The 115,343-nt window shown below is 72.3% G+C and carries 76 protein-coding genes, 1 tRNA gene, 2 rRNA genes, 1 other RNA gene and 2 pseudogenes (1 of these 82 cut by a window edge); 56 read left to right on the top strand and 26 right to left on the bottom strand.

The window, feature by feature from the left end; all coding sequences use genetic code 11:
- Nucleotides 1–170: 170 nt before the first annotated feature.
- A 23S ribosomal RNA gene (locus OG711_RS24520) occupies nt 171–3,292 on the top strand.
- A gap of 118 nt (nt 3,293–3,410) precedes the next feature.
- A 5S ribosomal RNA gene (gene rrf, locus OG711_RS24525) occupies nt 3,411–3,527 on the top strand.
- Nucleotides 3,528–3,694: 167 nt separating this feature from the next.
- Here rrf and OG711_RS24530 read toward each other — a convergent pair.
- The 5 genes and pseudogenes from OG711_RS24530 to OG711_RS24550 all read right to left on the bottom strand — a co-directional run bounded on the left by OG711_RS24530 (nt 3,695) and on the right by OG711_RS24550 (nt 9,428).
- Nucleotides 3,695–5,005 (bottom strand): DUF58 domain-containing protein, encoded by a 1,311-nt coding sequence (locus OG711_RS24530; RefSeq protein WP_329560459.1) that lies wholly within the window; start codon nt 5,003–5,005, stop codon nt 3,695–3,697.
- An 11-nt stretch (nt 5,006–5,016) separates the two neighbouring features.
- A complete protein-coding gene (locus OG711_RS24535) occupies nt 5,017–6,009 on the bottom strand; it encodes an AAA family ATPase (protein ID WP_329560461.1) in 993 nt (330 codons plus the stop codon).
- Complete coding sequence (locus OG711_RS24540) at nt 6,006–7,217, bottom strand: DUF4350 domain-containing protein (protein ID WP_329560463.1); 1,212 nt, start codon at nt 7,215–7,217, stop codon at nt 6,006–6,008. The genes OG711_RS24535 and OG711_RS24540 overlap by 4 nt, the downstream gene beginning before the upstream one ends.
- 200 nt (nt 7,218–7,417) lie before the next feature.
- A pseudogene (locus tag OG711_RS24545) lies at nt 7,418–8,080 on the bottom strand (DUF4129 domain-containing protein); the annotation flags it as partial.
- 46 nt (nt 8,081–8,126) lie between these two features.
- Nucleotides 8,127–9,428: a glycerophosphoryl diester phosphodiesterase membrane domain-containing protein gene (locus OG711_RS24550; protein WP_329560465.1), complete on the bottom strand. Its 1,302-nt coding sequence runs from the start codon at nt 9,426–9,428 to the stop codon at nt 8,127–8,129.
- A gap of 149 nt (nt 9,429–9,577) precedes the next feature.
- Between OG711_RS24550 and mtnA the strand changes: the two genes are divergently transcribed.
- The 7 genes from mtnA to OG711_RS24585 all read left to right on the top strand — a co-directional run bounded on the left by mtnA (nt 9,578) and on the right by OG711_RS24585 (nt 19,187).
- Nucleotides 9,578–10,777: an S-methyl-5-thioribose-1-phosphate isomerase gene (gene mtnA, locus OG711_RS24555; protein ID WP_329560467.1), complete on the top strand. Its 1,200-nt coding sequence runs from the start codon at nt 9,578–9,580 to the stop codon at nt 10,775–10,777.
- Nucleotides 10,778–10,781: 4 nt separating this feature from the next.
- Nucleotides 10,782–11,471: a two-component system response regulator MtrA gene (mtrA, locus tag OG711_RS24560; RefSeq protein WP_187284748.1), complete on the top strand. Its 690-nt coding sequence runs from the start codon at nt 10,782–10,784 to the stop codon at nt 11,469–11,471.
- A gap of 1 nt (nt 11,472) precedes the next feature.
- A complete protein-coding gene (gene mtrB / locus OG711_RS24565; RefSeq protein WP_329560469.1) occupies nt 11,473–14,034 on the top strand; it encodes an MtrAB system histidine kinase MtrB in 2,562 nt (853 codons plus the stop codon).
- A gap of 340 nt (nt 14,035–14,374) precedes the next feature.
- A complete protein-coding gene (locus OG711_RS24570; protein ID WP_073794111.1) occupies nt 14,375–16,162 on the top strand; it encodes an LpqB family beta-propeller domain-containing protein in 1,788 nt (595 codons plus the stop codon).
- Between the two features lie 316 nt (nt 16,163–16,478).
- Nucleotides 16,479–17,216, top strand: coding sequence for a ComF family protein (locus tag OG711_RS24575; RefSeq protein WP_329560472.1), 738 nt, complete (start codon nt 16,479–16,481; stop codon nt 17,214–17,216).
- A 315-nt stretch (nt 17,217–17,531) separates the two neighbouring features.
- A complete protein-coding gene (gene hpf, locus OG711_RS24580) occupies nt 17,532–18,230 on the top strand; it encodes a ribosome hibernation-promoting factor, HPF/YfiA family (protein ID WP_399502650.1) in 699 nt (232 codons plus the stop codon).
- Nucleotides 18,231–18,443: 213 nt separating this feature from the next.
- Complete coding sequence (locus OG711_RS24585; RefSeq protein WP_073794105.1) at nt 18,444–19,187, top strand: response regulator; 744 nt, start codon at nt 18,444–18,446, stop codon at nt 19,185–19,187.
- 169 nt (nt 19,188–19,356) lie between these two features.
- On the opposite strand, the gene OG711_RS24590 is transcribed toward OG711_RS24585, so the two are convergent.
- Both OG711_RS24590 and OG711_RS24595 read right to left on the bottom strand, forming a co-directional pair.
- Nucleotides 19,357–20,535: a winged helix-turn-helix domain-containing protein gene (locus tag OG711_RS24590; protein WP_329560474.1), complete on the bottom strand. Its 1,179-nt coding sequence runs from the start codon at nt 20,533–20,535 to the stop codon at nt 19,357–19,359.
- Nucleotides 20,536–20,766: 231 nt separating this feature from the next.
- The gene (locus OG711_RS24595) at nt 20,767–21,378 is read right to left on the bottom strand and encodes a GNAT family N-acetyltransferase (RefSeq protein WP_329560476.1); all 612 of its coding nucleotides are present in this window, start codon (nt 21,376–21,378) and stop codon (nt 20,767–20,769) included.
- Between the two features lie 231 nt (nt 21,379–21,609).
- Between OG711_RS24595 and secA the strand changes: the two genes are divergently transcribed.
- The gene (gene secA / locus OG711_RS24600; RefSeq protein WP_073794096.1) at nt 21,610–24,420 is read left to right on the top strand and encodes a preprotein translocase subunit SecA; all 2,811 of its coding nucleotides are present in this window, start codon (nt 21,610–21,612) and stop codon (nt 24,418–24,420) included.
- 224 nt (nt 24,421–24,644) lie between these two features.
- On the opposite strand, the gene OG711_RS24605 is transcribed toward secA, so the two are convergent.
- Nucleotides 24,645–24,893, bottom strand: a complete 249-nt coding sequence (locus OG711_RS24605) for an Rv3235 family protein (RefSeq protein ID WP_405674035.1) — start codon at nt 24,891–24,893, stop codon at nt 24,645–24,647.
- 939 nt (nt 24,894–25,832) lie between these two features.
- Between OG711_RS24605 and OG711_RS24610 the strand changes: the two genes are divergently transcribed.
- Entirely contained in the window at nt 25,833–26,348 is a 516-nt protein-coding gene (locus OG711_RS24610) for a DUF6912 family protein (RefSeq protein ID WP_073794093.1), read from the top strand.
- Between the two features lie 42 nt (nt 26,349–26,390).
- Nucleotides 26,391–27,071 carry an HAD family hydrolase gene (locus OG711_RS24615; RefSeq protein WP_266516159.1) on the top strand — a complete coding sequence of 227 codons (681 nt, stop codon included), beginning with the start codon at nt 26,391–26,393 and terminating at the stop codon, nt 27,069–27,071.
- A gap of 120 nt (nt 27,072–27,191) precedes the next feature.
- On the opposite strand, the gene OG711_RS24620 is transcribed toward OG711_RS24615, so the two are convergent.
- Complete coding sequence (locus tag OG711_RS24620; protein WP_073794090.1) at nt 27,192–27,770, bottom strand: DJ-1/PfpI family protein; 579 nt, start codon at nt 27,768–27,770, stop codon at nt 27,192–27,194.
- A 664-nt stretch (nt 27,771–28,434) separates the two neighbouring features.
- Between OG711_RS24620 and OG711_RS24625 the strand changes: the two genes are divergently transcribed.
- The 5 genes from OG711_RS24625 (at nt 28,435) to OG711_RS24645 (ending at nt 40,192) form a co-directional block, all read left to right on the top strand.
- Nucleotides 28,435–33,384, top strand: a complete 4,950-nt coding sequence (locus tag OG711_RS24625) for an NAD-glutamate dehydrogenase (protein WP_329560484.1) — start codon at nt 28,435–28,437, stop codon at nt 33,382–33,384.
- A gap of 535 nt (nt 33,385–33,919) precedes the next feature.
- On the top strand, nt 33,920–34,582 hold the full coding sequence (locus OG711_RS24630) for a GtrA family protein (RefSeq protein WP_329560486.1): 663 nt from the start codon (nt 33,920–33,922) through the stop codon (nt 34,580–34,582).
- Nucleotides 34,579–36,135, top strand: a complete 1,557-nt coding sequence (locus OG711_RS24635) for a hypothetical protein (protein ID WP_266516147.1) — start codon at nt 34,579–34,581, stop codon at nt 36,133–36,135. Before OG711_RS24630 ends, OG711_RS24635 begins: the two co-directional genes overlap by 4 nt.
- A 77-nt stretch (nt 36,136–36,212) precedes the next feature.
- Nucleotides 36,213–38,462: a CDP-glycerol glycerophosphotransferase family protein gene (locus tag OG711_RS24640; RefSeq protein WP_329560488.1), complete on the top strand. Its 2,250-nt coding sequence runs from the start codon at nt 36,213–36,215 to the stop codon at nt 38,460–38,462.
- On the top strand, nt 38,459–40,192 hold the full coding sequence (locus OG711_RS24645; protein ID WP_329560490.1) for a glycosyltransferase family 2 protein: 1,734 nt from the start codon (nt 38,459–38,461) through the stop codon (nt 40,190–40,192). Before OG711_RS24640 ends, OG711_RS24645 begins: the two co-directional genes overlap by 4 nt.
- 1,673 nt (nt 40,193–41,865) lie before the next feature.
- On the opposite strand, the gene galE is transcribed toward OG711_RS24645, so the two are convergent.
- The 4 genes from galE to OG711_RS24665 all read right to left on the bottom strand — a co-directional run bounded on the left by galE (nt 41,866) and on the right by OG711_RS24665 (nt 46,745).
- Complete coding sequence (gene galE / locus OG711_RS24650; RefSeq protein WP_329560492.1) at nt 41,866–42,852, bottom strand: UDP-glucose 4-epimerase GalE; 987 nt, start codon at nt 42,850–42,852, stop codon at nt 41,866–41,868.
- Nucleotides 42,853–43,097: 245 nt separating this feature from the next.
- A complete protein-coding gene (locus OG711_RS24655) occupies nt 43,098–44,960 on the bottom strand; it encodes a glycosyltransferase family 2 protein (RefSeq protein ID WP_329560494.1) in 1,863 nt (620 codons plus the stop codon).
- Complete coding sequence (locus OG711_RS24660) at nt 44,933–46,249, bottom strand: glycosyltransferase 87 family protein (RefSeq protein WP_405674036.1); 1,317 nt, start codon at nt 46,247–46,249, stop codon at nt 44,933–44,935. Before OG711_RS24660 ends, OG711_RS24655 begins: the two co-directional genes overlap by 28 nt.
- 163 nt (nt 46,250–46,412) lie before the next feature.
- The gene (locus OG711_RS24665; protein ID WP_329560496.1) at nt 46,413–46,745 is read right to left on the bottom strand and encodes an ArsR/SmtB family transcription factor; all 333 of its coding nucleotides are present in this window, start codon (nt 46,743–46,745) and stop codon (nt 46,413–46,415) included.
- A gap of 194 nt (nt 46,746–46,939) precedes the next feature.
- Between OG711_RS24665 and OG711_RS24670 the strand changes: the two genes are divergently transcribed.
- A complete protein-coding gene (locus tag OG711_RS24670) occupies nt 46,940–48,307 on the top strand; it encodes a DHA2 family efflux MFS transporter permease subunit (RefSeq protein WP_405674038.1) in 1,368 nt (455 codons plus the stop codon).
- Here OG711_RS24670 and OG711_RS24675 read toward each other — a convergent pair.
- Nucleotides 48,228–48,764, bottom strand: a complete 537-nt coding sequence (locus tag OG711_RS24675) for a GNAT family N-acetyltransferase (protein WP_329560498.1) — start codon at nt 48,762–48,764, stop codon at nt 48,228–48,230. The two genes, OG711_RS24670 and OG711_RS24675, sit on opposite strands and share 80 nt — an antisense overlap.
- A 612-nt stretch (nt 48,765–49,376) precedes the next feature.
- The gene (locus OG711_RS24680) at nt 49,377–50,939 is read right to left on the bottom strand and encodes a hypothetical protein (RefSeq protein WP_099284651.1); all 1,563 of its coding nucleotides are present in this window, start codon (nt 50,937–50,939) and stop codon (nt 49,377–49,379) included.
- A 364-nt stretch (nt 50,940–51,303) separates the two neighbouring features.
- Here OG711_RS24680 and OG711_RS24685 point away from each other — a divergent pair, with 364 nt between their 5' ends.
- Entirely contained in the window at nt 51,304–53,592 is a 2,289-nt protein-coding gene (locus OG711_RS24685; protein ID WP_329560501.1) for a bifunctional glycosyltransferase/CDP-glycerol:glycerophosphate glycerophosphotransferase, read from the top strand.
- 145 nt (nt 53,593–53,737) lie between these two features.
- Here the strand turns inward: OG711_RS24685 and OG711_RS24690 are convergent, their stop codons facing one another.
- From OG711_RS24690 to OG711_RS39245, 4 genes and pseudogenes are all read right to left on the bottom strand, one after another.
- The gene (locus tag OG711_RS24690; protein WP_266516129.1) at nt 53,738–54,655 is read right to left on the bottom strand and encodes a carbohydrate ABC transporter permease; all 918 of its coding nucleotides are present in this window, start codon (nt 54,653–54,655) and stop codon (nt 53,738–53,740) included.
- Nucleotides 54,652–56,004, bottom strand: a complete 1,353-nt coding sequence (locus OG711_RS24695; protein WP_073794060.1) for a carbohydrate ABC transporter permease — start codon at nt 56,002–56,004, stop codon at nt 54,652–54,654. The genes OG711_RS24690 and OG711_RS24695 overlap by 4 nt, the downstream gene beginning before the upstream one ends.
- Nucleotides 56,005–56,011: 7 nt before the next feature.
- Complete coding sequence (locus OG711_RS24700) at nt 56,012–57,433, bottom strand: ABC transporter substrate-binding protein (protein WP_073794057.1); 1,422 nt, start codon at nt 57,431–57,433, stop codon at nt 56,012–56,014.
- A 1,062-nt stretch (nt 57,434–58,495) separates the two neighbouring features.
- A pseudogene (locus OG711_RS39245) lies at nt 58,496–61,983 on the bottom strand (FHA domain-containing protein).
- A gap of 689 nt (nt 61,984–62,672) precedes the next feature.
- Here OG711_RS39245 and OG711_RS24715 point away from each other — a divergent pair.
- The 4 genes from OG711_RS24715 (at nt 62,673) to OG711_RS24730 (ending at nt 68,794) form a co-directional block, all read left to right on the top strand.
- Entirely contained in the window at nt 62,673–64,457 is a 1,785-nt protein-coding gene (locus OG711_RS24715) for a serine/threonine-protein kinase (protein WP_329560508.1), read from the top strand.
- 134 nt (nt 64,458–64,591) lie between these two features.
- Nucleotides 64,592–65,827: a serine/threonine-protein kinase gene (locus OG711_RS24720; protein WP_329560510.1), complete on the top strand. Its 1,236-nt coding sequence runs from the start codon at nt 64,592–64,594 to the stop codon at nt 65,825–65,827.
- Between the two features lie 711 nt (nt 65,828–66,538).
- Nucleotides 66,539–67,645, top strand: coding sequence for a peptide chain release factor 2 (gene prfB, locus OG711_RS24725; RefSeq protein WP_073794048.1), 1,107 nt, complete (start codon nt 66,539–66,541; stop codon nt 67,643–67,645).
- Between the two features lie 393 nt (nt 67,646–68,038).
- Nucleotides 68,039–68,794 (top strand): hypothetical protein, encoded by a 756-nt coding sequence (locus OG711_RS24730; protein ID WP_266516115.1) that lies wholly within the window; start codon nt 68,039–68,041, stop codon nt 68,792–68,794.
- Between the two features lie 180 nt (nt 68,795–68,974).
- Here OG711_RS24730 and OG711_RS24735 read toward each other — a convergent pair whose 3' ends face one another.
- On the bottom strand, nt 68,975–69,166 hold the full coding sequence (locus OG711_RS24735) for a hypothetical protein (RefSeq protein ID WP_073794043.1): 192 nt from the start codon (nt 69,164–69,166) through the stop codon (nt 68,975–68,977).
- Nucleotides 69,167–69,483: 317 nt separating this feature from the next.
- Here OG711_RS24735 and ftsE point away from each other — a divergent pair, with 317 nt between their 5' ends.
- The 14 genes from ftsE to OG711_RS24805 all read left to right on the top strand — a co-directional run bounded on the left by ftsE (nt 69,484) and on the right by OG711_RS24805 (nt 87,295).
- Nucleotides 69,484–70,173, top strand: a complete 690-nt coding sequence (ftsE, locus tag OG711_RS24740; RefSeq protein ID WP_073794040.1) for a cell division ATP-binding protein FtsE — start codon at nt 69,484–69,486, stop codon at nt 70,171–70,173.
- Between the two features lie 30 nt (nt 70,174–70,203).
- On the top strand, nt 70,204–71,121 hold the full coding sequence (gene ftsX / locus OG711_RS24745) for a permease-like cell division protein FtsX (RefSeq protein WP_073794037.1): 918 nt from the start codon (nt 70,204–70,206) through the stop codon (nt 71,119–71,121).
- Between the two features lie 183 nt (nt 71,122–71,304).
- Nucleotides 71,305–72,594, top strand: a complete 1,290-nt coding sequence (locus OG711_RS24750) for a S41 family peptidase (RefSeq protein WP_329560514.1) — start codon at nt 71,305–71,307, stop codon at nt 72,592–72,594.
- 86 nt (nt 72,595–72,680) lie between these two features.
- Nucleotides 72,681–73,160, top strand: a complete 480-nt coding sequence (smpB, locus tag OG711_RS24755) for an SsrA-binding protein SmpB (RefSeq protein WP_073794032.1) — start codon at nt 72,681–72,683, stop codon at nt 73,158–73,160.
- A gap of 127 nt (nt 73,161–73,287) precedes the next feature.
- Nucleotides 73,288–73,657: a transfer-messenger RNA gene (ssrA, locus tag OG711_RS24760) on the top strand.
- A gap of 1,147 nt (nt 73,658–74,804) precedes the next feature.
- Nucleotides 74,805–75,560, top strand: a complete 756-nt coding sequence (locus OG711_RS24765; protein WP_329560516.1) for a hypothetical protein — start codon at nt 74,805–74,807, stop codon at nt 75,558–75,560.
- Nucleotides 75,560–77,734: a glycosyltransferase gene (locus tag OG711_RS24770; protein WP_329560518.1), complete on the top strand. Its 2,175-nt coding sequence runs from the start codon at nt 75,560–75,562 to the stop codon at nt 77,732–77,734. Before OG711_RS24765 ends, OG711_RS24770 begins: the two co-directional genes overlap by 1 nt.
- Nucleotides 77,731–79,011: an acyltransferase family protein gene (locus tag OG711_RS24775; protein WP_329560519.1), complete on the top strand. Its 1,281-nt coding sequence runs from the start codon at nt 77,731–77,733 to the stop codon at nt 79,009–79,011. Before OG711_RS24770 ends, OG711_RS24775 begins: the two co-directional genes overlap by 4 nt.
- Before the next feature lie 92 nt (nt 79,012–79,103).
- On the top strand, nt 79,104–79,667 hold the full coding sequence (locus tag OG711_RS24780) for a CGNR zinc finger domain-containing protein (RefSeq protein ID WP_073794022.1): 564 nt from the start codon (nt 79,104–79,106) through the stop codon (nt 79,665–79,667).
- Nucleotides 79,668–80,427: 760 nt separating this feature from the next.
- Entirely contained in the window at nt 80,428–80,952 is a 525-nt protein-coding gene (locus OG711_RS24785) for a sigma-70 family RNA polymerase sigma factor (RefSeq protein WP_073794019.1), read from the top strand.
- Nucleotides 80,949–81,734 carry a zf-HC2 domain-containing protein gene (locus tag OG711_RS24790; protein ID WP_073794016.1) on the top strand — a complete coding sequence of 262 codons (786 nt, stop codon included), beginning with the start codon at nt 80,949–80,951 and terminating at the stop codon, nt 81,732–81,734. Before OG711_RS24785 ends, OG711_RS24790 begins: the two co-directional genes overlap by 4 nt.
- A gap of 363 nt (nt 81,735–82,097) precedes the next feature.
- Nucleotides 82,098–84,422, top strand: a complete 2,325-nt coding sequence (locus tag OG711_RS24795; protein ID WP_073794013.1) for a HelD family protein — start codon at nt 82,098–82,100, stop codon at nt 84,420–84,422.
- A gap of 505 nt (nt 84,423–84,927) precedes the next feature.
- The gene (locus OG711_RS24800) at nt 84,928–86,358 is read left to right on the top strand and encodes an NAD-dependent malic enzyme (RefSeq protein ID WP_073794010.1); all 1,431 of its coding nucleotides are present in this window, start codon (nt 84,928–84,930) and stop codon (nt 86,356–86,358) included.
- A 655-nt stretch (nt 86,359–87,013) separates the two neighbouring features.
- Nucleotides 87,014–87,295 carry an HU family DNA-binding protein gene (locus tag OG711_RS24805; RefSeq protein WP_016645140.1) on the top strand — a complete coding sequence of 94 codons (282 nt, stop codon included), beginning with the start codon at nt 87,014–87,016 and terminating at the stop codon, nt 87,293–87,295.
- Between the two features lie 219 nt (nt 87,296–87,514).
- On the opposite strand, the gene murA is transcribed toward OG711_RS24805, so the two are convergent.
- Nucleotides 87,515–88,858 carry a UDP-N-acetylglucosamine 1-carboxyvinyltransferase gene (murA, locus tag OG711_RS24810; protein ID WP_073794006.1) on the bottom strand — a complete coding sequence of 448 codons (1,344 nt, stop codon included), beginning with the start codon at nt 88,856–88,858 and terminating at the stop codon, nt 87,515–87,517.
- A 323-nt stretch (nt 88,859–89,181) separates the two neighbouring features.
- Between murA and OG711_RS24815 the strand changes: the two genes are divergently transcribed.
- The 10 genes from OG711_RS24815 (at nt 89,182) to OG711_RS24860 (ending at nt 103,200) form a co-directional block, all read left to right on the top strand.
- Nucleotides 89,182–89,754 (top strand): YqgE/AlgH family protein, encoded by a 573-nt coding sequence (locus tag OG711_RS24815; RefSeq protein ID WP_073794003.1) that lies wholly within the window; start codon nt 89,182–89,184, stop codon nt 89,752–89,754.
- A gap of 85 nt (nt 89,755–89,839) precedes the next feature.
- A complete protein-coding gene (locus OG711_RS24820) occupies nt 89,840–90,136 on the top strand; it encodes a DUF3039 domain-containing protein (RefSeq protein WP_073794000.1) in 297 nt (98 codons plus the stop codon).
- A 662-nt stretch (nt 90,137–90,798) separates the two neighbouring features.
- Nucleotides 90,799–92,154 (top strand): extracellular solute-binding protein, encoded by a 1,356-nt coding sequence (locus OG711_RS24825; protein WP_079185101.1) that lies wholly within the window; start codon nt 90,799–90,801, stop codon nt 92,152–92,154.
- A 16-nt stretch (nt 92,155–92,170) separates the two neighbouring features.
- A complete protein-coding gene (locus tag OG711_RS24830; protein ID WP_073793997.1) occupies nt 92,171–93,157 on the top strand; it encodes a carbohydrate ABC transporter permease in 987 nt (328 codons plus the stop codon).
- Nucleotides 93,158–93,243: 86 nt separating this feature from the next.
- The gene (locus tag OG711_RS24835) at nt 93,244–94,071 is read left to right on the top strand and encodes a carbohydrate ABC transporter permease (protein ID WP_073794461.1); all 828 of its coding nucleotides are present in this window, start codon (nt 93,244–93,246) and stop codon (nt 94,069–94,071) included.
- 161 nt (nt 94,072–94,232) lie between these two features.
- On the top strand, nt 94,233–96,023 hold the full coding sequence (locus tag OG711_RS24840) for a beta-N-acetylhexosaminidase (protein WP_266516082.1): 1,791 nt from the start codon (nt 94,233–94,235) through the stop codon (nt 96,021–96,023).
- A gap of 397 nt (nt 96,024–96,420) precedes the next feature.
- Entirely contained in the window at nt 96,421–97,314 is an 894-nt protein-coding gene (locus tag OG711_RS24845) for an FAD binding domain-containing protein (protein ID WP_073793994.1), read from the top strand.
- Entirely contained in the window at nt 97,311–99,563 is a 2,253-nt protein-coding gene (locus tag OG711_RS24850) for a (2Fe-2S)-binding protein (protein ID WP_329560529.1), read from the top strand. Before OG711_RS24845 ends, OG711_RS24850 begins: the two co-directional genes overlap by 4 nt.
- Nucleotides 99,560–101,866 carry a xanthine dehydrogenase family protein molybdopterin-binding subunit gene (locus OG711_RS24855; RefSeq protein ID WP_266516076.1) on the top strand — a complete coding sequence of 769 codons (2,307 nt, stop codon included), beginning with the start codon at nt 99,560–99,562 and terminating at the stop codon, nt 101,864–101,866. Before OG711_RS24850 ends, OG711_RS24855 begins: the two co-directional genes overlap by 4 nt.
- A gap of 200 nt (nt 101,867–102,066) precedes the next feature.
- Nucleotides 102,067–103,200, top strand: coding sequence for an SUKH-4 family immunity protein (locus OG711_RS24860; RefSeq protein WP_329560532.1), 1,134 nt, complete (start codon nt 102,067–102,069; stop codon nt 103,198–103,200).
- Between the two features lie 67 nt (nt 103,201–103,267).
- On the opposite strand, the gene OG711_RS24865 is transcribed toward OG711_RS24860, so the two are convergent.
- Entirely contained in the window at nt 103,268–104,098 is an 831-nt protein-coding gene (locus OG711_RS24865) for a helix-turn-helix domain-containing protein (protein ID WP_329560534.1), read from the bottom strand.
- 108 nt (nt 104,099–104,206) lie between these two features.
- Between OG711_RS24865 and OG711_RS24870 the strand changes: the two genes are divergently transcribed.
- Nucleotides 104,207–104,578, top strand: a complete 372-nt coding sequence (locus tag OG711_RS24870) for a cupin domain-containing protein (protein WP_329560536.1) — start codon at nt 104,207–104,209, stop codon at nt 104,576–104,578.
- 297 nt (nt 104,579–104,875) lie between these two features.
- Here OG711_RS24870 and OG711_RS24875 read toward each other — a convergent pair.
- Nucleotides 104,876–104,950, bottom strand: a tRNA-Cys gene (locus OG711_RS24875).
- A 244-nt stretch (nt 104,951–105,194) separates the two neighbouring features.
- Between OG711_RS24875 and OG711_RS24880 the strand changes: the two genes are divergently transcribed.
- The gene (locus tag OG711_RS24880) at nt 105,195–106,388 is read left to right on the top strand and encodes an alpha/beta hydrolase family protein (protein ID WP_073793977.1); all 1,194 of its coding nucleotides are present in this window, start codon (nt 105,195–105,197) and stop codon (nt 106,386–106,388) included.
- Between the two features lie 58 nt (nt 106,389–106,446).
- Complete coding sequence (locus OG711_RS24885; protein WP_329560538.1) at nt 106,447–106,734, top strand: hypothetical protein; 288 nt, start codon at nt 106,447–106,449, stop codon at nt 106,732–106,734.
- Nucleotides 106,735–106,821: 87 nt separating this feature from the next.
- Here OG711_RS24885 and OG711_RS24890 read toward each other — a convergent pair whose 3' ends face one another.
- Nucleotides 106,822–107,850, bottom strand: coding sequence for a GNAT family N-acetyltransferase (locus OG711_RS24890; protein ID WP_329560540.1), 1,029 nt, complete (start codon nt 107,848–107,850; stop codon nt 106,822–106,824).
- Nucleotides 107,851–108,136: 286 nt separating this feature from the next.
- Here OG711_RS24890 and OG711_RS24895 point away from each other — a divergent pair, with 286 nt between their 5' ends.
- From OG711_RS24895 to OG711_RS24920, 6 genes are all read left to right on the top strand, one after another.
- Nucleotides 108,137–110,002, top strand: coding sequence for an MFS transporter (locus tag OG711_RS24895; protein WP_329560542.1), 1,866 nt, complete (start codon nt 108,137–108,139; stop codon nt 110,000–110,002).
- Between the two features lie 33 nt (nt 110,003–110,035).
- On the top strand, nt 110,036–110,233 hold the full coding sequence (locus OG711_RS24900) for an Arc family DNA-binding protein (protein WP_073793968.1): 198 nt from the start codon (nt 110,036–110,038) through the stop codon (nt 110,231–110,233).
- Between the two features lies 1 nt (nt 110,234).
- Nucleotides 110,235–110,603, top strand: a complete 369-nt coding sequence (locus tag OG711_RS24905; protein ID WP_073793965.1) for a type II toxin-antitoxin system death-on-curing family toxin — start codon at nt 110,235–110,237, stop codon at nt 110,601–110,603.
- 206 nt (nt 110,604–110,809) lie between these two features.
- A complete protein-coding gene (locus OG711_RS24910) occupies nt 110,810–112,594 on the top strand; it encodes a DEAD/DEAH box helicase (RefSeq protein ID WP_073793963.1) in 1,785 nt (594 codons plus the stop codon).
- A 521-nt stretch (nt 112,595–113,115) separates the two neighbouring features.
- Nucleotides 113,116–113,757, top strand: a complete 642-nt coding sequence (locus OG711_RS24915; protein WP_073793960.1) for an IclR family transcriptional regulator — start codon at nt 113,116–113,118, stop codon at nt 113,755–113,757.
- Between the two features lie 378 nt (nt 113,758–114,135).
- A complete protein-coding gene (locus tag OG711_RS24920; protein WP_073793957.1) occupies nt 114,136–114,924 on the top strand; it encodes a S16 family serine protease in 789 nt (262 codons plus the stop codon).
- A gap of 45 nt (nt 114,925–114,969) precedes the next feature.
- On the opposite strand, the gene OG711_RS24925 is transcribed toward OG711_RS24920, so the two are convergent.
- Both OG711_RS24925 and OG711_RS24930 read right to left on the bottom strand, forming a co-directional pair.
- The gene (locus tag OG711_RS24925; protein WP_073793954.1) at nt 114,970–115,173 is read right to left on the bottom strand and encodes a hypothetical protein; all 204 of its coding nucleotides are present in this window, start codon (nt 115,171–115,173) and stop codon (nt 114,970–114,972) included.
- A 53-nt stretch (nt 115,174–115,226) separates the two neighbouring features.
- A protein-coding gene (locus OG711_RS24930; RefSeq protein ID WP_329560546.1) for an ArsR/SmtB family transcription factor crosses the window boundary here: on the bottom strand, nt 115,227–115,343 show its 3' end. It continues 507 nt past the right edge of the window; only the last 117 of its 624 coding nucleotides appear in the window; the start codon falls outside the window, past its right edge — the gene reads right to left on this strand; the stop codon is at nt 115,227–115,229.

The raw sequence follows: 115,343 nt of genomic DNA on the forward strand, positions 1-115,343 counted from the left end.
AAAGCATGATCTCCGGGCGGGGTCGGGTCGGGCGCGCTGTTGGGTGTCTGAGGGCACGGCCGTACTGGCTTGTGTCTTCGGTTGCCGGCCCCGGTGAAAGTCTGCTTCGGCGGGCTGTGACGGGTGGTTGGTCGTTGTTTGAGAACTGCACAGTGGACGCGAGCATCTGTGGCCAAGTTTTTAAGGGCGCACGGTGGATGCCTTGGTACCAGGAACCGATGAAGGACGTGGGAGGCCACGATAGTCCCCGGGGAGCCGTCAACCAGGCTTTGATCCGGGGGTTTCCGAATGGGGAAACCCGGCAGTCGTCATGGGCTGTCACCCATGCCTGAACACATAGGGCATGTGGAGGGAACGCGGGGAAGTGAAACATCTCAGTACCCGCAGGAAGAGAAAACAACCGTGATTCCGGGAGTAGTGGCGAGCGAAACCGGATGAGGCTAAACCCTGTATGTGTGAGACCCGGCAGGGGTTGCATGCAGGGGGTTGTGGGATCTCTTTGGATCGGTCTGCCGGCCGGTCGGCGAGTTATAAACCGTTGGTGTAGGCGAAGGGCATGCGAAAGGCCCGGCGTAGAGGGTAAGACCCCCGTAGCTGAAACGTCAACGGCTCGTTGGAAGAGACACCCAAGTAGCACGGGGCCCGAGAAATCCCGTGTGAATCTGGCGGGACCACCCGCTAAGCCTAAATATTCCCTGGTGACCGATAGCGGATAGTACCGTGAGGGAATGGTGAAAAGTACCCCGGGAGGGGAGTGAAATAGTACCTGAAACCGTGTGCCTACAAGCCGTGGGAGCGTCGCATGCAAGCTTGCTTGCATGTCGTGACTGCGTGCCTTTTGAAGAATGAGCCTGCGAGTTTGCGGTGTGTTGCGAGGTTAACCCGTGTGGGGAAGCCGTAGCGAAAGCGAGTCCGAACAGGGCGATATAGTAGCGCGCTCAAGACCCGAAGCGGAGTGATCTAGCCATGGGCAGGTTGAAGCGGCTGTAAGAGGTCGTGGAGGACCGAACCCACCAGGGTTGAAAACCTGGGGGATGACCTGTGGTTAGGGGTGAAAGGCCAATCAAACTCCGTGATAGCTGGTTCTCCCCGAAATGCATTTAGGTGCAGCGTCGTGTGTTTCTTGCCGGAGGTAGAGCACTGGATAGGCGATGGGCCCTACCGGGTTACTGACCTTAGCCAAACTCCGAATGCCGGTAAGTGAGAGCGCGGCAGTGAGACTGTGGGGGATAAGCTCCATGGTCGAGAGGGAAACAGCCCAGAGCATCGACTAAGGCCCCTAAGCGTACGCTAAGTGGGAAAGGATGTGGAGTCGCACAGACAACCAGGAGGTTGGCTTAGAAGCAGCCACCCTTGAAAGAGTGCGTAATAGCTCACTGGTCTAGTGATTCCGCGCCGACAATGTAGCGGGGCTCAAGCGTACCGCCGAAGTCGTGTCATTGCAGCATGAGGGCCAACGCCCGCTGTGATGGGTAGGGGAGCGTCGTGTGCCGGGTGAAGCCGCGCCGTAAGGCAGTGGTGGACGGTTCACGAGTGAGAATGCAGGCATGAGTAGCGATACACACGTGGGAAACGTGTGCGCCGATTGACTAAGGGTTCCTGGGTCAAGCTGATCTGCCCAGGGTAAGTCGGGACCTAAGGCGAGGCCGACAGGCGTAGTCGATGGATAACCGGTTGATATTCCGGTACCCGCTGTGAAGCGTCAAACATCGAATCAGGCGATGCTAAGCCCGTGAAGCCGTTCCGGACCCTTCGGGGAAAGGAAAGTGGTGGAGCCGGTGACCCGGACTTGTAGTAGGTGAGTGATGGGGTGACGCAGGAAGGTAGTCCATCCCGGGCGGTGGTTGTCCCGGGGTAAGGGTGTAGGCCGAGTGGCAGGTAAATCCGCCGCTCATCAAGGCTGAGACCTGATGCCGAGCCGATTGTGGTGAAGTGGATGATCCTATGCTGTCGAGAAAAGCCTCTAGCGAGTTTCATGGCGGCCCGTACCCTAAACCGACTCAGGTGGTCAGGTAGAGAATACCGAGGCGTTCGGGTGAACTATGGTTAAGGAACTCGGCAAAATGCCCCCGTAACTTCGGGAGAAGGGGGGCCATTTCTGGTGATAGCACTTGCTGCTTGAGCTGGGGGTGGCCGCAGAGACCAGCGAGAAGCGACTGTTTACTAAAAACACAGGTCCGTGCGAAGCCGTAAGGCGATGTATACGGACTGACGCCTGCCCGGTGCTGGAACGTTAAGGGGACCGGTTAGCTCACTTTCGGGTGGGCGAGGCTGAGAACTTAAGCGCCAGTAAACGGCGGTGGTAACTATAACCATCCTAAGGTAGCGAAATTCCTTGTCGGGTAAGTTCCGACCTGCACGAATGGCGTAACGACTTCTCGACTGTCTCAACCATAGGCCCGGTGAAATTGCACTACGAGTAAAGATGCTCGTTTCGCGCAGCAGGACGGAAAGACCCCGGGACCTTTACTATAGTTTGATATTGGTGTTCGGTTCGGCTTGTGTAGGATAGGTGGGAGACTTTGAAGCGGCCACGCCAGTGGTTGTGGAGTCGCTGTTGAAATACCACTCTGGTCGTGCTGGATGTCTAACCTGGGTCCGTGATCCGGATCAGGGACAGTGTCTGATGGGTAGTTTAACTGGGGCGGTTGCCTCCTAAAGAGTAACGGAGGCGCCCAAAGGTTCCCTCAGCCTGGTTGGTAATCAGGTGTTGAGTGTAAGTGCACAAGGGAGCTTGACTGTGAGACCGACGGGTCGAGCAGGGACGAAAGTCGGGACTAGTGATCCGGCGGTGGCTTGTGGAAGCGCCGTCGCTCAACGGATAAAAGGTACCCCGGGGATAACAGGCTGATCTTCCCCAAGAGTCCATATCGACGGGATGGTTTGGCACCTCGATGTCGGCTCGTCGCATCCTGGGGCTGGAGTCGGTCCCAAGGGTTGGGCTGTTCGCCCATTAAAGCGGTACGCGAGCTGGGTTTAGAACGTCGTGAGACAGTTCGGTCCCTATCCGCTGCGCGCGCAGGAGTCTTGAGAAGGGCTGTCCCTAGTACGAGAGGACCGGGACGGACGAACCTCTGGTGTGCCAGTTGTCCTGCCAAGGGCATGGCTGGTTGGCTACGTTCGGGAGGGATAACCGCTGAAAGCATCTAAGCGGGAAGCCTGCTTCGAGATGAGGACTCCCACCCACTTGATGGGGTAAGGCTCCCAGTAGACGACTGGGTTGATAGGCCAGATATGGAAGCCGGGTGACCGGTGGAGTTGACTGGTACTAATAGGCCGAGGGCTTGTCCTCAGTTGCTCGCGTCCACTGTGTTGGTTCTGAAACCACGAACAACCAACACCCCCCTGCCCCGACCCAAATATTGGGTTGTGTGGGCCGGCGGGGGTGTGCGGGGTGTGTTTCGTAGTGTTTCGGTGGTCATAGCGTGAGGGAAACGCCCGGTTACATTCCGAACCCGGAAGCTAAGCCTTACAGCGCCGATGGTACTGCAGGGGGGACCCTGTGGGAGAGTAGGACACCGCCGAACTAACTTTATATGAAGGCTGTGGTCTTCAAGAGAACTTGTTTCTCTTGAAGACCACGGCCTTCTTTGCGTTCCCGGGTAATTCTTCGCTTTCGGACCCGTTGCGTTCTGCTTTCCGAATGTTCTGGTCTTCTCTTGTCGGCCCGGTGCTACCGGGCCGACAAGACTTGTCAGAGGCGTCCTGCTGCTTTGAGGGCGAGGTAGGCGTCCGCCAGGGCCGGGGGAAGGGCTGCCGGGGTCGCGTCCACGACGGTGACCCCGTGGCGGCGGAGTTGTTCCGCCGTGCGGTGGCGTTCGGCCTGGGCCCGGGCCGCCGCGGCGGCTTCGTAGACCGCGTCCGGGGTGCCACGGGACTTCGACATGGTCTCGATATGAGGGTCCGCCACCGCGGCGACGAGGACCGTGTGGCGCCGGGTGAGCTGGGGGAGGAGCGGGAGCAGGCCTTCTTCGACGGGGGCCGCGTCCAGGCCGGTCAGCAGCACGATCAGGGAACGGCGGGGCGCTGAACGGAGCGCTGTCGCCGTCAGTCCCCGGGCGTCCGTTTCGAGGAGTTCCGGTTCCAGGGGGGCCATCGCGTTGACGAAGGCGGGCAGCAGCTGGCCGGCGGTGCGGCCCTGGACCAGGGCGCGTACCCGGCGGTCGTAGGCGAGCAGGTCGACGCGGTCCCCGGCGCGGGACGCGAGGGCGGCCAGGAGCAGGGCCGCGTCCATCGCGGCGTCCAGCCGGGGGGCGTCACCGACCCGGCCGGCGGAGGTCCGTCCGGTGTCGAGGACGAGCAGGATGTGGCGGTCGCGTTCCGGGCGCCAGGTGCGGACGGCGACGGCGGACCGGCGGGCGGTGGCGCGCCAGTCGATGGAACGGGTGTCGTCGCCGGGGACGTACTCGCGGAGGCTGTCGAACTCGGTGCCCTCACCGCGGGTCAGGACGCTGGTGCGGCCGTCGAGTTCACGCAGCCGGGCCAGTTTCGACGGCAGGTGCTTGCGGCTGTGGAACGGGGGCAGGACGCGTACCGTCCACGGCACCTGGTGGGTGCCCTGGCGGGCGAACAGACCGAGGGGGCCGTAGGAGCGGATGGTGACGCGGTCGGCCTGCCGGTCGCCGCGGCGGGTGGGAAGCAGCCGGGTGGTGACGCGGCGGCGTTCGCCGGGCGGGATCGTGAGCCGGTGGCGGGACGCCTCGATCTCGGTGCCGGGTGTCCACGCGCTGGGCGGCCAGGCGTCGCGCAGCCGGGCGCGCAGCGGGCGGCCCGTGGGGTTGGTGACGGTGAGGGTGACGTCCGCGGGGTCGCCGAGGCGGACCGAGGTGTCTCCGGAGCGCGTCAGACGCAGTCGGCGTACGGGGGCGGCGAGGGCGAAGTCGCAGGCGCAGGCCAGGGCCAGCGGGGCGTTGACGGCGAGGATGCCCGTCAGCCCGGGTTCCCACAGGCCGACGGGCAGGGTGCCGAGGGCCGCGAGGAGCGCGGCGCGTCCGGTGAGTGCCATGGGTCCTCGGCTCAGCGGGGTACGGGGACGTGGGCGAGGATCGCGGTGATGACGGAGTCGGCGGTGACGCCTTCCATCTCGGCCTCGGGGCGGAGCTGGACGCGGTGCCGCAGGGTGGGCAGGGCCAGGGCCTTCACATCGTCCGGGGTGACGTAGTCGCGGCCGGTGAGCCAGGCCCACGCGCGGGCGGTCGACAGCAGTGCGGTGGCGCCGCGCGGGGAGACCCCGAGGGAGAAGGACGGCGAGTCGCGGGTGGCGCGGCAGATGTCGACGACGTAGCCGGTGATCTCCGGGGAGACGGAGGTCTTGGCGACGGCGGCGCGCGCGGCCTCCAGGTCGGCGGGTCCGGCGACGGGGCGTACTCCGGCGGCGCGCAGATCTCGGGGGTCGAAGCCGTCGGCGTGGCGGCGCAGGACGTCGATCTCGTCCTCGCGGTCCGGCAGAGGGACCGTCAGCTTCAGCAGGAACCGGTCCAGTTGGGCCTCGGGCAGCGGGTAGGTGCCTTCGTACTCGACGGGGTTCTGGGTGGCGGCGACGAGGAACGGTTCCGGGAGCTTGCGGGGGGTGCCGTCGACGGTGACCTGGCGTTCCTCCATCGCTTCGAGGAGGGACGACTGGGTCTTGGGCGGGGTGCGGTTGATCTCGTCGGCGAGGAGGAGATTGGTGAAGACGGGGCCCGGCTGGAAGGAGAACTCGGCGGTGCGGGCGTCGTACACGAGGGAGCCGGTGATGTCGCCGGGCATCAGGTCGGGGGTGAACTGGACGCGTTTGGTGTCGAGTTCGAGGGAGGCGGCGAGGGCGCGCACCAGCAGGGTCTTGGCGACACCGGGGACGCCTTCGAGCAGGACGTGACCGCGGCAGAGCAGGGCCACCACGAGGCCGGTGACGGCGGGGTCCTGACCGACCACGGCCTTCGCGATCTCGGCGCGCAGGGCCTCCAGGGAGGCGCGTGAGGCGTGCGCGTCCCCGGGGGCACCGGCAGTGTCAGTGGTCGGGTCCGTCATGAAGTGCGTACCTCTCTTTCGAGGGTGTCGAGTTGGTCGGCGAGGGCGGTCAGGGCCGCGTCGTCGCCCGGTGGCGGTCCGAAGAGGAGGGTCGGCAGACCGCCGCCGTGCTCCGGGGTGCGGAGCCGGGCGGCGAGCGCGGGCAGCAGCGCCTCGGGTGCGTGCGCTTGCGTGGGGGAGACACCGACGAGGGGGGCGAGCCGGGTGCGGGTGGCGGTGCGGAGAGCGTCGGCGGCGCGGTCGCGCGCGTTCGCCTTGCGGTAGAGGCGGGCGCGGCCTTCGGCGGTCTCGGAGGCGCGGATGGCGACGGGGAGACGTTCGGGGACCAGGGGGCCCAGTCGGCGTGCCCGCCACAGGGCGGTGAGGACGAAGGCGATGCCGAGTTGCAGGGTGGCCCAGAGCCAGCCGGAGGGGATCAGGTCGGTGAACTCGCGGTCGGCGCCGTCGAGGGCGTCGTCGGACAGCGAGGGGAGGTACCAGACCAGCTGCGGTCGGGAGCCGAGGAGTTGCAGGGCGAGGGAGGCGTTGCCGTGCTCGTCGAGGCGGTCGTTGTACAGGGGGCCGGGGGAGCCGATCACGACGGTGTCGCCGTTCGCGGCGGTCGCTGTCGCGTCGGGGCCGGCCGGGACGCGGACGAGGGTGGGCAGTCCGCCGCTCGGGTAGCAGCTCTCCGCGCGCGGCGCGCTCACGTGGTAGCGGTAGCCGCCGGTGTCGGCGTCGCCCGCGCGGTTCGCGGCGGGCAGGGCGCAGTCGGGGCCGAGGGTGCGTTCCGCGCTGGGTGCCTGGTCGGCGGTGACTCCGGGGACGAGCCGGTCGGACGCGGGCCCGGGGGCGACGAGGACGGTCCGGCCGCCGGACTCGGCGGTGGCCGTGCGCAGCCGTGTCCACTGGCCGTCGGTGAGCAGGTCGGGGGCGGCGACGAGGAGGGTGGTGCCGGGGCCGGCCGCGGCCGCCGCCTCCTCGGTGGTGGTGACGACGCGGGTGTCGACGCCGCGGTCGGCGAGGAGTTCGCTGACGGCGCGGCTGCCGAGGGGTTCGGCGGAGCGCGGGTCGAGACGGCCGCGTTCGGCGCCGGAGCGTACGGCGGCGATGGCGACGGCGCCGACGAGGACGATCACCAGGGCGATCAGCGGTCCGCGCGCGCGGGTCCACACCTGACGGGCGGTCGGCGAGGCCGAGGTGGACGGGAGGAGGGGCGCGTGGGTCATTCGGCGTCCCCTCGGGTGCGGTCGGGTGCCTGTGCGGGACCGGGGGTGTCGGCGGTTCCCGTGCCGGTGCCGGTGCCGGTGCCGGTGCCGGAGCCGGAGCCGGAGCCGGAGCGCTGGCTGGTGCCTGTGCCTGTGCCTGTGCTGGTGCTGGTCGCGGTCGTGGTGCGGGTGGTCGTGTCGCCGGTCGGGTGGGGGTCGCTGTGGGGGGCGGGTGCGGTGAGGACCGGTTTGGCGCGCTGGAGGTCGTGGTCGAGGGCGGTGACCCGCTGGTATGTGTCGCGGTCTGCGGTGCGCCCGCCGTATGTGACGTCGTCGAAGGCGTACGCGGCGGCCCGCAGCCGGTCGGCGTGGCCGGGCAGGGGGCGGCCCGCCTCGGCGGCGGCCTCGTCGGCGGTGCGGCCGGGGCGGGCGTCGAGCAGGGCGCGTTCCTCCAGGGCGCGGACGAGGGCCCGTACGCGTTCCTGGAGGGCCGGGGTCCAGTGGCCCTGGGCGGCGTGGGTGTCGGCGGTGGCCCGGTGTTCGGCGGCGCTGCGCGGCAGGTCGCCGAAGAGGGGCGCGGAGCCGCGCGGTGTACGGGTCGGGCTGCCCAGGCGCCACCACAGCGCGCCGATCAGGGCGGCCGCCGCGAGGACGATCACCGTCAGTCCGACGACGCCGCCGGGTGACGCGCCGGAGGCGGCGGAGAAGACGTCGTCCACCCATCCCAGGAACGCGTCGAGCGCGCGCTGGAACAGGCCCGGGTCGTTCTCGTGGTACATCGGCCGGGACAGCTCGCGTTCGGCGGCCTCCCGCGCGGGGTCACGGGGGATCGTGAGCGGTGGCGCGTCGTCACCGGCGGCTGCGCCGGCCGGCGCACCCGCGATCGCGCCCGCCGCCGTGGCGGGCGCGCCCCCCGCGGCACCCACCCGGTCAGCTCCCCGGTACGGGACCGGGGGTGCCGGTGCCCTGGCCGGGGACCCCGGCGGCGCGTGCCAGGTCGAGGTCGAGGGCCTCGCGGCGGATGCGCTGGTCGATGTACAGGAGCACGGTGACGCCCGCGGTGACCGGGAGCGTCAGCATCGACGCGATGACGGAGCCGACACCGCTGATGACGAGGAACGTCCAGCCGACGCCGCTCGTGCCGGTGAGGAAGCCGGACGGGCCGTCCCCGGCGGCGACGCTCGCGATCATGCTGAAGGGGATCACGATGATCGACGCGAGGATGTTGGCGATCACCGCGGCGAGCAGGCCGATGCCGAAGATCCGCCACCAGGCGCCCCGGACCAGCTTCAGGGACCGGCTCATGGCCTTGCCTATGCCCTGCTTCTCCAGCATCAGCGCGGGCGAGGCCAGCGACAGCCGGACGACGAGCCACACCGCGACGCAGAGTCCCGCGATCGCGCCGATCGCGAGCAGTCCGGGGGCGCCGTCGCTGTCCCCGGCCAGCAGGCCGGGGACGAGGCTGATGCCGACGATCCCGCCGGAGATCAGCGCTATCAGCGCCGTCAGACCGAACAGCTTCGGGAGCTGGGCGCGGGCGTCGGCCCATGCCTGGGCGGTCGACACGGGCTTGCCGAGGACCGCGCGGCTGGTGACCGTCGTCAGCAGGGCTGTCGCGACGATCGTGCCGAGCAGGGTGATCGCGAGGATCACGCCCGTGACGAGCAGGGAGTTGCCGAGGGCGTCACCGAGTTCGTCGAGCGAGGCGCCCGGGTCGTTCAGGGCGGTGGTGTCGATGTCGGTGAGGACGAGGCCCTGGAGCAGCACGGTCATGATCTGGGTGACGACGGCGACGGCCAGGGAGATCCCGAGGACCGTGCGCCAGTGGGCGCGCATCGTGGACACGGCGCCGTCGAGGATCTCGCCGACGCCGAGCGGGCGCAGCGGGATCACCCCGGGCTTGGCGGCCTGCGGCCTGCCCTGCCAGGCACCCCAGCCCGGTCCGCCGGGGCCCTGGGGACCCCAGCCCGGACCGCCCGGCGCCTGACCCCAGCCGGGGCCCGGGGCCTGACCGCCCCAGCCGGGGGGCGGGGCCTGCGGGGTACGGGCCGGTGGCGGGCCCGCGGGGGCGGACCAGTCGTCGGCGGGGGGCTGCTCCTTCGACCACTTCGAGGTGGGGCCGGGGGCGTCCGTCGGGCCGTCCGCGGGCTCGGCGGGGCGGGGTACGCCCTGACCGTCGCCGTCGGAGGGGGCGGACCGTCCGGGCGAGGCCCAGCCCGGAGTGTCGTTCATCGTGGCTCCTTCTCGGTGCCGGTCCGCGGTCGCGGCGGCGCTACGGCAGCCATCGTGCCACGACGGGTCGCCGGACGGACCGGGTGGACCGGACGCTCCGTCACCGGCGGGCCTTCATTTGTCGCACCGGTCCGGGGCAGACTGGACGAATGGCTGATCAGTACGGGCGTCCAGGTGACGGAGCGCGGCGCGGGCGGACTCCCGCGATCCGTTGGGACGAACCTCCCGAAGGCCCTGTACTGGTGCTTCTCGACCAGACGCGGCTCCCGGCGGAGGAGGCGGAGCTGGTGTGCGCGGACGCCGCGTCGCTGGTGGAGGCGATCTTGACGCTCGCCGTCCGGGGAGCGCCGCTGCTCGGCCTGGCGGGCGCGTACGGGGTGGCGCTGGCCGCGGCCCGTGGCGCCGACGTGGACGAGGCGGCCGACGCGCTCGCCGCGGCCCGCCCCACCGCCGTCAACCTCGCGCGCGGGGTCCGGCTGGCCCAGGCGGCCTACCGCGCGGCGCTCAGCGGCGGCACGACGGCCACCGGCGGTACCGGTGGCCCAGGTGCGCCCGGGGCCTCCCCCGTGGGCGCAGGGGACCGCGCAGGGGCCGCGCGGGCCGCGCTGGCGGCGGCGCGTGCCCTGCACGCGCGGGACGCCGACGCCAGCGCGGCGATGGCCCGGCACGGCCTCGCCCTCCTCGACGAGCTGCTGCCCGGCGGCCGGCACCGGGTCCTCACCCACTGCAACACCGGGGCGCTCGTGTCCGGCGGGGAGGGCACCGCCTTCGCGGTGGCGCTCGCCGCCCACCGGGAAGGACGGCTGCGGCGGCTGTGGGTGGACGAGACCCGTCCCCTGTGGCAGGGTGCGCGGCTCACGGCCTACGAGGCGGCCCGGCACGGCATGCCGTACACACTGCTCACGGACAGCGCCGCGGGATCCCTGTTCGCGGCGGGAGAGGTGGACGCGGTACTGATAGGGGCCGACCGGATCGCCGCCGACGGTTCGGTGGCCAACAAGGTGGGGAGCTATCCGCTCGCCGTGCTCGCGCGGTACCACCATGTGCCGTTCGTCGTGGTCGCCCCGGTGACCACCATCGACCTCGACACGCCCAGCGGGGCGTCCATCGAGGTGGAGCAGCGGTCCGGACGCGAGGTGACGGAGGTCCGGATGCCGCACACCGCGGCGGGAGCGGGAGGCGGGGTTCCGGTGGCACCCCTGGGAACCCAGGCGTACAACCCCGCGTTCGACGTGACGCCACCGGAACTGGTGACCGCCGTCGTCACCGAAATGGGCGCCGTTTCGCCCGTGACAGCCCCGGCGATCGCCGGGCTGTGTGCCAGGTCACGCCAGGTAACGATTAGCTAATGGGATGATGTCGTTTATGAAGGGACGAGTCCTTGTCGTCGACGACGACACGGCACTGGCCGAGATGCTCGGCATCGTGCTGCGTGGTGAAGGTTTTGAACCGTCGTTCGTCGCGGACGGCGACAAGGCGCTGGCCGCCTTCCGGGAGAGCAAGCCCGATCTGGTGCTTCTCGACCTGATGCTGCCGGGCCGCGACGGTATCGAGGTGTGCCGTCTGATCAGGGCGGAGTCCGGGGTACCGATCGTCATGCTTACGGCGAAGAGCGACACGGTCGACGTGGTCGTGGGCCTGGAGTCCGGCGCCGACGACTACATCGTCAAGCCGTTCAAGCCGAAGGAACTGGTCGCACGGATCAGGGCCCGGCTCCGGCGCTCCGAGGAGCCCGCGCCCGAGCAGCTCGCGATCGGTGACCTCGTCATCGACGTCGCCGGCCACTCGGTGAAACGGGACGGTCAGTCCATCGCGCTGACCCCCCTGGAGTTCGACCTGCTGGTCGCGCTCGCCCGCAAACCGTGGCAGGTGTTCACCCGCGAGGTCCTGCTGGAGCAGGTCTGGGGCTACCGGCACGCCGCCGACACCCGGCTCGTCAACGTCCACGTCCAGCGGCTGCGCTCCAAGGTCGAGAAGGACCCCGAGCGCCCGGAGATCGTGGTGACCGTGCGGGGCGTCGGATACAAGGCCGGACCGAGCTGACATGCCCGGGGACGACAGTGCCGTCTCGGCCACGGCACCCGGGACTCCGGGCGCGGGGGCGGGGCGGCCTGTCGGCCGGAGCGCGGTACGGCGGCGCGTGCGGCGCCTCATCGACGGCGGACTGCTGCTCCAGGGCGGTGTGCAGGGCAGCCCCGTGCTGCGGCTGTTCGCCCGCTGGGTGCGCCGCCCGCTGCTGCCCGCCGTACGCCTGTGGCGACGCAACATCCAGCTCAAGGTCGTCGCGACGACCCTGCTGATGTCGCTCGGTGTCGTCCTGCTGCTCGGATTCGTCGTCATCGGACAGGTCCGCAACGGCCTCCTCGACGCCAAGGTCACGGGCGCCGAGAGCCAGGCCACCGGCGGCTTCCAGGTCGCCGACACCCTCGCCAGGTCCGCCGGCGAGAGTACCTCCGACGGCAACGCCCGCGACGGACTGCCCCGGCAGAACTCCGCGATCTGGCTCAACGACCTCGTCCAGCAGATGTCCGCCAGTGGCCAGGGCGCCTTCCACGTCGTCACCCTGAACCCACCCGGCGAGGGCGGCAACGTCAGCGCCCGCGCCCCCCGCGGCTCCGGCAACGTCGACGCGCCCGCCAGCATCCCCCTGACCCTGCGCGAAGGCGTCGACGACAACACGGGCCCCTCCCGCAGCTACACCCGCATCATCTACAGCGACGGCCGCCCCTCCCAGCCCGGCCTCGCCATCGGCACACAGCTCAGCACCCCCCAGAGCGACCGGTACGAGCTGTACTACCTCTTCCCGCTGGCCCAGGAGGAGAAGTCCCTCAGCATCGTCAAGACCACCCTCGCCACCGCCGGACTGTTCGTCGTCGTCCTCCTCGGCGCCATCGCCTGGCTCGTCGTACGCCAGGTCGTCACCCCCGTACGGATGGCCGCGGGCATCGCCGAACGCCTCTCCGCCGGCCGCCTCCAGGAACGGATGAAGGTCACCGGCGAGGACGACATCGCGCGCCTCGGCGAAGCCTTCAACAAGATGGCGCAGAACCTCCAGCTGAAGATCCAGCAGCTGGAGGCGCTGTCCCGGATGCAGCGCCGGTTCGTCTCCGACGTCTCCCACGAACTGCGCACCCCCCTCACCACCGTGCGTATGGCGGCCGACGTCATCCACGAGGCACGCGTGGACTTCGACCCCGTCACCGCGCGCTCCGCCGAACTCCTCGCCGACCAGCTCGACCGCTTCGAGTCGCTGCTCGCCGACCTGCTGGAGATCAGCAGGTTCGACGCGGGCGCCGCCGCGCTGGAGGCCGAACCGATAGACCTGCGCGAGGTCGTCCGCCGGGTCGTCGGCGGCGCGGAACCCCTCGCGGAACGCAAGGGCACCCGGATACGCGTCGTCGGGGACGAGCAGCCCGTCATCGCGGAGGCCGACACCCGCCGCGTCGAACGGGTCCTGCGCAACCTCGTCGTCAACGCCGTCGAACACGGCGAGGGCCGGGACGTCGTCGTCCGGCTCGCCACGGCCGGTGGCGCCGTCGCCGTCGCCGTCCGCGACTACGGCGTCGGACTCAAGCCCGGCGAGGCCACCCGCGTCTTCAGCCGCTTCTGGCGCGCCGACCCCGCCCGCGCGCGCACCACCGGCGGCACCGGCCTCGGACTGTCGATCGCCCTGGAGGACGCGCGGCTGCACGGCGGCTGGCTCCAGGCATGGGGCGAACCCGGCGGCGGCTCACAGTTCCGCCTCACCCTCCCGCGCACCGCGGACGAGGCACTGCGCGGCTCCCCGATACCACTGGAACCCGAGGACTCGCGGCGCAACCGGGACGCGGCCCAGGGGCCCCCGCCCCCGCCCGCCGGCGGCTCGGCGGCGACCGTCCCGGCCCAGCTCTCCGCCGCGGCCCGCGCCGTCCCCGCACCGGCCACCGGACCCCGCGACCCGGCCGCCGGGCACCACTCGCGCACGGGGGCACCGCGCTCCGCCGCGTCCACCGTGCCCCCGCGCGCGGGCGGCCCCGGCCGGAGCCCGCTGCCCCAGCAAGGCGGGTCGACCACGGGCACCACACCCGTCGTCGACCCGGCGGCACTGCCGAGCAACGGCTCCCGGGTCGTCCCCCGCCGCGACGGCACCGGACCGGCGTCGGCCACGCACGGCGAAGCCACCGAGGACGTCACGACGTTGTGCGGCCCCGGCACCACGTCCGGCGCGAGACGACCGCACACCCCGGGCAACGGGACGGGACCGGCCGCCGCCCCGGACACCGGCGCGCGCGACGGGCGTGGCGTGCGCAAAGGGCACGGCGACGGACGGGATGACGGACGCGGTGCCGGACGCGGTGCCGGACGCGGTGCCGGGGATGTCGACGGGGACGTGGGCGAGGACGTGGACGGACGTGATGACGGCGGCGGCGACGGGCATGTTGGCGGGCGCCGGGACGTGGGTGGGCGCGTGGACGCCGACCGCTACCGGGGCGGCGACCGGAGCGCGGGCGGCGATCGCGGTACGGGCGGTGCCGGTGACCGTACGGGTGCCCCCGGGACATCGGCGGCACTGACGGGCACGACCGGCGACCGGCCGGGGAACGAGCGGGAGGAGCCCCGTGGGTGAGTCCGGAGGACTGCTCGGACGGTTGCGTGGGTTGCGTGGGTTGAGTGGTTGGCGTGAGCGGGGCGGGCGGGTGCCCGGTCCTGCGCACGGGCTCGGGCACGGCCATGGGGTCGGTGGCGGGCCTGGGCTCGGGGGCGGTGGCGTCGCTCCGGCGCCTTCGGTCCCCGGTACACCCGGCCGCGCCGACCGCTCGTCCGGCGGGCCCGACGGCGGTGTCGGCGACGGCCGCCCCGCAGACCCGCCGGCCGCCGGGCTCGGCGGCAGGTCACGGGCCGTCACACGACCGGGAGGCGGCCTCGTACTGGGGTGCTGCGCCGTCCTGCTCGCGGGCTGCGCGACCATGCCCGACAACGGGGACCTGCGTGACGTGGACGCGTCCGAACTGCCCGACTCCCAGGTCCGCGTCTTCGCGATGCCGCCCCGGGAGGGCGCCCAGCCCGCCGAGATAGTCCAGGGTTTCCTGGAGGCCCTGACCAGCGACGACCCACAGTTCGAGATGGCCCGCAAATACCTCACCGAGGACGCGTCCAAGGAGTGGCGCCCCGAAGTGGCCACCACCGTCCTCGCCGACGGCCCCACCACCTCCGCCCAGCGCCCCGGCGACAACGACGGCGACCGCGACGGCAAGGTCTACACCCTGAACGGCAGCCGGGTCGCCACCGTCGACGCACAGCACGCCTACAAACCCGCGAACGGCACCTACCAGCAGCCCGTCCACCTCATCAAGGACGGCGGCGCCGGGAACGAATGGCGGATCAACCGCCCACCCCGCGGTGTCGTCCTCGGCGAGACCGACTTCCTGCGCATCTACGAACCCGTCAACAAGTACTACTTCGCCGTCGACGGCTCCTCGTCCCGGCACGGCCAGGAACGTCTCGTCGCGGACCCCGTCTACGTACGCCAGCGGATCGACCCCGTCACCCAGACCGTACGGCTGCTGCTCGATGGGCCGACCCGGTGGCTGGACCCGGTCGTACGCTCCAGCTTCCCGACCCGCACCCTGCTGAAGAGCGGCACCCAGACCCTTACTCCCGACAGCCACGACACCCTCAAGGTGCCGCTCAGCAGTGCCGCCAACGGCGTCGGACAGACCCAGTGCACCGAGATGGCCGCACAGCTGATCTTCACCCTCCAGGACTGGCCGGCCAACGGCATCGAACAGGTCGAGATCCAGCGCTCCGACGGCTCACCGCTGTGCCAGCTCACCGCCGACCGCGCCGAGACCGTCGCACCCCACCGCACCGCCGGACGCCCCGACTACCAGTACTTCCTCGACCTGAAGAAGCGCCTCGTCCGGCTGCCCGGCGTCAGCACCGCCGCCGACCCCGAACCGGTCCCCGGCCCGCTCGGCACCGGAGCGCAGCAACTCAGCACCGCCGCCGTCTCCCGTGACGAGGACCTCGCCGCCGGGGTCTCCCGGGACGGCCGCTCCCTGTACGTCGCCTCCTTCCGCGACGGTGCCTCCGTCGGCGACCCGGTGCTGCGCAGCACCGCCAAGGCGGAGACCGACCGGCTGACCACCCCCAGCTGGGACGGCCGGGGCGACCTGTGGATCGCGGACAAGGACCCCCGCGACCCCCGGCTGTTCATGCTGCGCCAGGGCACGGGTGACCCCGTCGTGGTGCGGACGCCGGGCCTGGAGGACAGTCACATCGAAGCGGTACGGGTCGCCGCCGACGGTGTGCGTATCGCGCTGATCGTGGAACGCGACGGCAAGCGGACCCTGCGGATCGGCCGCGTCGAACGCCAGGGCGTCGAGGACCGCTCACCCGTCCACGGCTACCTCCCCGGTCTCGACAGCCGCAGCGATGTCGCCGTCGTGGAGGCCCGCGCCGTGGCCCCGCAGCTGGAGGAGGTCACCGCCATGTCCTGGGCGGGCGGCAGCCGGCTGGTGGTGGTCGGCCGGGAGAGCGGCGGGGTCCAGCAGATCCGCTATGTCCAGACGGACGGCTCCACCCCCGCGAGCGGGGTGCTCCCCGGACTGACCGGGGTGCAGGAGATCGCCGCGAGCAACGACGACCGGCTGCCGCTGGTCGCCCACTCCGACGACGGCATCGTCCGGATGCCCCCGGGCGAGCCCTGGCGGACGGTACTGAAGAACGGCACCTCGCCGGTCTACCCGGGCTGACACCGGGCTGCCTGTGTTCACACCGGTCCACCCGGGCTGACGCCGGTACCCGGGCTGACACCGGGCTACCCGGGCTGACGGTCTCCCTGGGCGCCACGACCGCCACGGCAGGCTTTGCCCGGCTGTCCGGCTGTCCGGCCCGGTCGGCCCCGGGGAGCCCGGCTGTCCCGGGGGTGGCTGACATCCGACGTGACACCTCTCCCGGGCGTACCTCGGCCAGGCGCGTACCCGCTGGTCGGGCGGGGTCCGCCGGGTTTTCCACAGGCCGTTGTCCACAGGGGTGGCCGACTCCCCCGACCCTTGGCACAGTGGACTCATGCGGGGCTGGTGGCAGGACTTCACCGACTTGGTACTGCCGACCGGATGCGGCGGTTGCGGCACTCCTCGTACGGCGTTGTGCGCGCGATGCCGTACGGGACTGACCGGACGGGCGCCGCGCCGGGTACGGCCGCTGCCCGAGCCGTCGGGGCTGCCGGTCGTCCACGCGGCGGCGCCGTACCGCGACTCGGTACGTGAGGTGCTGCTCGCCCACAAGGAGCGCGGCGCGCTGAACCTCGCGAAGCCGCTGGGCGAGGCACTGGCGGGGGCGGTGGGGGGAGGGGTGGGGGTGGGGGGAGCCCCCCGGAACCCGTCCACCACGAACCGCCGTCCCTCTCTCCTCCTCGTCCCCGTTCCCTCCTCCCGGGGTGCCACGCGGGCCCGGGGGCACGATCCGACGCGGCGGATGGCGCTGGCCGCGGCGTCGGTGCTGCGGCGGGCGGGATGGCCGGCCGGGGTGGCCCCGGTGCTGCGTCAGCGGCGGGGTGTGCGGGATCAGGTGGGGCTCGGTCCGCAGGAACGCAGGGCCAATCTCGACGGGGCGTTGCGGGTGGTCACAGGAGGTGACACATTGCTGGCGGAAGACGTTCGTGTGGTGATCGTGGACGATGTGATGACGACGGGCGCGTCATTGACGGAAGCGGCCCGCGCATTACGTGCCGCGGGCAGCGGAATAACGCTGACGGCGGCCGTAGTAGCTGCATCTCCGGATTCCTTCGAAATAAACCGGAACTGAGCGAGAAGTTGCGTCGTTGCAGCTCGTGAGGGGTTCAATTCGCTTGAACGGAGGTGTCGGGCAAGAGAGGGTGACGCCATCGGCCCCGGCGGGATATGTTCAGTTGTGGGAAAGGCGGGCAGCCGATCCCGTGGATAGGGAATGCCTTGCCTCGGCTTTTTTCATCATCATCCGAGACGGTGGGGTGAGGATCTTGTCCCCGGGGGAGGAGGAGGTGAAAGCCACCGAGTCCGTGGCCTCGGGAGTCACCGGGGCCTGGTGCAAAAGGGAGACGCTCCGTCGATCGGGCGGAGCCATCCGGGAACGGAGTTCTGCGTGGACATCGTCGTCAAGGGCCGCAAGACCGAGGTGCCCGAGCGGTTCCGCAAGCACGTGGCCGAGAAGCTGAAGCTGGACAAGATCCAGAAGCTCGACGGCAAGGTGATCAGCCTGGACGTCGAGGTGTCCAAGGAGCCCAACCCCCGGCAGGCCGACCGTGCCGACCGGGTGGAGATCACGCTCCGCTCCCGTGGCCCGGTGATCCGGGCCGAGGCGGCGGCCAGCGACCCGTACGCGGCGCTCGACCTGGCGACGGACAAGCTTGAGGCGCGGCTTCGCAAGGAGCACGACAAGCGGCGCACCCGCCGCGGCACCGGCCGTATCCCGGCCGCCGAGGTCGCCGACCGGGTCCCCGACGCCGCGCATCTGAACGGTGACGGCAGCATCGCCAAGGACCCCGAGCCCGCGGGTGACGAGATCCCGACGAAGCGGATCGGCTCGCTGGAGGTGAAGGGCGACGGCCCTCTCGTCGTCCGGGAGAAGACGCATGTGGCCGCCCCGATGAGCCTTGACCAGGCGCTCTACGAGATGGAGCTGGTCGGGCACGACTTCTATCTCTTCGTCGACTCCGAGACGAAGGAGCCCAGTGTGGTCTACCGGCGCCACGCCTACGACTACGGTGTCATCCATCTGACGACGGACCCCATGGTCAGCCGGGTCGAGTCGGCGGGCGCGGGCGGCGCACTCGGCGGGTGACCGCCGTCCACCGACGGACAATGTGTGCCCCCGGGAGCGCGTACGCCCCCGGGGGCACCCGTGTGCGACCGGCCGGAGCACGTGGCTGTCGCCCCGGAAGGGTCCGGGCATGAAATCATGTCGGACACGTCAACCGGGTTGCTGCCGCCCCGGGTTGGCGGCGCACCGGTCGGGCGGCACCCAGACGGGCCACGGCCTTCAGGGGGAGGAACGATGGCGGACAGCTTCGGACCGATGCGTGACGTGGGCGCCGACGGCGCCGTCGGCATGGGACCGGCCGGTGGTTCCTCCCGTGCGGAGCCCATCCGGGTCCTGGTGGTCGACGACCACGCGCTGTTCCGCCGAGGGCTGGAGATCGTGCTCCACGACGAGGAGGACATCCTGGTCGTAGGGGAGGCGGGCGACGGCGCGGAGGCGGTCGACAAGGCGGCGGACCTGCTGCCCGACATCGTTCTGATGGATGTCCGGATGCCCAAACGCGGGGGGATCGAGGCATGCACCTCGATCAAGGAGGTGGCCCCGAGCGCGAAGATCATCATGCTGACGATCAGCGACGAGGAGGCCGACCTCTACGACGCGATCAAGGCGGGGGCCACCGGGTATCTGCTCAAGGAGATCTCCACGGACGAGGTCGCGACGGCGATCCGCGCGGTCGCGGACGGTCAGTCGCAGATCAGCCCTTCGATGGCGTCGAAGCTGCTCACCGAGTTCAAGTCGATGATCCAGCGCACCGACGAGCGCAGGCTGGTGCCCGCGCCCCGGCTCACCCATCGTGAGCTGGAGGTGCTGAAGCTGGTGGCGACCGGGATGAACAACCGGGACATCGCCAAGGAACTGTTCATCAGCGAGAACACCGTGAAGAACCATGTCCGCAACATCCTGGAGAAGCTTCAGCTGCACTCCCGGATGGAGGCGGTGGTGTACGCGATGCGGGAGAAGATCCTGGAGATCCGGTAGGGCCTCCGCGGGGCGCCTTCGCTTGCGTCTCCAGGGTCTCCAGGGTCTCCCGGGTCCCCAAGGCCTCCCGGGTTCTCCGGGCTGGGCGCGCTCGTCCCCGTACGGGGCTCTCGTGGGTATCCCGCGCCCCTTCGGGGCACTTGCTCGCTGCTCGGGCGCGGGGACCGGTTCAGACGAGCGCCGCGGCCAAGGGGGCGGCCAGCGGGGCCGGGGTGACCCGCTCCACCCGTACCGTGTCGCAGCCGACCCACTCCGCGGCCTCCCTGAGGGCCTGGGCCATGGGGGCGACCGCCTTCGGGGAGTCGAGGGACACCTGACGGGCGACCAGCGTGCGGCCGTCGCGCGCGGGGTCGACCCGGCCCAGGAGCCTGCCGCCGGAGAGCAGGGGCATCGCGAAGTAGCCGTGGATCCGCTTGGGCTTGGGGACGTACGCCTCCAGCCGGTGCGTGAAGCCGAAGATCCGCTCCGTACGGGCGCGTTCCCAGATCAGGGAGTCGAACGGGGACAGCAGCGTCGTGCGGTGCCGTCCGCGCGGGACGCTCCCAAGGGCCGCGGGGTCCGCCCACGCGGGCCGGTCCCAGCCCTCGACCGACACCGGTACGAGACCGGAGTCGGCGATGACCGTGTCGACCTGCTCGCCCTTGAGCCGGTGGTAGTCGGCGAGGTCCGCGCGGGTGCCGACGCCCAGTGAGCGGCCGGCGAGGGCGACCAGCCGCCGCAGGCACTCGCGGTCGTCCAGCTCGTCATGGAGGAGGCCGGCGGGGATGGCCCGCTCCGCGAGGTCGTACACCCGCTTCCAGCCGCGCCGCTCGGTGCACACCACCTCGCCGTACATCAGGGCGCGCTCGACGGCGACCTTCGACGCGGACCAGTCCCACCACTCGCCGCCGTTCTTCGCGCCGCCCAGCTCCGTGGCCGTCAGGGGGCCTTCGGCGCGGAGCTGCTCGACGACCTGGTCGTAGGAGCCGTCCGGCAGGTCGTGGCCCCAGTGCGGGCGGGCGCGGTAGGCGCGGCGGCGGAACGCGAAGTGCGGCCACTCCTCGACGGGCAGGATGCACGCGGCGTGCGACCAGTACTCGAAGGCGTGGGGGGCGCCGCCGGCCGTGGGCGTCCAGTACGCGCGGTCGACCGCCGGGCGGCCCACGGCGCCCAGGCGCGCGTACGGGATGAGCTCATGGGAGCGGGCCAGTACGGAGATGGTGTCGAGCTGGACCGCGCCGAGGTGCCGCAGCACGCCCCGGACCCCGCCCCTGCGGTCCGGCGCTCCGAGGAACCCCTGCGCGCGCAGCGCGATACGGCGGGCCTCGTCGGCGGAGAGTGCGGCGGCGGGCCGCGGCAGGGTGGTCATATCCCGAACGATAGACGCCCCCACTGACACTCCGGGCCCCTGGTTCCGGCCGGGACGGGGCTCGCCTGGCGACGGCCGCGGACCGCGCATTTCCCGACTCCGCGGCTCCCTTCAGGCCGGGATGTCGTGCGGGCCCGAAGGTGTCAGGCCGGGGTGTCGTACGGGCCTGGGATGTCGTGCGGGACGGGCCGGAATGTCGTACGGGCCGGGGGTGCCGTACGGGCCGGGGTGTCAGGCCGGGGTGTCGTGCGGGGTCGGGGTGCCGCGCGCGGGGAGGTAGGTGTCGCGGCTCGGCATGCCCAGGTCGTGGGGGAGGAGGGAGCCCACCCAGCAGTCGCGGAGCGTGCCCTTGTTGAGGATGCCCGCGCGCAGGACGCCCTCCATGGTGAAGCCGCTGCGCTCGGCGACGGCCCGTGACGCGGTGTTGCCGACCTCGGCGCGCCATTCGAGGCGGGTGCAGGCGAGGGAGCCGAAGCCCCAGCGGGCCAGCGCCCGGACGGTCTCGGTGGTGTAGCCGCGGCCGCGGTGCCCGGCGGCGGTCCAGTAGCCGATCTCCCAGGTGCCCGAGCTCGGGTGGTGCAGGCTGGCGGCGCCGACGAGCGGGCCTGCCCCGCCGTCGGGGTCGCGCAGGCGCACGGCGAAGGAGTACTCCGTGCCGTCACGCCAGGTGCCCGGGGCGATACGGCCGACGAACAGGGCGGCGTCCTCGCGGGTGTACGGCGAGGGGACCGTCGTCCACCGCTGGATGCCGGGGTCCTGGCAGGCGGCGGACACCTCGTCGGTGTCGGCGGGGGCGAACGGCCGCAGCAGCAGGCGTTCGGTGGTCAGGGTGACGTGCTCCATCGACTGATTCTGCGGGTGCGCGCGGGCGGGATGCCACTGGATTCGCCGGGCGGATGTGAGCGACCGATCACAATTCGTGCGGGAGCGCGGCACCTTCCGTGGCGCTGGTCCGTTGTCCTGATGGCTCTCGTAGGTGCGGACCTCCCGACGTGGCGCGGTCCTCGCATACGATGGCCGTTGCTCAACGGAATCCGACCGTGCCAGGCCCGACCGGCAAGGAGATCTACCCCCGTGTCCGTCCTCCAGAAGATCATGCGTGCAGGCGAAGGCAAGATCCTGCGCAAGCTGCACCGCATCGCGGACCAGGTCAACTCCATCGAAGAGGACTTCGTCGCCCTCTCCGACGCCGAGCTGCGGGCCCTCACCGACGAGTACAAACAGCGGTATGTCGACGGCGACTCGCTGGACGACCTGCTGCCCGAGGCGTTCGCCACGGTGCGCGAGGCCGCCAAGCGCGTGCTCGGCCAGCGGCACTACGACGTCCAGATCATGGGCGGCGCCGCGCTGCACCTCGGTTATGTCGCCGAGATGAAGACCGGTGAGGGCAAGACCCTGGTGGGCACCCTGCCCACCTATCTGAACGCGTTGTCCGACAAGGGCGTCCACCTGATCACGGTGAACGACTACCTCGCGGAGCGCGACTCGGAGATGATGGGCCGCGTCCACAAGTTCCTCGGTCTCAGCGTCGGCTGCATCCTCGCGAACATGACGCCGTCGCAGCGTCGCGAGCAGTACCAGTGCGACATCACGTACGGCACGAACAACGAGTTCGGCTTCGACTACCTGCGCGACAACATGGCGTGGTCGCAGGACGAGCTGGTCCAGCGCGGCCACAACTTCGCCGTGGTGGACGAGGTCGACTCGATCCTCGTGGACGAGGCGCGTACGCCGCTGATCATCTCCGGTCCGGCCGACCAGGCCACCAAGTGGTACAGCGACTTCGCGAAGCTCGTCAACCGCCTGAAGCGCGGTGAGCCGGGCAACACCCTCAAGGGCATCGAGGAGACCGGCGACTACGAGGTCGACGAGAAGAAGCGCACCGTCGCCATCCACGAGCCGGGCGTCGCCAAGGTCGAGGACTGGCTCGGTATCGACAATCTCTACGAGTCCGTGAACACCCCCCTTGTCGGCTACCTGAACAACGCCATCAAGGCGAAGGAGCTGTTCAAGAACGACAAGGACTACGTCGTCATCGACGGCGAGGTCATGATCGTCGACGAGCACACGGGCCGTATCCTCGCGGGCCGCCGTTACAACGAGGGCATGCACCAGGCGATCGAGGCGAAGGAAGGGGTGGACATCAAGGACGAGAACCAGACCCTTGCCACGATCACCCTCCAGAACTTCTTCCGGCTGTACGGCAAGCTCTCGGGCATGACCGGTACGGCGATGACCGAGGCCGCCGAGTTCCACCAGATCTACAAGCTGGGTGTCGTCCCGATCCCGACGAACCGGCCGATGGTCCGCAAGGACCAGTCCGACCTGATCTACCGCACGGAGGTCGCGAAGTTCGCGGCCGTCGTCGACGACATCGCGGAGAAGCACGAGAAGGGTCAGCCGATCCTCGTCGGCACGACCTCCGTCGAGAAGTCGGAGTACCTCTCGCAGCAGCTCTCCAAGCGCGGTGTGCAGCACGAGGTGCTCAACGCCAAGCAGCACGACCGGGAGGCGACGATCGTCGCCCAGGCGGGCCGCAAGGGCGCGGTGACGGTCGCGACGAACATGGCCGGCCGTGGCACCGACATCAAGCTCGGCGGCAACCCGGACGACCTCGCCGAGGCGGAGCTGCGCCAGCGCGGTCTGGACCCGGTGGAGCACGTCGAGGAGTGGGCCGCCGCGCTGCCCGCCGCCCTGGAGCGGGCCGAGGAGGCCGTGAAGGCGGAGTTCGAGGAGGTCAAGGACCTCGGCGGGCTCTACGTCCTGGGCACCGAGCGGCATGAGTCGCGCCGTATCGACAACCAGCTGCGCGGTCGTAGCGGCCGTCAGGGCGACCCGGGCGAGTCCCGGTTCTACCTGTCCCTCGGTGACGATCTGATGCGGCTGTTCAAGGCGCAGATGGTCGAGCGGGTGATGGCCATGGCGAACGTCCCCGACGACGTCCCCATCGAGAACAAGATGGTCACCCGCGCGATCGCGTCCGCGCAGTCGCAGGTGGAGCAGCAGAACTTCGAGACGCGTAAGAACGTCCTCAAGTACGACGAGGTCCTCAACCGGCAGCGCGAGGTCATCTACGGTGAGCGCCGCCGGGTCCTGGAGGGCGAGGACCTCGAGGAGCAGATCCAGCACTTCACGGACGACACCATCGACGCCTACATCCAGGCGGAGACCGCGGAGGGCTTCGCGGAGGAGTGGGACCTGGACCGGCTGTGGGGCGCCTTCAAGCAGCTGTACCCGGTGAAGGTCACCGTGGAGGAGCTGGAGGAGACCGCGGGGGACCGCGCGGGGCTGACCGCGGAGTTCATCTCGGAGTCCGTCAAGGACGACATCCACGAGCAGTACGAGGCGCGGGAGAAGCAGCTCGGCTCCGAGATCATGCGGGAGCTGGAGCGGCGGGTCGTGCTGTCGGTGCTGGACCGCAAGTGGCGTGAGCACCTGTACGAGATGGACTACCTCCAGGAGGGCATCGGTCTGCGCGCGATGGCGCAGAAGGACCCCCTGGTGGAGTACCAGCGCGAGGGCTTCGACATGTTCACCGCGATGATGGACGGCATCAAGGAGGAGTCCGTCGGCTATCTGTTCAACCTGGAGGTCCAGGTGGAGCAGCAGGTCGAGGAGGTCGAGGTCAAGGACGCGTCGCCCACGTCGCTGGAGAAGCAGGACGGGGCGCCCGCGGGTGGCCGTCCCGAGATCCGGGCCAAGGGCCTGGGCGCTCCGCAGCGGCCGGACCGGCTGCACTTCTCCGCGCCCACCGTCGACGGTGAGGGCGGTGTCGTGGAGGGTGACTTCGAGACGGGTGAGGGCGAGGTCCGTTCGGAGGCCGACGGCCTTACGCGCGCGGAGCGCCGTAAGCAGCAGCGTGGCGGTCGGCGCCGCAAGAAGTAGTGGCCGACGTGGAGTAGGTAGCCGCTGTTCGGTGAGTGGTAGCGGTAGCGGCAGCCGCCGTTGGGTGGCAGCCGCAGCCGCAGCCGCAGCCGCAGCCGCAGCCGTTCGGTCGTGCCGGTGACGGGCCGGGTTCCTCAGGGAGCCCGGCCCTTCCCGTTGCCCGGGGCCCGGTACCCCGCCCCCCGGGGCCCGGTATCCCGTCCCGGTGGGCGGCGGTCGTCGGGTCAGGTTCCGGGGCCCAGGTCGATGGCCGTGCAACGCCAGCGGAGGTCCTGGCCGCGTTCCAGCCGGAACGCCATCGCGCTGAGCCGGTCCCCGGTGGCGATACGGGCGAAGACCTCGACGGCGCCGTTGCGGGGTACGCAGTAGCCGACGTCGCGGACCACGGGGGCCGGTCCCCGGGTGCGCAGCGGACCGTGTTCCGCGAGCCGGGCGAGTTCGTCGTACGCGCTGCCCGCGGTGTGGCGCAGCATCGAGTGGACGGGCCGGCGGCCGGTGAGGACGGCGAGGAGGCGGTCGGCGAAGAGGTCGGTGGGGCGCGGCGGGCCGCTGTCGGGCGCCGCGGGGCGCCTGGCGGCGCCTGGGGGCGTCCGGGGGCCGCCCGCGAGGTGGCCGGGTGCCGGGTGGCCCGCCGGGCCACGTGCGCCGCCCTGACGGGGTACGGCGCCCCGCGGGGACCTCCCGGACGGCGGGGGTCGCGCCGGGCGGGCGGGCGCGAGGCCGCGGACCGGCCGGCGGGCCGGTGCGGTGCGCCGACGTCCTGGCCCGGGACGCGTGAGTGCCCGCCGCCGGAACCAGGGCCCGGGTCGCGCGGTGCGCCGTCACGAGTCCCGCCACCCGCCCCGCCACCCGTACCCCTGCTTGCCCCGCCACCCGTACGGCCGTCGGCCCCGCCGCCCGTACCAGCGTCCGCGCCGCCGCCCGCCACGGAACCGTCCGCGCCGCCGCCCGCCACGGAACCGTCCGCGCCGCCGCCCGCCACGGAACCGTCCGCGCCGCCCGTCCCGGTGCCCGCCGTCCCGCCGGCCGCCGTGTGGGCCGCGGCGCGGGTCATGACCTTGTGCATGGGGGTCCCCCGATCGCCGGGCCGCTCTGCTACCCGGCAGTAGCTTGTGGTGGATCTTGTACGTACCGGGGGAGGGCGGCGCAACGTCCCGATGGCCTCGGGGGCGGGGGCCGGGGATTCACCTATCAGGGTGACGCCGGGCGTCTTCGCGCCGGTGGGAGCGGGGTCGGGGAGGTGAACCCCGGGGTGCGGAAGGGCGATTCCGATGCGGGTACGCCGCCCCGATCGGGGACACGCGCACGTATCCTGGGTCAACCGGTACCCGGGAGGTCAGCCTCCCGGGAACCGTCCTCGTCGGCCTTCCGGGAGCCCCCCGAGGCAGGCCCGTCCCAGAAAGCGGCCCGTCATGCGCGTGTACGTCCCCCTGACCCTTCCCGGTCTCGCAGAGGCGCACAAGGCGGGTGAGCTGGGACCCGGCCCTCTCACGGCGTACGCGGTCACCCCGGCGCTGCGCGAGTGGTACGTCTCCGACGACATCGAGGAGCTGGAGTACGCGGCGCTGAACAGGGCCGCCGCGGCCTCGCTGCGGCTGCTCGCGGTGGACCCGGGGTGTCCGCGCCGCCGGGTCGTCGTCGCGGTCGAGGTCCCCGACGCCGACGCGGTCCCCGACCCGGACCGCGGGCTCGACCCCGGTGCGCTCGGCGAGGTGCGGATCGCCCGTCCCGTGGCGCTGGCCAGGGCCGCCGCCGTGCATGTGGACTCGGACGAGGCCGACGCGGACGTCTCCGCGGCGGCGAGTGCGCTGGGCGCGGCGGACCAGGGCGACGGTGACGCGCAGTTCGTGGTCGACGGCGCCGAGGACCATGAGCTGCTCTGGTACGCGACGCAGGAGATCCCGCAGCTGGTGGGCCTCGGCGACTGAGCCCCCGGGGCGCTGTCGGTGGTGGCGGGTACGTTCTTCCGTATGGGGAAGCAGGGAACGCACATCGTCTGGGACTGGAACGGCACGCTGTTCCACGACATCGACGCCGTGGTCGGCGCCAGCAACGCCGCGTTCGCCGAGATCGGTCTGGGGCCGGTCACCGTGGAGCAGTACCGGGAGCTGTACTGCGTGCCGGTGCCCAGGTTCTACGAGCGGCGGCTGGGCCGGCTGCCCACGGAGAGCGAGTGGCTGGTCATGGACGCGGCCTTCCAGCGGCATTACACGGCGCACCGGGTCGGCTGCGGGCTGACGGACGGGGTGGAGGCGCTGCTCGCCGGCTGGCGGGGCGCCGGGCGGAGCCAGTCGCTGCTCAGCATGTTCGGGCACGAGGAGCTGGTGCCGCTGGTCCGCGCCTTCGGTATCGACGCGTCGTTCACGCTGGTCGAGGGCCGGACCGGGCCCAGTGGCGGTACCAAGGCGGAGGCGATGGCGCGGCATGTGGCGGCGCTCGGTGTGCTCGACGTGTCCCGGGTCCTGGTGATCGGTGACGCGGTGGACGACGCCGTGGCCGCGCGGTCCGTCGGCGCGGGCGCGGTGCTGTACACCGGTGGTTCGCACAGCAGAGCCGCTCTGGAGGGCGCCGGGGTGCCCGTCGTGGACTCGCTGGCCGAGGCGGTCGCGGTCGCGGAGGAGCTGGCCGGACAGCCGCTGCGCCGCCGTTGACCGTCGGGCGGTCGCAGGGCCGTCGCAGGGCCGTTGCATGGTGACGCAGGGGGCGCAGGGTGGCCGCCGGGTGGCGTCCGCCCCGGCGGGGGCGGACGCCGCACCGTACGGGAGGTACGGCTAGCCGTCCGACGGGTCCACCGGGTGGGCCGCGCGCAGGATCTTCAGGAACTCCCGCATCCACGCGGGATGGTCGGGCCACGCGCGGGACGACACGAGGGTGCCGTCGACCACGGCCTCCGCGTCCTGGAACTCCGCGCCGTTGATCTCCATGTCCGGCTCCAGCGCCGGGTACGCGGTGACCCGGCGTCCGCGCAGGGAGCCGATGGCGGCGGTCAGCAGGGGCCCGTGGCAGATCTGGGCCACCGGCTTGTCCGCGTCGAAGAACGCCTTGAGGATCTTGCGCAGTTCCGCGTCGCCGCGCAGATACTCCGGTGCCCGGCCGCCGGGGATCACCAGCGCGACGTAGTCGCCCGGGTCGACCTCGGCGAACGCGAGGTCCGCGGGCCAGGTGTAGCCGGGCTTCTCGGTGTACGTGTCGAAGCCGGGCTCGAAGTCATGGACGACGAACCGGAGTGTCTTGCGGGTCGGGGCCGCGATATGCACCTCGTACCCTTCCTCGCGCAGCCGCTGGTACGGGTACAGCACCTCCAGGGATTCCGCCGCGTCACCGGTCACGATCAGGACCTTCGCCGACATCGCCGTCCTCACTCCGTCCTGGGTCCAGCGGGCAGCGCCCGTGCGCGCCCGCGGGTTCCCGCAGCGCTCACGCGCCGCCCCCGGTGCTCACCGTGCCGTCCGCCGGGAACCCCTGCCGAGAGGGCGCGGACGACACCAGGGGAACGCCCCGGCGGGCCCCGGGACACGCGGGCAGGCCGCCGTCGGCCGGAACCCGCTCCCGGTGCGCGGGCCCCGGCGGGCCCGTGCCCGAGCGGTGCGGTCACCCGTGCGGAGGGCCGCCCCGCGCCCGGTCCCCTGTCGCCTTCGTCACACCGCCCGCCATGCATCACACCTGCTCAGGAACGAGGTGTGCAGACTGTCAAAGTTTGACCGCTGGATTTGTACACATACGGCTCATGACGGCTCCCCAGGGGGGAGCGATAGCCTTGACCCGTGATCAGCGCGATATCCCGCGGGGGCGTCGTAGCCCCTGCCCTGCGCCCGGTGCACGCGGAGGAAATCCGTGCCCGGGCGGTCGCTGGTCCTCGCGCACAGGGCGACGGCCGGTACTTGGCTGAATCCGCCCCGGGCTGCGCGCATCGCGGCATAGCGTCACCAACGACCGGACACCCCGTGTCGTGGCGTTACGTCTCTTCACCTTTTTCTACGTCACGCAACGGCGCGCGACAGGAGCCAGAGGACAATGCAGACCAAGCTGGACGAAGCCAAGGCCGAGCTGCTCGCACGGGCCGCCCGGGTAGCTGAGAACAGTCCGGTCGGGGGCACACTGCCGACCGGGACGACGGGCGAGGGAGCCCCCGACCGGGACACCCTGCTCGCGTTCCTCCAGCGCTACTACCTGCACACCGCGGCCGAGGACCTCGCCGACCGTGACCCGGTCGACGTGTTCGGGGCCGCCTACTCCCATCACCGGCTCGCCGAGACGCGCCCCCAGGGCACGGCGAACGTCCGGGTGCACACCCCCACCGTCGAGGAGAACGGCTGGACGAGCAGCCACTCCGTGGTGGAGGTCGTCACCGACGACATGCCGTTCCTCGTCGACTCCGTCACCAATGAACTGTCCCGGCAGAACCGCGGCATCCATCTGGTGATCCACCCGCAGCTCGTGGTGCGCCGCGACGTCACCGGCAAGCTCCTGGAGATCCTTCCCGGCGAGCGGGCCTCCGGCGGCCGCAAGGACCTTCCGCACGACACGCTCGTCGAGTCGTGGATCCATGTGGAGATCGACCGCGAGACCGACCGCGCCGACCTCAAGCAGATCACCGCCGATCTGCTGCGGGTCCTCTCCGACGCCCGGGAGGCCGTCGAGGACTGGGAGAAGATGCGGGACGCGGCGCTGCGTATCGCCGACGACCTGCCCTCCGAGCCGACCGCCGACGATCTGCGGGACCAGGAGGTCGAGGAGGCCCGCGAGCTGCTGCGCTGGCTCGCCGCCGACCACTTCACCTTCCTCGGCTACCGCGAGTACGACCTGCGGGACGACGACTCGCTGGCGGCCGTCCCCGGCACCGGTCTCGGGATCCTCCGCTCCGACCCGCCGCTCGAGGGCGACGACCACCACCCGGTCAGCCCGTCGTTCAACCGGCTGCCCGCCGACGCCCGCGCCAAGGCCCGTGAGCACCGGCTCCTCGTCCTCACCAAGGCCAACAGCCGCTCCACCGTGCACCGGCCGTCCTACCTCGACTACGTCGGGGTGAAGAAGTTCGACGCCGACGGCAACGTCGTCGGGGAACGCCGCTTCCTCGGACTGTTCTCGTCCGCCGCCTACACGGAGTCCGTGCGCCGGGTGCCCGTCGTGCGGCGCAAGGTCGCGGAGGTCCTCCAGTGCGCGGGCTTCTCGCCCAACAGCCACGACGGCCGCGACCTGCTCCAGATCCTGGAGACGTACCCGCGCGACGAGCTGTTCCAGACCCCGGCCGACGAGCTGCGCGCCATCGTCACCAGCGTCCTCTACCTCCAGGAACGCCGCCGGCTGCGGCTCTACCTGCGCAAGGACGAGTACGGGCGCTACTACTCCGCTCTGGTCTACCTGCCCCGCGACCGCTACACGACCGGGGTGCGGCTGCGGATCATCGACATCCTCAAGGAGGAGCTGTCGGGGACCAGCGTCGACTTCACCGCGTGGAACACCGAGTCGATCCTGTCCCGGCTGCACTTCGTCGTCCGGGTCGCCCCGGGCACCGAACTGCCGCTGCTCAGCGACGCCGACAAGGACCGCATCGAGGCCCGGCTGGTCGAGGCCGCCCGGTCCTGGGCCGACGGCTTCGGGGAAGCCCTCAACGCCGAGTGCGGTGAGGAGCGCGCCGCCGAACTGCTGCGCAACTACGGCCACGCGTTCCCCGAGGGCTACAAGGCCGACCACTCGCCGCGGGCCGCCGTCGCCGACCTCGGACATCTCGACGCCCTCAAGCACTCCCCGCACGACTTCTCGCTCAGCCTGTACGAGCCGGTCGGCAGCGCCCCCGAGGAGCGCCGCTTCAAGATCTACCGCACGGGTGAGCCGGTCTCCCTGTCCGCGGTGCTCCCGGTCCTCAGCCGGCTCGGCGTCGAGGTCATCGACGAGCGGCCCTACGAGCTGCGCTGTGCCGACCGGACGACCGTGTGGATCTACGACTTCGGGTTGCGGCTGCCGAAGTACGTGAGCGGCGGCAACGGCGACTACCTCGGCGAGGACGGCCGCGAGCGGTTCCAGGAGGCGTTCTCCGCTACCTGGACCGGCGCCGCCGAGAACGACGGCTTCAACGAACTCGTCCTGAGCGCCGGGCTCACCTGGCGCGAGGCGACGGTGCTGCGCGCGTACGCGAAGTATCTGCGGCAGGCCGGTTCCACCTTCAGCCAGGACTACATGGAGGACACCCTCCGCAACAACGTCCACACCACCCGGCTGCTGGTCTCCCTGTTCGAGGCGCGGATGTCACCGGAGCGCCAGCGCGCCGGGACGGAGCTGACGGACGGCCTGCTGGAGGAACTGGAGGGCGCCCTGGACCAGGTCGCGTCCCTGGACGAGGACCGCATCCTGCGCTCGTTCCTCACCGTCATCAAGGCGACCCTGCGCACCAACTTCTTCCAGCACACCGACAACGGCGGGTACCACGCCTACGTGTCGATGAAGTTCGACCCGCAGGCCATCCCGGACCTCCCGGCGCCCCGGCCCGCGTACGAGATCTGGGTGTACTCCCCGAAGGTCGAGGGCGTCCATCTGCGGTTCGGGAAGGTCGCGCGCGGCGGTCTGCGCTGGTCCGACCGGCGTGAGGACTTCCGTACCGAGATCCTCGGGCTGGTCAAGGCGCAGATGGTGAAGAACACCGTGATCGTGCCGGTCGGCGCGAAGGGCGGATTCGTCGCCAAGCAGCTGCCCGACCCGGCCGAGGACCGCGACGCGTGGCTCGCCGAGGGCGTCGCCTCGTACAAGACGTTCATCTCCGCGCTCCTCGACATCACCGACAACCTGGTCGGCGGGGAGGTCGTGCCGCCGCAGGGCGTCGTCCGGCACGACGAGGACGACACCTATCTCGTCGTCGCCGCCGACAAGGGCACCGCGACCTTCTCCGACATCGCGAACAAGGTCGCGGAGGACTACCGCTTCTGGCTCGGGGACGCCTTCGCCTCCGGCGGCAGCGCGGGCTACGACCACAAGGGCATGGGCATCACCGCCCGCGGCGCCTGGGAGTCCGTGAAGCGGCACTTCCGGGAGCTGGGCCACGACTCCCAGCGCCAGGACTTCACCGCCGTCGGCGTCGGTGACATGTCCGGCGACGTGTTCGGCAACGGCATGCTGCTGTCCGAGCACATCCGGCTCGTCGCCGCGTTCGACCACCGGCATATCTTCATCGACCCCAGCCCCGACTCGGCCGTGTCCTACGCCGAGCGGCGCCGGCTGTTCGAACTGCCGCGTTCCTCGTGGGCCGACTACGACAAGGCGCTGCTGTCGCCCGGCGGCGGGATCTTCCCCCGTACCGCCAAGGCCGTCCAGCTCAACAGCCATATCCGGGAGGCCCTCGGCATCGACCCGGCCATCGCCAAGATGACGCCCGCCGACCTGATGCGGGCCGTCCTCCAGGCCCCGGTCGACCTGCTGTGGAACGGCGGCATCGGGACGTACGTCAAGTCGTCCGCCGAGTCCAACGCGGACGTCGGTGACAAGGCCAACGACGCCATCCGCGTGGACGGCGCCGAACTGCGGGCCAAGGTCGTCGGCGAGGGCGGCAACCTCGGGCTGACCCAGCTCGGCCGGATCGAGTTCGCCGAGAAGGGCGGCCGGGTCAACACCGACGCCATCGACAACAGCGCGGGCGTCGACACCTCCGACCACGAGGTGAACATCAAGATCCTGCTCAACGCGGTCGTCGCGGACGGCGACATGACCGTCAAGCAGCGCAACAAGCTGCTCGCGCAGATGACCGACGAGGTCGGCCGGCTGGTGCTGCGCAGCAACTACGCGCAGAACGTCGCCCTCTCCAACGCCGTCGCGCAGTCCTCGTCGCTGCTCCACGCGCACCAGCGGTTCATGCGCAAGCTCACCAAGGACGGCGACCTCGACCGGGCCCTGGAGTTCCTGCCGACCGACCGGCAGATCCGGGAGCGGCTCGGCGCGGGCCGCGGCCTCACCCAGCCGGAACTCGCCGTCCTGATGGCCTACACCAAGATCACGGCCGCCGAGGAGCTGATCGGCACCGGGCTGCCCGACGAGCCGTATCTGCGCAAGCTGCTGCTGGCCTATTTCCCGGCGGCCCTGCGCGAGCGGTTCCCGGAGCAGATCGACACCCACGCGCTGCGCCGCGAGATCATCACCACGATCCTCGTCAACGACACGGTGAACACCGGCGGTTCGACGTTCCTGCACCGGCTGCGCGAGGAGTCCGGGGCGTCCCTGGAGGAGATCGTGCGGGCGCAGCTCGCCGCACGGGAGATCTTCGGTCTGAACGCGGTGTGGGACGCCGTCGAGGCGCTGGACACCGTCGTCGCGGCGGATGTCCTCACCCAGGTCAGGCTGCATTCGCGGCGGCTGGTGGAGCGCGGCACGCGCTGGCTCCTCAACAACCGGCACCAGCCGCTGGAACTGGCGGAGACCATCGGCTTCTTCAGCGACGGGGTCCGTCAGGTCTGGGCCGAGCTGCCGAAGCTGCTGCGCGGCGCGGACTCGGAGTGGTACCAGCGGATCTGCGACGAGCTGACCGGGGCGGGGGTGCCCGACGAGCTGGCCTCCCGGGTCGCCGGGTTCTCGTCGGCGTTCCCGGCGCTGGACATCGTCGCGATCGCGGACCGGGTGAAGAAGGATCCGATGGCGGTCGCCGAGGTGTACTACGACCTCGCGGACCGGCTGCGGATCACCCAGCTGATGGACCGGATCATCGAGCTGCCGCGGGCGGACCGCTGGCAGTCGATGGCCCGCGCGTCCATCCGTGAGGACCTGTACGCGGCGCACGCGGCGCTGACGGCGGACGTCCTCGCGGTGGGTGACGGCGAGTCGTCGCCGGAGCAGCGGTTCAAGGCGTGGGAGGAGAAGAACGCGGCGATCCTCGGGCGGGCCCGGTCGACGCTGGAGGAGATCCAGGTGTCGGAGGACTTCGACCTGGCGAATCTGTCGGTGGCGATGCGGACCATGCGGACGCTGCTGCGTACGCATACCTGAGCGGTGGTACGTGGGCGGGCCGTTTCGGTCCGCCCACGAAGTGCGCAGGGGCGCCCCGTACCTGGTGAGGTACGGGGCGCCTCCCTTTTTTGCCGGTTCCGCGGGGCGCCTTCGCTTGGGCTTTCGAGGTTTGTCCGGGTGGGCGTGCTTGTTCCCTGTGCCGTCGCTCGGTGGGTGCGCGGTTCCTCGCGCCCCTGGGTTCGTGCACCTGGGCGTGCTTGTTCCTGTGCGGGCCGTTCGTGGGTGCGCGGTTCCTCGCGCCCCTGGGTACTCGGTGCTGGGCGCACTTGTTCCTGTGCTGTCGCTCGGTGGTTTCGCGCAGTTCCCCGCGCCCCTGGGTGGGTGCCTCTTGCGGTCGCTCTTCGGGTGCGGGGCGGTTCTCGTTTTCGCGCGGTTCCCCGCGCCCCTTTGGGGGGCCTCCTGCTGTGGGTGTTCGGGTGCGGGGGTCCACCGACAGGGTGTATCGGGTAATACGGGCAATAGGTGACATTCCGTCTATGGTGGACCCGATTGTCACACCGAGGGGTGCCGCTTCGTGACCGTGAATGTCTCCGCCCGCCCACAGCGACCACCGTCCGCGCCCGCGTTCCCGCCCGCCCCGGCCCGGCTGCGCGGGCTGGCGCTGGAGATCGTGAAGTTCGGGATCGTCGGCGGCACCGGCGTCGCGGTCAACTTCGCCGTCTTCAACGTGCTGCTGCACGCGCTGGGCACCGGCCCCATGACCGCGACGGTCCTCGCCAGCTCGCTCGCCATGGCGGGCAACTACCTCGGCTTCCGCTTCTACGCCTACCGCGACCGGGCCTCGCGCACCCAGCGCCAGATCATGCTGTTCTTCGTCTTCAGCGGACTCGGTGTCCTCATGGAGAGCGTGCTGTTCTACGCCGCGTACCACGGCGCGGGACTGACCGGCCCGCTGGCGTCGAACCTCGCGAAGGCCCTGTCCATCGGCCTCGCCTCCGCGTTCCGGTTCCTGGTCTACCGGACCTGGGTCTTCCAGCCGGACGGCGGCGCCCCCGCCGGGAACCGGGAAAGCGGTCACTCCTGCGGACACGGGCAGGAGAGCGGCCAGCCCCGTGGCCGCCGTGGCCCCCACCGCAACCGCAGGAAGAGCGGCCACCGCGCCGGCCACCCCTGCGGACACGACACCCTGCCCGACGCCCGGCGGGCGCCGGACCGCGCGGCCCGCGCGCGGCGATGACCCTCGACCGGGCGCGGCCGACGGCACCCTCGGCGCCCCGTCCCCCCGCCCGCTCCCGGGCCCTGGCCGCGGCCCGCTCGACGGCCCCGTACGCCGTGTGGGGCGCCGCCCTGCTCCTGGTCGTCCTGCTGGCGCTGGTGATCGTCCCGCTGCCGTGGATCGGTGACCTCGGGATGCACGCCGCGACCGTCGAACGGCTGCGCCACGACCTCGCCCACCCGGGCAACCCGCTGGTCGCCGAGGACACCCCCAGCCCCTACTACTCGCCGTGGACCGTGCTGCTCGGGCTGTTCGCGGTGCTCGGCGGGGTGCCCACGTTCGGGGTGCTGCGCACCGGCGCGGTGATCGCGCTCGCGGTGCTGCTCGGCGGGGTGTGGCGGTTCGTACGGACGTTCACCCCGCGGACCGCCGCCGTCCCCGTGACCCTGCTGTGCCTGACGCTGCTGTGGGGGACCCAGGTCTTCGCGTGGAGCGGGTTCACGGGCCTCGGCTCACTGGCGCTGACCGTCTCGTACCCCAGCACCCTCGCGCTGGGACTCGCGTTCCATCTGTGGGCGTGGCTGCGCCGGGCACTGGCCGCCGGGGCGTCCTGGGCGGTGTTCCTGGGGCTGGGACTGCTGTGGGGGACGGCACTGCTGGTGCATCAGTTCACCGGGGTGGTCGCCGCGCTGGGCGCCGTGGCCCTGGTGCTCGGGGCGCGGCCGTGGCCCGCCCGGGTGGTGTGGGCGCGGCTCGCCGCCGGGGCGCTCCTCGGGCTGCTGCTGGTCGGGGTGTGGCCGTACTACGACTTCTTCGCGCTGCTCGGGGCCGGCGGGCTCGACGCGATCCACCGGGCGCTGTACCAGGACACCGTGGTCCGGTTCGGGCTGGCCGCCGTCGGGGTGGTGGCCCTCGGGGCGCGCTGGACCCGGGACCGGCGTGATCCGCTGGTCCTCTTCTTCGGGCTGGGCCTGCTCGCCGTCGTCCTCGGGCAGCTCACCGGGCATCACGCGTGGGGCCGGGCACTGCCCGCCGCCCTGGTGCCCGCGCAGCTCGCGGCGGGCATCGAGGTCTTCGACCGGGGGCGCCCCCGCTGGCGGGCGCTGTACGGGGGAGCGCTCGGCGCCGCGCTGCTCGCCGGGGCGTGGGCGCAGATCGGCACGGTCGGGTACGTGGTCCCGCCGCGCGAGCTGCCCGGCCCGGTCGCGGCGAAGGCGCGGGAGCCGTGGGAGGGGTACCGCTGGATCGTCCCGTGGACCCGGTACGGGGACGTGGTGATGGCGAAGGTGCTCCCCGCGCGGCAGATCCCCGCGCACGGCCCGTACACCGTGGCGCCCGGCTACCCGGACGTGCTGCTGCCCGACGCGCGGCAGCGCACCGCCGCCATGGACCGCTACTACGCGCGCGGCACCGCCCCCGCCGAACGCGCGCGCATCCTGCGGACCTACCAGGTCCGCTGGGTCCTGGACGGTCCGCGTACGCCGGGGGACGGACTGCGGGAGACCGCGCGGGGCCCCGGCGGGCACCGGCTGTACGGGGTGCCGGTGCCCGGGGCGGCGGGGGGAGGCGGCTGACCGGGACGGGCCGCCCCGGCGGACACTCGTCCGACGGCGGGGCGGTGGCTTCATGAGACGGTGGGAAATGCCCGGACATGTCCGGGCCGAGGCAGGGAGGAGCGGTCGTGCGGCCCCGCTTGAGTGTTGTGGTGTACGGCAGGAACGTGCAGGGCAGGCTGGCGGACTGTCTGGAGGGGATCGTCACCGCCCCCGGCGCCGACACGGAGGTGATCGTCGCGACGACCGGACCCGCCGCCCACCGGCTGGCCGAGGGCTACGCGCTGCGGGACCCCCGTATCGTCCCGCTGCCGCTGCCCGAGGGGACCCCCGACGTCCGCGCGCGGGCCCTCGCCGCCGACCGGGCCCGCGGCCCCTGGCTGCACTTCGTCCCCGCGAAGGACCGCCTCCCCGCGGACGCCCCGCGCGTCCTCGCCGGCCTCACCGCCGACCAGCCGCCCGAGGTCGACGTCATCGCCCTGGACCACGTCACCTCGACCTGGTACTCCCAGGCCCGCCCGTCCCCCGACGGCACCCTCCTCGCCCGCGCCGGCCGGGCACCGCTGGCCCTCGCCGACTTCCCCGACCTGCTGCGTGTCACCCCGCTGCTCGGCGCCCGGCTCGTGCGCACCGCCTTCTGGCGCGCCCACCCCGACCTGGGCGAACACCCCGATGACCTCGTCGTGTCCTATACGGCCCTGCTGCGCGCCGGACGGGTGGCCGCCCTCGACCAGGTCGCCCTCGACGAACGTCGGCTGCGCCCCGCGAGCCTGCCGCCCCCCACCCCCGAGGACCGCTACGCGGCCGTCGGACGGTACGAGGCCGTGCAGGAACTCATGGCGGAACTCGGCACCCCCGCCCCGCTGCGGGCGGCGCTGTACGACGTGATGGTCCATGAGTGGCTGCGGATCATCGCGCGCGGCGACCTGCCCCGACCGGTCGCCCGGGAGTTCTTCCACCGCGCCGCCCGCGCCGCGAACCGCTGGCGCCCCGCCGGACACCCCCGGCCCGACGGCCTCGACGGGATCAGGTACCGGCTCCTCGAACAGGACGCGTACCCCCGCTACCGGGCCGTGCAGAGCGTCAACCACAAGCGCCGCGAGGTCCAGCGGGAGCTGCGGCGCCGGGGCCGCCGGGCCGCCGCGAAGCTGCGCGACCACCACTACCGGCGCGCCCTGGAACAGCCCGTGGACCCGCACCTCGCGGTGTTCTCCGCCTACTGGGACCGGGGCGTCACCTGCAACCCGGCCGCGATCGCCCGCACCCTCGGCGACCTCGCCCCGCACATCCACCGGGTGTGGGTCGTCGCCAGGGACAAGGTGCCCCTGCTGCCGCCCGGCACCGACCATGTCGTCCCCGGCACCCGCCGCTACTGGGAGGTCATGGCCCGCGCCCGGTACCTCGTCAACAACGTCAACTTCCCCGGCGCCGTCGTCAAACGCCCGGACGCGATCCACCTCCAGACCCATCACGGCACCCCGCTCAAACGCATGGGACTGGACCAGCTCGACCACCCCGCCGCCGCCAAGGGCCTCAACTTCCGCGCCCTGCTCGCCCGCGTCGACAAATGGGACTACAGCGTCTCCGCGAACGCCCACTCCACCGAGACCTGGGAACGCGCCTACCCCGCCCGCTATGTCTCCCTCGACCACGGCTACCCCCGCAACGACGTCCTGCACCGCGCGACACCCGCCCGCATCCGCGCGATCCGCGAACGCCTCGGCATCGCCCGCGGCCGCACCGCGTTCCTCTACGCGCCCACCCACCGGGACTACGAGGCGCGCTGGACACCCCGGCTCGACCTCGCCGAACTCGCCGGACAGCTCAGCGACGACACCGTGATCCTGGTCCGCGGCCACTACTTCTACGGGGTCGCCCCGCCCGCGCTCGCCGCGCTGCGCCGCAGCGGCCGGGTCGTCGACGTGTCCTCGTACGACCCCGTCGAGGACCTGCTGCTCGCCGCCGACGGACTGATCACCGACTACTCGTCCATCATGTTCGACTACGCGGGCCTCGACCGGCCCATCGTGATCTACGCCGACGACTGGGAGACGTACGCGACCACCCGCGGCGTCTACTTCGACCTGACGGCCCAGCCGCCCGGGCGGCTCGCCCGCACCCAGGACGAGCTCACCGACATCATCCGCTCGGGCGCCTGGCGGGACGCCGAGGCCGCCCGCACCCGCGCCGCGTTCCGCCTGCGGTTCTGCGGATACGATGACGGCCACGCCGCAGAACGCGTCGTACGCCGGGTCTTCCTCGGGGAGACCGGGGACACCCTGCCGACGGTGGTCCCCGTCGGCGAAAGGCCCCCGGTCCCGACCCCGCAGGAGGCGGACGACACATGACATCCCCCGAGGCGGCCGTCCCGCCGCGCGTCGACCGCCCCGACCGCTCCTCGCTGGTCGTCCGGTCCGCCCAGGCGGTCGGCGAACCCGATGTGACCGTCACGGTCATCGTCCACAACGACGCCGAACGGCTGCCGCGCGCCGTCGAGTCGCTGCGCGCGCAGACGCACCGCGCCATCGAGATCATCATCAGCGACGACCACTCCACCGACGACACCCCGCGCGTGGCCCGCGCCCTCGCCGACCTCGACGACCGCATCACCGTCCTGCGGCTGCCCGAGAACAGCGGCGGATGCAGCGTCCCCCGCAACCGCGCCCTGGACATCGCCCGCGCGCCGTACGTGATGTTCCTCGACAGCGACGACGAACTGCCGCCCCGCGCGGTCGAGTCGCTGCTCGCCGCGCACCGGGAGCAGCGCGTCGACTTCGTGATGGGCGCCGTCGAACGCGTCCGCGTCGACACCGGCCGCACCTCGACCTGGATGCCGCACCTGGTGGCCGAGCGGCGGACCGTACGCGGAATCGGGTCGGAACCCGGGCTGCTGTTCGAACACCTGGCGACCAGCAAGATGTACCGCACGGAATTCCTGGACCGGCACCGGCTGCGCTTCCCCGAGGGCATCCACTACGAGGACCAGCTGTTCTCCGCCCAGGCGTACTGCCTCGCCGAGGCGTTCACCGTCGTCCCGGACCGTGTCTACCGCTGGTACATCGCGCCGCTCGCCGCCGCCGGGGCCGCTTCGATCTCCAACCAGCGCCACAAACTCGGCAACGTCCGCGACCGCGTCCACGTCCAGCGCCTCATCGACGAGTTCCTCGTGGAGACCGGACACACGGACCTGCGCCCCGACAAGGACCACAAGTTCCTCAAGCACGACTTCCGGATGTACGCGGGTGACCTCCCCCACCGCGACGACGCGTGGCTCGCCGGGTTCGCCGAGCTGGTGAACCCGTACCTCGCGACGCTCGCCCCCGCCGCGTACGCCCGGCTGACGCGCCCCGAGCGGGTGGTGCTCCAACTGGTACGGGACGGGCGGCTCGACGAGGCACGGATCGCCGCGCGCGGCCTCGCGCAGGAGGTCGCGCCCCGGACCGTCAGCGCGGGCACCGACGGACGGCTGTACTGGGGCGACCGGGTGCCGGCCACCTCGGCCGGACGCCGGGAACTGGACCTCGCGGACGAGCGGGTGGACAGCGGACCGTTCTCCGGCAAGCTGTTCCGGCACGAGATCCTGTCCGTCGCCCAGGGCCCCGGCGCCGTCGTCGACCTCGTGGTGCGCAGCTACGACCCCGGGCTGCGGCTGGCGGTCGGCCCGCAGTCCGCGCTGCTGGCCATCGCGCCGGGCCGGCGGCGGCTCGAAGTCCCCTTCCGCCTCGACCCGGTGCGGCCCGGGGTGTTCGAGGGGCAGGTGCGGCTGGACCTCGCGCAGGCCCCGGTCCCGGTGCGCGGGTTCGTGGGCGCACGGCATCCCGTCGTCGTCCTCACCCAGGACGGCCTGCGGAACACGGGGCCGCTGCTGGCGCCCCTCGGGTTCCCCGCGATGAGTACCCGGGTCGGTTACCACGGGGGGCTCGCGCCGCACGACATCACGGTGGAGCCGGAGCCGCAGGGTGCGGGGCGGCTCCAGATCCGGTGGGCCCCCAAGGGGCTGCCCGCGCGCGTCTTCCAGGTGGCCCGAGCGGGGGCCCTGCGGGCCGGGCTTCGAGGTGGGGGCCGCCCCCGTCGCTGAGCTGGACGGCTCGCCTTTGGCTTGCGCTTCCGAGGTCTGTCCGGCTGGACGTATTTGTTCCCTGTGCCGTCGCTCGTCGGGTGCGCGGTTCCCCGCGGGTCGCCTTCGCTTGCGCTTCCCAGGTCTGTCCGGGTGGGCGTACTTGTTCCTGTACAGGTTGTCCGGGGGTGCGCAGTTCCCCGCGCCCCTGAGGTGCTGCCCTTTTGCGGTTGTTCTTCGGGTGCGGGCCGGTCCTCGTTCTTGCGCGGTTCCCCGCGCCCCCGGGTTCGTCCACCTGAACGCATCTGTTCCTGTGCGGGCTGTCCGGGGGTGCGCAGTTCCTCGCGCCCCTGAGGTGCTGCCCTTTTGCGGTTGTTCTTCGGGTGCGGGGCCGTCCTCGTTCTTGCGCGGTTCCCCGCGCCCCCGGGTTCGTCCACCTGAACGCATCTGTTCCTGTGCGGGTTGTCCGGGGGTGCGCAGTTCCTCGCGCCCCTGAGGTGCTGCCCTTTTGCGGTCGTTCTTCGGGTGCGGGCCGGTCCTCGTTTTTGCGCGGTTCCCCGCGCCCCTGGGTTCGCCTACCTGAACGCATCTGTTCCTGTGCGGGTTGTCCGGGGGTGCGCAGTTCCTCGCGCCCCTGAGGTGCTGCCCTTTTGCGGTCGTTCTTCGGGTGCGGGGCCGTCCTCGTTTTTGCGCGGTTCCCTGCGCCCCTGGGTTCGCCTACCTGAACGCATCTGTTCCTGTGCGGGTTGTCCGTGGGTGCGCAGTTGCTCGCGCCCCTGAGGTGCTGCCCTTTTGCGGTCGTTCTTCGGGTGCGGGGCCGTCCTCGTTTTTGCGCGGTTCCCTGCGCCCCTGGGGTCGTCCACCTGAACGCATCTGTTCCTGTGCGGGTTGTCCGTGGGTGCGCAGTTCCTCGCGCCCCTGAGGTGCTGCCCTCTTGCGGTCGTTCTTCGGGTGCGGGGCCGTCCTCGTTTTTGCGCGGTTCCCCGCGCCCCTGGGTTCGCCTACCTGAACGCATCTGTTCCTGTGCGGGTTGTCCGTGGGTGCGCAGTTCCCCGCGCCCCTGAGGTGCTGCCCCATTACGGTCGCTCTTCGGGTGCGGGCCGGTCCTCGTTTGCGCAGTTCCCCGCGCCCCTTTGGGGGCGCCTCGGGTTGCTGGGGCTGTCCGTCTTCTGCGGAACCCCCCTCCTCGCGCAGTCGCATGGCTGCGGGAGGGGGTGGGCGGGAATCTCTGCCCGCAGACTCCGATGCTCTTCAGTCGGGTAAGGGGGATGTCCGACCGAGCGCGTTGGAGCGAGGACGGAGAATCCCGACCGGCCCCGACCCGAAGAACCGGCCGGATGCGCCCCAAAGGGGCGCGGGGAACTGCGCGAAACCACCGAGCGACGGCACAGGAACGAAGGGCGCCCAGCCGGACGGACCTCGGAAGCGCAAGCGAAGGCGACCCGCGGGGAACTGCGCGAAGACGAGAACCGCCCCGCACCCGAAGAGCGACCAGAAGGGGCAGCATCCAGGGGCGCGGGGAACTGCGCGAAACCACCGAGCGACGGCACAGGAACGAAGTACGTCCCGCCGGACGGACCTGGGAAGCGCAAGCGAAGGCGACCCGCGGGGAACTGCGCACCCCACGAGCGACGGCACAGGGAACAAGTGCGCCCAGCTGGAACCCCAGGCGCGACGGGGAGCCGTGGAACGTGTCAGCGGCGGGGCGCCGGGCGGGACTGGGCGCGCTGCCAGCCCAGCCAAGCCGACGTGACCATGTCGCGCACATCCCGCTGCGGCTTCCACCCGAGCACCCGCGCGGCCCGATCGGCACAGGCGACGACCCGCGCGGGGTCCCCCGCCCGCCGCGGCGCGACCTCCGGCGGGAGACGACTGCCCGTGGCGGCCGTGATCTCGCTGATCATCTCGCGCACGGAGACCCCCTCGCCCCGCCCGATGTTGAGGGTCAGTTCGGCGCCCGGACCCCGCTCCCGCAGATGCCGCGCGGCGGCCACATGCGCCTCGGCCAGGTCCGCGACATGGATGTAGTCACGTACACAGGTGCCGTCCGGCGTCGCGTGGTCGGTGCCGAAGATACGCGGCGGCCGGTTCGCGGTCAGCCGCTCCAGGACCATGGGGACAAGGTTGAACTTGCCGCTGTCCGCGAGTTCGGGTGAGGCGGCCCCCGCGACGTTGAAGTAGCGCAGCGACGCCGTCGACAGCCCATGGGCGCGCCCGGCGGCCCTGACCAGCCACTCACCGACGAGCTTGGTCTCGCCGTACGGGTTCACCGGCACGCACGGGGTGTCCTCCGTGACCAGCCGGGTGTCCGGCGCGCCGTAGACGGCCGCCGACGACGAGAAGACGAACGAGGACACCTCGGCCGCCGTCACCGCGTCGAGGAGGACCCGCAGGCCCTCGACGTTCTCGTGGTAGTAGCGCAGCGGGAGTTCCACGGACTCGTCGACCCGTTTGCGGCCCGCCAGATGCACGACCCCGGTGATCTCGTGCCCGGACAGCGCGCGGGCGACCAGCTTCGGGTCCAGGGTCGATCCCACCACCAGGGGTACGCCGTCGGGCACCCGGTCGGCGTCGCCGGTGGAGAGGTCGTCGTAGACCACGGTCCGCTCGCCCGCCGCGCGCATCGCGCGGACGACATGGGCCCCGATGTAGCCGGCACCGCCGGTGATCAGCCAGGTCATGGTCGTTGTTCACCCTGTCCTGTCGTATGGGCGCGCGTCTGGCGGCGCGCGCTGAAGCGTGTCATGCGGTGGTCGCACGGACGCGCGAAGAGGGATCGCCCGTACGGGCGCAGTCTGTCAGAGCCCACCGCCCCCGCGCTGAGCTGCGACGCAACCAAGAGGAATTCTGACTTCCCGTCAACAGTGGGCGCAAGTAACCCCTTTGGGTGATCTTCCGCGACGAGGTGCAGTGTCGTGCGCCGGTGCTACGGGGAGGGCCGCCGTCCGCCGGGGCGCAGCAGCCGGACCAGCCGCCGTCGTGCGACCCCGAGCGCCCCGCGTGGCCCGAGGGCGATCCGCAGCGCGAGCGCCCCCGAGTGGGTGGCGTAGGGCTGCGCCAGCAGGAAGCCGTGCCGGGGGTCGGGGACGGCGTGGCGCCGCAGGTCCCCGGGTCCCTCCGCGGCGTGCGCGGTGACCCGGCGCCCGGTGCCGTCGGCGAACCGCAGCCGCACCCGCAGGTCCCATGTCCCGGCGCCCAGCTCCCGCAGCGGCACGGCGGCCTCGGCGGTCCAGGTGCCGTCGTGCCGCCCGGCGGTGAATTCCACGGCGTGCGCCCATCCCACCCGTCCCGACCGCCGTTCCGCGAACTCCGCGACGGCCGTCACAGGTCCCGCCGCGGCCACCCGCCCGTACAGCTCGTGCAGCCGGAGCCGCAGCAGTGTCCCGCGCGCGCGGGGGCGCAGCCGGCCCTCGACGGCCAGCGGCAGGGCCGCGGCGGGCCGGACGACGAGCTTCTCCAGGGTGGCCCCGGGCAGCTCGGCGGACCACACGGGGGTGCCGTCCGGATCGCGCGCGTAGGGCGGCAGCAGCCGGGCGGGACGGGCGGCGAGTTCCCGCAGCCGTACGAGGTCCCTGGGTTCGGGTGAGACGAGCAGCACGCGCGCGACGAGGCGTCCCGGACTGTCGGCGGGTTCCAGGTCGGCGCTGTCGAATCCGGCCAGATGGGCGCGGGCGTCGGCCCACCACAGTCGCCGGTACTCGGGGGAGCGGCGGACGAGCTCCTTCGCGTACATGCGCAGCGAGAGGTCGAGGAACGCGGCCCGGCTCGCGCGCGCGAGGGACTTCGCGCCCGCCGCGCGGAGGATGTCGACGGCCTGTCCGTGGGCGCGGGTGCGGGCCCGCCAGTTGTCGACGCCCGCGCGGTCCAGCGAGATCGACAGCCGGGACGCCCCGCGCCGCACATGCCACACATAGACGGGGTCCGGCACGCGGGCGATCCGGGGCCCGGCGGCGAGCACCCGGGCGGTGAACACGAAGTCCTCGTAGGGGAAGCGGCCGTCGGGGAACCGGATGCCGTGGCCGCGCAGGAAGTCCGTGCGGTAGAGCTTGTTGACGCACAGGGTGTCCCGCGCGAGCGCCGGGAGATCGGCCGGGTGCTCCACGACGGGCAGCCCGGTGGGTGCTCCGACGGGTCCGGCCGGGCCGCTTTCCGGGACGGCCGGGGGGCGTGGGGCGGCCCCGGCCGGGTCGAAGGGTTCGGCGGGGTCGGCCGGTTTCCAGGGGTCCGACAGATCCACCAGGTCCAGCGGGTCCTCCGCCGGGTTCACCGGGTTCACCGGGTCCGGCGGGTCCGGCGCGTCCGGTGGTGCCGACGGGGGCGGGGGGAGCGCCGGATCACCGGGCCCGGTGGGGCGCGGGGTGTACAGCCGGGGCTGCCAGGGGGTGTCGGGGCCGTGGGGGAGTTCGCGGCGTACGCAGAGCCCCGCGGCGACCTGGGCACGGTGCTCCTGGGCGGCCGTGAGGAGCCGTTCGGCGGCCCGGGGCGGCAGGAGGTCGTCGCTGTCGAGGAACATCACGTACGGGGCCGTGCAGGCCGCCAGACCGTCGTTGCGGGGGGTGCCGCAGCCGCCGCTGTTGCCGGTGCGGGGCAGGACCCGCAGCCGGGGTTCGCCGTCCGCGAGGGCGGCCAGTACTTCCCGGCTGCCGTCGGTGGAGCCGTCGTCCACGGCGATCACCTCCCGGACCACCGGCCCTTGGGCCAGGGCGGAGCGCACCGCGTCGGCCACGTGCGTCGCGTCGTCGTGGCCGATCACGATCACGCTCACCTGGGCGTGGCGCGGGAGTTCCACGGAACACTCCTCGGGGTCTCGTGCGCGTCGGGGGCGGGCGGCGGCGGGCGGCGGGCGCCGGGCGGCCGGGTCGCGCGCCACAGCCGCCGCGCGGACAGCGCGGTCGCGGCGACCAGTAGTCCGTTGCGTGTCAGCAGCAGCAGACAGCCCGTCCAGCTCGAAGCGACCACCTCCGCGTACAGCAGCGGGTAGACGACCGTGCTGACCGCCGTGGCCAGCACCACCAGCGCCGCCACCGGCCGCTGGCTGGTGCGGTGCGAGGTGAGGCACACGGCGGCGAGCCCCAGCAGCCACACCAGGTACTGCGGGCTGATGACCCGGCTCGTCGTCGTGAACAGCAGCACCGCGCACAGGGCCGCGTCGTAGGGCGTGGCCTCGGTCCAGCGGCGGGCCCCCGCGCGCCACACCAGCAGCAGCACCCCGGCGGCGGCGGTCAGCGCCAGCGACACGGCGGCGACGGTGTCCACCTGGGGGCCGACGAACTCCATCGCGCCGTACCGGTACCGCACCGTCCCGGGCCATCCCGCGTGCCGGGCGAGGCCCAGCAGGGTGCCGCCCAGCGACTCGATCTGCACCCCGCGCGCGCCTTGCTCGCGCAGGAAGCCCTGCGGGTTGCGGAACGCGACGGCCAGCAGGATCAACAGCAGCCCGCCCGTGACGGCCGCCGCCGTCCACGCCCGGCGGGTGGGGCGGCCCCGGGGTGTGCCCAGCAGGATCAGCGCGGGCCACAGCTTCACCGCGGCCCCGAGCGCCGCGCACACCCCTCCCGCGCGCGCGGACCGCTCCGCGACCAGCAGCCCGGCCACGGCGAAGGCGGTCACCTGTACGTCGTAGCGCGCGAGCGGCAGATGCAGCAGCAGGGGGAGTGCGCACACCCACAGCGCGGCGCCGCCCAGGGTGCGGCCGGGCCGCAGCCCCGCGCGCGTGAGGGCCGCGGTGACGATGGCGTCCGCGAGCAGGGTCAGTGCGACGAACGCCTCGAAATAGGTCAGCCAGGGCACCAGCGCGGGCGCGAGCAGCACGGGTCCCGCGCCCGGTGGGTACTGCCACAGCGCGTCGCCCACCGGGAAGGTCCCGTCGCCCAGTTGCCCCGCCCAGCGCGCGTACAGATGGTGCACCTCGCGGGACACCCCACCGGAACCGAGCAGGACGGAACCGCTGTGCGTGAGCAGGAACAGCATCCCCGCGCGCGTGGCGAGCCATCCGGCCGCCAGGGCGAGCGGTCCGCCGCCGAGGGGCCGGGTACGGCGTGCGGACGCGCTGCCCGGGACGAGTGTCTGAGGGGTCATCAGCGGGAGCGTATGCCGCACAACGGACGAGACCCCGCCTAATACGCCCAGGCGCCACCGTATGACCAGAAAATCGCCCGCATGCTGCTCAAGACCTGCCTCGCGGCCCGCTGCGCGCGGGAGGGCCGGCGAACTGCCGCGCGGGGCCGCCCGTCGTGTGTCCTCATGGCGTACCGCTCGGCGACTCGGTCGCGGCGAGGCGCAGGATCGGCCCGAGCAGGTCCGGGAAGCGGGCGCCGAGATCGTCGGCGCGCAGCCGGATGCGCCGGTGCCGACCGTCGACGGTCATGCTGATCAGACCGGCCTCGCGCAGGATCCGCCAGTGGTTGGACAGCGTCGACAGCGGCACGGTCAGCCCTTCGGCGAGCGCGGAACAGGTCGAGTCCGGGCTTCCCATGGCTCGCCGCACCAGCTCCAGACGTACCGGATCGCCGAGCGCGTGCAGCACCGGTGCGAGCGTCAACGACTCGGTCGAGGGCTGGGGCAGTGGTCGCATGGCCCGATCCTAACATTCAGTTCGATAGTTCGGGATTATGGAACTATCCTGGAAGTTCTTCGACGCCCTCAGGGGCATCCGCGTCGCAGAAGGGAACGGCGTTGACCGCACACCAGGACTTACCGAAGGCCGAGGCACCCGAGGCAGTGGACAGGCGGCCGAAGCGGACAGCGCTCCTGCTCACCGTGACCTGTATGGGGCAGTTCATGGTGCTGCTCGACAGCACGATCGTCGGCGCGGCGCTGCCCGATATGCAGCAGCGCCTGCACCTCCGGCTGGACGGCCTGCAATGGATCGTCGACTCCTATGTGCTGCTCGTCGCCATGCTGCTGCTCTCCGGCGGTGTCCTCGCCGACCGTCTCGGCCGCAAACGCGTGTTCCTGGCCGGTGCGACGGTGTTCACCCTCGCCTCGGTGCTGTGCGCCGCCGCCCCCTCGCCGGGATGGCTGATCGCTGGACGCGCGCTCCAGGGCATCGGGGCCGCCGCGCTGAGCCCCGCCTCGCTGGCTCTGCTCGCCGCCGCCCACCCCGTGCCGCAGGACCGCGTCAAGGCCATCGGGCTGTGGGCCGGACTCAGCGGGATCGGCCTGGCCGCCGGACCGGCCGCCGGCGGGGTCCTGGTGGACGCGTTCGGCTGGCCGGCCATCTTCCTCGTCAACGTACCCATCGGCGCCGTCCTGCTCGTGGCCGCTCTGTACGTCCTGACCGAGTCCAGCGACCCGGCCGCACCGGCGATCGACATCCCGGGCGCGGCCCTGTCCGTCCTCGGTGTGGGGGCGCTGTCCTTCGGACTGATCGAGGGCGGTTCCCGCGGCTGGACCTCGCCGGTGATCCTCGGCAGCTTCGCCGCCGCGGTGGTGACCCTCGCCGCCTTCGTCGCCGTCGAACAGCGCGCTCCGGCACCGATGCTGCCGCTGCGGCTGTTCCGGCAGCGGCTGTTCACCGTCTCCAGCACCGCGATGGCCGTCGTCGGTTTCGCGCTCATGGGGTCGTCCTTCTTCTTCTCCCAGTTCTTCGTCCACGTCCAGGGCAGTTCGATCCTGCGCGCGGGCCTCCAGACCCTGCCCGTCACCCTCGCCATGGTCGTCGTCAGCCCGTACGCGGGCCGTCTCGCCGTCAGGTACGGCTTCCGGATCGTGGTCACCACCGGCCTCGCCCTGGCCGGACCGGGGCTGCTGGCACTGGGCTTCGTCCAGGCCGACACCGCCTACGCGCACGTCTGGTGGCGACTGGCCGTCACCGGCGTCGGATTCGCCCTGGCCATGTCCCCGCTGACCGGAGCCGCCATCCAGGCCGTCGGCACGCACGAGAGCGGACTCGCGTCGGGTGTCATCAGCACCACCCGGCAGATCGGCGCGGTGCTCGGGGTGGCGGTCCTCGGAGCGGTCGTCCGCACCCGGCAGTCCGGCGGCGCCTCCTTCGAGGCAGCCCTCAGCAGCGCCTTCGTCGTGGCGGGCGCCGTCACCCTGGCCGGCGCCGTGGTCACCGGCCTGTGGCTGTGGACGCGCCGTGGAACGGGAGCAGCATCGTGTCCGACGCCCCCTCACGTCCCACGGCGGTGAAGCCACGGGCGGCATAGAGACGGACGGCCGGGTTCCCGTCCTCCACGCTGAGGCTCAGCCCGTCGGCGCCGGACCGCTCCGCCAGCCTCACCAGTTCGTCCAGCAGGGCACTCCCGACACCACGTCCCCGATATGCGGGCAGAACACCGATGGTCAGCTCCGGCACCTGCGGGCCGACATGGCCGTACCCGGGTTCGTCGGCCGGGAAGACCCGCGCCCAGGCAGCACCCACAGGCCGCCCGGCGTCGTCCTCGGCCACCACGCCGAAGTCTCCCGGCCGGGGCCACCCCGTGACGTAGTGCGCGATGTCCGGCGTCCCCAGGGCCTCGTCAAGGGTGAACCGGGGCCCGTCCCAGTTGAACGCCGCGAGCAGCACCTCCCCCAGAAACCCCCCGTCCCCCGCCCCCGCGGCCCGCAACCGAACCCCCGCACCGAAAACACCCGCCCCATCCGTCATCCCCCCTACCTACCAACACCCCCACACCCCCCGCGACCCATTAACCCCCAGTCCACAGGAACAGCCCCGCACCCGAAGGACATCATCAGCCAGCCAGCGCCCCCAAAGGGGCGCGGGGAACTGCGCAAACCCACGAGCGACGGCACAGGAATGAAGTACCCCCCGCCGGACAGACCCAGGAAGCGCAAGTGAAGGCGACCCGCGGGGAACCGCGCAAAAACGAGGACCGCCCCGCACTCGAAGAACAACCCGAAGGGGCGCCCCAAAGGGGCGCGGGGAACTGCGCAAAAGACGAGGGCAGCCCCGCACCCGAAGAGCGACAGCAAGAGGCACCCACCCAGGGGCGCGGGGAACTGCGCAAACCCACGAGCGACGGCACAGGAACGAAGTACCCCCCGCCGGACAGACCCAGGAAGCGCAAGTGAAGGCGACCCGAGGGGAACAATCCCCCCGCCCCGCTCGTCAGACACCACAGAGGGTGTGGCGGGGCCGCTGGTATCCCCCCCCACCAGCGGCCCCGCGCATCCTCGCCCCCCGATCGTGCGCCGGGCCCGCCCGGCGCACCCCGGCGTCCTGGTCAGACGCCCGTCACCCGCGTACGGGGTGCCCTGGTCAGGCGCCCCGCACCCGGGCGAGCACCTCCCCGCTGCGCGGGTCCCACGCGACGACGACCGCCTCCGGCGGAGCCGTCTGCCGGGGCGACAGCAGCAGCCACCGCACCCCGTAGCGCTTCACGATCTCCGCCCGCCGCGTGGGCGAGGAGTTCGGCGCGAGATAGGTGTGCACCGCCGACCACCGGCGGCTCCGCTCGCGTTCCTCCAGCGCGGGATCGGGCCACGGCGGCGCCACCAGGTTCAGCCCGTACCCCGGCAGTGACCGGGCAGGCCGGTACCCGTCCGCGAGGATCACCTCGCCGCGCCCGACATGCTGCGTCACCCACGCGTACGTGGGCCACCGCGGCGGCTGCTTGAACCCGACCGGGTCCAGCGAGCGGGGCACCACCGCCCCCGCGTGCACCGTGAGGAAGCCGGTCAGCGCCGCCGCCACGGCCGCCACGCCGAGTGCCCGCCGCCGCCGTGACCAGGGCCGGGGCGTGGCCAGCTCCACCGCGAGGGCGAAGTGCAGCGGGACCAGGGCCATACCCATCACCCGTCCGTAGGTGTAGTGCCCGGTGAACCAGCCGTACGCGATGACCAGCAGGTCCAGGCCGAACATCAGCACCAGCGGGTCCCGGCCGCCGTCGCGCCGCCATCTGGCCCACAGCGCGGGCAGCCCCAGCGCCCCGAGCCAGAAGCGCTCACGGGTGTTCCGGTAGAGCCGTGCGTGGATGGCGTCCACGCTGGAGTCGCCCGCCAGTGAGAACACCGAGAAATACGGCCACATCGCCGCCACCGCGCACGCCGCGAGCACGGCGAGCAGCCACGGCAGCCCGACCCCGTACCGGCGCCACGCCGCGCGTGACAGCCACTGCCGCCCGTGCGCGGGGACGACGAACGCCGCGACGCCGACGGCCGCCGCGATCACGGTGATCGGGTGGACGAGCAGGATCAGCCCGAGCAGCGCGCCCAGTCCCGCGTGCCCCCGCCACCGGGGCGCGGAGTCCCGGATCAGCGACGCCGTCCACGCCCATGCCCAGAAGGTCAGGCCGATCGCGAACGTGGACGGGTACCCGAGGTTCCCCGTCATCGACATCAGCCCGAGGAACCCGGACCACCAGGTGCCGAGCGTGCCCCACAGCAGCAGCATCGCGGCCAGCGCGAACACCGGTGCCCACGGCCCGGTCGTGGGGCGGGAGACCGCGCGGGTGAACCGGGCGACACCGGTGAGCAGGACCAGCAGGTTCACCGGGCCGGAGAGTTTGACGACCTCCCAGCCCGCGAGACCCGTGAGCTTCGCGAACAGCGCCTGCGTCACCGCGTACGGCGTGTAGTAGGGGCTGCCGTCGCCCGGCAGGTCGGCCATCGGGTGCCGGGGTGACAGCAGATCCGCCGTGAGACGTTCCACCACGGCCGCGTGCTGCCCGAAGTCGCAGCACATCGGCACCCGCCAGTACGCGAGGGACATCACCAGCCAGAACAGCCCGCCGAACACCATGAACGGAGTGGGGCGCCGGCGGTGTCCGCGAAGCGCGGTAGCGCCCCGGGCCCGGGTACGGGTCAGGAGATCGGCGCTCATCGTGCGCCTCCGTGTCGTGCGGTGTCGATGGTCATGTCGGAGCCCCGCGATCGGTGGTGGTGCGGCCGGGGCGGGGAATCCCCGCCCCTGGGGGAGGACGTGCCGGACCGCCGGCCGAGCTCCTGCCGGCGCTGGCGGCATGCCGCCGTGCGGCGTTCCGCGTGGCTGCCGGGCAGGACGGGGCTGGGCGGGAGCTGCACGTGGCGCCGCCTTTCGACGGGAAAGCGTGAGACGCGTGACCTCTCAGCAAAGGGGAGGGTTCGTCGCCTTTGCCGATTCCCGTCATCGCCCGCGCCGTTGATCACCCCATCGAGTGACGAACGGTCTTCGACAGGCTGGGCCGACCTGACTACCGTCGAGAGTTATGCCCCGATTCTCCGTAGTCGTCCCCGTATATCGCATTCAGGGCTACCTACGGGAGTGCCTGGAGTCGGTCCTGGGACAGACCCCTCCCCCCGACGGCACCCCCGACCCCGCCCCCGTCACCCCCACGCCCGACGCCCCCGCCGCGCCCACCCCCGACCCCTCCACCCCGGGCGACCGCACCCCCGACCGCCCCACCCCCAGCCGCCGCGCCCCCAGCCGCCGCGCCCCCCACCACCTCGCCGCCCCCGCCGCGCTCACCGTCGACCGCCCCACCCCCAGCCGTCCCCCCACCCTCGAACTCATCGTCGTGGACGACGCGTCCCCCGACGCGAGCGCCGCGATCGCCGCCGAGTACGCGGCCCGGGACCCCCGGGTCCGGCTGATCCGACTGGACCGGCACACCGGCGCGGGCGCGGCCCGCAACGCGGGAGCCGCCCGCGCCCGGGGCGAGTACCTCTTCTTCCTGGACGGTGACGACCTGCTGCTGCCGGGGGCCCTCACCGCCCTCGACCGGGCCCTCACCCACGCGGGCGACCCCGAGGTCCTGCTGTTCGGACACGACACGATCGACTGGTGGGAGACCGTCCGGCCGGTCGACGAGGACCTGACCGGCGACCCCCTCGCCCTCGCCCCCGTCGCCTGGAACCGGGTCGTACGACGCGAGTTCTGGCACGCCCACGCGCTGGGGTTCACCGACGAGGCCCCCTACGAGGACGTGATCCCCGCCCACCGGGCCGTCCTGCTGGCGGGCGAGCGGGCCACCGTGCTCGACCGGGTCTGTGTGCGCTGGCGCGAACGGCGCGGCGGCAGCGTCTCCACCACCCCCGGCCCCGCGCACCTCGCGTTCCTCGCCCGCTACGACACCCTGCTCGGCGGCCTCGCACCGGACGAGCGCGCCCGGGTCTTCCCGTACCTCACCCCCCGCGCGCTCGCCGTGCTCACCGATCCCGGCCGGATCAGGTCCGCCGACCGCCGGGACTTCTTCCGGGAGACCGCCCGGCTGCACCGCGCCCACGCGCCCGCCGGACACGTCCCGCGGACCGCGGAGGAACGCGCGGTCGCCGCCGGTTCCTCCCTCGCCTACGACAAGCTGCGCAAGGCCGGCACCCGGCGCCGACGCCTCGCCGCGGGACTGAACCGCGGACGGGCCGGGCTGCGCGGCAGGCTCATGCGGGCCGCCTACCGCGCCGACCTGCGCCGCGGACTCGACCCCCGGCTGGCCGTCTACAGCGCCTACTGGAACCGCGGTGTCTCCTGCAATCCCGCCGCCGTGTACGCCAAGGCCCGGGAACTCGCCCCGCACATCCGTGGGGTGTGGGTGGTCGCCGCCGAGCACCGCCACCATGTCCCGGACGGCGTCGAGTACGTCGTCGAGGGCACCCGCCGCTACTGGCGGACCATGGCCCGCGCCACCTACCTCGTCAGCAACTCCGGCTTCCCCGGCGGATTCACCAAACGCCCCGGCCAGACCTACCTCCAGACCCACCACGGCACCCCGCTCAAGAGGATGGGCCTCGATCAGCGCCGCTATCCCGCCGGGACGCACGGCATCAGCTTCAGCGCGGTCCTCGCCCACGCCGACCAGTGGGACCTCAGCCTCTCGGCCAACCCCCACTCCACCGAGGTCTGGGAACGCGGCTACCCCTCCACCGCGTACCGCGCCCTGGAACTGGGCTACCCCCGCAACGACGTCTACTTCCGCACCGGACCCGACGAGGTCGGACGGCTGCGTGCCGCGCTCGGCGTCCCGCCCGGCCGCACGGCCCTGCTCTACGCGCCCACCCACCGGGACCACCAGCCCGGCTTCCTGCCCCGGCTCGACCTGGAACGCTTCGTCCGCGCGCTGGGCCCCCGGTACGTGGTGCTGGTCCGCGCCCACTACCGCTGCGGACCCGGCGCGGAGGTCCCCCGGCACCCCCGCGTCCTCGACGTGACCGCCCACCACCGGGTCGAGGAACTGTGCCTCGCCGCCGACGCGCTGATCACCGACTACTCGTCACTGATGTTCGACTACGCATGCCTGGACCGCCCGATCATCACCTACGCCCCCGACTGGCAGGCGTACCGGCTGGCCCGCGGCACCTACTTCGACCTGCTGTCCGGCCGCCCCGGCGACACCCCGGGTGCCGTCGCCACCGTGGAGGACGAACTGATCGAACTGTTCCGCTCGGGCCGCTGGGACACCCCCGCGACGGACCGCCTCCGCGCGGCGTTCCGCACCCGCTTCTGTCCCTACGACGACGGCCACGCGGCGGAACGGGTGGTCCGTGAACTCATGCTGACCTGAGACGGGGCCCGGCGAGCGGCACCCCGCCCACCGGACCCCGCACCCCCTCACCGGACCCCCGAACCCGCTCACCGGAGGACCGCACCGGCCCCCCGCACCGGATCGGACCACCGGGACACCACGAGCGGCTGTGCTCCACGAGCGGCTACTTCACCGCGCCCGCCATCACCCCCGAGACGAACTGCCGCTGGAACGCGAAGAACACGGCCAGCGGGATCACCATCGAGATGAACGCCCCGGGCGCCAGCACATCGATGTTGTTGCCGAACTGGCGGACCTGGGTCTGGAGCGCCACGGTGATCGGCTGGTTCGCCGCGTCCGTGAAGATCAGGGCCACCAGCATGTCGTTCCAGACCCACAGGAACTGGAAGATCCCGAGGCTCGCGACCGCGGGACCGCCGAGCGGCAGCACCACCCGCAGGAACAGCCGCAGCTCACCCGCGCCGTCCAGCCGCGCGGCCTCCAGCAGCTCCCGGGGGATCTCCGCGAAGAAGTTCCGCAGCAGGAACACCGCGAACGGCAGCCCGAAGCCGACATGGAACAGCACCACGCCCAGGATCGACCCGAACAGCCCGAGATCCCCGAACAGCCGGGCGATCGGCAGCAGCGCCACCTGCACCGGCACCACCAGCAGCCCCACGACCCCGAGGAACCACCAGTCCCGCCCGGGGAACTCCAGCCATGCGAAGGCGTACCCGGCGAGCGCGCCGATCACCACCACCAGCACCGTCGTGGGTACGGCGATGAGGACCGTGTTCCACAGCGAGTCGGTGATCGCGGGGTTGTCCAGCAGCTTGCTGTAGTTGCCGAACGTCAGCTGCGCGGGTTCCGTGAGGACGGTCCACCAGCCGCTGTCCGCGAGATCGCGGGGGGTGCGCAGCGACGACAGGAGCAGTCCGAACGTGGGGACCAGCCAGAACACCCCCACGACGACCAGCAGCACCCGTACCAGCCCACCGCTGACCACACCCGCCAGCCGTGCCCCGAGCGAGGGTTTCGCCGGGGCCGTCCCCCCGGTCTTCGCCGTGGCCGCCGGGGCGGCCGTTCCACCGTGCGCGGTCATCGCCGTGCCTCCCGCCGCAGCCGCCGGATGTTGAACAGCATCACCGGGATCACGAGCAGCAGCAGCAGCACCGAGATCGCGCTCGCTACCCCTGGTCTGCCGTCGCTGAACGCCGACCGGTAGAGCTGGAGCGCCAGCACGTTCGCGTCGTCCTGCGACGAGCCGGGGGCGATGATGTACACCAGGTCGAAGATCTTCAGGACGTTGATCATCAGCGTCACCAGGACGACCGCGAGCACGGGCGCCAGCAGCGGCACGGTGATCCTGCGGAACACCTGCCACTCGTTCGCCCCGTCGACCCGGGCCGCCTCCATCAGCTCCCGGGGCACACTCGCGAGCCCCGCCGCGATCAGCACCATCGCGAAGCCCGCCCACATCCAGATGTACGACACGATCACCGCCGGGGTCACCAGCCCCGGCCCGAGCCAGTCCACCCCGTTGTACGCCTCCCGGAAGTTGGCCTCCGGCAGCCGCAGCAGCGCCCCGTCCGCCTTGTCCGACAGGGTGAACGTCCCGTCGGCGGCGGCGGTCGTCCGTTCGACGACCGTCCCGTCCCGCACGGCCTCGATCCGCATCCCCGGATATCCGAGCTCCGCGCTGTCGACCCCGCCGAGGGTGCCCACGCCCTTGCCCCGGGTGAAGTCCTGCCAGGTCGTGCCCGTCACCTTCCCCGGATCGGCGGACGCGGCCTTCGCGGCCTTCGCCCCGTCCGGCATCAGGTCCGGCGCCACCCCGACCAGCGGCAGTACGACCGGCTCACCTACGCGCACCGGATCCTTGGTGACGAACGCCCCGCCGCCCGCCGCGCGCAGCGGCGAATCACGGCCCGGGTGGGCCTTCGGGAACGCCGACGACTCGGCGAACGTGTCGTGCACCCCCACCCACACCGCGTTGGCGACACCCCGGTCCGGGTCCTGGTCGTAGACCAGCCGGAAGATGATGCCCGCCGCCAGCATCGAGATCGCCATCGGCATGAAGACGACCAGCTTGAACGCCGTGCCCCAGCTGACCCGTTCGGTCAGCACCGCGAAGATCAGCCCGAGGGCCGTCGCCAGGGTCGGCGCGAGGACGATCCAGATCACGTTGTTGCGGAACGCGGTCCTGATGCCGTCGTCCGTGAAGAGTTCCCGGTAGTTGTCGATCCCGGCGAAACCGCCGCCGGTGTCGCTGACGAAACTGCGGATCAGCGAGTACCCGATCGGGTAGACCACGAGTGCGCCGAGCAGCATCACGGCGGGCAGCAGGAACAGCACCACCACCGCCTTGCGGGTACCCGTCACACTCTTGCGCCGTGGGGACCTGGGGGACACCGGGCCGCTGCCGGTGCCCCCCGCCGTTGCCGACGTCATCGCCGGATCAGTCCTTGTACGCCTTGGCCGCGGCGGCCTCCAGCTTCTGCTGGGCCCCCGCCACGTCCTTCGGATCCTTCAGGAAGTCCTGGAGCACCTTCCACTCGCCCTTGCCGGGGGTGCCGCCGAACGCCTGCGGAGCCTGGTCCGACATATCGAAGCGGAAGTCGTCGCCCGCGCCGACCAGCGCCTTCGCGATGTCCCGCTGGACGTCGTTCGGGTACGACGCGAGATCCAGGCTCTTGTTCGGCGAGAGATAGCCGCCGAGCTTCGCCCAGACCGCCGCCGCGTCCGGCGACGCGAGGAAGGTGAGCAGTGCCTGGCCCGCCTTCGACTCCTTCAGCAGCACCGCCGCGTCACCGCCGCTGACCACGGGCGCCTCGCCGCCCACCGCGGGGAACGGGAACACCTTCGCGTCCGTGCCGATCTTCGCGTTCGCCTGGGCGACATTGATCCCGACGAAGTCCCCCTCGAAGACCATGCCCGCCTCCGGCTGGTCGCCGCCGGTGAACGTCTGCTCCACCGAGCGCGGGAACTCCGTCTGGAGCGCGCCGTCCGCGCCGCCCGCCAGATAGTCGTCCTTGCCGAAGAGCTCCCCGAGGGTGGTCAGGGCCTTCTTCACGGACGGGTCCGTCCACTTGATCTCGTGCTTGGCGAGCTGGTCGTACTTCTCCGGCCCGGCCTGCGACAGATAGACGTTCTCGAACCAGTCGGTGAGCACCCAGCCGTCGGCGCCGCCGACCGACATCGGGGTCACCCCCGAGTCGTACACCGTCCGCGCCGTCGCCATGAACTCGTCCCAGGTCTTCGGCTCCTTCGCCCCCGCGTTCTCGAAGACGGTCGTGTTGTACCAGACCAGCGACTTGTTGGCGGCCTTGAAGTACACGCCGTACTGCTCGCCGTCCACCTTCCCCAGGTCCTGCCAGCCCCGGGCGAAGTTCTTCGTCAACTGCTCCTTCGCGTCCGCGCCGACCGGCTTGGCCCACTTGTTGTCGACGGCCTGCTTCACGGCGCCGACCTGCGGGAGCATCGCCACGTCCGGCGGGGCGCCGCCCGCGATCTTCGAACCGAGGAAGTTGATGATCGGGTCCTGTGCGGGGACGAACGTGACCTTCGCGCCCGTCCGCTTCTCGAACTCGGCGAGCACCTTCTTGAAGTTCTCCTGCTCCGGTCCCGTCCATACGGCGGCGACCTCCAGCTTCTGCCCGTCCAGCTTGGGCAGTTGGAGTCCGGAGCCGCTGGGCGCGGTGGCGGTGCCCGTCGCGTTGTTCGCCCCGTCGCCGTCGCTGTCGCCGCCGTCGTCACCGCAGGCCGCCAGGCTCAGGGCGAGGGCGGTGGTGACCGCGAGGGCCCTGACCGGATGCCGGTGCCGGCGGCTCGTGGTCCTGCTGGTTCCGTTCGGATTTCCGTGCGGGTTGGTGGTGCGCATCGCTGCCCCGTCCTCTTGACGCGTCTGGCTCGCGTGCTTGCGAACGCTGGTCCGTGGGACCTGGTGTACGCCCGTGGGGTTCGGCCCGACAAGGGAACCGCCCCGCCCAACTACCCGATCGTGTCACCCTCGTGACTTCCCGCCCCCGCCCCTGGGTTTCCCGTGCGGGTCGCCTTCGCTCGCGCTTCCGAGGTCCGTCCGGCTGGGCGTACTTGTTCCCTGTACGGGTACGTCCGGGGGTGCGCAGTTCCCCACGGGTCGCCTTCGCTCGCGCCGCGAGGTCTGTCCGGCTGGGCGTACTTGTTCCCTGTGCGGCTACGTCCGGGGGTGCGCAGTTCCCCGCGCCCCTGGGTGGTGCCCCCTTGCGATCGTTCTTCGGGTGCGGGTCCGTCCTCGTCTTTTGCGCAGTTCCCCGCGGGTCGCCTTCGCTTGCGCCCCGAGGTCTGTCCGGGTAGGCGTACTTGTTCCCTGTGCCGTCGTTCGTGGGGTGCGCAGTTCCCCGCGCCCCTTTGGGGCGCCCACCTGGGGCTGTTCTCAGTCTGCGGGTGGGGTCAGACAGCAGGCCGGCGTCAGCTCGGCTGGGGTTCAACCCCCTCCTCTCGCAGTCGCATGGCTGCGGGAGGGGGTGGGCGGGAATCTCTGCCCGCAGACTCCGATGCTCTTCAGTCGGGCAAGGGGGATGTCCGACCGAGCGCGTTGGAGCGAGGACGGAGAATCCCGACCGGCACCGACCCGAAGAACCGACAGAACGCGCCCCAAAGGGGCGCGGGGAACTGCGCAAGAACGAGAACCGGCCCGCACCCGAACAGCGACGAACAGGGGCAGCATCCAGGGGCGCGGGGAACTGCGCGAAACCACCGAGCGACGGCACAGGAACAAGCGCGTCCAGCCGGACAGACCTAGGAAGCGCAAGCGAAGGCGACCCGCGGGGAACTGCGCAAACCCACCGAGCGACGGCACAGGAACAAGCGCGTCCACCCGGACAGACCTCACAAGCGCAAGCCAAGGCAACCCCCACGGGGCCCAGGTACGGGCGCCGTCGCGAGGGCCGGACGGCCACCGTCACAGCAGGGACGGGACCGCTACCGCGGATATCGACCGCGTAGCCCGCTCCACCGCACTGGCCAGCAACGCCAGATCCGTGGGCCCGTTCCCCAACTCCCGCACGGACCGACGGACGGGCGGATCCCCCATCCGCTCCCACTCCACCACCACGACCCGCGGCCGGGACGTCGCCGTCCGCGGAATCCGCCCCGTGACCCGCCCGCCCTGGAACCCGGTGACCCGCCCGTCGGCCCCCCGCAGGGTGCCCCGCCCGGGCCCCGGCTCGTCGGCCCCGCCCCGTACCGCGTCCAGCACGACCCGTACCCCCGCGCGGCGCGCGGCCTCGCTGTCCACGACCCGGGTCCCGCTCGCCGCGCCCGCGACCAGGTGCACACCGAGCCGCTCGCCCTCACGAGCCACCGCCTCCAGCGCCCGGACGACGGACCCCGCGGCGGGCCGGCCGGTCGAGCCGAGCGGCGGCGACAGCAGCGCGTCGAGGTCGTCGACCACGACGACCAGCCGGGGCAGCGGCGGCCCCGGATCACCGCGCCGCACGGGCCGCAGCCGCATCGTGGAACTCGGCGGCGTGTCGAGATCCCCCGCCCCGTCACCCGGAACCGCCGAGGGGCGCGGCTCCCCGCCCTGGCGGACCACCCCGGACACCCGGTTCCCCCGCAGCGGACCCCGCTGGGCGACGACCCGGTCCGGTACCTCCTCGCGGCTGTGCCACCCCGTGAAGTCGAGCAGGCCCAGCAGCTCGGCCCGCCGCTTCAGTTCCGCGCTGAGCGCCTGCGCGAACTCCCGCATCCGCAGCGGGTCCCCGGCGGCCAGATACGTCGTCACATGGGGCAGTTCCGTGCAGACCGCGAGCCCGCCCGCGCCGTCCCGGCCGGGCGGCGCGCCACCCGTGACGTCCCGGCCGTCGACCAGGACCATCGCCAGCCGGTCGGGGCGTTCGGCGGCCGCCAGCGACGCGGTGACCGCGCGCAGCAGTTCGGTGCGGCCGCTGCCCGGCGGCCCCTCGATCAGCAGATGGGTGCCCTCGTGCGCGAGGTCCACGCCCACCGGCCCGCGCGGCCCGGCACCGAGCACCGTCCAGGCCCGCCCGCCGACGGCCCGCGCGTCGTCGGACGCGGCGGCCCAGCGGGCCATCAGCGACGCGGGTGTCGCCCGCGCCAGCCCCAGCTCGTCCAGCAGCCGCGCGACCCGGGGCAGCGGAGCCGCGACCCGGGGCGCCCGGTCGCCCGCGCCGCCCTCCGTGCGCAACGGCGCCAGCGCCCGCGCGAACCGCTCGGCCCACGCCCCCGACACCGCGTCCACCGCACCGGCCGTGCCCTGCCCGGCGACCCGCCCGGCGGCGACCCGGACCAGCCGGACCTCCGTCGCCACGTCCCCGCTGAGCAGCGCGACCGCCCCGCACTCCCGCAGCGGCGGGCTCGCCGCGCACGCGTCCTCGTACACCTCGGCCACGGCCGCCCCGCCGTCGCCGGGCACCGCCGCCGTCTCCGCGAGACACACCACATGGATACCGGCGCCCGGCCCGAACGCGCACAGCCGCGCCACCGCGTCCCGCAGCGGGGCGGACCCCGGGTCGCCGTCCACGATCAGCACGGTGAGCGATCCGTCGTTCCCGGCCGCCGGGGCGGGCTGCCCGGTGCCCCCGGCCGCCGTCCGGGCGAACACCCCGGCCTCACCCTCCGAACCCAGCGCCCAGGACGTCCCGCCGCCGCGGACGGCGCCCGCCCCGTTCCCGCCGAACACGTCCCCGCCCGCGGGCGCCCCGCCGCCGCGCTCCTCCAGTACCCGGATCAGCTCCGCCGTCCGCGCCATGGCCTGCTCCCGGTCGTACGCGAGCAGCAGCCGGCAGTCCTGGCCGTGTCCCGGGCGGGTGTGCGGCAGCCAGCCGAGCCAGCTCCAGCGGGCGACCCGCTCCTCCATCGGCCGCGCCCGGTCCGCGCTCAGCAGCACGATCTCCAGGGTGTCCGGCGAGTGCAGCGCGGCGAGCTGCGCCACCACCGACCGGGCCACCCCGGCCAGCCGCGCCCCGGGCCCGGTCAGCCCCAGCCCGCCGGCCTCGCGCAGCCCGACCGTCACCGGGACGCCCGCCAGTACCCCGCTGCCCGCCGGGTCGGCGCGGTCCGTGGTGCCGAGCCGGACCGTCAGGGCCTCCCGGTGCGCGCCGTCCCGCTCCCACAGCCGGGGCCCGGGGCCGAGCGCGGTGAGCAGCAGCGACGCGGGATCGGGCCACAGCTCGGGTGTCGCCGCCGGGTCCGGCCCGGCGTCCTCGTCCAGGTGCCCGTGTCCGTCGGCGGACGGGTCGTCGTCCTCGTACGGGTCCCACTCGGGCCGCGTCCCGCGACCGCCCGTGAGGCGGCGGGCCCAGGCGGTCAGCCCGCCCCGCCGCCGCGCGCCCGGCCGGGACGGCCCGTCGTCCTCGTGGTCCCGCTCCGACGGGCCGTCGTCCGGGTACGGGTGCCCGCCGCCGTGCGGGTCCCGCCCCGCGGCCTCGTCCGCCCACCGGGGGCCGTCGTCGTATCCCCTGCCGTCGTGCCCGAAGCCGTGGGAGCCGTCGTCCCCGGAGCGGTGAGGGGGTGCGCGCTGGTCCCCGCGCCCCCGCGCACGCCCGCGTGGGCCTGCGCGTCCCGCCCGGGCTCCGCGCGGTACGCGGCGGCGGAGCCGTACGACCGCGGGTCCGCGCGGTCCGGGCCGGGGGAGCCGTACGACTGCCCCGCCCCATGGGTGACCGCGGCTCCCGGGTGGGTGGCCGCACCGGCCTGGCGTGCCCTGGGCACCCCGGGTCCGAGGCCCGCCGGGCCGGGAACGCCGTCGCCTTCACCGGCGTCGGGTCCCGCTGCCGGGTCGTCGCCGTGCCCGGGTACGCGGACGAAGCCCTCGCCGTCCGGCGTGGTGGGCAGCGGCGGCGGCAGTTCCCGGGAGGAGGCGAGCCGCAGCGTGGACTCGCCGAGCCGCAGCAGCGCGCCCGGCTCCAGCGGCATCGGCGCCCGCCCGACGGCCGCGCCGTAGAGCCGGGTGCCGTTGGTGGAGCCGAGGTCCGCGACGGTCACCAGACCGTCCTCGGTGACGGTGATCTCGCAGTGCAGCCGGGACACGTCCGGGTCGTCGAGGGGGACCCCGGCCTCGGCGGACCGGCCGACGAGGACCCGGCCGCCGTGCAGCAGATGCACCCCGCCCGCGTCGGGCCCGCCGACGACCTGGAGCTGCGCCGCCGCGTCGGCCGGTCCGGGACCGGGGTCCGCGGGAGCGCCGAGGGACAGCACCGCGCCGTCGATCAGCGGCGGCTCGCCGAGGACCCGGCGCTGGAGGTCGAGGCGCTCCGGGCCCCGGTACACGACCACGGGTCCGTCACCGCCCGCCACCGCCGACGCGAGGTCCGACGCCACCGCCGCCAGCGGGGTCCCGGCGGGCGCGGTGACGAGGACGTCCCGCGCCATGACGCGGCTCGTGGCGTCGGGGCGCGGCCCGAGGACGGTCAGCCGGATCTGCATCGCCGTCAGCGGTCCCTTCTGCGGATGCGCCCAGAACGAGGCCACCGGGGGCCGTGCTGTGATTCCCCCCACCGCACTCCGGGCACGTCGACCAGTACGGGGGCATCCTCGCATCCGCCACCGACAACACGCCCGGCCGCCATCTGTTCGTGATCTTGAATGATCGGCTCTGCCCGCAAAAGTGCCCGCCCGGCGCCCGCGCGGGCGCTCCCGGCAACCAACGCCCCCGGCCGCGCGTCTTACCGCCGAACACGGATACGGGCCGGTCCCGGCCGGTACGGGGTGCCGGGGCGGTGTCCGGGAGCGGTCGGGGGAACCCTGGTCTCCCCCGGACACCCGGACCCGGAGGGACGCGGGCGCGACCGGGGAACCGGGGCGCCCGGGCCGGTACGCGGTCCCCGGGAAACCGGGTGGCCCGGGCGGGCGGCACTACAGTGGGCCGCAAGCATCACGCCCTGGTCCCTCGCCCCGGACCCGCGGAGCACCTCCCGCGGAACCGGGGCACGGAGCGGGTGGCACCACCCCGAGCACGCCGAGCGGTCCGGATGACCGGGGGCGGGCGCGGGTAACCGAAGAGAGCGCGGTCACCGACGATCACGCCCGGACCACCCCCCGGAACAGTCCGACCGAACCCGGATCGGGCCGGAGCGAGGCTGAGCAGGCCCCGAAGCAAGCAGGGAGCGCATGACGTGCGGCCGGTAGGAAGCAAGTACCTCCTGGAGGAGCCGCTCGGACGTGGTGCCACGGGCACCGTCTGGCGGGCGCAGCAGCGGGAACGGGCGGGCGCCGAGGCGGCCGTGCCGGGGCAGCCCGGCGAGACCGTGGCGATCAAGGTCCTCAAGGAGGAGCTGGCCAACGACTCCGATGTCGTGATGCGGTTCCTGCGCGAGCGCTCGGTGCTGCTGCGGCTCACCCACCCGAACATCGTCCGGGTCCGTGACCTGGTCGTCGAGGGCGATCTGCTGGCCCTGGTGATGGACCTCGTCGAGGGTCCCGACCTGCACCGCTACCTCCGCGAGAACGGCCCGTTCTCGCCGGTCGCGGGTTCCCTGCTGACCGCGCAGGTCGCGGACGCGCTCGCCGCCAGCCACGCCGACGGTGTGGTGCACCGCGATCTGAAGCCCGCGAACGTCCTGCTGCGCCAGGACAACGGCGAGATGCACCCGCTGCTGACGGACTTCGGCATCGCGCGGCTCGCCGACTCCCCGGGGCTGACCCGGACCCATGAGTTCGTCGGCACCCCCGCGTATGTCGCGCCGGAGTCCGCCGAGGGCCGCCCGCAGACCAGCGCCGTCGACATCTACGGCGCCGGGATCCTGCTCTACGAGCTGCTCACCGGCCGTCCGCCGTTCTCCGGCGGGTCCGCGCTCGAAGTGCTGCACCAGCATCTGAGCGCCGAGCCGCGCCGCCCGTCCACCGTGCCCGAGCCGCTGTGGACGGTGATAGAGCGCTGCCTGCGCAAGAACCCGGACGAGCGGCCCAGCGCCGAGAACCTCGCCCGGGGCCTGCGCGCCGTCGCCCAGGGCATCGGGGTGCACGCCACCTCGGCGCAGATCGCCGCCGCCGAGAACGTGGGCGTGCTGCTCGCGCCGGACCCGGCGCCCACGGCCGTGCCCGGCGCGGCCGACCCCACCACCGTCCTGCCGAACACCGGGCCCCCCGGTCTGTTCGACGCGGGCCGCTACGACGCGAACGCCGCCACCAGCTACCTCCCGCACACCGCGGGCGCCCCCGGTGCCCCCGGCGCGGCCGACCCGACGGCCGTGCTGCCGAGCACCGGCCCCCGGGACGCCGATCCCACCTCCGTGATGCCGCCGGTCCCGGGCCACCACCCGCAGGGCGCCGCCCCCGGTGGCCCCGACGACCCGCACCCCTGGCAGAACCAGCTCCGGGCCGCCCGCGACCGCAACGAGCAGACCCAGGTCCAGTACCTGAACCCGGACGAGGACCCGCTGCGCCGCCGTCCCCAGCGCCAGGTGGCCCCGCGCCCGCAGCAGCCGCCGCAGCAGGCCCCGCACCACCAGCCCCAGCAGTCGCACCAGCCCCGGCAGCAGCAGCCGCAGCAGCCTCCCCAGTACGCGCCGCAGCAGCAGCACCAGCCCCCGCCGCCGCAGCAGTACGCCCCGCAACAGCAGCAGCCGCAGCGGTACGCCCCCGCGCCGGTCCCCGACCGGCAGCCCCAGCACTACTCGCCGCCCCGCGAGCCCGCCCCGCGCGCGCCCCGCGAGCCGCGTCCGGCCCGTGAGCCGAGGCAGCGCAGCGCCAACCGGATGCGCATCCCCGGCCTCGGCTGCCTCAAGGGCTGCCTCTTCAGCGTGCTCATCCTCTTCGTGGCGGGCTGGCTGGTCTGGGAGCTGAGCCCGCTCCAGGGCTGGATCGGCACCGGCAAGGGGTACTGGGAACAGCTCAGCGACTGGTTCGGTACGGTCACCGGCTGGCTCGGGGAACTCGGCGGCGGCGGCTCGGGCGCCTGAGCCCGCCGCCGTACGGCGGCGGACACCCGCCCAGGAGACTTGTCGACATCCGGAGGGTGATTTCCCCGGCCGGGGTGAAGGCGGCCGCCGGTGGCGCGTAGCTTTGTCGGCAACACGCGTCCGTAGGAGCAGCCTTGGCACGGAAGATCGGCAGCCGGTACACCGCGAACCAGATCCTGGGCCGCGGCAGTGCCGGCACGGTGTGGCTGGGCGAGGGTCCCGAGGGTCCCGTCGCCGTGAAACTGCTGCGTGAGGACCTCGCGGCCGACCAGGAGCTGGTCGGCCGTTTCGTCCAGGAACGCACCGCCCTGCTCGGCCTCGACCACCCGAACGTGGTCGCCGTGCGGGACCTCGTCGTCGACGGCGACGACCTCGCCCTGGTCATGGACCTCGTGCGCGGCACCGATCTGCGCACCCGCCTCGACCGGGAACGAAGACTCGCGCCCGAGGCCGCCGTCGCCATCGTCGCGGACGTCGCCGACGGGCTGGCCGCCGCGCACAAGGCCGGTGTCGTCCACCGGGACGTCAAGCCCGAGAACGTCCTCCTCGACATGCAGGGCCCGCTCGGCCCCGGCGGCTCCCACCGCGCCCTGCTCACCGACTTCGGTGTGGCGAAGCTCATCGACTCACCGCGCCGCACCAAGGCCACGAAGATCATCGGCACCCCGGACTATCTGGCGCCCGAGATCGTCGAGGGCCTCCCGCCGCGCGCGGCCGTCGACATCTACGCCCTGGCGACCGTGCTGTACGAGCTGCTCGCCGGGTTCACGCCGTTCGGCGGCGGCCACCCCGGCGCGGTGCTGCGCCGCCATGTGACCGAGACGGTCGTACCGCTGCCCGGGATTCCCGAGGAGCTCTGGCAGCTGATCGTCCAGTGCCTGGCCAAGGCGCCCGCGTCGCGGCTGCGCGCCTCCGAGCTGGGCGGGCGGCTGCGGGAGCAGCTGCCGCTGCTGGCGGGGATGCCCCCGCTGGACGTGGACGAGCCCGAGGCGGTCCTCACGGAGTCCGCGGACGAGCCCGGGGCCTCGGAGGGCGGCGCCGACGGCTCCGCCGCGGGGACCGGGTCCCCGGTGCGGCGGGGTGCGGTCCCGCTGGTCCCCGGTCATGCCCCCGACTCCAACCGGGACACCCATACGAGCATGCGGGTGCCCGGGCCCGACGAGCTGGACGGCGGCGCGCACGGCACCGCGCGGGCGCCGCGGGCCGCGGGGGCGCCTCGCCCCGGCTCCGCGCGCAACCGCGGCGCCGTCCGGCGCCGCCGCATCACCCTCGCGACCGCCGCGGCCGTCCTCGCCGCCGCGGCCGGCGTAGCCACCTGGGCCACCACGGACGACCCCCCCACCCCCCCCAGCACCTCCACCACCCCCTGACCCCCGCGGGCCGCCTTCGCTCGGGCTTCCCAGGTCTGTCCGGCCGGACGCACTTGTCCCTGCGCGGGTCGGACGGGGGTGCGCAGTTCCCCGCGCCCCTGAGGTCGCGCCTCTTACGGTTCCCGTTCGGCTGCGGATGGCCCTTGGCCGCTCGCGCAGTTCCCCGCGCCCCTGAAGGGGCGCCCACCTGGGGCTGTCCCTCGGGTGCGGGCTGTCAGCAACCGGAGCCGGGGTTCAACCCCCCTCCTCGTGCAGACGCCCGGCTGCGGGAGGGGGTGGGCGGGAATCTCTGCCCGCAGACTCCGATGCTCTTCAGTCGGACCACATGAACGTCGTACCGAGCGTGTCGGATCGAGGACGGAGAATCCCGACCGGCCCCGCCCCGAAGAACCGGCCGGACGCGCCCCAAAGGGGCGCGGGGAACTGCGCGAAGACGAGAACAGGCCCGCACCCGAAGAGCGACGAACAGGGGCAGCATCCAGGGGCGCGGGGAACTGCGCACCCACCGAGCGACGGCACAGGAACGAAGTGCGTCCGGCCGGACAGACCTAGGAAGCCCGAGCGAAGGCGACCCGCGGGGAACTGCGCACCCACCGAGCGACGGCACAGGAACAAGTACGCAAGGCCGGACAGACCTGGGAAGCGCAAGCGAAGGCGTCCCGCGGTACCCGGAGGCGCAAGCGAAGGCGACCTACCGGTTACGCTGGACCCGTGGCAGTCGTCGATGTATCCGAAGAGCTCAAGTCCCTCTCCTCGACCATGGAGTCGATCGAGGCCGTCCTGGACCTCGACACGATGAGGGCGGACATCGCCGCGCTGGAGGACCAGGCGGCGGCCCCCTCCCTCTGGGACGACCCGGACGCGGCCCAGAAGATCACCAGCAAGCTGTCGCACCTCCAGGCCGAGGTCCGCAAGGCCGAGGCCCTCCGCGGCCGGATCGACGACCTCTCCGTCCTGTTCGAACTGGCCGAGGCCGAGGACGACGCGGACACCCGTACCGAGGCCGACGCCGAGCTGACCTCGGTCCGCAAGGCGCTGGACGAGATGGAGGTCCGCACCCTCCTGTCCGGCGAGTACGACTCGCGGGAGGCCCTGGTCAACATCCGCGCGGAGGCCGGCGGCGTCGACGCCGCGGACTTCGCCGAGCAGCTCCAGCGCATGTACCTGCGCTGGGCCGAGCGCCACGGCTACAAGGCCGAGGTGTACGAGACCTCCTACGCGGAGGAGGCCGGCATCAAGTCGACCACCTTCGCCGTCCAGGTGCCCTACGCCTACGGCACCCTGTCCGTGGAGCAGGGCACGCACCGCCTCGTACGGATCTCCCCGTTCGACAACCAGGGCCGCCGCCAGACCTCGTTCGCGGGCGTCGAGGTGCTCCCGGTGGTCGAGCAGTCCGACCATGTCGAGATCGACGAGTCCGAGCTGCGTATCGACGTGTACCGCTCCTCGGGCCCCGGCGGCCAGGGCGTCAACACCACCGACTCCGCGGTCCGCATCACCCACCTGGCGACCGGCATCGTCGTCTCCTGTCAGAACGAGCGCTCGCAGATCCAGAACAAGGCGACCGCGATGAACGTCCTCCAGGCGAAGCTCCTTGAACGCCGCCGCCAGGAGGAGCAGGCGAAGATGGACGCGCTCAAGGGCGACGGCGGGAACTCCTGGGGCAACCAGATGCGCTCCTATGTCCTCCACCCGTACCAGATGGTCAAGGACCTGCGGACCGACTTCGAGGTCGGCAACCCGCAGGCCGTGCTCGACGGCGAGATCGACGGCTTCCTGGAGGCCGGGATCCGCTGGCGCAAGCAGCAGGAGAAGTAGCCGGTCCCGGCAACGGGAATTCCTTTGCTGCTTTGTCGACAAGAAGGTGTTCCGGGAAGCGCCGGAACCCGTAAGGTCGACCGATGATCTCCCGGTGCCGCGCGCCGGACTGCCGCCCACGGGGCGGCAGTTGTCGTATGTGTCGGCTTTTCACCGTACCGTCACAAGAATGTGCTGCGCCCAACTGCCCGTAATTCGGGCATCGCGTACGCAACGACCTTGACGCCTTCGCGATAAGTCGGAAGGGTTAACGCGGCATGCGCATCTCTGGGGCGCGTGTGAACGGGGCGACGGTACGCGGCGTGACAGTACGACCACGCATGCCACCTCCCTCTGGAGTCCACGGCCCCGGCGCTGCTCCAATGACGATGAGCTACTGGGGGTAGCAAGCAGATGACCAAGAAGACCCGGGTCCGTATCGCACGGATCGCGGCCGGCGCGCTGATCGCCGCCGGGGCGTCCCTCACCGCTGCGGGCGCCGCTTCGGCCCTGGATGTGGGGATCGGCGTCGGCGTCGACGTCGCGGACGACGCGCCCACCACCCCGCCGCCGACCGAGATTCCCCAGCCGACGAACACTCCGCCGACGACGCCTCCCACGACCCCGCCCACCACGGCGCCGACGACTCCGCCCACCACGGCTCCCACCACGGCGCCCACCACTCCGCCCACGACGCCGCCGACCACGGCTCCCACCACGGCGCCGACCACCGCGCCCACCAGCACGCCGACCACCCCCGGCGGTAACTCCGGAGGGAACACCGGTGGCAACACCGGCGGTAACTCGGGCGGCAACACCGGTGGCACCGGTGGCACCGGTGGTAACAGCGGCGGTACCGGCGGCGAGGACGGCGGTGCGAGCGGCGGCGACGACGGCGGCTCCGCCTCCACCGGCGGTAACGCGGGCGGCACCGGCGGCAATGTCGCCGACCCGGACAGCGGCTCCCAGCCGGTCCAGCAGGGCCAGGCCAAGGACGGTCTGACCGACACCGGCTCCCAGCCGGTCCAGCAGGGCAAGGCCAAGGACGAGCTGGCCGAGACCGGCGCCATGGAGACCACGTTCCTGCTGATCGGCGCCGCGACGATGATCGCCGGCGGTATCGGCTTCCGCCTGCTGCCCCGCCTCGCGGCCGGTGGCCGTACGGCCTGACCCACCCGCCTGACGGTCACCGTCCGTGACGCCCGGCGGCTTCACGGCGACCGACCGTCACTCCAGGGGTGACAGACACGCGGGAAGGCCCGGAGCGTCGCTCCGGGCCTTCCTTGTGCTCGGGTGCCGCCCCGCCCGGCTCACCCGCGCCGGGCACGGCCGTACGACAGGCGTGCCGCGTCAGGCCGACTGGTGCGCCAGCAGCGCCAGCGCCATGATCAGGATCGCGAGCAGGCCTATCAGGGTCGCCTGGTTCATCCCGGACCAGAAATTGTTCTGCTGGAAGCGCTCCCGGCTGGCCCGGCAGACGCGACAGCGGCCCTCACTGACCGGGGACGCGCAGTTCGCGCACACCAATCGGTCATACGTCATGCGCCCTCCTCCTCCCGCGCGGCGGAGCCTGCCCACCGACTGTCACTCCGCACAACGCTCACGGGAACGCCGACGTTCCCCTTACCACTGTGCCAGCTCCCGCGGATTTCGGCGCGGCCCGCCCGTCGTCCCCGTTCCGGACCCGCCCGTTCCGGCCGGGAACGGACACCTCTGGCGCGAACCATCACGTTCCGCTTGTGCGACAAACCCGTCGAACCCCGGCACCGGCGCGCGCGAACGACGGACGCCGACTGCGCTCGTCCCCCGCATTCGCGTATGGTCACGGACACCTACCCCCGGCGACCCGTGGTGCATTCGTGATCCGATTCGACAACGTCTCCAAGACCTACCCCAAGCAGAACCGCCCGGCCCTCAGGGATGTCACCCTGGAGGTCGAACGTGGCGAGTTCATCTTCCTCGTGGGGTCATCCGGCTCCGGAAAGTCCACCTTCCTGCGGCTGATCCTGCGCGAGGAGCGCGCCAGCCACGGGCAGGTCCATGTGCTCGGCAAGGACCTCGCGCGGCTGTCCAACTGGAAGGTGCCGCACATGCGCCGCCAGCTCGGGACGGTCTTCCAGGACTTCCGGCTGCTGCCGAACAAGACGGTCGGCGAGAACGTCGCCTTCGCGCAGGAGGTCATCGGCCGCTCCCGCGGGGAGATCCGCAAGTCGGTGCCGCAGGTCCTCGACCTCGTCGGCCTCGGGGAGAAGCAGAGCCGGATGCCCGGTGAGCTGTCCGGCGGTGAGCAGCAGCGCGTCGCCATCGCCCGCGCCTTCGTCAACCGGCCCAAGCTGCTGATCGCGGACGAGCCGACCGGCAACCTCGACCCGCAGACCTCGGTCGGCATCATGAAACTGCTGGACCGCATCAACCGCACGGGCACGACCGTCGTCATGGCGACCCACGACCAGAACATCGTGGACCAGATGCGCAAGCGCGTCATCGAGCTGGATCAGGGCCGTCTGGTGCGTGACCAGGCGCGCGGCGTCTACGGCTACCAGCACTGACACGACGTACCGAAAGGCAGAAAGCACGCGATGCGCGCCCAGTTCGTCCTGTCGGAGATCGGCGTCGGTCTCCGTCGCAATCTGACGATGACCTTCGCGGTCGTCGTCTCGGTTGCCCTCTCGCTCGCCCTGTTCGGCGGGTCCCTGCTGATGCAGGACCAGGTCAGCTCGATGAAGGGCTACTGGTACGACAAGGTCAACGTCTCGATCTACCTGTGCAACAAGAGCGACGCCGAGACCGATCCCGCGTGCGCGAAGGGCGCGGTCACCGGTGCGCAGAAGGACCGGATCAAGGCCGATCTGGAGAAGCTGCCGGTCGTCGACGAGGTGCTTTACGAGTCGCCCGACCAGGCGTACAAGCTCTACAAGGAGCAGTACGCGAACTCCCCGCTGGCGAGTTCGCTGACCCCGGACCAGATGCAGGAGTCGTACCGGGTCAAGCTGAAGGACCCGGAGAAGTACGAGGTCGTCGCCACCGCGTTCTCCGGGCGGGACGGCGTGCACTCGGTGGAGGACCAGAAGGAGTATCTGAACTCGCTGTTCGAACTCCTCGACGGGATGCGGGTGACCGCGCTCGCCGTGATGGGCCTGATGCTCGTCGTGGCGCTGATGCTGATCGTCAACACGGTGCGGGTCTCGGCGTTCAGCCGTCGGCGTGAGACCGGGATCATGCGGCTCGTCGGCGCCTCCGGGTTCTACATCCAGGCGCCGTTCATCATGGAGGCCGCGGTCGCGGGACTCATCGGCGGGATAGTGGCCTGCGGATTCCTGCTCGTCGGCAGGTACTTCATGATCGACCACGGACTCGGACTCGCCGAGAAGCTGCCGCTGATCAACTTCATCGGCTGGGACGCCGTCATCAAGACCCTGCCGCTCGTCCTCACGATCGGTGTGCTGATGCCGGCACTCGCCGCGTCCGTCGTGCTGCGCAAGTACCTGAAGGTGTAGCGCCCGTCCCCGGACGCGCCCGCTCCCGCCCCCGGACCGCGAGCGGTTCCCGCGTCCCGGGTCGTGCACATGAGCGCGGGCGTACGTCCATGGGCGGCCCGTGCCCCACGGTGTGAGATACGCCCCGAGCGCCGTACGGCCAACCTGCCGTACGGCGCTCGGCGTTGTCCTAGACTCACCGGCATGTCAGGCCCCGACCTGTTCCCAGACCCCCGCCGTGTCCGCCGCGGGGCGGCTCTGACATTGGTGTTCACCAGCGTTCTCATCACCGGTGCCGCCGCCGGTTCCTGGAGCGGCCCGCCCCCGGACGGCCTCGCCAGACCCCTGGCCCGCACCGGCCCCGCCGCCGCGTACCAGGAGGACATCAGCGCCGCCGCGGCCGACGCGATGGCCGACGGCAAGTCGCCCGTGGAGGCCGCCGAACGCGCGGTCAGCCGCAGCGGGGACCGCTGGGGCGCCGTCTACTCCGAGGCCGACTACGCGGAGTTCGCCCAGGCCCTGGACGGTGAGTACACCGGCGTCGGGCTGTGGGTCCGGCGCACGGCCGACGGCCGGATCGAGGTCACCCGGGTACGGCCCGGGGGCCCCGCCGACCGGGCCGGGGTCCGCGCGGGCGACCTGGTGCGGGACATCGACGGCACCCGGGCCGACGAACGCCCCGTCACGGAGGTCGTGGCGCGGCTGCGCGGCGACAGCACGGCGGCGTCCGGACCCGCCGCCAGCGGTACGCCCGTCCGGCTGCGGCTCCAGCGCGGCGAACGGCTCTGGGACGAGGAACTGCGGCGCGCGGTCCTCACCACCGACCCCGTCACCGTCGAACGTGTCGGCCGGGCCGCCGACCCGCGGGCCGTCCTGATCAAGGTCGCCGCGTTCACCCGGGGCAGCGGCGCGGAGGTACGCTCGGCGGTCCGCTCCGCCCCGCCCGGCGCGGGCGTCCTGCTCGATCTGCGGGGCAACAGCGGCGGTCTGGTCAGCGAGGCCGCCGAGGCCGCGTCCGCGTTCCTGGACGGCGGCCTGGTCGCCACCTACGACGTACGCGGGGAGGAGCGCGCCCTGCACGCCCGCACCGGCGGCGACACCCGCCGGCCCGTGGTCACCCTGGTCGACAGCGGCACCATGAGCGCGGCGGAACTGCTGACCGGCGCGCTCCAGGACCGGGGCCGCTCGGTCGTCGTCGGCAGCCGGACCTTCGGCAAGGGCGCCGTCCAGATGCCGAGCACCCTGCCCGACGGCTCGGTCGCGGAACTCACCGTGGGCCACTACCGCACCCCGTCGGGCCGCGCGCTCGACGGGACGGGCATCACCCCGGACCTGGAGACCCCCGAGGCGCCCCCCAAGGACACCGCCGCGCCCCCGGAGCCCGCGTCCGCGCCCGACCCCGCCCGCACCCCGCCGCCCGCCCCGCCGGCCGACCCCGTGGAACGCCAGGCCGAGAAGGTGCTGAGCGGTCTGGGCGACCACCCGGAGCCCTGAACCGACCCCGTCCGCGGCCCCGAACCGGACCGTCCGGCAAATCGACTGGCCCCCGACCCCCTCGGTGGTGCGAAAATGTCCGCACTATGGCAAAGGAAAAAGGGCGCAAGCTGATCGCGCAGAACAAGAAGGCGCGGCACGACTACCACGTCATCGACACCTACGAGGCCGGTCTCGTCCTCACGGGCACCGAGGTGAAGTCGCTGCGCCAGGGGCGGGCCTCCCTCGCGGACGGTTTCGTGCAGCTCGACGGCAACGAGGCGTGGCTGCACAACGTGCACGTACCGGAGTACACCCAGGGCACCTGGACCAATCACTCGGCCCGGCGCAAGCGGAAGCTGCTGCTGCACCGCGAGGAGATCGACAAGCTGGCCGCGAAGTCCCAGGAGACCGGGCACACGATCGTGCCGCTGGCCCTGTACTTCAAGGAGGGCCGTGCGAAGGTCGAGATCGCGCTGGCCCGCGGCAAGAAGGAGTACGACAAGCGGCAGACCCTCCGGGAGAAGCAGGACCGCCGTGAGACGGACCGCGCGATCTCCGCGGTCCGCAGGCGTGAGCGGGGCTGACCGGCCTCCGGCGGCACCGCTCCGGCCGCGCCGCGGGAATAGGCTGGCACCGGCACGCGCTGTTCCCGTACGATGGTGAACGCACCCACCGCGAGAGCGACGGGTGTGCACCTTGAAAAAAACACATGGGGATGATCGGTTTCGACAGCGGATGTCGAAGCAGGGGAAGCGTGTCGAGGAAGCGGCAATGATCTCGTTAACCATATGTCGCAACCAATAATCGCCGATTCCAAGCGCGATTCCTTCGCCCTCGCTGCCTAAGTAGCGACTTGCGAAGTGTCAGCCCGGGGGTGTTCCCGACCCGGATCCTGGCATCAGCTAGGGAACTAAACTCCTAGGCCCGGTCACGGGGTCCGGGAGGAAATCAAACAGTGACTGAGCCCGTCGGAGACTTGTCCGCGTGATCTTCGGGGCTGAGAAACTCGTAGCGGACTGCACACGGAGAAGCCCTGGTTCCGCACCGTTGGACGCGGGTTCGATTCCCGCCATCTCCACAGGCGGTTGCACCTGGTGCGACCACTGTTCACCCCATCGTCACGGCGCCTTTCCCTCCCGGGAAGGGCGCCGTCGTCGTTCCCGCCCCCGGCCCCCCTGGCTTTCCTGTGCTGAGCGCACTTGTCCCCGTGCGGGTCGCTCGTCGGGTGCGCAGTTCCCCGCAGGTCGCCTTCGCTCGCGCTCCCGGGTTTCTTGTGCTGGGCGCACTTGTCCCCGTGCGGGTCGCTCGTCGGGTGCGCAGTTCCCCGCGCCCCTGGGTCTGTCCGGCTGGCCGTACGTGTTTCTGTGCGGGTCGCTCGGTGGTTTTGCGCAGTTCCCCGCGCCCCTGGATGCTGCCCCCTTGCGGTCGCTCTTCGGGTGCGGGCCGGTTCTCGTCTTTTGCGCAGTTCCCCGCGCCCCTTTGGGGGCGCCCACCTGGGGCTGTCGTCCGGGTGCAGGACCTTCGCTTGCGGAACCACCCTCCTCGCGGACTCGCGCTGCTGCGGGAGGGGGTGGGCGGGAATCTCTGCTCGCAGACTCCGATGCTCTTCAGTAGATCCACTGGACGTCGTACCGAGCGTGTCGGATCGAGGACGGAGAATCCCGACCGGCACCGACCCGAAGAACAAACAGAACGCGCCCCAAAGGGGCGCGGGGAACTGCGCGAAACCACCGAGCGACGGCACAGGATCGAAGTACGTCCACCCGGACAGACCTCAGAAGCGCAAGCGAAGGCGACCTGCGGGGAACTGCGCAAATCCACCGAGCGACGGCACAGGAACAAGTGCGCAAGGCCGGACAGACCTCAGAAGCGCAAGCGGAAACGACCCTCGCAGGGACAAGTGCGGCGAGTCGGACAGGCTCAGAGGCGCAAGCGGAAACGACCCTCGCAGGGACAAGTGCGGCGAGTCGGACAGGCTCAGAGGCGCAAGCGAAGGCGACTTGCGCAGACCGTCCCGCCCCCGGAGAGGTTTTGAGACAGGGGAGTTCCGGTGATCATGTCCATGTTTTGGCTATGAAACCGCCGGAACCGGCCACGTGCGCTACATTCTTCGCCTGAGCACATCGTGGCAGTGGGGGCGCTCAGGCCAGGTGGGGGCCTGGCCGAACGGCGTGTGCTCACCGCCGTCAGCGCACCCGCGATGTTCGTGTGGGGGGATGCGCACACGCATGGAAAACTGGCGAGAAGACGCCCAACCTGGGCATACGCATGATCCGAACGAGGTCACCGTCCAGATGGACGGCGTCGGCCGTGAGCTCGGCGACCTCATCGCGGAGCGCAGGGCGGCGGCCGCCGAACCCGACGGTCCGGTGTTCGTGGACGAGACGGGCCGCCGGGTCCGGCGGTTCCGGCGCATAGGTATGACCCTCGCCATCGGATGCGCGGTCTACGCGTGCGTCATCGTGGCGACGGTCGTCTCCGGCAACTCCAGCGCGCCCTGGCTGCCGCTGCCCAATCCGCAGGCCGAGCCCGCAGGGAAGGTCAGGACCACACCCAGGCCGGCCGCCCCCGTCGAACCGTCCGCGACGAGGAGCAGCGCCCCGTCCGAGGCGGCGACCGCCACCGAGGCGGGCACCACCGCCCCGGCCATCAGCACCGGCCGGCCCGCCCAGCCGTCCCCGAAGTCGGTGATCGCCGACGAGGAGACCGCGTCCGAGGCGCCCGCCGCCACCACGGACCCGACGCCCGCGGCATCCCGTACCGGCGCCGCCACCACCCGGCCGGGCACCGGCACCAGCGGCAGCCCGGCGCAGGGCGGCACCGACGGCGGTACCGAGGGCGGCAGCGGCGGTACCGGCGCGACCGGTGGCACCACCCCCGCGCCCACGGCCTCCGCCACCACCACGATCGATCTGCCCGCCGAGCCGGAGCAGCCGGCCGGTGAGGGCGGCCGGCCCATCGCGGCACCGGAGGACGCGCCGTAATGAGCTCCCGTAAGAGCGGCCGCCGCAGGGCAGGACCCCGGCGCCGCAGACTTCCCCTGCGCTATCTGCTGCCGAGCGTGCTGCTCGCGGCACTGTTCGCGATGCTGATGCTGCGCGGCTATGTGCACAGCGAGATCCTCGCGGACCACCGCATCGCCGGGTCCACCCACAACGACAAGGTCCCGGACGAGGTCCGCAAGGGCGGCCCGGTGATCGACGTCCGTGGCGGCGGGCTGAACACCGTCGGCGTACCGGACGACCGGGTCGTGCTCACCTTCGACGACGGGCCCGACCCCGAGTGGACCCCGAAGGTTCTCGACATCCTCAAGAAGCACCGGGCGCACGCCGTGTTCTTCGTGACCGGCACGATGGCGTCCCGTCATCCGGACCTGGTCCGGCGGATGGTGGACGAGGGCCACGAGGTGGGGCTGCACACGTTCAACCACCCCGACCTGTCCCTCCAGTCCACCCGCCGTATCGACTGGGAGCTGTCGCAGAACCAGCTCGCGCTCGCGGGCGCCGCGCAGATCCGGACCTCGCTGTTCCGGCCGCCGTACTCGTCGTTCTCGCACGCCTTCGACAACCGGTCCTGGCCCGTCACCGAGTACATCGGCAGCCGCGGCTACCTGACCGTCGTCAACAACACCGACAGCCAGGACTGGAAGAAGCCCGGCGTCGACGAGATCATCCGCCGGTCCATGCCGAAGGACGGCAAGGGCGCCATCGTCCTCATGCACGACTCGGGCGGCGACCGCTCGCAGACCGTCGCCGCGCTCGACCGGTTCATCCCCGACCTCGCGGCCAAGGGCTACCGGTTCACCAACCTCAGCGAGGCCCTCGGGACACCGAGCGCGCACACGCCGGTGACCGGGCTCGACCGCTGGAAGGGCCAGGCGTGGATCGTCCTGGTGCAGGCCGCCGACACCATCACCGTGGTGCTCGCCGCCGGTCTCGCCGTGATCGGGTTCCTCGTCATCACCCGGTTCGGGCTGATGCTGCTGCTGTCGTTCCTGCACGCCCGCAAGGTCCGCCGCCGCGGCTTCTCCTGGGGCCCGCCCGTCACCGGACCGGTGTCCGTGCTGGTGCCCGCGTACAACGAGGCGAAGTGCATCGAGAACACCGTGCGTTCGCTGATGGACAGCGACCACCCGATCGAGATCATCGTCATCGACGACGGCTCGTCCGACGGCACCGCCAGGATCGTCGAGGACCTGCGGCTGCCGAACGTCCGGGTGGTGCGCCAGCTCAACGCGGGCAAGCCCGCCGCGCTCAACCGGGGCATCGCCAACGCCCGGTACGAGATCATCGTCATGATGGACGGCGACACCGTGTTCGAGCCGTCCACCGTCCGGGAACTGGTGCAGCCCTTCGGCGACCCGGGGATCGGCGCGGTCGCGGGCAACGCCAAGGTCGGCAACCGGGACTCCCTCATCGGCGCCTGGCAGCACATCGAGTACGTGATGGGCTTCAACCTCGACCGCCGGATGTACGACCTGCTGCGCTGCATGCCGACCATCCCCGGCGCGGTCGGCGCGTTCCGCCGCTCCGCGCTGGAACGCGTCGGCGGGATGAGCGACGACACGCTCGCCGAGGACACCGACATCACCATGGCCATGCACCGCGACGGCTGGAAGGTCGTCTACGCGGAGAAGGCCCGCGCCTGGACCGAGGCCCCCGAGTCCGTCCAGCAGCTGTGGTCCCAGCGCTACCGCTGGTCGTACGGGACCATGCAGGCCATCTGGAAGCACCGCCGGGCCCTGGTGGACCGCGGCCCCTCCGGCCGCTTCGGCCGGGTCGGACTGCCGCTGGTCTCGCTGTTCATGGTCCTCGGACCGCTGCTCGCCCCGCTGATCGACGTGTTCCTGCTGTACGGGCTGGTGTTCGGGCCGACGGCCAGGACGGTCGGCGCGTGGCTCGGCGTCCTGGCGATCCAGCTCGCCTGCGCCGCGTACGCGTTCCGGCTGGACCGCGAGAAGATGACCCACCTCATCTCGCTGCCCCTCCAGCAGATCCTGTACCGGCAGTTGATGTACGTGGTGCTGCTCCAGTCCTGGATCACCGCGCTGACCGGCGGCCGGCTGCGCTGGCAGAAGCTGCGCCGTACCGGTGTCGTGGGCTCCGCGCCCGGCGGCGCCCGTCCGGCCCCCGACGCGGAGCGGAGGCCGGTGGGATGACGTACACCCCGCGGGGGCCCGGACCCGGCCCCGCCACCGGCACGCCCGATTGGGTCGCCGAAGGGCGCGGCACCCACCGCGCCGGTCCCGTCCCGCCCGAGGCGCCGGACACCGCGCCCGCCGCCCGGGCCCCCGGCCGTGACCGCTACCTCGATCTGCTGCGCACGCTCGCGCTCGGCCGGGTGGTCGTCTACCACATCTACGGCTGGGCCTGGCTGACCATCGTGTTCCCCTCGATGGGGGTGATGTTCGCGCTCGCGGGCGCGCTCATGGCCCGCTCGCTCAAGCGGTCTGCGTGGGGCGTGATCAAGGGTCGGCTGCGGCGTCTGCTGCCCCCGCTGTGGGTGTTCGGCGCGGTGATCGTCCCGCTGATGTTCCTCGCGGGCTGGAACCCGGGCGACGACCCCAACCAGGTCGGCGACTGGGGCTGGATCAAGCTCCTCAACTGGTTCGTGCCCTTCGGCACACCCGTCTTCCCGATGAGCCTCGGCCACGAGAACGGGCTCCTGGACGTCACATGGGCCATGCAGGCCGCGGGGCCGCTGTGGTACCTGCGCGCCTATCTGTGGTTCGTCATCGCGTCGCCGCTGCTGCTGTGGGCGTTCCGCCGCGCGCCCTGGGTCACGCTGCTCGCGCCGCTCGCGCTGACGGCCGTCGTCGGTACGGGCCTGGTCGACATCCCCGGCTCCACGGGCTACGCAGTGCGGGACTTCGCCGTCTTCGCCGGATGCTGGGTCCTCGGCTTCGCCCATCAGGACGGGGTGCTGGCACGGCTCCCGCGCTACATCACCGTGTCCGTGGCGGCGCTGATCATGTCCTTCGGCCTGTGGTGGGCGTCCGGCCACCCCACCGACAACGGCATGGACCTCAACGAGATCCCGCTGGCCCAGGCGACCTGGTCGTTCGGCGCGGTCGCGATCCTCCTGGTGTACGCGCCGTCCTGGCAGCGGCTGCCGGGCCGGCTCGCCCGCTTCGACAAGGTGATCACGCTCTTCAACAACCGGGCGGTGACGATCTACCTCTGGCACAACACGCTGATCATGGGGACGATCCTGATCATCGACAAGTTCTACGACCTGCCGTTCATGGACGAGGGGTCGATGCGGGTGCTCACCGCGACGTTCCAGCTGTGGATGCTGATCCTTGTCTGGCCCCTGATCGCGCTGATGATCCTGGCGGTCGGCTGGGTCGAGGACCTGGCGGCCGGGCGGCGGCTGCGGCTGTGGCCCACGGGTCCGGAGCGGCAGCGGTCGCGGCCGCGGCGCGCCAAGCGCTGACGTCCGTCCCGACGGGGGGTTCCGTGCGGGCCGTGCGACAGGCACTGTAGGACCACCGCACACCCACGGCACCGTGAGAGGCGGCGACACCCATGGCCCCGCACGCGGACGACACCCGCTTCGCCCCGGGCCGCGTCTGCCTGGACCTGCTGGGGACCGCGCATCCCCGGGACCTGCTCGGCACGGTCGACTCGCTGCGGGTCTGGTGCGTCGCCGCGGGGCTGGTCCCGGACGGGACGCCGCTGGACGCCGCGGACCGCCGGTGGCTCATCGCGTTCCGTGATCTGCGCGGGCAGCTCGCCGTACTCGTCCGGGGGGAACTGGCGGGGCGGCCGGTGCCCGCCGCGCTCGACCGGGTCAACGCGGTGGCCCGTCCGGCGCCGCCCGCTCCCCGGGCCGTGCGCGCGTCCGACGGGAGTCTGGCGCGGGCGCTGGACGTGGCGCCCGAGCGGGACGCCCTGCTCTCGGCGGTCGCGCGGGACGCCGTCGATCTGCTCACGGACCCGGTCGCGCGGGGGCGGCTGCGGCAGTGTGCGGGGGGCCGCTGTCCGCGGATCTACCTGGACACGTCCCGGGGTGGGCGGCGGCGGTGGTGCTCCAGCGAGGTCTGCGGCAACCGCGAGCGGGTCGCCCGCCACCGGCGCCGTACCCGGTGACGCTTTCGCTCACGCCTTCGAGGTCTGTCCGGCGGGACGCACTTCGTTCCTGTGCCGTCGCTCGGTGGTTTCGCGCAGTTCCCCGCGGGTCGCCTTCGCTTGCGCTTCCCAGGTCTGTCCGGGTGGACGCGCTTGTTTCCTGTGCCGTCGCTCGTGGGGTGCGCAGTTCCCCGCGCCCCTTTGGGGCGCGTTCTGCCGGTTCTTTGGGTCGGTGCCGGTCGGGATTCTCCGTCCTCGATCCGACACGCTCGGTACGACGTACCCGTACCCGACTGAAGAGCATCGGAGTCTGCGAGCAGAGATTCCCGCCCACCCCCTTCGGTAGCCGAGCGACTGCACGAGGAGAGGAGTGCCCCTTAAGGGGCGCGGGGAACTGCGCAAAAACGAGGGCGGACCCGCACCCGGAGAGCGATCGTAAGGGGGCAGCATCCAGGGGCGCGGGGAACTGCGCACCCCACGAGCGACGGCACAGGGACAAGTACGGCCAGCCGGACAGACCTCAAAAGCGCAAGCGAAGGCGGCCCGTCGGGTATAAGGGGACATTCGGTGGTCCGTCGGCTTACGGGGGGCGTCTTTGCGACGCAACTACCGGTAATTCATGCCCACTTAGCGGCCCCGCTGAACAGTTGACGCGCGTCACGCGTATCCCCAGGCGACAGCGAGGGGCCGGGCCTGCCCGGTCGAATCGGGGACACCGGAGGTTGGCGTGCGCAAGGATTCCGCCGTGGCCGATGAACGCCCGCCAAGGGCCCGACATCGTATGGTCCAGCCCAAGTCCGAGCCGGACGAGGAGCTGATGCGCGCGCTGTACCACGAGCACGCCGGACCGCTGCTCGCGTACGTGCTGCGTCTGGTCGCGGGGGACCGGCAGCGGGCCGAGGACGTGGTGCAGGAGACCCTGATCCGCGCCTGGAAGAACGCCGGTCAGCTGGGCAGGGCCACGGGTTCGGTACGGCCCTGGCTGGTGACGGTCGCCCGCCGTATCGTGATCGACGGCCACCGCAGCCGGCAGGCCCGGCCGCAGGAGGTCGAACCGTCACCTCTGGAGGTCATCCCCGCGGAGGACGAGATCGACAAGGCGCTGTGGCTGATGACACTTTCGGACGCCCTCGACGACCTGACGCCGGCCCACCGGGAGGTCCTTGTCGAGACGTACTTCAAGGGCCGTACGGTCAACGAGGCGGCCGAGACACTCGGCATACCCAGCGGTACGGTGCGGTCACGGGTGTTCTACGCCCTTCGCTCGATGAAGCTGGCGCTGGAGGAGCGGGGGGTGACGGCATGACACCGAACGAGGCGAATGACGTCCACGAGACGGTGGGCGCCTACGCCCTCGGAATCCTGGACGACCGCGAGGCGACCGCCTTCGAGAACCATCTCGCGGGCTGCGACTGGTGCACCAGGGAACTGGAGGAACTGGCCGGCATGGAACCCATGCTGGCCGCACTCGCTGATCTGCCGGGCGCGCCGGGCATGCAGATCGGCACCCCGGACATCGCCCGGCATCTGACGGCCCGCCCGAGCCCCCGGCTCGCCGACCGGCTCGTGGACGAGGTCACGTCCCAGCGGGCGCTGAGCCGCCGCCGCAGTCTCTCCCTGGTGGCCGCCGCCGCGGTGCTGATCATCGGCGGTCCCGTGGCGGTCGTCTCGCTGGGCCGGGGCGACGACAGCGGCGGCAAGGAGGTGGCGGCCCATCCCACCAGCCCGGCCGAGGACGCCTTCTTCCACCATATGGAGGAGAAGATCGAGGCGACCGACACCGGTACGAGGATCACCGCCACCGTCGGGCTGGAGAGGAAGGCGTGGGGCACCCACACCGTGCTGGAGCTGAAGAACCTCAAGGGCCCCGAGAAGTGCAGCCTGATCGCCGTGGGCAAGAACGGCGAACGCGAGACGGTCACCACCTGGTCGGTGCCGGCCTGGGGATACGGCATCCCCGGGGCCACGCGCGTGGAGGCCCGTAAGCCGCTGTATGTGCACGGCGGCGCGGCACTCTCCCGTGACGACATCGACCACTTCGAGGTCCGCACCCTGGACGGACGGCAACTGGTGCGGGTCAGAGCCTGACCCGCACCGCCGCATCAGGACGGCCGGGTTCCCTCGCCCGGCCCAGCGCTCAGCGCCCCGCACGCCCGTACGCCCCGCAGCCCGCTCCACGGGGTCCCGTCCGGGCGTCTTGTCGTGCGGGGCCCCTTGTCCGCCGCGGTCCCGGGGCGCCACACCCGCCCCACCTGCCCCGGCCGTGACCTTCTCCCGGCCCGCCGGACCCGGCCGCCGCGCCACCGGTGACCCCGGTCCGGAGTGCCCCCGCCGGGCCAGGGATCATGTTCCGTGTGGGCCGACCCGCCGTCCGGTGGACCCCACGCGTGGCGCCCCCGGGCTCCCGTCGCGTACGGTGGACGGCTGTCATGCACGTCAGAAGGGGGCCTGGTGGCCGCTCAGCAAGCCGCGCACGCCGCTCTCGAATCGGTCCGCGCACGCGAGATCGGTGTCGAACAGAGCCATCTCGACCAGGTCTACCGACGCCTTGAGGAGAAGATCCAGGACGCCGAGTTCCTGATGCGCGACGCGGCCCAGCGGGGCCAGGTCGGCACCCCCGGCGCGCTCGCCGAACGGGACGCCCAGGTCTTCCGCGCCGGTATCCATCTCAACCGGCTCAACAACGAGTTCGAGGACTTCCTCTTCGGACGGATCGACCTGCTCCCGGGCAAGGACGGCGAGAAGGGCCCGGACGGGGCCTACACCTCCGTCGAGCCCGCCGACGGGGCGGTCCGAACCGACCCGCAGGACCCGGACCGCAAGCTCGCGGACATCGCGGAGACCCTGCACATCGGCCGGATCGGTGTCCTCGACACGGACTACGCGCCGCTGGTCATCGACTGGCGGGCGCCCGCCGCCGCGCCGTTCTACCGCTCCACGCCCGTCGACCCGGGACGGGTGGTGCGCCGCCGGGTGATCCGCTCCAAGGGCCGCCGGGTGCTCGGTGTCGAGGACGACTTGATGCGTCCCGAGCTGACCGCGCGCCTGGGCGGCGAGGAACTGCCCGTCATCGGCGACGGCGCCCTGATGGCCGCGCTCGGCCAGGCCCGCAGCCACACCATGCGGGACATCGTCGCGTCCATCCAGGCCGAGCAGGACCTCGTCATCCGCGCGCCCGCCGCCTCGGTCACCCTGGTCGAGGGCGGCCCCGGCACCGGCAAGACCGCGGTCGCCCTGCACCGCGCCGCGTATCTGCTCTACCAGGACCGGCGCCGCTACTCCGGCGGCATCCTGATCATCTCCCCGACCCCGCTGCTCGTCGCGTACACGGAGGGCGTGCTGCCCTCGCTCGGCGAGGAGGGCCAGGTCGCCATCCGGGCCCTCGGCTCGCTGGTCGACGGCGCCGAGGCCACCGTGTACGACACCCCGGCGACCGCCCGGGTCAAGGGCTCGTCGCGGATGCTGCCGGTGCTGCGCAAGGCCGCGCGCGGCGCGCTGGACCAGCGGCCCGAGGGCGTCCCGCCCGAGGCCACGAACCGGCTGCGGGTCGTCGTCCACGGCCGCCGGATCGAACTGGACGCCGACCGGCTGGCCCGTATCCGCGAGGTGGCCCTCAGCGGCACCGCCCCGGTGAACCTGCTGCGCCCGAGAGCCCGCAGACTGCTGCTGGACGCCCTGTGGGAGCTGTCGGGCTCCGGGTCCCGGCACTCCGATCCGCAGCTGTCCGCGGAACTGCGGTCCTCCTTCGACGAGGACGTCACCACCGAGGACTCGTTCCTGCACTTCCTCGACGCCTGGTGGCCGGAGCTGACCCCGCGCCGGGTGCTCGCCGCGATGGGTGACGAGCGGCGCCTCGCCCGCTGGTCGCGCCGGGTGCTCGCGGGCGGTGAGGTGCGCCGGGTGGCCCGTTCGCTCAAGCGCGACGCGCTCTCCGTCCACGACGTGGCCCTGCTGGACGAGCTGCACGCGATCCTCGGCGCCCCGGCCAAGCCCCGCAAGCGGCGTGAGCTGGACCCGCTGGACCAGCTCACCGGACTGGAGGAGCTGATGCCCGTCCGTGAGGAGAGCCGCCGGGAGCGGGCGGACCGGCTCGCGGCCGAACGGGTGGAGTACGCCCACGTCATCGTCGACGAGGCGCAGGACCTCACGCCCATGCAGTGGCGGGTGGTCGGCCGCCGGGGACGGCACGCCACCTGGACGGTCGTCGGGGACCCGGCGCAGTCGTCGTGGTCGGACCCGGACGAGGCCGCCGAGGCCCGTGACGAGGCGCTGGGCACCCGCCCGCGGCGCCGCTTCACGCTCACCGTGAACTACCGCAACCCGGCCGAGATCGCCGAGCTGGCCGCGAAGGTCCTCGCCCTGGCGATGCCGGGCGCCGCCTCCCCGTCGGCCGTGCGCTCCACCGGGCTGCTTCCCCGCTACGCGGCGCTCGCCGGGGACGGCTGGGGGAGCACCGTACGGGCGGAGGCGGAGCGGCTGCTGGGTGAGGTCGACGGCACGGTCGGGGTGGTCGTCGCGATGAACCGCCGCGCGGAGGCCGCCCGCTGGCTCGCCGGGCTGGGGGACCGGGTGGTCGCCCTCGGCAGCCTGGAGGCCAAGGGGCTGGAGTACGACGCCACGGTGGTGGTCTCCCCGGCCGAGATCGCGGACGAGTCGCCCGCCGGACTGCGGGTGCTGTACGTGGCGCTGACCCGGGCGACCCGGCAGCTCACCGTGGTCTCCGGACCGCGTGACGAACCGGACGCCGACGGGGTCCCCGACCTGCTGCGGGACTGACGGCCCGGCCCGGGAGCGGGGGACCGGCGAGACCGCCGGGCCCCCGCCGCGCGCCCCGTCCGGCGGGTGGCGCATGCCCTCCATCCGGCCGGATACGGAACCCGATGGTGCCGGGGGAATTGCCTTGCGGGGATCGTTTGTTACCTTGGATGTGACACCGGCCCGATCCAAGCCCCCGGGCCCAACCTTCGTCGCTTCGAGCGACCACTTGCCGCGAGGCGAGCATGGCGGGTCGGTGTCACCTAAACGTTCCGGAGAGGCCCGCGTCCCTGTGACGCGGGCCTCTTCCCGTTGCCCCGCCGATCTCGTATGGTGGAAAAACTTTTCCGCCGAAAGGGTTCCGGTGCGCGCGGGTGTGATGAACAAAACGTTCGCAATCCGGGGCGGCTAACACGTACCCGGCGGTAGGTGCGACCATCGGAAGGCGCTGTCCGGCCCCGCCGGGCGGCGCGCACGTGGCACGAAGGCGTGCACGCGACACAGAGGGAAGAAGAGGAAGTCGGTCATGGCAACGGCGCCCAGCGTCTCCTACTCGATGACGGTCCGCCTTGAGGTGCCCGCCAGCGGAACAGCGGTATCGCAGCTCACGACCGCGGTCGAGTCCTCCGGCGGCTCGGTGACCGGCCTGGACGTCACGGCCTCCGGCCACGAGAAGCTGCGGATCGACGTCACGATCGCCGCGACCTCCACCGCGCACGCCGAGGAGATCGTCGGCAAGCTGCGCACCATCGAGGGCGTCGTCCTCGGCAAGGTCTCCGACCGTACGTTCCTGATGCACCTCGGCGGCAAGATCGAGATGCAGTCCAAGCACCCCATCCGCAACCGTGACGATCTCTCCATGATCTACACGCCCGGAGTGGCACGTGTCTGCATGGCCATCGCCGAGAACCCCGAGGACGCCCGCCGCCTCACCATCAAGCGCAACTCGGTGGCCGTGGTCACCGACGGCTCCGCGGTCCTCGGCCTCGGCAACATCGGCCCCAAGGCCGCGCTGCCCGTGATGGAGGGCAAGGCGGCCCTCTTCAAGCGGTTCGCCGGGATCGACGCCTGGCCGCTGTGCCTGGACACCCAGGACACCGACGCGATCGTCGAGATCGTCAAGGCCATCGCGCCCGGCTTCGCGGGGATCAACCTGGAGGACATCTCCGCGCCCCGCTGCTTCGAGATCGAGGCCCGGCTGCGTGAGGCCCTCGACATCCCCGTCTTCCACGACGACCAGCACGGCACCGCCATCGTCGTCCTCGCCGCGCTGACCAACGCGCTGCGCGTGGTCGGCAAGGGCATCGGTGACGTCCGCGTCGTGATGTCCGGCGCGGGCGCAGCCGGTACGGCCATCCTGAAGCTGCTGCTGGCCGCGGGCGTCAAGAACGCCGTCGTCGCCGACATCCACGGCGTCGTCCACACCGGCCGCGCGGACCTCGTCGACGCCGCCGGCGACTCGCCGCTGCGCTGGATCGCGGACAACACCAACCCGGAGGGCCTGTCCGGCACCCTCAAGGAGGCCGTGCGCGGCGCCGACGTCTTCATCGGCGTCTCCGCCCCGAACGTCCTCGGCGGTGAGGACGTGGCCGCCATGACCGAGGACGCGATCGTCTTCGCGCTGGCCAACCCGGACCCCGAGGTCGACCCCACGATCGCCCGTCAGAGCGCCGCGGTCGTCGCCACCGGCCGCTCCGACTTCCCCAACCAGATCAACAACGTGCTGGTCTTCCCGGGTGTCTTCCGCGGTCTGCTGGACGCCCAGTCCCGGACCGTCAACACCGACATGATGCTGGCCGCGGCCCAGGCCCTCGCCGGTGTCGTCACCGAGGACGAGCTGAACGCGAACTACATCGTGCCCAGCGTCTTCAACGACAAGGTCGCCGGAGCGGTGGCGGGCGCGGTCCGCGAGGCGGCGAAGGCCGCCGCGGTCGCCGCCTCGGGCGTCAACGCCTGACCCCACCGGACACAGGCTGTACGGGGGCCCTACACCCCCGTACGACCACGCAGCACCAAGCGGGCCCAGGTGGACGCAGCAAAGGGGCGCGGGGAACCGCGTCCCGCGAACGCCCCGCACGGGAACAAGTCGGCCCACGAGGGCGTACCCGAAGGGGCGCGGGGAACTGCGCACCCACGAACGACGGCACAGGAACAAACACGCCCAGGTGGACGCAGCAAAGGGGCGCGGGGAACCGCGCCCCACGAACGACCCGCACCGGGCGAGGTACGTCCACGAGGACGTACCCAGGGGCGCGGGCCGCGCCAGGCCACCTGTGACGGGCACCACGCCCGGCATTCCGACGGCGCGTCGGCGATCACCGGGACGGACCACCCGCTTAGGGTGGCGGGCAGCCAGGGGGGTACCCCCGTACCCGGAGCCCCCTGCGTTCCGCTGCCGGGAGCGAACGGAGCGTCACCATTTCGAGGCAGTGGCGCTTTTCGTGTGACTCCCAGGGGTGCCGGATTGGCGTTCCCGCCGCAGGTGGGGGCAGGATGCCTCTCTGGGCGCGAGGGTCTGGCTACGGACCCGGGTCCGGGGCCCGACCGAGGACCCTGGCAGCATCGGCTTCGATCTCACGCCTCAACGGCAAGATGAACACGGGAGTACAAACATGAACCGCAGTGAGCTGGTGGCCGCGCTGGCCGACCGCGCCGAGGTGACCCGCAAGGACGCCGACGCCGTGCTGGCCGCGTTCGCCGAGACTGTCGGCGAGATCGTCGCCAAGGGCGACGAGAAGGTCACCATCCCCGGCTTCCTGACCTTCGAGCGCACCCACCGTGCCGCTCGCACCGCCCGCAACCCGCAGACCGGTGAGCCGATCAACATCCCCGCCGGCTACAGCGTGAAGGTCTCCGCCGGGTCCAAGCTGAAGGAAGCCGCCAAGGGCAAGTGAGCCCCGAGGCATCCTCACCTTGAACGGTGAAGGGGCGGCACCCGGTACCGGGTGCCGCCCCGTCGTTGTTCCCGCCGTTCCCGCCGGACTTCTTCCGGGCGTACCCGGCCCACAGGCCGGGGCCACGCGCCGGATGGCCCGTACAACGGCCTCAGCGGGCCGCCTGCGGGCCGACCGCGCCGACCGGGCCCAAGTGGCCCGGCCCGGTCCGCGCGGGGCTCAGTCCGCCGTCGTCCGGCCCGGCAGCTCCACCTTCGCGCCGAGGTCGTTGAGCTTGGCCATGAAGTTCTCGTAACCCCGGTTGATCAGCTCGATCCCGTGCACCCGGGACGTGCCCTGCGCGGCGAGCGCGGCGATCAGGTACGAGAAACCGCCCCGCAGGTCCGGGATGACGAGATCCGCGCCCTGGAGCCGGGTGGGCCCCGACACGACCGCCGAGTGCAGGAAGTTGCGCTGCCCGAACCGGCAGTCGGAACCGCCCAGGCACTCCCGGTACAGCTGGATGTGCGCACCCATCTGGTTGAGCGCCGAGGTGAAACCGAGCCGCGACTCGTACACCGTCTCGTGGATGATCGACAGACCCGTCGCCTGGGTCAGCGCGACCACCAGCGGCTGCTGCCAGTCCGTCTGGAAACCGGGGTGCACATCGGTCTCCAGCGCGATGGCGTCGAGCGTGCCGCCCGGGTGCCAGAACCGGATGCCCTCGTCATCGATCTCGAAGGCACCGCCCACCTTCCGGTAGGTGTTCAGGAACGTCATCATGGACCGCTGCTGCGCGCCCTTGACATAGACGTTCCCCTCCGTGGCCAGCGCGGCGGACGCCCAGGAGGCGGCCTCCAGCCGGTCCGAGAGGGCCGCGTGGTTGTATCCGCCGAGCTCGTCCACACCGGTGACACGGATCGTGCGGTCCGTGTCCATGGCGATGATCGCGCCCATCTTCTGGAGCACGCAGATCAGGTCCTCGATCTCCGGCTCCACGGCCGCGTTCGAGAGCTCCGTGACGCCCTCGGCGAGCACCGCCGTCAGCAGCACCTGCTCGGTGGCGCCCACGGACGGGTACGGCAGCCGGATCTTGGTGCCGCGCAGCCGCTGCGGGGCCTCCAGGTACTGGCCGTCGTCCCGCTTCTCGATCCGCGCGCCGAACTGGCGCAGCACGTCGAAGTGGAAGTCGATGGGGCGGCCACCGATGTCGCAGCCGCCGAGACCGGGGATGAACGCGTGGCCCAGCCGGTGCAGCAGCGGGCCGCAGAACAGGATGGGGATGCGCGACGAACCCGCGTGGGCGTCGATGTCGGCGACGTTCGCGCTCTCCACATGGGTCGGGTCGAGGACCAGTTCGCCCGGTTCCTCACCGGGGCGGACCGTCACGCCGTGGAGCTGGAGCAGACCGCGGACGACCCTGACATCACGGATGTCCGGAACGTTGCGCAGTCTGCTGGGGCCGCTGCCGAGCAGCGCGGCGACCATGGCCTTCGGCACGAGGTTCTTCGCGCCGCGGACACGGATCTCGCCCTCCAGCGGGGTTCCGCCATGGACAAGCAGGACATCGTCGGTGACGGTCATGTATCTCGCGTTCCGGGTGAGACGGGCAGGGGGCCGAGCAGCAAGCGTAATGGCCGTGTACCCCCCTTCTGTAAGCCCATGGGGGGTCCAAGGGCGTCATGACTTGGCCACAACACGGAACGCTCACCACCGGCCACCCCCCGTGACCTTCCGGAGGTCGCGCGCCCGGCCGCCGCGGCGCCCCCCGGGCCGCTTCCGGCCGGGTACGGGACGGCCGCCCGTGCCGCGTCCACCTGGCTACGGGGTGTGCGCGCCGGCCCATGTTCACCCGGGTACGGGAGTTGGCTCCCCGTGTACGGGGAAGATGCGGGATCATGTCATCCATGACCGAGGTGTCCTCGCTCACAGGGCGGTTGCTCGTGGCCACGCCCGCCCTGGCGGACCCGAACTTCGACCGCGCGGTGGTGCTGCTCCTCGACCACGACGAGGAGGGCTCGCTCGGCGTGGTCCTCAACCGGCCCACGCCCGTGGGCGTCGGCGACATCCTGGAGGGCTGGGGCGAGCTGGCCGGTGAGCCGGGCGTCGTCTTCCAGGGCGGTCCCGTCTCCCTCGACTCCGCGCTCGGTGTCGCCGTCATCCCCGGCGGCGCCTCGGCGGAGCGGGCGCCGCTCGGCTGGCGGCGGGTGCACGGCGCGATCGGCCTGGTCGATCTGGAGGCCCCGCCCGAGCTGCTGGCCGCGGCGCTGGGCTCGCTGCGGATCTTCGCCGGGTACGCGGGCTGGGGACCGGGCCAGCTGGAGGCCGAACTGGGCGACGGCGCCTGGTACGTGGTCGAGTCGGAACCGGGGGACGTCTCCTCGCCGGTCCCGGAGCGGCTGTGGCGCGAGGTGCTGCGCCGCCAGCGCGGTGAGCTGGCGATGGTGGCGACATACCCGGACGATCCGTCGCTGAACTGACGGTGCCCGCCCGCCGGCCACCGCCCGGCCGGTGACCGGCGGGCGGGGGATCGGAAGGCCGCGCGCTTCAGTACCCTTGGCTGCTATGAGCACTCTTGAGCCCGAGCCCGAGCGCGGGACTGGTACGGGAACCCTCGTCGAGCCGACGCCGCGGACTTCGCACGGTGACGGTGATCACGAGCGCTTCGCCCACTACGTCCAGAAGGACAAGATCATGGCGAGCGCGCTCGACGGCACGCCCGTCGTCGCGCTCTGCGGCAAGGTGTGGGTGCCGGGCCGCGACCCGAAGAAGTACCCGGTGTGCCCGATGTGCAAGGAGATCTACGAGTCCATGGGCATCGGCGGCGGCAAGAACGACAAGAACGGCAAGGACAAGAAGTAGCCCCGGCGCCCCCTCGCGGGGGCGCGTTTCCGCCCCGTCCCCCGGGCGGGACCGCGGGCGTGGGGCCGACGGGCCCCGGGGGCGACCACCGCGCACAGGTGGCCGCCCCCGGGGCCCGTCGGTCTGTCCGGAACCCGGCACCGCGCCTTCGCGGGCGCGGGGGAACCCCGTCCCGGACCTGAGCCCTTGCGTTCGCCCTGAGCCCTTGCGTTCGCCCTGAGCCCTCGCGTTCGCCCTGAGCCCGTGCGCTCGCCCTGGGTCCGCGCCGCCCTGGGCGTTGCGTTCGCCGTGAACCCGCGCTGTCCCGGGGCCTGCGCCGCCGGGACCGCACCGCCTTGGGCCTTGCGTTCGCCCCGGACCTTGCGTTCGCCCCGGACCCGCGCCGCCCCGGACCCGCGCCGCCCCGGACCCGCGTCTGCCTGTCCTGAAACCCGCACTGTCCGGTTCTAAACCCGCGTGGTCCGCCCTTTACCTGCGGTGGTCCAGACCTATCGGTCGACAAACCCCGGCAAATCACCTTCGCCGTTGCGCGGGATGCTTTCTTCGGTCACGGACTGGTTGAGACCACTTGTCGGACCCCTGATGTCCCCTTAGCCTCCGTCATGTTGTGCACCGCGAAACACCCGTTGCGCATATTGCAACGTGACTCGGAGGATCGCTCGATGAAGGTCTCACTGAAGTTCGTGCACCGGGCGACGCCCACCACGCCCCGCAGCTCCACCTCCCACGCCCGCCGCGCGGCCGTCGCCGCGCTGCTCGTGGCCGGTCTGACGGCGACGGCCTGCGCTCCGCAGACCTCCGACAGCGGTTCCGACAAGGACGAGAAGACCGGCACGCTGCGGGTCTGGCTCTTCCAGGAGGTCAACAACAAGCCGAAGCAGGAGGTCGTCGACCGCGCGGTGGCCGACTTCAAGAAGGCCAACGACGGCGCCGACGTCAAGGTCGAGTACATCCCGGTGGAGACCCGCGCCGAGAAGATCAAGGCCGCGTTCAACGACCCCAAGAGCGCCCCCGACATCATCGAGTACGGCAACACCGACACCGCCGGCTATGTGAAGGACGGCGGACTCGCCGACATCACGAAGGAGTTCGGCGAGTGGACCGAGTCCAAGGACACCGACCCCACCGCCCGTGAGTCGGTCACCGTCGACGGCAAGGTGTACGGCGCCCCCTACTTCGTCGGTGTGCGCGCCCTCTACTACCGCACCGACATCTTCAAGGACCTCGGCCTCGACGTCCCGAAGACCCAGGCCGAGCTCATCAGCACCGCCAAGAAGATCCGCGCGGAGAAGCCCGAGCTGTACGGTCTCGCGGTCGGCGGCGCCTACACCTACGGCGCGATGCCCTTCCTCTGGTCCCACGACGGCAACATCGCCACCGAGTCCGGCGGCACGTACCGCTCGGCCATCGACAGCGCCGCCGCCCAGAAGGGCATCAAGGCGTACACCTCGCTCTTCGGCGACGACAACTGTCCGGCCTCCAAGTGCGCGGGCATGGGCGGCAACGACACCGTCACCGCCTTCGCGTCCGGCAAGGCCGGTATGGCGATAGGCGGCGACTTCAGCCACGCCGCCGTCGAGGCGGGCAAGGTCAAGGGCAACTACGCCGTCGTCCCGCTGCCGGGCGTCAAGGAGGGCGACATCGCCCCCGCCTTCGCGGGCGGCAACAACGTCGGCGTCCTCAAGAGCACCCCGCGCCGCACCCTGGCCGTGGAGCTGATGAAGGAGCTCGCGGACAAGAAGACGCAGGGCGAACTCTTCGACGCGATGGGCTTCCTGCCCACCTACACCGACGTCCGTGAGGACGCCGCGAAGAACAAGCCCTTCATCAAGCCGTTCATCGACACCCTCGCCTCGGGCGCCAAGTTCGTCCCCGCCTCGCCCGCCTGGGGCCAGATCGACGCCTCGCTGGTGCTGCCGACGATGTTCCAGGAGGTCGTCAGCGGCCGCAAGGACGTCGCCGCCGCCGCCAAGGACGCGGCGAAGAAGATGGACGACGCCTTCGGTACCGCGGGCTGAACCGGACCGCCGACCGATGACGCACGACATCACACTCAGCAAGCCCGACGGGCCCACCGCGGCGGGGCGCGGGCCCGGCGGGTCCGCGCCGGGCCCCCGCCGGGTCCGCAAGCGGCCCCCCGGGCGCCGCGGTCCGGCCTGGACCCCCTGGCTCTACCTCGCGCCCGCCCTGGTCGTCCTGGCCGCACTGCTCGCCTACCCCATCTACCAGCTCGGCCTGATCTCCTTCCTGGAGTACACCCAGGCCCAGGTCAGCGGTGGTGAACCCACCACCTTCAAAGGCTTCGGCAACTACGCGGAGCTCTTCCGCGACGAGCAGTTCTGGCAGGTCCTGACCGCCACGGTCGTCTTCGCCGCCGCCTGTGTGATCTCCACCCTCGCCGTCGGCTGCGCGCTCGCCGTCCTGCTGACCCGTATCCGCGCGGTGCCGAGGCTCATCCTGATGATGGCCTCGCTCGGCGCCTGGGCGACCCCCGCGATCACCGGCTCCACGGTGTGGATGTTCCTCTTCGACCAGGACTTCGGCCCCGTCAACAAACTCCTCGGGCTGGGCGACCACTCCTGGACCTACGACCGGTACAGCGCCTTCGCGCTCGTCCTGTTCGAAGTGGTCTGGTGCTCGTTCCCGTTCGTGATGGTCACCGTGTACGCGGGAATCCGCGCGGTGCCCAGCGAGGTCCTGGAGGCGGCGTCCCTGGACGGCGCCTCGCAGTGGCGGATCTGGCGGTCGGTGCTCGCGCCGATGCTGCGCCCGATCCTGGTGGTCGTCACCATCCAGTCCATCATCTGGGACTTCAAGGTCTTCACCCAGATCTATGTGATGACGGGCGGCGGCGGTATCGCCGGCCAGAACCTCGTCCTCAATGTGTACGCGTATCAAAAGGCGTTCGCGTCCTCGCAGTACAGCCTGGGTGCCGCCATCGGCATCGTCATGCTGCTGATCCTGCTCGCGGTCACGCTCGTCTATCTGCGGCTGCTGCGGCGGCAGGGGGAGGAACTGTGAGCGGGACGGCGGTGCACGGAGGCGGTCCCAGCACGGACGGCACGAAAGGCGCGGGACGCGCCGCGGGGACCTCGCGCCTCGGCGGACTGGTCCGCAGGCCGTGGCGGCTGGCGGCGGAACTCGCCGCGCTCGTGATCGCCGTGGTGGTCGCGTTCCCGCTCTACTGGATGGTGCTCTCCGCGTTCAAGCCCGCCGGGGAGATCGAGTCCACGAATCCCCGGCCCTGGACGCTGAGCCCGTCGCTGGACTCCTTCCGGCGGCTGTTCCAGCAGGAGGAATTCGGCCGCTACTTCCTCAACAGTGTGGTCGTCGCGGTATCCGTGGTGCTCATTTCCTCGGTCATCGCATTCCTGGCGGCGACCGCCGTCACACGGTTCAAGTTCAAGTTCCGCACCACGCTGCTCATCATGTTCCTCATCGCCCAGATGGTGCCGATGGAGGCCCTCGCCATTCCGCTGTTCTTCCAGATGCGGGACCTCGGCCAGCTGAACACCCTGGGTGCCCTGATCCTGCCGCACATCGCCTTCTCGCTGCCGTTCGCGATCTGGATGCTCAGAGGATTCGTGAAGGCCGTACCGGAAGCCCTGGAGGAGGCCGCCGCACTCGACGGGGCGAGCCGCACCCGATTCCTCTGGCAGATCCTCTTCCCGCTGGTCTTCCCGGGACTCGTGGCGACGAGTGTGTTCTCGTTCATCTCCGCGTGGAACGACTTCCTCTTCGCCAAGTCCTTCATCATCAGCGACACTTCGCAATCCACGCTGCCGATGGCCCTGCTCGTCTTCTTCAAACCGGACGAGAACGACTGGGGCGGAATCATGGCGGCCTCTACAGTGATGACCATTCCGGTACTGATCTTCTTCGTCCTGGTGCAGCGCCGCCTGGTGTCCGGGCTCGGCGGCGCGGTCAAGGACTGACAGGACCGAGGCCGCCGGGAAGGCCGCCGGAAGGCCGACGCGAAGGTCCCGCCGCCCCGGCGGGACCGCACACGAGACGGGCCCCTCGGGGGCACCGGAAGGGACTGACGCCGCTGTGACGGCCGGGACGGACCACCAATGACACGAGTGACGCGAGTGACATGACTGGCACCACGACGGACGACCACGACGGACACGACGGACACGGGACGGGTGACGAGATGACGGGTGACACAGTGACGGACACGAGCGGGACCGGGGCCGGGGCCGCCGGGAGCGCCGCGCCGGACGGGGCGCTGCTGCCCGCGCCGCTGCGGCTGGAGCGCACGGGCGAGGTCCCCGTGGCCCTGCACGACGGCACCCTGCTGGTGACCGGACCCGGTACGGAGGGGGTCGCCCGCTGGCTGCGCGCCCACCTGGGAGCCGCCACCGGACTGCCCCTCGGCGAGGCCCCCGCGGACTCCACCGCCCCGGTCGCGGACCCCTCGGCGCCGGACCGGCTGGACCGGCTGGCCCTGGCCGTCGACCCCGGACTGCCCCGGGAGGGCTACCGGCTCACCGTGGCCGCCCCGGCGGCCCGGATCGAGGGCGGCAGCGCCGCCGGTGTCTTCTACGGCGCCCAGAGCCTGCGTCAGCTGCTCGGCGCCGACGCCTACCGCCGCGCGCCCCTGGACCGCGACCGGACCTGGACGCTGCCCCGGCTCACCGTCGAGGACGCGCCGCGCTTCGGCTGGCGCGGCATGATGCTCGACGTGTCACGCCACTTCACCCCGAAGGACGGGGTGCTCCGCCATCTCGACCTGCTGGCCGCGCACAAGCTGAACGTCTTCCATTTCCATCTCACCGACGACCAGGGCTGGCGCGTCGAGATCAAGCGCTACCCGAAGCTCACCCAGGACGGCGCCTGGCGCTCCCGCACCAAATGGGGCCACCGGGCGTCCCCGCTGTGGGACGACAAGCCCCATGGTGGCTTCTACACCCAGGAAGACATCCGGGAGATCGTGGCCTACGCGGCCGAACGCCATATCCGTGTCATCCCGGAGATCGACGTACCCGGGCACTCGCAGGCCGCCATCACCGCGTACCCGGAACTCGGCAACACCGATGTCGTGGACACGGCCTCCCTCTCCGTCTGGGACAACTGGGGCGTCAGTCCCAACGTACTCGCCCCCACCGACAACACCCTCCGCTTCTTCGAGGGTGTGCTGGAGGAAGTCCTCGAACTCTTCCCCGCGGACCACACGCCGTTCATCCACATGGGCGGCGACGAGTGCCCCAAGGACCAGTGGAAGGAGTCCCCGGCGGCGCAGGCCCGCATCAAGGAACTCGGCCTGAGGGACGAGGACGAACTCCAGTCCTGGTTCATCCGGCACTTCGACACCTGGCTCTCCGCGCGCGGACGCCGTCTCATCGGCTGGGACGAGATCCTGGAAGGCGGTCTCGCGCCCGGCGCGGTGGTCTCCTCCTGGCGCGGCTACGGCGGCGGCATCACGGCCGCGCGCGCGGGCCACGACGTCATCATGTGCCCGGAGCAGCAGGTGTACCTGGACCACCGGCAGAGCGGCGGCGCCGACGAGCCGGTCCCGATCGGGTTCGTGCGCACCCTGGAGGACGTGTACCGCTTCGAGCCGGTGCCGCCGGAGCTCACCCCCGAGGAGGCCCGTCATGTGCTGGGCACCCAGGCCAATGTGTGGACCGAGGTGATGGAGGGCCCCGCGCGCGTGGACTACCAGGTCTACCCGCGGCTGGCCGCGTTCGCCGAGGTCGCCTGGAGCGCGCTGCCCGCCTCCGCCGACCGGGACTTCGACGGCTTCGAGGCACGGATGACCGAGCACTACCGGCGGCTCGACGCCCTCGGCGTCCAGTACCGGCCGCCCACGGGCCCGCTGCCCTGGCAGCGGCGTCCCGGGCTGCTGGGCCGCCCGATCGACGGCGCCCCGCCGAACGTCTGACCCCGTGGGACGGACGCACCCTCCGCCCGTCCCGCCCCCTCCGGGCCCGTCCGCGCGCACCACCGCGGACGGGCCCGCCCGTGTGCCCGGACACCGCCGCGAGCGGTGCGGGTCCGTCCGCCGCGAGCCGCGTCGGTCCGCGCGAGGCGAGCTGTGCCGGTCCGTCGCGAAGCGAGGGAAAAGTCGTACAACGGACACCGAAAGAGTGGCAATTCCTGCGCACCGCCAAGGGCGGTACGAAGCGGACCATCCCTGCTAAGCGGGGGCGAACACCGCCTGACGGACCCCCGCGCCTGCCCCCGGCGAAGATGTGCCAGAGTTGCCACGTCCGGCCTGTGAGCACGTACCGTACGGCCCACAGGACGACCAGGTGGGACAGCGGGAAGGGGCAGCCGGTTTGACCACGCACGCACCGCAGGCGGCGCGATCCGTGACACTGCCGGGCTCACTGGACGAGGCGGTCGCGGTTCTCGCCGCGACGCCCGCGGCCGTGCCCGTCGCGGGCGGTACGGATCTGATGACCTCGGTCAACTCCGGTCAGTTGCGGCCCGCCGCCCTGGTCGGACTCAGCCGGATCAGCGAGATCCGCGGCTGGCAGTACCAGGACGGCCACGCGCTCCTCGGCGCGGGCCTCACCCACGCGCGCATGGGGCGGCCCGACTTCGCCGCGCTGATCCCCGCGCTCGCCGCCGCCGCGCGCGCCGCGGGCCCCCCGCAGATCCGCAACGCGGGCACCCTCGGCGGCAACATCGCCACCGGCGCCCCGACCGGCGACGCCCTGCCCGTGCTCGCCGCCCTCGAAGCCACCGTCGTCCTCGCCGGACCCGGCGGCTCCCGGCGGGAGATCCCCGTCTCGCACCTGCTCGCCGGGATGGAGATGCTCGCCGCCGGTGAACTCATCGGCTACGTGCGCGTGCCGATCCTGCACGCCCCCCAGGTCTTCCTGAAGGCCACCGGCCGCACCGGCCCCGGCCGCGCCACCGCGTCGATCGCGCTGGTCCTCGACCCCGCCCGGCGCGGGGTGCGCTGCGCGGTGGGCGCCGTCGCGCCGATGCCGCTGCGCCCGCTGGACGCCGAACAGTGGATCGGCCGGCTCATCGACTGGGACGGAAGCCGTACGGTGGTCCCCGAGGCCCTGACGGCCTTCGGCGAGTACGTCGCCGCGGCCTGCATCCCCGACGCCGCCCCCACCGAGGGCGGCGCGCCGCAGCCGCTGCCGCCCGCCGTACTGCATCTGCGGCGCACCGTCGCCGTGCTGGCCCGACGGGCACTGGGGAGGGCGCTGTCGTGAGCGACGAACACAGCGGCGGGGGCGGCTGGCGGCCGATCCCGCAGGGCGAGCACGACCAGGACGGCAGCGAGGCCACCGCCTTCGTCCAGCTGCCCGAGGGCGGTCTGGAACCGCACGCGGACAGCCCCCTGGCCGCGCCCGGCCACGGCTATGTGCCGCCCCGGATCACGGCCGCCCCGGCCGCCGGTGAGGCCACCGGCCCCGGCGCCTGGCCGGCCCCGCACGGCCCCGGAGCGCCCGCGCAGGCGCCCGCGTGGCCCGAACCGACCGATCCCACCGGCGGCCACCCGCACCCGGCCGGGCCCGGGTACGCCCCGGAGCACGGCCACCCGGCGCCGGGCGGCTACGACCCGCAGGCGTCCGGACAGTGGTCCTTCCCGGACGCCGCGCCGCCCGCCCCGGGCACCGGCGCGACCGGCCAGTGGTCGATCCCGCTCGCCGACACCGACGTCCCGGACGACTCGGGCGAGTTCACCACGTCCACCCTGGCCTCCCAGTGGGGCGGCAACCCGCCCGCGACGCTGCCCGGCGGCGCCGCGGCGCCCTGGGCCACCGGCGCCCACGACTGGACGACGGCCCCCGGCCCCGACACCGTCCACGACGGCGCCCACCTCACCGGCCACGACGGCGGCCAGGACACCGAGGGCATGCCGTTCACCGTCCCGTCCGCGACCCCGGCCTACGGCACCGACACCCGTTCCTTCGGGTCCGGTCCCGCCGATCCGGTCACGTACCCGCCCGGCACCGACCCGGCCGCCCCCGGCGAGCACCCCGTCCACGACGCCGGGGAGGCCGTCCACGGCCCCGCGGGCCCCGCGGACGGCCAGGAGGTCACCGGCGGCCCGGAAGCCGCGCAGACGGCCTCCCAGGCCCTCGCGGACGCGCCGGGCGGCGAGGCGGGGCGCGCGGCCCGGTACGAGGTGGGGCACCCGGCGGGTGACGAGGCAGGCCACGAGGCCCGGTACGAGGTGGGGCACGGGGCGGGCCACGAGGTCGGCCACGCGGCAGGCCACGACGTGGACCACGCGGCAGGCCACGAGGTGGGGCACGGCATCGACCCCGCCGCCGAGCACGAACCCGGCGACCCGGCCCACGAATCCGGCCCCGAACCGGACCACGACCCCGCCCACGACCCCGGCCACAGCCTTCCGCACGGCGTCCGCCACGAGGCCGCGCCCGGGTCCGACGACGGCCCCCACCGTTCCGCCCACGACCACACCGACGGCCCGCCCGTCACCGGCACGGGCCCCGGCGACGGCGTCACCGCCGGGCGCACGACGGCCGGCCCCGACACCCCGGCCACCGCCGACGGCTCCACGTCCGCGCCCGCCGTCCCGCACCCGCGCGACGCCCACGGCCCGGACGCCGCAGCCGCGGTCACCCGTGAACACCCCGAAGGGGACCCGTCCCCCGCGCGCGCGGACGACCTCGCTCCGGAGCACCCCGAACACCCCGGCCACCCGGCCCCGCACGAACACCCCGCCCCCGACGAACCAGCGGGTTCGGCGCCCGGCGTACCCGGACCCACCGCCGACGAACCGGACCGGGCGGCGGACCCCGCCCCCGACGAGGCCACCGCGGCCCCCGAGCACCCCCTCGACGACACCCCGCCCGTCCACCACGACGAACACCCCCTGATCTCATACTCCCTGCGGGTCAACGGCGTGGACCGGCCCGTCACCGACGCGTGGATCGGTGAATCACTGCTCTACGTGCTGCGCGAACGCCTCGGCCTCGCGGGCGCCAAGGACGGCTGCTCCCAGGGCGAGTGCGGCGCGTGCAACGTCCAGGTCGACGGCAGACTCGTCGCCTCCTGCCTGGTGCCCGCGGCCACCACCGCGGGCAGCGAGATCCGCACCGTCGAGGGCCTCGCCGCCGACGGACGCCCCTCCGACGTCCAGCGGGCCCTCGCCCGCTGCGGGGCCGTCCAGTGCGGATTCTGCGTCCCCGGGATGGCGATGACCGTCCACGACCTGCTGGAGGGCAACCCCGCGCCCTCCGAACTGGAGGCCCGCCAGGCGCTCTGCGGCAACCTCTGCCGCTGCTCCGGCTACCGCGGCGTCCTCGAAGCGGTCCGCGAGGTCGTCTCCGAACGCGAGGCGTCCGCCGCGGCCACCGAACCCGAACACCCCGACGAACACACCGCCGAGGGCCGCATCCCGCACCAGGCAGGACCCGGCGCGGGCGGCGTCCACCCCACGGCGCACGAGAACCACGGTCCGTACGGCCAGGACGGAGCCCCCGCGTGAGCAACGAAGCAGGGGGCACGGCCGGTTCCGCGACCCCCGCCCCCGACCCCCTGCCGCACGGACTCGGCACCTCGCTGCCGTCACCCCACGCGCGCGCGAAGACCGAGGGCACCTTCCCCTACGCCGCCGACCTGTGGGCCGAGGGACTGCTGTGGGCCGCCGTCCTGCGCTCACCGCACCCCCACGCGCGCATCGTGTCCATCGACACCTCCCACGCGCGGGTGATGCCCGGCGTCCGCGCCGTCATCACCCATGAGGACGTTCCCGGGACGACCGTCCACGGCCGCCGCGTCAAGGACCGTCCCGTCTTCGCCTCCGAGGTCGTCCGCCACCACGGCGAGCCCATCGCCGCCGTCGCCGCCGACCACCCCGACACCGCCCGGATGGCCGCCGCCGCCGTCATCGTCGAGTACGAGGTGCTGGAACCCGTCATCGACCCGGAGAAGGCGTTCTCCGCCGAACCCCTCCACCCCGACGGCAACCTCATCCGCCACATCCCGCTGCGCCACGGCGACCCCGACGTCACCGGCGAGGTCGTCGTGGAGGGCGTCTACCGCATCGGCCGCCAGGACCCCGCCCCCATCGGCGCCGAGGCCGGACTGGCCGTACCGCGCCCCGACGGCGGTGTGGAGCTGTACGTGGCCTCCACCGACCCGCACAACGACCGGGACCTCGCCGCCGCCTGCTACGGACTCGACCCCGAGCGCGTCAAGGTCGTCGTCACCGGCGTGCCCGGCGCCACCGCCGACCGCGAGGACCCCGGCTTCCAGCTCCCGCTCGGACTGCTCGCCCTCAAGACGGGCTGCCCCGTCAAACTCACCGCCACGCGCGAGGAGTCCTTCCTCGGGCACGCGCACCGCCACCCCACCCTGCTGCGCTACCGCCACCACGCCGACGCGGACGGCCGCCTGGTCAAGGTCGAGGCACAGGTGCTCCTCGACGCGGGCGCCTACGCCGACACCTCCGCCGAGGCGCTCGCCGCCGCCGTGTCGTTCGCCTGCGGCCCCTACGTCGTGCCCCACGCCTTCGTCGAGGGCTGGGCCGTACGCACCAACAACCCGCCCTCCGGGCACATGCGCGGCGAGGGCGCCCTCCAGGTGTGCGCCGCCTACGAGGCGCAGATGGACAAGCTCGCCCGCAAGCTCGGCGCCGACCCCGCCGACGTACGGCTGCGCAACGTCCTCGCCACCGGCGACGTCCTGCCGACGGGGCAGACCGTCACCTGCCCCGCGCCCGTCGCGGAGCTCCTCGGCGCGGTACGCGACTTCCCGCTGCCCGCCCTGCCCAAGGACACCCCCGAGGACGAATGGCTGCTGCCCGGCGGCCCCGAGGGCGCGGGGGATCCCTCCGCGATCCGCCGGGGCGTCGGCTACGGCCTCGGCATGGTCCATATGCTCGGTGCCGAGGGCACCGACGAGGTGTCCACCGCCACCGTCAAGGTCCACGACGGGGTCGCCACCGTCATCTGCGCCGCCGTCGAGACCGGCCAGGGCTTCAGCACCCTCGCCCGGCAGATCGTCCAGGACACCCTGGGCGTGGACGAGGTGCACATCGCCCCCGTCGACACGGACCAGCCCCCCGCGGGCGCCGCCTGCCGGGGCCGCCACACCTGGGTGTCCGGCGGAGCCGTCGAGCGGGCCGCGAAGATGGTCCGCACCCAGCTCCTCCAGCCGCTGGCCCACAAGTTCGGCATGTCCACCGAACTCCTCCAGATCACCGACGGGAAGATCACCTCCTACGACGGCGTCCTGTCGACCACCGTCAGCGAGGCGCTCGACGGCAAGGAACTCTGGGCCACCGCGCAGTGCCGCCCGCACCCCACCGAGCCCCTGGACGAGGACGGCCAGGGCGACGCCTTCGTGGGCCTCGCGTTCTGCGCCATCCGCGCGGTGGTCGACGTCGACATCGAACTCGGCTCCGTACGCGTCGTGGAACTCGCCGTCGCCCAGGACGTCGGCCGCATCCTCAACCCGGCCCAGCTCAACGCCCGTATCGAGGCCGGGGTCACCCAGGGGCTCGGCGCCGCCCTCACCGAGAACCTGCGCACCCCGCGCGGGCTGATCCGCCACCCCGACCTCACCGGCTACGCCCTGCCCACGTCCCTCGACGCACCCGACATCCGGATCGTCAAGCTGGTCGAGGAACGTGATGTGGTCGCTCCGTTCGGGGCGAAGGCGGCCAGCGCGGTTCCCGTGGTGACATGCCCCGCGGCCATCGCGTCGGCCGTCCGCGCGGCGACCGGCCGCCCGGTCACCCGCCTCCCGATCCGCCCCCAGGCAGCGGTCGTCACCACCACGGCCTGACCGTCCCCGCCGCCGGTGCCGGTGCCCGTACGGGTGCCGCTGCCGGTCCTTCGCGGCCTCCGGAGCGGGGTCGTACCCGCACCGCCTCGCGGCCGGTTGTCAGTGGCGGCACCTACCGTCGTGAGCAGTGGGGGCCGTGCACCGTGACGGGTGTGTCCGGCGTCCCGCCGACCGTTCGTTGACCTGCCACGGGGGGTTCCATGGCCACGACCGAGACGATCAGGCTCACCGAGCACGGGCTGCCGCCGTCGCTCACCCACGCGGGCACCCGGCGGTTCCTCACCAGGGCCGGACTGCCCGCGCGGGAGGGCCCGTTGTTCCGCTTCACGGTGCTCCGCGAGCAGGGCCTGCGGACGTACGCGAGCCTCGCGGGGGTGCCTGCCGCGCCATGCGACCTCTTCGTGCTCGGCGAGCTCTCGGCGCCCGGTTCCGGCACCTGGGTGACGCTCGACGGCCGCACCGGCGCGCTGTTCCTGACCGGCCGGGCCGATCCCGATCTCCCCGGTGACCCGCTGGCGCCCGACACGCGGACCCTGCTCGGCTTCGAGTCGGCCGTCGCCGACCTGGAGCGGACCCGGGGCCGTTTCGCCGCCTACGAGGGCCGCTACGGCCGCGCCGCCGCCTCCGGCGCCACCGACGAGCTGCTGGCCCTCTTCCAGGGCGGTACGCGCGGCGCGGAGCTGCCCGCCTTCTGGTGGACCGCCGCCCTGATCCTCCCGCTGGCCCGGGTCCCCACCCCCGGCATCCAGCTCCGGCTCGACCTCCCGGGGCGGCTGCTGGACGAGGAGTTCGGCGCCGGACACGTCACCCGCTGCGAGGACGCCGACCTGCCCGCCGCCCTCACCCATGAGCCGACGCGCCGCTTCCTGAAGGACATCGGCCTCCCCGAGGAGGACGACAGCTATGTCTTCCCGGGGCTTCCCCTGCGCACCCTCACCGAGCACCACGGCGGCTGGGCCGGACTGCCGCCGCACGCCACCCGGCTGGTCCCCGTCGGCCATCTCGCGGACGGCACGGACATCGTGGTCGACGGCGCCACCGGCGAGATCCTGTCCTGGCACCGGTCCACCGGCCGGCTGTCCCCGCTGAACTCCGATGTGTCGGCGCTGGCGTTCACCACCTGGCTGCTGCGCCGTGAACGCGTCCTGGACGAGGCCCACGACGGGTACCTCACCGCGCGGGCGCCCGGCCGGCTGGCCGAGGCCGTCCGCGCGGTCCTGAGAACCACCGACCATCCGGCCGCCCTGCACACCCCCACGGACACGGACGGCCCGGCCGCCCACTGGCGCCCCTGGCCCCTGCTGACGACGGTCCCGGTGGAGTGCGCGAGGTAGCGCCTCGTCCGCGCGGGTTCGCCGGGCCGGTGCTCGGGGCGAGGCGATGGGGGGAACCGACGCCGGGTCAGGTGGGGATCGGGGCGCAGCCGGTGCGGGTGCGCTGGTATCGCGCGGGTGTGGTGCCCACATGGCGGGTGAAGTGCCGGGACAGATGCGCTTGGTCATGGAACCCCACGTCGGCGGCGACCCCGGCGGGCCGGTGGCCGTCGAGGAGAAGCCGCCGTGCCTGATCGACGCGCTTGCCGGTCAGGTAACGGTGCGGCGGCAGGCCGTAGGTCTGCTTGAAGCAGCGGATCAGGTGGGTGGGGTGGGCGTGCAGGACGGCGGCGGCCTCACTCAGGGACACACCGGCGCGGATCCGTGAGTCCAGCAGCTCCCGCAGCCCGGTGGCGAGGCGGCTTGCCTCACGCCCCGGTTCGCGGGGCCGGAGCGCGTCGAGGTGCAGGTGGAGCCGTTCACGGATGAACGAGAGGCGGCATTCGGCTTCGAACCCGTCCCCGGCATGGACGAGAGCGGTGTGCAGGCGGTGGATCCGATGGCGCAGCGGTCCGTCGCTGAGGACGGGAGCGTCCACCGCGCGTCCGGCCAGACGCTGCGGGAGCACGGTCTCGTCCAGGTAGAGGTTGCGCTTGCGGAAGCCTGACGCCGTGACGGTCCGGCCGTCGTGGGGGACGCCGGGCGGCAGCAGCAGGACGCTGGTGGAACCGGTCGCCCCATGGCGGCGGCGGTCGAGTGCGAAGTCCACCGAGCCGTCGTCGAGGATCATCAGGTCCCAAGTGTCGTGGGTGTGGGCCGGGTACGCGTGGTCGGTGAAGTGCGCGTGGAAGACCTCCGCGATCCCGGGTACCGACGGCCGCCAGGCGCTGATGGACGTACGGGGTCGGTCGGAGGCCATGCCAGGAACGTACAAGACCGGTGGAGTCCGTGCGCGGGAGGCTCATGACGCCGGCCGGGGGGCCTGAGAGGCCGCTCCCGGTTGCCCGGCCTCATGGAGGGATGCCGCATGTCCGAGCCCGTTGCTCCTGTCAACCTCGCCGACAAGCTGTCGCGGTTCAGCGAGCTGTGGTCGCAGAAGAAGGTGGCCGTGCTCAACGACTACGAGGTCAAGCTGGCCAAACTGAAGGGGGAGTTCGTCTGGCACACGCACGAGGACACCGATGAGCTGTTCCTGGTCATCAGCGGGCGGCTCACCATCCAGCTCAGGGGCGCTGATGTGGTGCTGGAACCCGGCGAGTTGTTCGTCGTTCCCCGGGGGGTCGAACACTGCCCGATGGCGGACGAGGAGACCGCGATCCTGTTGTTCGAGCCGACGGGAACGCTCAACACCGGTGACGCGGGAGGACCGATGACGAAGGCGGCCGAACTCCTCGGCTGACACGCGGACGCCCTGTCCCCCGACCGTGCTTCTGGGCGCTTCTCGCACGCTGGTCACCCGGAGAAGGAGCTTCGCCCCGTCCGCGGGGAAGGTCACCCGGGTTCGCCCGCGTGAGGCGGCCGAACCCGGGGGCGGAGGGGAATGGTGCCTGAGGAACCCGGCCCGCGTCGGGCGCCGGGGAGCGTGACCGCCTTCGGCCCGGGCCGGTTCCGGTGCCGGAAGGCGAGCGGTGGCGGGGCGGCGGCGCGCGCCGCCCCGCCGACCGCTCTGCCCTGCTGGCCCCCGTCGGACCAGCTCTGGAGGCCGTGGCGGGAATCGAACCCACGTAACTCGCTTTGCAGGCGAGTCCCTCAACCACTCGGGCACACGGCCGGGTGTCACCGGATGTGATCACCGTAGGAGCGGTCCGGGCCATGGCTCAAGACATCGGACACCCATGCCATGTGACTGCAATCCGCCGTTCACAAAGCGCCGTTGGCGTGCGCGGGCTGTCTTTCGGGATGCCGGGGATACCTGAGAGCTACGTCGCCGTAGCCCCACGGTCTGACTTTCCGGATCGCGGAATGGCTACCGGAGTGTGATGTGGTCTCCATGCCTCTCGGCCTACCTTGAGCGCATGATCCGAATGAGTCGGGCGGCCACCGCCGCCGCCCTCACGATGTCGCTCGCCCTGCCGCTCGGCATGGTGGGCACGGCCGCAGCTCAGGACACGTCGGCGTCCGGCGCGCCGGCCCCGGCGGCGTCCGCCGCGTTCCCTCAACTCCCCGCGCCCACCGGTAAGTACGGAGTGGGCAGCAAGGTGCTGCACCTGGTGGACCGTGACCGTGGGGACCCCTGGGTCCCCACCGCCGACGGCCGTGAGCTGATGGTCAGCCTCCACTACCCGGCGGCCCGTCCCGGCAAGGGCGGGACCGGGACCGCCCGGTACGCCACACTCGACGAGGCGCGGCTGATGGCGGAGGGCTTCGAGATGTCGGGCGCCGTCCCGGCCGACCGCCTGAGCGGGATGCGTACCCACAGCAAGCCCGACGCCCCGGTGTCCAAGGGCCGTTACCCCCTGGTCATCCTGTCGCCCGGGTTCGGCGCCGCGCGCTGGACCCAGACCAATCTCGCCGAGGATCTGGCCAGCCGGGGCTATGTCGTGGCCTCCCTGGACCACGCCTACGAGTCGTACGGCACCTCCGTCCCCGGCGGCCGTACCCTGACCTGCGTCTCCTGCCACGCGGTGGACCAGGGCGGGGTACCGCTGAGTGTGGTCACCACGACCCGGGCCAAGGATGTGTCGTTCGTCCTCGACCGGCTCACGGGCCCGGACCCCGTCTGGCGGCACTCCGGGGTGATAGACAAGCGGCGTGTGGGCATGGCCGGACACTCCATCGGCGGCGCGTCCGCCGCCACCGCGATGGTGGGCGACCACCGGGTCCGCGCGGGGATCAACATGGACGGCGCCTTCTGGGAGAAGCTGCCCGCGGGCGGTCTGAAGGGCCGGCCGTTCATGCTCCTCGGCACCGACGACGAGGTCCACAGGCCCGGCGGCACCGACCGGACCTGGGACGAGACATGGCCCGGCCTGAACGGCTGGAAGCGCTGGCTCACCGTCTCCGGGTCGAACCACGGGACCTTCTCCGACACCCCCGTGATCGGCGAGCACTTCGGTCTGCCCGGTGAGCCGTACCCGGCCGCCAGGGCGATCGCGATCACCCGGACCTATGTCTCCGCGTTCTTCGACCAGCATCTGCGCGGCACCCCGCGTGCCGTGCTCGCCGGACCGACCGCCGCGAACCCGGAGGTGAAGTTCCAGAACCCCTGACCGGTGGGAACGGACGGGCGAAGTGTACGAACGGCGGTCACCGGTACGGGCTCAGCTGATGTCCGACGGGTCGCTGACCTGCTTCCGTCACCGTGTCACCGCCCTGGGCCGCCGACGGTTGGCGGGGGCCCAGGCGCGAGGGATCTGGCCCGCCCATGTCTTCGAGGGTTCCACGGCGCTCAAGGACAGAAGACTGGCCCGGACCCTCGACAACGCGTCGCTTCCGTCGGGCCTGGGGCGGGCCCTGGCCCGGATGGGCAGGGCTCTGGACTCGGACCATGGCGCGGGTGGGAGCGACGGCCCGGACCACGGCTCCAGCGGTGGTGGCGGCGGGGGCGGTGACTGAGTCCGGCCCGTGTCGGGGCGGATCCGGGCGGGTGGGACCCCGTGACCGACGATGGGGTCCCACCCGGGGCCGACCCGGAGCGGGCGGTCAGGACGGGCGGTGCTCCCAGCCCCGGGCCGTGCGGGTGAGCTCATGGAACCCGACCGCGGTGAGCGCCGCCAGATCGTCGGTCTCGTCGGGTGTGACATAGGTCAGCAGCTGGTCGGTGCCGCAGAGGGCCAGCCAGGCGCGGGCCCGGCCGAGCAGCCAGGGGAAGAGCTCCGGGTGGGCGTCCTCGCGCACGTCGAAGTCGGCGAGGTCGGCGGTGCGCCCCGAGCGGGCGTGCCGTTCGGGCCGGTCGAGGGTGGTGTCGAGCTCGACGTACCCCAGCTCGTCGGAACCGAGCCGGGCGGTGAGCCGGGTGCCGTGCGCTCCGAGGGTGCGGTGCGTGGTGAGGCCGGGCAGGGGTGCGGCGCGTCCCGGGTCGGGGAGGTCGTGGAGCGGGGCGAGGAGCAGGATCTCGGTGCCGCCGGTGTGGACGAAGCCCGCCCGCTCCAGGGCCGCGCGGATATGGGGCCACTGCTCGGGGACGCCGTAGACACCGGGGGCGGGCAGCTGCCCGTCGGCGAGACGGGCCCGGACCCGCCAGCGGTCGAGCTGGGCGAGGGACGCGGACATCAGCAGCCCGGCGGCCGGGTCGGACCCGTCGTACGGCGGGGAGTCCATGACCGCGTCGGCCGAGTGCACGTCGGGGGAGCCCGCGCCATCGGCGGCAGCGGCTGCGGCGGACACGGTGTGGGTGTCGGGGGTATCGGCGGTGTCGGTGGTGGGGAGGTGGACGGACCAGGCGAGGTGGCCGGTGTCGCGGTAGTCGGCACCGACCTCGGAGTCGTCGCGGTAGCGCAGCAGATGCGCGGCGGCGACGATCCGGCGGTGGTGCTCGACGACGAGCGTGACGCGTTCGGCGACCCACGGGTCGGTGACGTACTCGTCGGGGCGTCGCTCAAGGCTGCTGATCACGGTGTTGACCGAGACGCCGGCGCCGGGGACGACCGCGGCGACATGGGAGTTGACCAGATCGGTGAGCTGGTCCCGGTCCTCGCGGCGGAAGGTACGCACAGTCAGGGACGAGGGCATGACGAAAGCCTCCGGGCAGAGGGAGAAGGGGAGGCCGCCATGAGGTGCGGTACGCCGGTCACCCTAGCAGCCGGGTTCCCAGCGGATCATCGGATTTCGGTGCGGGCCGGGCGGCGGCGTTCCGCATGGCACGCGCACAGGTCAGCCCGTTCGTGGGAGGTCCGTACCGGGTACGGGGTCCGGGCGAGTGAGGGAGGGGCGGCGGGGGAGACGTACGACCAAGGGCGGAGCCGGGCAGCGACCCCCGACAGGGTTCAAGGGCCCTGTCGCCCCTTACTCTGCGAAGATGAGCCCCTTCGACCCCAGCGACCCCGACGGCACCGCCGCCGAACGTTCCACCGCCCGTACCAGGGGCTCAGGCCCGGGTGCCGCCGCCACGAAGCCCACCACGAAGCCCGCTCCCGCAAGTACGGCGCGGGTCGCCGACGACGTACCGGCCGCCGACGCCGTAAGGGCGGTGGACGGTGACGGGCCGGTGGCCGGTACGCGCCCCGGGACCGGCCGCGATCTGCCGGACGACGAGGGCGGGGTGCTCGGGCGGACGTACCGGGCGCTGAGTGTCGGGATCGTCTCGGTCGTGCTGCTGATCGCGTTCGAGGCGACGGCCGTGGGGACCGCGATGCCCGTGGCGGCACGGGAGCTGGACGGGGTGTCGCTGTACGCGTTCGCGTTCTCCGGGTACTTCACCACCAGCCTGTTCGGCATGGTGCTGTCCGGGCAGTGGGCCGACCGCCGGGGACCGCTGGGGCCGCTCGCCACGGGCATCGTCGCCTTCGGGGCCGGGCTCGCGCTGTCCGGGACGGCCGGGGCGATGTGGCTGTTCATCCTGGGCCGGGCGGTCCAGGGGCTGGGCGGCGGACTGGTGATCGTCGCGCTGTACGTGGTGGTCAGCAGGGCGTACCCGGAGCGGCTGCGGCCGTCGATCATGGCGGCGTTCGCGGCGAGCTGGGTGATCCCGTCGGTGGTGGGGCCGCTGGTGTCCGGCCTGGTGACCGAGCATCTGGGCTGGCGGTGGGTGTTCCTGGGCATCCCGGCGCTGGTGCTGGTGCCGCTGGCCCTCGCCCTGCCCCAGATACGCAGCCGCGCGTCGGGCCCGGCGGAGGCCGCCCCCGAGTCCGCCCCGGACCCCGCACCCGTACCCGCCCCGGATCCGGCGTCGGTGTCGGTGGCCGCGACAGCTGCCGTGGCCGTGGCCGGGAAGGGTCCTGACACGGACCGTACTGACGCGGACCTTACTGACGCGGACCGTACGAAGGGCCGAACCTCAGGTCGCGTCCCGGGCCGTACCGCAGGTCGAACGAAGGGCCGGGGCCGTACGGAGCGCTGGGCGGGTGGCGGCCGGGGTGTGGTGCCGGGGCGGCGGATCAGGCTGGCGTTCGGGATCTCGCTCGGGGCGGGCCTGTTGCAGTACGCGGCGCAGGATCTGCGCTGGCTGTCGCTGATCCCGGGGGTGCTGGGCGCGGCGCTGCTCGTGCCGGCCGCCCTCGGGCTGCTGCCGCGCGGTACGTACCGGGCGGCGCGCGGGTTGCCGTCCGTGGTGCTGCTGCGCGGGGTGGCGGCGGGGTCGTTCATCGCGGCGGAGTCGTTCGTCCCGCTGATGCTGGTCACCCAGCGCGGACTGTCACCGATGATGGCGGGCCTCTCGCTGGCCGTGGGCGGGGCGACCTGGGCGCTAGGCAGCTTCGTGCAGTCGCGGCCCCGGGTGGTCCCGTACCGGCACCGGCTGATGTCGTTCGGGATGGCGCTGGTGGCGGCGTCGATCGCGACCGCGCCGACGGTGCTGATCGAGTCGGTGCCGGTGTGGATCGTGGCGGTGGCGTGGGCGTTCGGGTGCTTCGGGATGGGGCTGGTGATCTCGTCCACGAGTGTGCTGCTGCTGGAGCTGTCGGCGCCGCACGAGGCGGGCAGCAACTCCGCCGCGCTCCAGATGTCCGACGGGCTGTCGAACGTGATGCTGCTCGCGATCGGCGGCGCGGCGTTCGCCGCGCTGGGCGGCGGGCAGATCGGGGCGGGTCACGGGGCGGCCGCCACGTCCCAGGCGGCGGCCGGGGCGAACGCGGGCGCGTTCGTCGCGGTGTTCGTGCCGATGGCCGTGGTGGCGGTCGTCGGGGTGTGGGTGGCGACCCGGATACGGACCTCGAAACCGGCCTGACACCACCTGGTACCACGCTGTACCGTTCGCAGTATGGCTGGTCTGAATGTCAGGTTCACGGACGAGGAGCTGGACTCCCTGCGTGAGCGAGCCGAAGCCGAGGGCAGAAGCATGCAGTCCTTCGTCCATGACGCGGTGGTCAAGGCGATCAACGAGCACGCCCGGCTGTTCAACGAGGCTGCCGATCATGTGCTGGCCGTCAGCGAGGAGCTGAACAGGAGGCTGGCCTGAGATGCAGTACCTCACGCTTCCCGAGCTGATGCGTCTCGCGGAACGTCTGGGCACCCCCGAGGTCCGGGACTACGGTCTGCTCGACTCCGCGCTGGCCCGCCCCCAGTCCAGTGTGTTCGGACAGGACGCCTACCCGGACGTCTGGCATAAGGCCGCCGCGCTCATGGAGTCCGTCGCTCGCAACCATGGGCTCGTCGACGGCAACAAGCGGCTCGCCTGGTACGCGACCTGGGTCTTCCTGCATCTGAACGGACATCCGCTGGACCCGGCCTTCGACGTGGACGAGGCCGAGCGGTTCGTACTGGACGTCTGCCAGGGGGCGCTGGACGTGCCCAAGACCGCCGCACGGCTGCCGCTCTTCGCGCGCTGACGGAACGTGGCGGGCGTACGAGGACGGGCGTCCCGGGAGCGAGGGCCGGTACCGCTCCCGGGACGGTCCGTGGCCGGTTCCCCGACCGGTGTGAGGTCTCTCGCACTGGGGCCCGGCCGCGCCCCGTTCGGCCGAAGGAGCGCCGGCCGCACCGGTAGGGTGGCCCGGTTGTCATACGTAGCCGAGGCCGACCAAGACCGGAGACCGTGACTACCACCACCTCCCATCACCTGTCACCCGCCTTCCCCAACCGTGCGCCCTGGGGCACGGCCGGCAAGCTGCGCGCCTGGCAGCACGGGGCGATGGAGAAGTACCTCCAGGACCAGCCGCGTGACTTCCTCGCCGTGGCGACCCCGGGCGCCGGGAAGACGACCTTCGCGCTCACCCTCGCGTCCTGGCTGCTCCACCACCATGTCGTGCAGCAGGTCACGGTGGTCGCGCCGACCGAGCACCTCAAGAAGCAGTGGGCGGAGGCGGCGGCCCGGATAGGGATCAAGCTCGATCCCGAGTACAGCGCGGGCCCGCTCAGCCGTGAGTACCAGGGCGTCGCCGTGACGTACGCGGGGATCGGCGTCCGTCCGATGCTGCACCGCAACCGTGTCGAGCAGCGCAAGACCCTGGTGATCCTCGACGAGATCCATCACGCCGGTGACTCCAAGTCCTGGGGCGAGGCGTGCCTGGAGGCGTTCGAGCCCGCGACCCGGCGCCTCGCGCTCACCGGTACACCGTTCCGGTCGGACACCAACCCGATCCCCTTCGTGGCGTACGAGGAGGGCAACGACGGCATCCGGCGTTCCTCCGCGGACTACACGTACGGCTACGGCAGCGCCCTCGGGGACGGGGTCGTGCGGCCCGTCATCTTCCTCTCGTACAGCGGCAACATGCGCTGGCGTACCAAGGCCGGTGACGAGATCGCGGCCCGGCTCGGCGAGCCGATGACCAAGGACGCGATCTCGCAGGCGTGGCGCACGGCGCTGGACCCGCGCGGCGACTGGATGCCGAACGTGCTGCGCGCCGCGGACCGGCGCCTGAACGAGGTCCGCAAGTCCATCCCCGACGCCGGTGGACTGGTCATCGCCACCGACCAGGACTCGGCCCGCGCCTACGCCAAACTGATCCGGGAGATCACCGGCGACAAGGCGACGCTGGTCCTGTCGGACGACACCGGCGCCTCGAACCGTATCGACGACTTCAGCCAGGGTGACGACCGCTGGATGGTCGCGGTGCGCATGGTGTCCGAGGGGGTCGACGTACCCCGGCTGGCCGTCGGCGTCTACGCGACGACCATCTCCACGCCCCTGTTCTTCGCGCAGGCGGTCGGCCGCTTCGTGCGGTCCCGGCGGCGCGGGGAGACCGCGTCCGTGTTCCTGCCGACCGTCCCCGACCTCCTCGGTTTCGCCAACGAGATGGAGGTCGAGCGCGACCACGTCCTCGACAAGCCGAAGAAGCACGGCGAGGAGGACCCGTACGCCGAATCCGAGAAGGAGATGGAGGAGGCGAACAAGGAGCAGGACGAGGACACCGGCGAGCAGGACTCGCTGCCCTTCGAGGCGCTGGAGTCCGACGCCGTCTTCGACCGGGTCCTCTTCGACGGCGCCGAGTTCGGGATGCAGGCCCACCCGGGCAGCGAGGAGGAGCAGGACTACCTCGGTATCCCGGGACTCCTCGAACCCGACCAGGTGCAGATGCTGCTCCAGAAGCGGCAGGCCCGCCAGATCGCGCACTCCCGCAAGAAGCCGGACACCGAGGCCGACCTGCTGGAACTGCCCGCCGAACGGCGTCCGGTGGTCTCCCACAAGGAGCTGCTGGAGCTGCGCAAACAGCTCAACACCCTCGTCGGCGCGTACGTCCACCAGAGCGGCAAGCCGCACGGGGTGATCCACACCGAGCTGCGCCGGGTCTGCGGCGGCCCGCCCAGCGCGGAGGCCACGGCCGGCCAGCTCCGCCAGCGCGTCGACAAGGTCCGGGAGTGGGCCACCCGGATGCGCTGACCCGCGCGTCGCCCCGTCCGGCCGCCGGCCGTCGGCCGCCCGCCGCCCGTCCCCCGGGCCCTGCTCGGCGCCGGACGCCGGATGCCGGATGCCCGGTGCCGGGGTGCCGGACGCCGGGCACCGACTGCCGAACACCAGCCACCGGGCACCGGCAGCCACCGGACACCGGCCATCGGCACCCCGTCCGTCCCGGCCACTCCCGGCCGCCCCGGTGGGCGCCCCGTGCAACGCGGGTTACGCGTGCCCTCGTGCGAATCGGGAGCAACCGGACGCTACTCGCGGGTCCATGACCGGATTCTGGACGGAGTCTTCCGCTGAGCGGACCGGATCGCTACTGTCCCGGCAACGCACACGCCCCGTGGCAGCGTCGCCGCGGAGCGCAGCCGGTGTGCCGGGGGCACTGCGCCCGCAGGCCCCGGGTCGCCTTGGCTACCGGCAGCCTCCGGCAGGTGTCGCCCAGGGACGGGCGCCGCGGACCGTGGAGGACGCCGCGACCCCTCATCACCGAAGGAGTGGGCGTCGTGACCGCGGAGACTTCTCAGACGCTCGACCGAGGACTACGGGTCCTCAAGCTGCTCGCCGACACCGACCACGGTCTGACCGTGACCGAACTGTCCACCAAGCTCGGCGTGAACCGTACCGTCGTCTACCGGCTGCTGGCCACGCTGGAACAGCACGCCCTGGTCCGCCGTGACCTCGGCGGCCGGGCCCGGGTCGGGCTCGGGGTGCTGCGGCTCGGCCGCCAGGTGCACCCCCTGGTCCGGGAGGCCGCGCTGCCCGCGCTGCGCGCCCTGGCCGAGGACATCGGCGCGACCGCGCATCTCACCCTGGTCGACGGCAGCGAGGCCCTCGCGGTCGCGGTCGTCGAACCCACCTGGACCGACTACCACGTGGCGTACCGCACCGGGTTCCGGCATCCGCTGGACCGGGGCGCCGCCGGGAAGGCCATACTCGCCGCACGTCAGGGCCTGCTGGTGGACCCCGGCTACACCCTCACGCACGGCGAGCTGGAGGCCGGGGCGAGCGGCGCGGCGGCTCCGCTGCGCGGGGTCACCGGGGTGGAGGGGAGCGTCGGGGTCGTGATGCTCTCCGACTCGGTGCCGGAGCGGGTGGGGCAGCGGGTGGTGGACGCGGCCCGCGAGGTCGCGGACGCCCTGCGCTGAGCCGCCCCGGTACGGCGGCCCCGATACGGCGCGCCGAAACCGCGGCCCCGGTACGACGGCCCGGTACCGCGGCCCCGATACGGGCGCCCCGAAACCGCGGCCCCGATACGGCGGACCCCCGGTACGGCGGTCCCGGTACGGTGCGCCCGGGTACGGCAGCACCACCCCGCGTACGACGCCCGCCGCACAGCGCTCCCGTACGGAGCACGTGCGTCGGGCCGGACCCCGGGCCGGATACCGGGGCTGAACCCAGGCCGGACCTCGCGCTGAACCCGGGCCGGACCCCGGGCCGGACCCAGGCCGGACCCAGGCCGGACCCCGCGCCTGAACCCGGCCCGGAACTCGGCGCGGGACACCCGGTGCCCGTAAGGTTGCGGGGTGCTCTCTCGTCTCACTCGTCTCCAGGCCGCGGCCCTCTGCGCGGTACCGGCCGTCGCCCTGGTGGCCACCGCCGCGTTCGCCCCGCTGCCCTTCGTGATCGCCCAGCCTGGCCTGACGGCGAACGTCCTCGGGAAGAACGAGGGCACCCCCGTCATCACGATCGAGGGGGCGCCCGTCCGGAAGACCGAGGGCCAGCTGCGGATGACGACGATCGAGGCGACGGGTCCGGACAGCAGTGTGCGGCTGGACACCCTGTGGGACAGCTGGTTCCAGGGGGACCGGGCCGTGATGCCGCGGGACGCGGTCTACCCCGAGGGCGACAGCACCGGGGAGATCGAGAAGCACAACACACGGGAGATGGTGCGGTCGCAGCACACCGCGGCCCAGGCGGCCCTCAACTACCTGGGCAAGAGCCCGGACGAGGTGAAGGTCACCCTGGAGCTCGCCGATGTGGGCGGTCCGAGCGCCGGACTCTTCTTCTCGCTGGGCGTCATCGACAAACTTCAGGGCGACGGCAGCGGCGGTGACCTCACCGGCGGCCGGATCGTGGCCGGCACGGGCACCATCGACACCGACGGCACGGTGGGTCCGGTGGGCGGGGTCTCCCTCAAGACCCAGGCCGCCGAACGGGACGGGGCGACGGTTTTCCTCGTCCCGGCGGCGGAATGCGGCGACGCCGAGGCCGAGGCCCCCGCAGGGCTGCGGCTGATCCCCGTCACGGATCTGAAGGGCGCGGTCGATTCGCTGCGCGCCCTGGAGAAGGGCGGCAAGGTCCCGAGCTGCTGAGCCCGGCGACCCTGTGACCCGTCACCCGGCGCTGCCGGAATCCGCTCACATACCGGGCGCGGGCCGCCGCCCCCGCACGGCCGGCGTGGTCGCCAGCCGCAGCCCCAGCTCGACGAGTGTCCAGCCCAGACGGTTGCGCAGCGGCGCCCGCTCCGGGTCCCGCGTCGCGACCGCGCCGGACATGGCGGCCTCCCGCCGCAGTGCGGCGGCGCGCTGTTCGTGCAGCAGCAGATGAACCTCGGGATGCATGACGGATCGCTCCTCTCGGGCACGGACCCGGGTGTACGGATGCGGGTACGGGATCAGCTCTCCGGCTGCGGGAACGCGTGCAGATGGATGCGCATCTGTGCCGTCTCCGCGTCCCCGTCCACCGGCGGCGCCGACCGCCGGTAGCTTTCGATCAGTTCGTGCACCCGCCG

Source organism: Streptomyces uncialis (genome assembly GCF_036250755.1).
GTDB lineage: Bacteria > Actinomycetota > Actinomycetes > Streptomycetales > Streptomycetaceae > Streptomyces > Streptomyces uncialis.

What these genes read in the sequence shown, in the direction of transcription:
- OG711_RS24840 (WP_266516082.1), top strand. Translation starts at nt 94,233, where the DNA reads ATGACTGGCACCACGACGGACGACCACGACGGACACGACGGACACGGG.
- OG711_RS24805 (WP_016645140.1), top strand. Translation starts at nt 87,014, where the DNA reads ATGAACCGCAGTGAGCTGGTGGCCGCGCTGGCCGACCGCGCCGAGGTG.
- OG711_RS24660 (WP_405674036.1), bottom strand. Translation starts at nt 46,249, where the DNA reads ATGACCCCTCAGACACTCGTCCCGGGCAGCGCGTCCGCACGCCGTACC.
- galE (WP_329560492.1), bottom strand. Translation starts at nt 42,852, where the DNA reads ATGACCTGGCTGATCACCGGCGGTGCCGGCTACATCGGGGCCCATGTC.
- OG711_RS24905 (WP_073793965.1), top strand. Translation starts at nt 110,235, where the DNA reads ATGCAGTACCTCACGCTTCCCGAGCTGATGCGTCTCGCGGAACGTCTG.
- OG711_RS24800 (WP_073794010.1), top strand. Translation starts at nt 84,928, where the DNA reads ATGGCAACGGCGCCCAGCGTCTCCTACTCGATGACGGTCCGCCTTGAG.
- mtrA (WP_187284748.1), top strand. Translation starts at nt 10,782, where the DNA reads ATGATGTCGTTTATGAAGGGACGAGTCCTTGTCGTCGACGACGACACG.
- OG711_RS24825 (WP_079185101.1), top strand. Translation starts at nt 90,799, where the DNA reads ATGAAGGTCTCACTGAAGTTCGTGCACCGGGCGACGCCCACCACGCCC.
- OG711_RS24790 (WP_073794016.1), top strand. Translation starts at nt 80,949, where the DNA reads ATGACACCGAACGAGGCGAATGACGTCCACGAGACGGTGGGCGCCTAC.
- OG711_RS24695 (WP_073794060.1), bottom strand. Translation starts at nt 56,004, where the DNA reads ATGACGTCGGCAACGGCGGGGGGCACCGGCAGCGGCCCGGTGTCCCCC.
- murA (WP_073794006.1), bottom strand. Translation starts at nt 88,858, where the DNA reads ATGACCGTCACCGACGATGTCCTGCTTGTCCATGGCGGAACCCCGCTG.
- OG711_RS24675 (WP_329560498.1), bottom strand. Translation starts at nt 48,764, where the DNA reads ATGACGGATGGGGCGGGTGTTTTCGGTGCGGGGGTTCGGTTGCGGGCC.
- OG711_RS24895 (WP_329560542.1), top strand. Translation starts at nt 108,137, where the DNA reads ATGAGCCCCTTCGACCCCAGCGACCCCGACGGCACCGCCGCCGAACGT.
- OG711_RS24690 (WP_266516129.1), bottom strand. Translation starts at nt 54,655, where the DNA reads ATGACCGCGCACGGTGGAACGGCCGCCCCGGCGGCCACGGCGAAGACC.
- OG711_RS24830 (WP_073793997.1), top strand. Translation starts at nt 92,171, where the DNA reads ATGACGCACGACATCACACTCAGCAAGCCCGACGGGCCCACCGCGGCG.
- OG711_RS24635 (WP_266516147.1), top strand. Translation starts at nt 34,579, where the DNA reads ATGACCCTCGACCGGGCGCGGCCGACGGCACCCTCGGCGCCCCGTCCC.
- OG711_RS24865 (WP_329560534.1), bottom strand. Translation starts at nt 104,098, where the DNA reads ATGGCCTCCGACCGACCCCGTACGTCCATCAGCGCCTGGCGGCCGTCG.
- OG711_RS24570 (WP_073794111.1), top strand. Translation starts at nt 14,375, where the DNA reads ATGCCCGACAACGGGGACCTGCGTGACGTGGACGCGTCCGAACTGCCC.
- OG711_RS24615 (WP_266516159.1), top strand. Translation starts at nt 26,391, where the DNA reads ATGGGGAAGCAGGGAACGCACATCGTCTGGGACTGGAACGGCACGCTG.
- OG711_RS24665 (WP_329560496.1), bottom strand. Translation starts at nt 46,745, where the DNA reads ATGCGACCACTGCCCCAGCCCTCGACCGAGTCGTTGACGCTCGCACCG.
- OG711_RS24765 (WP_329560516.1), top strand. Translation starts at nt 74,805, where the DNA reads ATGGAAAACTGGCGAGAAGACGCCCAACCTGGGCATACGCATGATCCG.
- OG711_RS24870 (WP_329560536.1), top strand. Translation starts at nt 104,207, where the DNA reads ATGTCCGAGCCCGTTGCTCCTGTCAACCTCGCCGACAAGCTGTCGCGG.
- ftsX (WP_073794037.1), top strand. Translation starts at nt 70,204, where the DNA reads ATGCGCGCCCAGTTCGTCCTGTCGGAGATCGGCGTCGGTCTCCGTCGC.
- OG711_RS24885 (WP_329560538.1), top strand. Translation starts at nt 106,447, where the DNA reads ATGTCCGACGGGTCGCTGACCTGCTTCCGTCACCGTGTCACCGCCCTG.
- OG711_RS24680 (WP_099284651.1), bottom strand. Translation starts at nt 50,939, where the DNA reads ATGAGCGCCGATCTCCTGACCCGTACCCGGGCCCGGGGCGCTACCGCG.
- OG711_RS24670 (WP_405674038.1), top strand. Translation starts at nt 46,940, where the DNA reads ATGGGGCAGTTCATGGTGCTGCTCGACAGCACGATCGTCGGCGCGGCG.
- OG711_RS24605 (WP_405674035.1), bottom strand. Translation starts at nt 24,893, where the DNA reads ATGCTGCGCCACACCGCGGGCAGCGCGTACGACGAACTCGCCCGGCTC.
- OG711_RS24625 (WP_329560484.1), top strand. Translation starts at nt 28,435, where the DNA reads ATGCAGACCAAGCTGGACGAAGCCAAGGCCGAGCTGCTCGCACGGGCC.
- OG711_RS24540 (WP_329560463.1), bottom strand. Translation starts at nt 7,217, where the DNA reads ATGACCCACGCGCCCCTCCTCCCGTCCACCTCGGCCTCGCCGACCGCC.
- OG711_RS24610 (WP_073794093.1), top strand. Translation starts at nt 25,833, where the DNA reads ATGCGCGTGTACGTCCCCCTGACCCTTCCCGGTCTCGCAGAGGCGCAC.
- smpB (WP_073794032.1), top strand. Translation starts at nt 72,681, where the DNA reads ATGGCAAAGGAAAAAGGGCGCAAGCTGATCGCGCAGAACAAGAAGGCG.
- OG711_RS24815 (WP_073794003.1), top strand. Translation starts at nt 89,182, where the DNA reads ATGACCGAGGTGTCCTCGCTCACAGGGCGGTTGCTCGTGGCCACGCCC.
- OG711_RS24860 (WP_329560532.1), top strand. Translation starts at nt 102,067, where the DNA reads ATGGCCACGACCGAGACGATCAGGCTCACCGAGCACGGGCTGCCGCCG.
- mtrB (WP_329560469.1), top strand. Translation starts at nt 11,473, where the DNA reads ATGCCCGGGGACGACAGTGCCGTCTCGGCCACGGCACCCGGGACTCCG.
- OG711_RS24535 (WP_329560461.1), bottom strand. Translation starts at nt 6,009, where the DNA reads ATGACGGACCCGACCACTGACACTGCCGGTGCCCCCGGGGACGCGCAC.
- OG711_RS24820 (WP_073794000.1), top strand. Translation starts at nt 89,840, where the DNA reads ATGAGCACTCTTGAGCCCGAGCCCGAGCGCGGGACTGGTACGGGAACC.
- OG711_RS24880 (WP_073793977.1), top strand. Translation starts at nt 105,195, where the DNA reads ATGATCCGAATGAGTCGGGCGGCCACCGCCGCCGCCCTCACGATGTCG.
- OG711_RS24620 (WP_073794090.1), bottom strand. Translation starts at nt 27,770, where the DNA reads ATGTCGGCGAAGGTCCTGATCGTGACCGGTGACGCGGCGGAATCCCTG.
- OG711_RS24780 (WP_073794022.1), top strand. Translation starts at nt 79,104, where the DNA reads ATGGCCCCGCACGCGGACGACACCCGCTTCGCCCCGGGCCGCGTCTGC.
- OG711_RS24900 (WP_073793968.1), top strand. Translation starts at nt 110,036, where the DNA reads ATGGCTGGTCTGAATGTCAGGTTCACGGACGAGGAGCTGGACTCCCTG.
- OG711_RS24550 (WP_329560465.1), bottom strand. Translation starts at nt 9,428, where the DNA reads ATGAACGACACTCCGGGCTGGGCCTCGCCCGGACGGTCCGCCCCCTCC.
- OG711_RS24530 (WP_329560459.1), bottom strand. Translation starts at nt 5,005, where the DNA reads ATGGCACTCACCGGACGCGCCGCGCTCCTCGCGGCCCTCGGCACCCTG.
- OG711_RS24750 (WP_329560514.1), top strand. Translation starts at nt 71,305, where the DNA reads ATGTCAGGCCCCGACCTGTTCCCAGACCCCCGCCGTGTCCGCCGCGGG.
- OG711_RS24685 (WP_329560501.1), top strand. Translation starts at nt 51,304, where the DNA reads ATGCCCCGATTCTCCGTAGTCGTCCCCGTATATCGCATTCAGGGCTAC.
- OG711_RS24700 (WP_073794057.1), bottom strand. Translation starts at nt 57,433, where the DNA reads ATGCGCACCACCAACCCGCACGGAAATCCGAACGGAACCAGCAGGACC.
- OG711_RS24770 (WP_329560518.1), top strand. Translation starts at nt 75,560, where the DNA reads ATGAGCTCCCGTAAGAGCGGCCGCCGCAGGGCAGGACCCCGGCGCCGC.
- mtnA (WP_329560467.1), top strand. Translation starts at nt 9,578, where the DNA reads ATGGCTGATCAGTACGGGCGTCCAGGTGACGGAGCGCGGCGCGGGCGG.
- OG711_RS24575 (WP_329560472.1), top strand. Translation starts at nt 16,479, where the DNA reads ATGCGGGGCTGGTGGCAGGACTTCACCGACTTGGTACTGCCGACCGGA.
- OG711_RS24890 (WP_329560540.1), bottom strand. Translation starts at nt 107,850, where the DNA reads ATGCCCTCGTCCCTGACTGTGCGTACCTTCCGCCGCGAGGACCGGGAC.
- OG711_RS24785 (WP_073794019.1), top strand. Translation starts at nt 80,428, where the DNA reads ATGGTCCAGCCCAAGTCCGAGCCGGACGAGGAGCTGATGCGCGCGCTG.
- OG711_RS24585 (WP_073794105.1), top strand. Translation starts at nt 18,444, where the DNA reads ATGGCGGACAGCTTCGGACCGATGCGTGACGTGGGCGCCGACGGCGCC.
- OG711_RS24595 (WP_329560476.1), bottom strand. Translation starts at nt 21,378, where the DNA reads ATGGAGCACGTCACCCTGACCACCGAACGCCTGCTGCTGCGGCCGTTC.
- OG711_RS24925 (WP_073793954.1), bottom strand. Translation starts at nt 115,173, where the DNA reads ATGCATCCCGAGGTTCATCTGCTGCTGCACGAACAGCGCGCCGCCGCA.
- OG711_RS24735 (WP_073794043.1), bottom strand. Translation starts at nt 69,166, where the DNA reads ATGACGTATGACCGATTGGTGTGCGCGAACTGCGCGTCCCCGGTCAGT.
- OG711_RS24730 (WP_266516115.1), top strand. Translation starts at nt 68,039, where the DNA reads ATGACCAAGAAGACCCGGGTCCGTATCGCACGGATCGCGGCCGGCGCG.
- OG711_RS24645 (WP_329560490.1), top strand. Translation starts at nt 38,459, where the DNA reads ATGACATCCCCCGAGGCGGCCGTCCCGCCGCGCGTCGACCGCCCCGAC.
- OG711_RS24590 (WP_329560474.1), bottom strand. Translation starts at nt 20,535, where the DNA reads ATGACCACCCTGCCGCGGCCCGCCGCCGCACTCTCCGCCGACGAGGCC.
- OG711_RS24640 (WP_329560488.1), top strand. Translation starts at nt 36,213, where the DNA reads ATGTCCGGGCCGAGGCAGGGAGGAGCGGTCGTGCGGCCCCGCTTGAGT.
- OG711_RS24775 (WP_329560519.1), top strand. Translation starts at nt 77,731, where the DNA reads ATGACGTACACCCCGCGGGGGCCCGGACCCGGCCCCGCCACCGGCACG.